Source organism: Bradyrhizobium sp. HKCCYLRH2060, from assembly GCF_051168135.1.
In the GTDB taxonomy this organism is placed as follows: domain Bacteria; phylum Pseudomonadota; class Alphaproteobacteria; order Rhizobiales; family Xanthobacteraceae; genus Bradyrhizobium.
The window spans coordinates 1-113,582 of record NZ_JBNPUK010000012.1; the positions used below are offsets into that span (position 1 = coordinate 1).

A 113,582-nucleotide genomic window follows, 5' to 3' on the forward strand; every position below is an offset into this window, starting at 1 on the left:
GCGATCGATTTGCGTGACCCCAAAAGTGTCAACCATGTCCCCGAACAGGTGTAAGCTATGTCTCCGGGCTAAACACTCTGCTCGCAATGACGGGGACAGGTCTGAGCGAAATCATCGCCATATCAGGATGAGCGATGTTGCTCCCTCAGGTCACCGGAGCCGGATTGAACAGCGTCAGATCGTTGTGGATGCCCCAGCGGTCCGACCATGGCTTGGTGCGGCCGGAGGCGACGTCGAGGATCAGCTTGAACAGCTCCCAGCCGGTCTCCTCGATGGTCATCTCGCCGGTGGCGATGCGGCCGGCATCGAAGTCGATGAGGTCTTTCCAGCGCCGCGCGAGCTCGCTGCGGGTCGCGACCTTGATGACTGGGGCGGCGGCAAGGCCGTAAGGCGTGCCGCGGCCGGTGGTGAAGACCTGGAGGGTCATGCCGGAGGCGAGCTGCAAGGTGCCGCAGATGAAGTCGCTCGCCGGCGTCGCCGCGAACAGCATGCCCTTCTGCTTGGCCTTCTCGCCCGGAGCCAGCACGCCATGGATGGGGCCGGAGCCGGACTTCACGATCGAGCCGAGCGACTTCTCGACGATGTTGGCGAGCCCGCCCTTCTTGTTGCCGGGCGTCGTGTTGGCGCTGCGATCGGCGCCGCCGCGCGCCAGATACGCGTCGTACCAGTCCATCTCGCGGATCAGCGCGCGGCCGACCTCCTCGTTGATGGCGCGGCGGGTGAGCAGCTGGATGGCATCGCGGACTTCCGTGACTTCCGAGAACATCACGGTCGCGCCGGCGCGCACCAGCAGGTCCGCGGCGAAGCCGACGGCGGGATTGGCGGTCACGCCGGAGAACGCGTCGCTGCCGCCGCATTGCAGGCCGATCACCAGATCGGACGCCGGGCAGGTCTCGCGCTTGCGCTTGTTGAGCTCGGCGAGGCGACGGTCGGCCTGGATCATGATGGCGTCCACGATGGCGCCGAAGCCGTCGAAGGCTTCGTCCTGCATGCGCACGATCGAGTCTTCCGTGCCTTCCGGCAGCAGCCGCTCCGGCGCGAGCTTCTCGCAGCCGAGGCCGACGACCAGGATCTCGCCGCCAAAATTCGGGTTCAGTGCGAGGTTCTGCAGGGTTCGGATCGGCACCACGGCATCTGGCGCCGTGATCGCGACGCCGCAGCCATAGGCGTGGGTGAGCGCGACGACGTCATCGACATTGGGGTACTTCGGCAGCAGCTCGCTCTTGATGCGCTTGATCGCGAATTCGAGCGTACCCTTGACGCATTGGACCGAGGTCGAGATGCCGAGCACGTTGCGGGTGCCGACCGAGCCGTCGGCGTTGCGATAGCCTTCGAAGGTGTAGCCGTCGAGCGGCGGCAGCGGCGCCGGGACGGCGGTCGAAATCTCCAGCTTGTCGAGGGCAGGAGCCTCCGGCATATCGATGCGGGCCTCGTCGACCCATTCGCCGGCTCCGATCGGCGACTTCGCAGTGCCGATGATCTCGCCGTAGCGGACGATCGGCCCACCCTCGGCGATGTCGATCAGTGCGGTCTTGTGGCCCTGCGGGACGAAGCTCCTCAGCGTCAGGCCGTCGGGAAATCTGGTGCCGGCAGGCAGGCCGAAATCGTTCACCACGATCGCGACATTGTCGCGCGCGTTGAGCTTGATGATGCGGGGCTCCTGGTTCACGACCTGCTGGTTCATGCTGGCTCCGTTGTGCTCCGTAAGGTGGGCAAAGCGAAGCGTGCCCACCGTCTTTCGTCTTGGTCGACTGTCGGTGGGCACGGCGCTGTCGCGCCTTTGCCCACCCTACAGCTCTCTCTTCACCTCTCCCGCAGGGAGAGGTCGGATTGCATCGGAGAAGCAATCCGGGTGAGGGGGGCTCGCCGCGGAGACTGTCCGTGCGGCTGCCCCTCACCCCAGCCCTCTCCCCGTAAGAACGGGGAGAGGGAGCAGACCGCCTCTGCCGCGATCTCATTCGCTCGCAATGATGAGGGCTCACACCGGGAAGGTGTAGGCCGTCTTCACCGTGGTGTAGAACTCGCGGGCGTAGGAGCCCTGCTCGCGGGCGCCGTAGCTCGAGCCTTTGCGGCCGCCGAACGGGACGTGGTAGTCGACGCCGGCGGTCGGCAGGTTGACCATCACCATGCCGGCCTCGCTGTTGCGCTTGAAGTGCGAGGCGTATTTCAGGCTGGTGGTGCAGACGCCCGCCGCGAGGCCGAACTCGGTGTCGTTGGCGATCGCCAGCGCCTCGTCGTAGTTCTTGGCGCGGATGACGCAGGCGACCGGTCCGAAGATCTCCTCGCGGGCGATGCGCATGGTGTTGGTGGCTTCGGTGAACAGCGCCGGCTGCATATAGAAGCCGGGGGTCTCGCGGTTCAGAAGCTCGCCGCCCCAGGTCAGCTTGGCGCCTTCGTCCTGGCCGATCTTGAGATAGCGCTGGTCCTGCTCGAGCTGATTGCCGTCGACCACCGGGCCGATATGGGTGCCCTGCTTGACGGCGTCGTCGACGACGAGGCCCTTCAGACGTTCCGTCAGCGCTTCAACGAACTTGTCGTGAATGCCCTCGGTGACGATCAGGCGCGAGGAGGCCGTGCAGCGCTGGCCGGTGGAGAAATAGGCGCCGTTGGCGGCGGCTTCGACCGCGACCTTGACGTCGGCATCGTCGAGCACGACCAGCGGGTTCTTGCCGCCCATCTCGAGCTGAAATTTCTTCATCGGGGTTGACAGCACGCAGGCCTGCGCGATCTTGCGGCCCGTGCCGACCGAGCCCGTGAACGAGATCGCGGCAACGTCCGGGTGCTCGAGCAGGGTCTGGCCGACCACCGAGCCGGAGCCGACGACGAGGTTGAACACGCCGGCGGGAAGGCCGGAGCGGGCGATGATCTCGGACAGCGCATGCGCGGAGCCGGGCACCAGCTCGGCCGGCTTGAACACCACCGTGTTGCCGTAGCAGAGCGCGGGCGCGATCTTCCAGGCGGGGATCGCGATCGGGAAATTCCAGGGCGTGATCATGCCGACGACGCCGACGGCCTCGCGGGTGATCTCGACGTCGAGACCCGGACGGATCGAGGCGCCCTTCTCGCCGGTCAGGCGCAGCGCCTCGCCGGCAAAGAACGCAAAGATCTGGCCGGCGCGGGCGACCTCGCCGATGCCCTCCGGCAGGGTCTTGCCTTCCTCGCGGGCGAGCAGGCGGCCGAGCTCTTCCTTGCGCGACAGGATCTCCGCCGAGATCTTGTTCAGCGCGTCGTAGCGTTCCTGCGGGGTCGAGCGCGACCAGGCGGGGAAGGCGGCCTTGGCGGCGGCGACCGCCTTTTCGGTCTGCGCCTTGTCGGCCTTGGCGTATTCGCCGACGACGTCGTTGGTGTTCGAGGGGTTGATGTTGCGGGTCACCCCGCTGCCGTCGACCCATTCGCCGGCGATGAAATTCTTGAGGATCGCGTTCATGTTGTTCTCCAGACTTTGCGCGATTGCTCGGACAATCTAACCGATCGCCGCCGTCATCGCACGAGACAGGGGCGCTTGTCGTCGAAGGTCCAGCCGGGGATCAGATACTGCATTGCGACGGCGTCGTCGCGTGCGCCGAGCCCGTGGCTCTTGTACAGCGCATGAGCCTTTTCGATGGCGTCGCGGTCAACCTCGATGCCGAGCCCGGGTTGCTCGGGCACCGCGATCTTGCCGGCCTTGATCTGCAGCGGCTGCCTGGTCAGCGCCTGGCCGTCCTGCCAGATCCAGTGGGTGTCGATCGCTGTGACCTTGCCCGGTGCGGCGGCCGCGACATGGGTGAACATCGCCAGCGAAATGTCGAAATGGTTGTTGGAGTGTGAACCCCAGGTCAGGCCATTGTCGCGGCAGGTCTGGGCGACGCGCACCGAGCCCTGCATGGTCCAGAAATGGGGATCGGCCAGGGGAATGTCGACCGCGCCGAGGCGCAGCGCATGACTGAGCTGCCGCCAGTCCGTGGCGATCATGTTGGTGGCGGTCGGCAGGCCGGTGGCGCGGCGGAATTCGGCCATGATCTCGCGGCCGGAGAAGCCGGCCTCGGCGCCGCAGGGATCCTCGGCATAGGCAAGGATGCCATGCATGTCCTTGCAGAGGCGGATCGCCTCATCCAGCGACCACGCGCCGTTGGGATCGAGCGTGACGCGCGCCTGCGGGAAGCGTTTCGCGATCGCGGTCACCGCCTCGATCTCGGCTTCGCCCGCGAGCACACCGCCCTTCAGCTTGAAGTCAGCGAAGCCATAAGCCTCATGCGTCGCTTCGGCGAGCCGCACCACGGCCTCGGGTGTCATCGCCTCCTGATGTCGCAGCGTATACCAGCCATCCTTCTCGCCCTCGCCGGTGGCGTAGGGCAGGTCGGTCTTGCGGCGGTCGCCGATGAAGAACAGATAGCCGAGCGCTTCGACCGATGCGCGCTGCTGGCCTTCGCCGAGCAGCGCCGCCACCGGCAGGCCGAGATGCTGACCCAAGAGATCGAGCAGCGCCGATTCCACTGCGGTCACGGCGTGGATCATCACGCGCAAATCAAAAGTCTGCTTGCCGCGGCCCCCGGCGTCGCGGTCGGCGAAGGCGGTGCGCATCGTCGCGAGGATCGTGTTGCAGGCGCCGATGCTCTGGCCAACGATCAGGCTCTTCGCATCTTCCAAGGTCTGCCGGATCTTCTCGCCGCCCGGCACCTCGCCGACGCCGGTGTGGCCGGCATTGTCGGTCAGGATGACGATGTTGCGGGTGAAGAACGGCCCATGCGCGCCTGAGAGATTGAGCAGCATGCTGTCACGGCCTGCGACCGGAATGACCTCCATGCCGGTGACGACCGGCGCCCCGGAGATGTCCGCGCGGGTGGCGTCGTGACTCATGTGCTCCTCCTCGTCTTCTTACCTCCGTCATTCCGGGGCAGCCCGTCAGGGCTGAACCCGGAATCCAGAGATTGGCTTGCGCCGCTTCTTTTCCATCAACTTCGAGATTCCGGGTTCAAGGCCTTGCGGCCTTGCCCCGGAATGACTGCGAAATCACTCCGCCGCCTGCTGCGCCGTCACGGCGCCCGGCAGCGCCTTCACCAGCGCGGTCAGCTCGGCCATCTCGGCCTCGGTGAGGTCGGTCAGCGGCAGGCGGACCGGGCCGGAGTCGCGGCCGATCACCTTCATGCCGGCCTTGATGATCGAGACCGCGTAGCCCTTCTTGCGGTTGCGTATCGCGATCAGCGGCAAAATGAAATCCTTCAATCCGGCATGGATCGTGGCGTGGTCGCGCTTGCGCACTGCGGCATAGAAGTTCGTGGCGAATTCCGGCACGAAGTTGAACACCGCCGAGGAGTAGGTGGTCACGCCCATGTCGAGATAGGGCAGAGCGAAGGTCTCGGCCGTCGGCAGGCCGCCGATATAGGTCAGGCGGTCGCCCATCTTGCTGTACACCCGGGTCATCAGCTCGATGTCGCCGATGCCGTCCTTGTAGCCGACCAGGTTCGGGCAGCGCTCGCACAGCCGCGCCAGCGTATCCGGCTGCAGGATGGCGTTGTCGCGGTTATAGACGATGACGCCGATCTTGACCGACTTGCAGATCGCCTCGACATGGGCGGCGAGGCCGTCCTGCTCGGCATGCATCAGATAGGGCGGCAGCAGCAGGAGGCCGTCGGCGCCGGCCTTCTCGGCACCGATGGCGATCTCGCGGGCGATCGCGGTGCCATAGCCGGTGCCGGCGAGCACGGGCACGCGGCCCTTGGTCTCCTCGACCGCGACCCGCACGACTTCAGGCACCTCGGCCGCCGTCAGCGAGAAGAACTCGCCGGTGCCGCCGGCGGCGAACAGGCCGGCGACGTCGTAGCCGCACAGCCAGTCCATGTTGGCGCGATAGGTGGCCTCGTCGAACGAATAGTCGGCCTTGAACGGCGTCACGGGGAAGGAGAGCAGGCCGCTGCCGATCTTCGCAGCCATTTCCGTCGGGGTCATCTTGCTCATCGCGCGGGTCCTTCACGAATGTCCTTGGGAACGGGCGCGGCAGGCGCCGGCGCGCATTCCCCGGGCGATGTCGTAGGACCAAGTTCGATGCCGGTCCAAGCCAATGACGGTATTGATTGATGTGGATCGGGTATCAATCCTCGACCGGCTTGACGGCGAGATTGCCGGCCAGATCGACCAGTGCCGGCAGCAGCGGATTGTCGAGATCGCGCCGCCAGACCAGGAACAGCTCGGCCGGCGTCGGATTGCGCAGCTTCAGCGGCCGCAGCCGGACATCGGCGATCTTCAGGCTGGAGGCCGCTTCGGGCACGATCGCAAGCCCGAGGCCGGCGCGCACCATCGCCAGGATGGAATGGATCTGGCTCAGATGCTGCACGTAGCGCGGCAGCACCTCGGCGCGCATGAACTGCGACACCAGGAGATCGTGGAAATAGCGCGCCTCGGTCTGCGAATACATGATGAAGTTCTGGCCGTCGAAATCACGGATCGACACGCTCTCGGCGGAGGCGAGACGATGGCGGCGCGGCAGCGCGGCGCAGAGCGGCTCGGCGACGACGCGGCGGGTGGCGAATTCGGGGCGCGCGATCGGCGGCCGCAGCAGGCCGGCGTCGATCTGGCCGGAGGCGAGCGCCTCGATCTGGTCGCCGGAGACCATCTCCTTCAGCGACAGATCGGCTTCTGGAAGCTCGCTGCGGCAGGCGGCGACCAGATCGGGCAGGAAGCTGTAGGCCGCGGCCGCGGTGAAGCCGATCTTGAGCGAGCCGCTCTTGCCGCTGGCAATGCGCTGCGCCACCTGGGCGGCGCTCTCGGCCATCTTCAGGATGCGCCGTGCCTCCGGCAGGAAGCTGCGGCCCGCCGGCGTCAGCTTCACCGAGCGGCTGGTGCGCTCGAGCAGCACCGCATCGATGATGTGCTCCAGCACCTGGATCTGCCGCGACAGCGGCGGCTGCGTCATGTTGAGCCGGATCGCGGCGCGGCCGAAATGCAGCTCCTCGGCCACGGTGACGAAGCAGCGCAGCTGGTTGAGGTCGAACATCGATGCATCCTCGGCATGGATCGGGCAGGCGATCTGGGCTTGGTAGCATCGATTTGGGGCAGTGGGAATGTCGGCGGGATCGGCGGCCGCGGCGACCGCCTCACTGATACCGAGATCGGCCTGACCGCGGTGGCCGACCGCATCAGGACCTCGCTCCATCGCGGAAAGCATCAGGGAGCCTCGCTGTCCCAGACGTCTGGAACGAGATCACCCTAACCCTTGCACCCTCCACTGAGCCGCACCTTGGGGGCGCGGCGTGTCCGTGGCGAGCGCCAGGGGCCCGCTCACTTGGCGGATGCAGCCGCGCGGGCATCCGCAATGGCCTGCTTGAAAGCCTGGGCATTGGGGACGCCGGGGATACGGAAATGGCCGATGATGAAGGCCGGCGTGCCGCGGAAGCCGAGGCCCGTGGCCTGCTCGTGATTGCGCGCGAGCACGGCGTCGATGTCGGCGTGCTTGGCCGCGAGGTCGGCCTTGGCGCGGGCCAGATCGATTCCGGCGCCGCTGAGCGCCGCATCGACCTTGGCTTCCGACAGCTTCTCGCGCAGCGAGATCAGCGCCTCGTGCGCCTCGGCGAACTTGTCCTGATATCTCGCCGCCAGGGTGAGGCGGGCCGCGTAGATCGAGGCGCCGCCGAAGATCGGCCAATCCTTGAAGACGAGCCGGACGTGACCGTCGTCGCGAACCACCTTGGCGAGCTCCGGGCTGATCTTGCGGCAATACGGGCACTGATAGTCGAAATACTCGACGATCGTGATGTCGCCCTCGGCGTTTCCGACAGCGGGGATGGCGGGATCGTGCAGGATGCGCGCTTCGCTCAGAATGTCGGTGTCGTCGTCCTCGGCGCGGGCCTGGATCGGCAGGATCGCCGTGGCGAGCAGCAGCAGCGTCGCGATCGATGCGGCGAAGGTCTTCGTGGTCATGTCTTGTCGTTCTCCTGATGAGGGGTGGTTGAGGCGGTGTCGATCGCGTCGAGCACGATCTGTGGAGTCAGTAGTTCGGGCAGCACGATGCCGGCGGGAGCGCCCGGGCCGAACACGGCGTTGAACGGCAGGCCGTAGCGGCCGAAGGATCGCAGATAGGTCGCGATCGCATCGCTGGGGGAGGTCCAGTCGCCCCTGACGGCAACGACACCCGACGCAAGGCGACCGCGCACGGCCGTGCTGTCGAGCACGAGCTTCTCGTTCACCTTGCAGGTGACGCACCAGCTGGCGCCGACATCGACGAAGACCGTGCGACCGGCGCGCACCTGTGCCGCGATCTCGGCGGGCACCAGCGGCTGCCAGGCGATTCCGGCCGGTCGGCTTCCGCCATCCGGCTGCTTAATGGAGGTGGCGGCGATCAGCGTTAGTCCGATCATGCCGGCGAGGCCGGCTCCAGCGATCGTTCGCCGCAACGGGAAACGGAGCGCCGCCATGATCAGCGTGGGGACCAGCAGCGCAGCGGCGAGGACGGCCGCAGTCGCCGCGCCACTGATGTCGGCGAGCACCGTCAGCAGCCATAGCGCGGTCGCCGCCATCGCGGCCGCTGCGACGGCGCGCAGCTTCAGCATCCAGCGGCCGGGCCGCGGGAAGAGTGCGGCAAGGCTTGGCGCTGCAGCCAGACACAGATAGGGCGCGGCCATGCCGAGCCCGAGCGTGGTGAACACCAGCAGGATCTGCGGCGCGGCCTGCGACAGCGCAAAGGCAACGGCGGTGCCGACGAACGGCGCCGAGCACGGCGTGGCCAGCAGCGTCATGACGAAGCCGTTGATGGCATGACCTGCCATCGTCCTGTGGCTCGCGGCGTTGCCAAGGCGGCCGGCGATCCACCACGGCAGGCCGATCTCGAACAGGCCGAGCAGGTTGGCACCGAATGCGGCGAGCACGATGATCATCGCGATGAGGAAAGCTGGCTGCTGAAACTGCAGGCCCCAGCCGACTTCGGCGCCCGCGGCCTTGAGCGCGGAGAGGACGGTGGCAAGGGTCACGAATGAGGCGACGATGCCGGCCGCCGTCGCCAGGAATGCCCGGCGCGGCGAGGGCGCGCGTGCGGGATCGTGATCGACCAGCGAAACGAGCTTCAACGATAACACCGGAAACACGCATGGCATGAAGTTGAGGATGAAGCCGCCGAGCAGGGCCACGCCGAGCATGGCCCAGATCGATGCCGCCGAAGGACGCGGTGCCGCTGTGGCTGCTTTGGCCGCAGAAGCGCGAGCAGCTTGATCGGCATCCACCGGAAGCATGGCTTCGATCGATCGATCGCCATCGACCAGGGTGACCCGCAGACGTTGCACCGGACCGGCCTGATCGAGGCCTTGCACCGGTACGGTGATCCGGACGCCGCCGTCCGACATCGGGCTCACCTGGGGACGGCCGCCGGACACGGCGTCGTTCCCATCAAGGAAGACGTCGGGCGCGTGCAGTGGCGGCGTCGCATGCGCCTCGAGCTGCAGGTGCGGCTTTGGTTGCCGATCGATGCGCAACGCCGTGATGGAAAGCCCGGGCGCGCTCGCGCGCGGGACGCTCTGCCGCCATTCGTCGATCAGCGCCTGATCGTTCGGCCGGCGCGACACGGCGGGGATGTCGGCCTCGAGATGGGCCTCCTGCTGGGTGCAGATGACCGAGCAGACGAACAGCACGGTTTTCAGCGTGAGATGCGCGGGCGCCGCGCCATCCTCGAGCCGCACGCGCAACGGAAACAGCACGTGCTCGGCATAGCCGAACGTGTCGATATCCTGCTCGCTGAAGCGGCTCGGTGCCGGCCATTCGACGGTGACATCGGCGACGTTGCGCGAGCCGGTCCAGTCGAATTCGGGCGGCGCGCCGGCGTCGCCGGGCGAGCGCCAATAGGTGTGCCAGCCTGCATCCAGCCTGACATCCAGTCCGGCCCATGCCGCGGCCGGGCCGCTGTCTGCTCGCGTGACGTCGCCGACCAGCAGGCGCGTGTCGACGTTCGCCTGCGGTCGCAATTCGCCCGCGACAGCGGTCGTCGCCGCAAGATGGAGCAGGCCGAGCAGCCATGCGAGCCGGCCAAGATGACGGATGGACATGATGATCTCCCGCGCGCTGATCGTGCGTTGCGGTGGCAGTTGCGCTGCGCGACCCGGCGCAAGGCGCGCCTGGCAATGGGCACCTTAAGCCGACCTGCACGACGCACGATCGATGGTGGATATTCGTCCGCTCAAGTCACGACGTTACGCGGCCCGCGAGCCGATGACGACGGAAGGATCAGGCGTGGCGACAGGGGGGACGGTAGGGCGAGGACGCGTCGCATTGCGTCGTCAGCGCCTCGTCATAGGGGCGCCAGGACAGCGTCCGGGACGCGGCAACCGGCTGTGCCGCCCCACTGTCGCTCGCGGGGACGGCAGTCAGACCCGCCGCGGCAAACGGACACGTGTTGATCATGCCCGGGATGACGGCCTTCCTGCATGGCTTGGGCGCGCTGGTGGTCGTTCGGGACCATTGGTGCACACCGGCGCCGGCGTCGGCCGTTGCTACCTCGAAGGTTCCGAGCAGAGGCGCCAGACTCAAAACGAGCGCAATCAGCGCCGCCATCAGGCGGCGTGTCATCGCGGGCATCTCGAGCTCAGCACGTCTCATCGTGGATCATCTTCTCCAGTCTGGACTGGTCGCGCAGACCGACCGCTGTTGGCAACTGACATCTTCGTGACGCCGCGAACTTGCGGACAAACCCGCATCGGGTGAGCAAAGCGAGTGGTTCTCAAAGTACGTTGATCGGTACCTTCAGGAATGTCTTTCCCGTCGCGTCCGCCGGAGGCAGATGTCCGGCGCGGATATTGACCTGCAGCGATGGAATGATCAGGCGCGGCATGCCGAGCGTCTTGTCGCGGGCCTCGCGGAGCGCGACGAACTCGTTCTCGGTCATCCCGTCTCGGGCGTGGATGTTGCGGAGCCGCTCCTCGCCGACGGTCGTTTCCCAGCGCACCGCGCGGTCGTCGGGGGCATAGTCGTGACATATGAACAGCCGGGTCTCGCGCGGCAGCGTCTCAAGGATCTTCCGGATCGAGCGGTACAGCGTGCGCGCATTGCCGCCTGGAAAGTCGGCCCGCGCCGTTCCCCCGTCCGGCATGAACAAGGTGTCGCCGACGAAAGCGGCATCGCCCATCACATGTGTGGCACAGGCCGGCGTATGGCCGGGCGTGTGCATCACGAAGGCCGTCATCTGCCCCACCTGATAGGTGTCGCCATCCTTGAACAGCCGGTCGAACTGGCTGCCGTCGCGACGAAACTCCGTGCCCTCGTTGAAGACCTTGCCGAAGGTCTCCTGCACGGTCAGGATATGCTCGCCGATGCCGATCTTGCCGCCGAGCTTGTCCTGGATGTAGGGCGCAGCAGAGAGATGGTCGGCATGCGCATGCGTTTCGATCAGCCACTCCGGCCTGAGGCCGTTGATCTTCACGTAGTCGATCAGCATGTCGGCGGAGCGGGTGCTGATGCGGCCGGCCGCGTAGTCGATGTCGAGGACGGGATCGACGATCGCGCAGGACGGCGATGACGGATCCTTCACCACGTAGCTGATCGTGCTGGTGTCAGGATCGAAAAATCCGGCCACCTTCGGCTGCATGCGGAGATCGATTGGATAGGAATCGATTCGATAGGACATGGCTGCTGCTCCACGATTTGGCTCCGGAGCGGCATCGCCGCCCACGGCGCGTTTGTCGTCCTGCGCGGTCTAAGACATCGAATTGGATTTCGTTCCGCATGTATTGATGCCGAGCATCGCGTAGGGCGGGCACCAGCCGATCAGTGCGGTGCCGAGCGGGATCAGGCCCAGAAGGCCCCACAGGGTGTGCGGTCCTACGACCGTCAGACTGAGGATCGCCAGTCCGACGATGATCCTGAGCAGCCGGTCGATCTTGCCAATGTTCTGTGTCATGTCGCGCTCCCCTTTGGCTTGCGATGATGCAGACGATAGAGCGGGACACAGCGCGGGTATGTAACTAAGTCACCAAGAGACGCCGGTTCCTAGCCATGCTGGGCCAGGTGGACAAGCGCCGGTCTGTCAGTGATCTCGACGATTCCGCGAGCCATTCGCAACCAGCCGCGCCGCGCGAATTCATTGAGCTGCCGGCTGATGACCTCGCGTGCGCTGCCGAGCTCGTTGGCGAGCTCCTGATGCGTTGCAGCGATCTGCTGCTTTGTCCCCGCGAGATCCAGAAGCTTCTGCGCGAGCCGCACATCGATCCGCTCGAACGCGACTTCCTCGATGATGCGGAAGAGATTGGTGACGCGGCGGCTGAACGCGGTGAAGACGAACTGTCGGAATTCGCGCGAGTTGGCGATCAGCCGGTCGAACAGCGCGCGCGGGATCGCCACGGCACGGATCCGGGTCTCCGCGATCCCCTCGGCCTGGTATTCCTCGTAACCCATCAGGCAGGCCGTGGTCAGCGCGCAGCTTTCGCCTGCCTGGACGCGGTAGAGCACGATCTCGCGGCCGGACTCGGACGTCTGCTGCACGCGGATGGTCCCGTCCAGCAGCAGCAGAAAGGAATCCGGCGCCTGACCGGGGCCGAAAATCCGGCTGCCTTCCGGAAGCTCGACGATAAGGCTGGCCTCGCGCAACTGCGCGAAGATCTCCTCCGGCAGTTGTCGCAACGGCGGGAAAGCGAGCGTCCAGTCCTGCTTCGACGGCATCACGACATCCGGCTGCGCCACATCGGCGTCGTCCAGACTTGCCATAGGATCGCGCGTGGGTCGAGGGACGGGATCTGCCCCCATCCCCAATCTTCGGTACCACCACCAGAGAGCTCGCATGGACTCCGGCAGCGCGTCGCCTTGCCACCGATCGGCGTCTCACGCATGCGCGGCCGTTGCAGGTGGGCCAGACCGGAAGGTTGCCGCATCTGCCGGCAGAGCAAGGCCCGCACACTCTCGGACCGCGCCTTTCCTCCTTTGCTCTTAGCTCTTGGTGCTTGCCGTCTTGTCGAGCGCCGCCCGCAAACCCTTGGCGAGCTTGATCGCATCATCATTCGCCCAGAAGTGCATGAAGAAGATGCGGGGGTGTTCGTCCAGCATGTGACTATGCAGCGCCGTGACCTCGATGCCGTGGGCACGGAGCGTCCGGATCACGGGGTTCACCTCCTCCCCGCTCAGTACGAAGTCGCCGGTGACGGCGGCCTTGCCTGCGCCGGTCGGCTGGAAGTTGATGCCCGTCGCGACGCCCATCGACGCGACGGGAGACAAGGATAGTCCGCCCTCGACAATGGGATCGCGTCGCGGCACGCTGAACTGATAGACCCCGCCATTGGCCTGTCCTTTGACCGTCAGGATCTGATCGAGCTGGGCCGTGTCGAGATCGATGGCCGGTGGCGGCGTGGTCGGCGATGCCGCAACCGTCAACGGTGTCTTGCTGTCGGCGAGGGCGTCGCGGATGGCGGACGCGAGTTTGACCGGATCTCCATGACCGACGACATGCATGTAGGACGTTGCTGGGCTCGCGCGGAGCAGATGGTTGTGCACGGCGCTGATTTCGAGCCCGCCGGCGATCATCTTCGCCATCACCGGATTGACCTCTGATTCCAGCAGGACGAGATCGCCCATGATCATGGTGCCGCCATGCGCCGGCTTGAACGCGACCCAGCCGCCGAGCGCGAGCGCCGGCCTGATGGTTACGCCGTCCAGGGTCACCGAGAGATCGGTGCGCGGGAAGCCGTACCGGCGGACGTCTCCCGTCACGGACGGCTTCCGGCCCAATGTCTCGTCGACCTTCTGCCAATCGATGTCCTGTGCTCGCGCCGTCGAGACGATCGGTCCGGCGCCGTGTGCGAGGAGGCAGGCGCCGAGGCCCAACAGACTCCAGATCGTGCTTCTCATCGTTCGCTCCTTTTGGTCTGGCACTGCCCCATATTCCGTCGCAGCGTGCTCTCAGATGACGCCTGCAAAGCGCATCAGCATGCCCGCGATGCACGAGGCGGCGAGCACGACGAGCATTCCCGCGTTGAAGCGGAAAATGGCCGTGGCGGCCGCAATCGACAAGACGACGGCCGGCAGGTCGATGCTCATCGGCCGGGGCGCGTCGAATGACAGTCCAAATCCATGGATCGGAAAGGTCTCGCGGAAGAGGGTGTGCAGCGCGAACCAGATCGAGAGATTGAGGATCACGCCGACGACGGCGGCCGTGATCGCCGAGAGCGCGCCGGCGAGCGCCTTGTTTCCCCGCAGCGCCTCGATGTAGGGGGCGCCGACGAAGATCCAGAGAAAGCAGGGCGCGAACGTCACCCACGTCGCCAGCAGTCCGCCCAGTGTGCCGGCGAGCATGGGAGACAGCCCGCTCGCCCCGCGGAACGCGGCCATGAAGCCCACGAACTGGACGACCATGATCAGGGGACCGGGAGTCGTCTCCGCCATGCCGAGGCCGTCGAGCATCTCGCGCGGAGCAACCCAGTGATAGTACTCCGCGGCCTGTTGCGCGACGTAGGCGAGCACGGCGTAGGCGCCGCCGAACGTCACCATCGCCATCTTGCTGAAGAAGATCGCGATCTGACCGAAGACGTCGTTCGGCCCGAGCAGGGTCAGCAGGGCGAAGACGGGGACGAGCCAGATCGCGAGCCAGACGGCCGCCACCCGCAGCGCGCGCGACGCGTTCGGACGGACGTGATCCGGCACGGCTTCGCCGAGCATGCTGTCGATCGCGCCGGCGTTCTTGCCGCCGTGCTCGAGGGCTGCGAACTCCGGCCGGCCGAGGCGGGCAGCGACGAAGCCGATGACTCCGGCGGCAATGATGATGGTCGGAAACGGCGCCCCGAAGAAGAAGATCGCGACGAACGCCGCCGCCGCCAGTCCGATCATGATCCGATTGCGTAGCGCGCGCTTGCCGACGCGGACCACGGCCTGGATCACGATCGCCAGCACCGCCGCCTTGAGGCCGAAGAACAAGGCGTCGACGACGCCGACATGGCCATAGGCTGCATAGATGTAGCTGAGGCCCATGATGGCGAAAATGCCCGGCAGGATGAAGAGCGTGCCCGCAACGATGCCGCCGGTGGTCCGATGCAGCAGCCAGCCAATATAGGTCGCAAGCTGCTGCGCCTCGGGTCCCGGCAGCAGCATGCAGTAGTTCAGCGCATGCAGGAAGCGGCTCTCCGAAATCCAGTTCTTCTCCTCGACGAGGATGCGATGCATGACCGCGATCTGGCCGGCGGGGCCGCCGAAACTCAGACAGGCCACCCGGATCCACACCAGAAGCGCGTCATTGAAGGAGATGCCATGGGTGTGCTCGGCCGCAACCGGTTTTCGCGATGCTGCGATGTCCGTCATGACTTCACCTTGCTGTTCGGCCAGTTGTGCGCCTCCTTGGTGGCGTCGCGGCACCAGCGGTAGAAGGCGTCGTAGAGCAGAAGCCCTGCGCTCAACTGCTCCAGATCGTCGTCGTACATTCGCGACAGCCCGAGTGAAGCCGCGAGCAGTCCGGGAGCCTCGGGAGACAGATCGAGCCGCGCCGTATCCGCGGCGCGCACGATCGTGGCGAGTCGCTCCAATGCCGGCGTCCGCAGGCCAAACTCTTCGACCATGATGTCGAAGGTGCAAAGTTCGCCGCGATGGCTCCAGAAGACGTTCTCGACGTCGAAGGCCGTGGCCTGGAAGCGCTCGGCGACCGCTTCCACCTCGGCCGGTGTCACGAACAGGAAGACCGCGGCGGGGTCGACGAAGCGGCGGATCAGCCATGGACAGGCGATGCGGTCGATCTTCGGACGTGATCGCGTGACCCAGACCGTGCGGCCGCGGCTGTCCCTCGCGGGAATCCTGTTCGCGGGCACAGTCGGGAGCTGCGCCTCCCTCCAGCTGACGTGTCCGCCGTCGAGGACCTCGGCCGCGATGTTGCTGCACCGGAGCCAGGCTGCGGTGCCTTCGCTGAGCTTCTTGCCTTTCTGGCAGACCACGACGACGGATTGGCCGGTGAAGCTCGGCGCCCATTGCTGGACATCGAGATGCGAACGCCTGACGGCGCCGGGGATGAGGCGCGGGTCGGCGGCGAAATCCTCGTCGATACGCACGTCGACGAGCGCCGGCGCGGCCGCCGTGCCGATCAGTCGAGACAATTTTTCGGGTGAGATGGACGTATATGATGATGACATGCTGCGCCCTTGGTGACCAGGACGCGATTCTTGGGCATGTCGCCTCGCGGGGAGATCGCACATCCCCGTGCGGCAGAATAAAGCGCTCGGTTGTTCGGCTGTCAACCCGTCCCGTTGCTGGAACGATCGGGGACCGTCGCGATCGCTATCGGGGCCGACCCGCCTCAGATCAGCAAGGGAAGCTGGGCGTCCACGCCGGTGTCGTGCTGCTGCAAGGATGACAGCGAAACGCCGAGGAGGCGCACCGGCTTGGCCAGGGGCATCTCGCTCTGCAGGAGAGCAATGGACAAGCGTGCCAGGTCCTCCCGGCTCGCGACCAGGTTGGCGACGGACCTGCTGCGCGTCATGATTTCGAAGTCCGCGAACTTGACCTTCAAGGTGACCGTCCGGCCTCGGTTGCCGCTGGCTTCGCAATGCTGCCAGACCTTGTCGATCAGCGGCTGCAGCTCCGCCAGCATCGGTTCGAAGTCGGTCAGGTCGGTCGAGAAGGTGTTTTCGGCGCCGACTGATTTGCGGATGCGATTGGCGCGGACCGGGCGATTGTCGATGCCGCGCGAGATCCAATAGTAGTGGTGGCCGGCCTTGCCGAAGTGCTGCTGGAGGAAGGGCAGGGTCTGATTGCGGATGTCGAGCCCGGTATGAATTCCGAGCGCGTTGAATTTCGCGGCGGTCGCCGGGCCGATGCCGTGAAACCTGCCGACCGGCAGCCCCTCCACGAAGGCCGGACCCATCTCCGGCGAGATGACGTATTGGCCATTGGGTTTGCGATGGTCCGAGGCCAGCTTGGCGAGGAACTTGTTGTAGGAGATTCCCGCGGAGGCATTGAGTCCGGTCTCGGCCTTGATCTTGGCCCGGATCTGCAAGGCGATGTCGCGTGCCAGCGGAATGCCTTGCAGATTTTCGGTGACGTCCAGATAGGCCTCGTCCAGCGACAAAGGCTCGACGACCGGCGTGTACTGGGCGAAGATGGCGCGGATCTGCTGGCTGATGGCCTTGTAGACCTCGAAGCGAGGCTTGACGAATATCAGGTCCGGACACTGGCGTTTTGCCGTCACCGACGGCATTGCCGAGCGCACGCCGTACGCCCGAGCCTCGTAGCTTGCGGCTGCCACGACACCGCGCTCGCGCGAGCCTCCGACGGCCACGGGCTTGCCGCGCAGCTCGGGATTGTCCCGCTGCTCGACCGACGCGTAGAATGCATCCATGTCGATGTGGATGATCTTGCGAATGGCCGGCGGTGCGGCATCCTGTTCCGGACCGGAGCTTGGCATGGCCAAGCTCTATCAGAGCGCGGCGATGAAGTCTGCACAGCCGAGTGCGGGCTGCCGACGACGTCCCTTACAACGACGTTGCGATGTCTGTCGCCCTCGGCCTTTCATCGGCGACGACGGAAACACGCTCATGAGAAAAGGGATCGCCGACCGTGATTGAGACGAAGCAGCGCAGCCGGGACCTGTCGTCAAAGCCGCTCACGACGCTGCGACCATGGGCCTGAAGCGGCTGTGATGTTCGAGCTCACTTTCCTGGGGACCTCGGCGAGCGTTCCGTCGGCGGACCGCAACCATCCAGCCCTTCTCGTTCGAGCAGGCCGGCATCGTATTCTCGTCGATTGCGGCGAGGGGACCCAGCGTCAGCTGCTCCGCAGTGGGGCAGGCTTTCGCCGGCTCGATCGGATCCTGCTCACCCACGGCCATTTCGACCATGTCCTCGGCATTCCCGGACTGTTTTCCACCCTGCGGCTGCGCAGGAGCGCTGACACTATGCGCATACACGGCGGCCCCGACACGCTCGATGTGGTGGTCCGAATGCTCGCGGGGCTGTGGGGCGAGGGCCGCGCGCCGATCCCGCTCGAGCTCGTTCCGCTCGGGCGCGGGACGGTTCTCGATGCCGGCGAGTTTACGATCAACTGCTTTCCCGTCCGGCACCGCGACACCGACAGCTTCGGCTTCGAATTTGCAGGTCAAGTTCGCCGCCATCTGCTGCCAGACCATCTGGCGGCGCTCGCGGTCCCTGATGGGCCCGTGCGGAAGGCATTGGCGGAGGGCCGGCCGGTCACGCTGGAGGACGGACGAACCATCGATCCGGAGGATGTTCTGGGGCCTCCGCAGGGACCGAAAAAGCTCGTCATCGTCGGCGATGCTGGAACGACCGAGGGTCTGCACGAGCATGTTCGCGACGCGGACATGCTCGTGATCGAGGCCACTTTTCTCCGGCGGGATTCGGCCATGGCTCGTGACTACGGCCACCTGACGGCCGCGGAGGCTGCCGGGCTCGCGGCGTCGAGCAACGTCGGGCTGCTTGTCCTGAACCACATCTCCGGCCGTTATCCCGACGAGGAGATCCTCGTCGAGGCGCGGGAGATTTTTACCAACAGCCGTGTTGCGATCGATTTCGATCGGCTGATGGTCTAGCTGTTCGCTCGGGCGCGTCTGCTATGTCGCGCCTGAGCCGCTCTGCAAACGGCTCCGGGCGAACGCGATGTACCAGTCGAGACAACCGGGATTGGCCATGGCGTCGCGGTTGATGACCTTGTCGAGCGGCTGCCCGAGCAGGAGCTTCTTGATCGGCAGCTCCTGCTTCTTGCCGGACAAGGTGCGCGGGATCTCGGCCACCGCAAAGATCTCGTCGGGCACAAAGCGCCGCGACAGGCCGGCTTCGACCGCCATGTTGATCTTCCGCTTCATCGCCGCATCGAGCGCGACACCGTCGCGCAGCACCACGAACAGCGGCATGTAGCTGTCGCGGCCGAGATATTCGAGATCGACGACCAGCGAATCCAGGATCTCCGGCAGCGCCTCGATGGCCGAGTACAATTCGCTCGTCCCCATGCGCAGCCCGTGGCGATTGATGGTCGCGTCGCTGCGGCCATAGATGATGCAGGAGCCATCCGGATTGACCTTGAGCCAGTCGCCATGTCGCCAGACCGGCCCGCCCGCGCGCGCCTCGAAGGCGCCGAAGTAGCTCGCGAGATAGCGCGCATTCCCCGAATCGTTCCAGAACCGCAGCGGCATCGACGGCATCGGCGCGGTGCAGACGAGCTCTCCGACTTCGCCGATAACAGGCTCGCCCTGGTCATTGAAGGCCTCGACGGCCGCGCCGAGTGCGCGGCATTGCATGGTTCCGGGCATCTGCGGCAATTCGCGGTTGCCGCAGATGAAGGCGCCGGCGAAGTCGGTGCCGCCGGAGATGTTCGACCACCACATTTGCGCCTGCGCCCGGCTGCCATTGACCCGCGACAGCTCCGCGAACCGCTGATCGAACCAGGCCTGCGTGTCGGCACTGAGCGGCGAGCCGGTGGACCCGAGACAACGCAGTCGGGACAGATCGCCCGCGTCGGCCAGGTTGATATCAGCCTTGACGCAGCTCGCGAAGAACGCCGCGCCGGCGCCGAAGAAGGTCGACTTCGAGTTCGCCACGAACCGCCACAGTGTGGTCCAGTCCGGATGATCCTTGGGCCCGGCCGGGCTGCCGTTGAAGATGCAGCACGTGGTGCCGTTGAGAAGCGCGCCGACCTGGTTGTTCCACATGATCCAGCCGGTCGAGCTGTACCAGTGATAGCGCTCGCCGAACGAATTCGGCTGATAGGAGCAGCCGATGTCGTTGTGCAGCCCAAGCAGCGCGAGCGTGACGATGATGATGCCGCCGTGACCATGCACGATCGGTTTCGGCAATCCGGTGGTGCCGCTCGAATACACGATCCAGAGCGGATGATCGAACGGAAGCCACTCCGGTTCGAAGGCATCGACGCCAGGGCCTGTTCGTGACAGGACATCCGAGAGATGGACGCCCCCGGCGACCGGCGCGCCGGCATCGTCGCTGTGCAGGACGACGTGACCGACCGTTGGCAACGACCGGCGCAGCTCCTCGACGACATCGCGGCGATCGTGCCGGCGGCCGGCATAGGTGACCGCATCGCAGGCGATCAGCACCTTGGGCTCGATCTGCTTGAACCGGTCGATCACGGCGGGCGCGGCCATGTCGGGCGCGCAAACGCTCCAGATTGCGCCGATGCTCGCGGCAGCGAGAAACGCGATCATGGCTTCGGGGATATTGGGCAGATAGGCGGCGACCCTGTCGCCGGGCGCCACGCCTTGCTCGCGCAGATGCAGCGCCAGGGCGGCAGCTTTCTTCCGAAGCTCCGGCCAGGTCGTCTCCGTGAGCCGGCCATCCTCGTGACTGCTGATGATCGCAGGCAGGCCCGCCGCATCGGCGGCTTCGACGTGCCGAAACACCTGCCGTGCGTAGTTGACCGAAGCGCCGGGAAACCAGACCGCTCCCGGCATCGTGCGCTCGCCCAGGACGGTCGAAAACGCTGTCGGCGACTGCAGGTCATAATAGTCCCAGATGCTGCGCCAGAATCCGTCGAGGTCGCGGATGGACCATTGCCGCATCTTCTCGAAGCTTTCGAAGTGGAGGCCGCGATGATCCTTCAGCCACTGGCGATAGAGGGCCATTTGCGGAATATAGGGAGCTGTCATCATTGGTTCCGGCTGGTTGTTTGCGTGCATCGACTGACGGGAGACCCCGCGGGGGCGCTCATTTCGACTTCTGCTTCCGCCGCTTGTAGAGCGCGTTGAAGCCGCCGGCCATGAAGGTCACGAACCGCTCGCGGACGGCCACGAAATCGTCGGACTTGCATAGACCGCCGGACAGGCGGTCGATGCGGCCGGTCCGTGACAGGATCAGCGAGTACGCGCCGGAGGTGAACTGGAAGCTCCAGAACAGATCCTCGGGCCTGGCGTCGGGCAGCGCCTTCTGCAGCAGACCGATGAGACGCAACACCAGCGGATCGAGATAGGTGTCCATCATCTCCACGCCATAGCCCGGCGCGTTCGCGACCTGCGCGAAGATGCGGCCGAAGTGCCGCCAGTTGTCCTCTTCGTTGACATAGACGTCGAACGCGCCGTCATAATAGGCACGCAGCGCGCCTTCCACGGTCGGGCGATCTCCGACCTTGGCCTCGTAGGCATCCAGCCCGGCCGTGCGCACCGTGACAGCGTATTCCATGCGGCGTTCGAACACGGCGTCGAACAGCGCTTTCTTGCCCTCGAAGTAGTAATGGATCAGCGCAGGATGGATGCCCATCCTGTCGGCCACATCCTTGATCGTCACGCCGAAATAGCCGAGCTGCGCGAACAGCTCCTCGCTGGTGTCGAGGATGAGCTTCACCGTCGTCGCGCGCTGTTCCGCGCGCGTGCGGCGCCCCTCGGGCTTCGGCTCTGCTGGCATGCTCTCCGTGGTCCCTGATCGGCGCGCACAGGAACGGCGCCGTTGTCATTTTGACGATGAGGGGGTGGGCGCGCCCGGTCAAGCGGGACTTCGGGCTTCCAACATTTTCATTTAGTGCTAAATGAATGAACTTGACCGGCGGCCGGCCGGACGGTAGGTCTCGGAGACCTGATGGATAGCGGTCGACGGTCGGGCGGCGGGCAGCGCGCTGCCAGTCTGGTCGCGCGCTGACATCATCAAGGACAATCGGCTGGCCATGGATCAGCCGCTCACGGGAGGACACATGATACGGATCGAGTCGACGGCGGCTGCCGTGCTGATGCTCGGCGTGGCCCTTTCAGCCCCGGCGTTCGCGCAGAAGACATACGACGTCGGCGCCACCGACACCGAGATCAAGATCGGCCAGACCAACCCGCTCAGCGGGCCGGCTTCTGCTTTCGGGTCCATCGGCAAGGCGGAAGCGGCCTATATCCGCATGATCAACGAGCAGGGCGGCGTCAACGGGCGCAAGATCAACCTCATCCAGTATGACGACGCCTACAGTCCGCCGAAGACGGTGGAGCAGGTGCGCAAGCTGGTCGAAAGCGACGAGGTGCTGACCACGTTCCAGATCATCGGCACGCCGCCGAACGCCGCGGTCCAGAAATATCTGAACGGCAAGGGCGTCCCGCAGCTTCTGGCGGGAAGTGGAGCGTCCCGTTTCACCGATCCGAAGAACTATCCGTGGACGATCTCCGCCAATCCGAACTACCAGTCGGAAGCGCACATCTACGCAAGATATATTCTGGAGAACCATCCGAACGCGAAGATCGGCATCCTGTATCAGAACGACGATCTCGGCAAAGATTACGTCAAGGGGCTGAAGGACGGGCTGGGCGCCAAGGCCGGCATGATCGTGAAGGAGCTGTCCTACGAGCTGTCCGATCCGACGATCGATTCGCAGCTGGTGACGCTCAAGGCGTCGGGTGCCGATCTGTTCTACAACATGTCGACGCCGAAATTCGCGGCGCAATCGATCAGGAAGGCCGCCGAGCTTGGCTGGAAGCCCGTCCACATCCTGGAGGTCAACGCGACGGCGGTCGGTCAGGTGCTCGTGCCCGCGGGGCTCGAGAATGCCAAGGACATCATCTCGGTCGCCTACGGCAAGGATCCGCTCGATCCGCAATGGGCCGATGACGAGGGCATGAAGCGCTACAAGGCGTTCATGGCGAAATACGCGCCCGGCGAGGACGCCAACAGCGGCTTCGCCACCTATGGCTACTCGACGGCCGCTCTCCTCGTCCACATCCTCAGGCAATGCGGTGACGAGCTGACGCGCGCCAACATCATGAAGCAGGCGACCAACATTAAGGGCTTCGTTCCCGATCTCGGGCTGCCTGGAATGTCGGTGACGACAACGCCCGACGATTACCGCATCAGCAAGCAATTCCAGATGATGAAATTCGACGGTCAGCGCTGGATCATCTCGGGTCCGATCCTGACCGACGACTTCAAGGCGGACTGATCCTCTCGTCGGCCATGGCCTGTCCGGGCGTCGCTTGCGCGCCAGGATGCCCAGCTGTCTCTCCGTCATCCGCGCCGGCCGGCGCCGAAAGCTGAACCCTGTCCGTCGGAGCGCCGCTCATGATCAGTGAAGCCGTCCGCCGCCGCCGGGGCTTCGATCCTGCGGCGCTTGCAGCGATCGGCCCGGCGCTCGCCGAATTCGTCGATCGCGGCGAGCTCGCAGGCATCGTGTCTCTCACCTCGCGCGGCGGCGAGATCGTTCATGCCGAGACGATCGGCTGGCGGGACGTCGAAACGAACAGCCCGATGCGCCCGGATACGTTGTTCCGGATCGCGTCGATGACCAAGCCGATCACCTCGGTGGCGGCGATGATGCTGGTCGAGGAAGGCAGGATCGCCTTGGCGGACCCCGTCTCCCAGTGGATTCCAGAGCTGGCCGATTTACGGGTCATGCGCGACGCCGTCGGCCCGCTCGACGAGACCGTGCCCGCCCAGCGCGCGATCACCATCGAGGATCTGCTCACGCACCGCTCGGGCATCGCCTACGCGTTCTTCTCGGAAGGCCCGCTCAAGGTCGCCTATGAGCGCGCGCTCGGCGATCCCGCGATGAACCGTTCGACGCCGGACGAATGGCTCGCGGCGCTCGGCGCGCTACCGCTGGCCTATCAGCCCGGTGACCGATTCCACTACGGCCACTCGACCGACGTGCTCGGCTTCCTGATCGGCCGGGTCGAAGGCAAGCCGTTCCGGCAGGTACTGCAGGAGCGCATCTTCGCGCCGCTCGGCATGGACGACAGCGATTTCTGGTTGCCGCTCGCCAAGCGAAATCGCCTGGCGAGCCTGTACGGATATGACGAGACGACGGGGCGGCTCGCGAAGGTCGAGCCGGTCATGTATGACGAGCCGCCGGCCTATACGCCGGGTGGCGGCGGGCTGATCTCGTCCGCGCCGGACTACCATCGGTTCGCGCGCATGCTGCTCGGAGGAGGCGAGCTGGGCGGCGTCAGGTTGCTGCGGCCTGCAACTGTGGATCTGATGCGAACCAATCGGCTGACCGATGGGCAGCGCCAGATACCCTTCGCCGGCATGCCGCTGTGGCAGACCTCCGGATTTGGGCTCGGACTGGCGATCGCCGAGGAGGCCGTCGGCAATCCCTATGCCTGTGGCGCACCGGGCTCGATGACCTGGCCCGGCATCTTCGGCACCTGGTGGCAGGCCGATCCGGTCAATGACCTGATCATGATCTATCTGATTCAGCATCACGTGCCGGTCTCGGCGGGGACGGGGGCCACGATTGCCACTGGGCGGGGCGCTGCCGGCCGCCGTGCTCTTCCCGTCTATCAGCGGGGAACCTACGCCGCGCTGTCCCACATTGTGGAACAAGCGACATGACCGGCAAGTGCCGTCATCTCCGAGAGATGGGAGAATATGTCCACGATGTGGACGCCACATTCCGCTCGATGAAACGTCCGATCGGCGGTGAGCTGCTCGCCGGCCCATTGCCGGAGCGGCAAACACGGCTTCATCTCATGCCGAGCTTGTCATCCGGCCGTTATTCTGCTCAGTGCTTCTTCAAATTGCGCGATCATGCGCATCGATCGATCGACTGAAGTCGACAGCCAGCGAGGAAACAAAACTATGCGCAAGTTAACTTTAGCCATTGCCCTGATCGTCCCGATGCTCGGTCATGCCGCGCAGGCCGAAGACACCGTCAAGATCGGCTATATCGATCCGCTGTCCGGCGGCGGCGCCAGCGTTGGCGAGGGCGGCCTGAAGACGTTCCAGTACCTGGCCGACGAGCTCAACGCCAAGGGCGGCATTCTCGGCCATAAGGTCGAGATCGTGCCGTTCGACAATAAGACCAATCCGCAAGAGAGCCTGGTCCAGGCCCAGAAGGCGATCGACGCCGGCGTCCGCTACATCACGCAAGGCAACGGATCGTCCGTCGGGCTCGCGCTGGAGGATTTCGTCAACAAGCACAACACGCGCAACCCCGGCAAGGAAGTGCTGTACTTCAACTATGCCGCCGTCGATCCGAGCATGACAAATGAGAAATGCAGCTACTGGCATTTCCGCTGGGACGCCAGCTCGGACATCAAGATGGAGGCGCTCACCAACTACATGAAGGACATCCCGTCCATCAAGAAGGTGTATCTGATCAATCAGGACTATTCGTTCGGCCAGTCGGTCCGCAGCGACGCGCGCAAGATGCTGGCGGCGAAGCGACCCGATGTCCAGATCGTCGGCGACGAGCTGCATCCGCTGCTGAAGATCACGGACTTCTCGCCCTACATTGCCAAGATCAAGGCGTCCGGCGCCGACAGCGTCATCACCGGCAACTGGGGCCAGGACATCGCGCTGCTGCTCAAGGCCGCCGCGGATGCCGGCCTGAAGGTCAACTGGTACACTTATTACGCGGGCGGCGCCGGCGGCCCGACCGCCATCAAGCAGACGGGCCTGGATCATCAGGTCTTTCAGCTGACCGAAGGCTTCGCCAATTCGGGCCATCAGGCTGCGATGGATTACGAGAAGGCGTTCCGCGCCAAGGTCAACATGTCGCTGTGGTATCCGCGGGCGGTCAACGAGATGCGCATGTTCAAGGCGGCGGCCGAGAAGGCCAACTCCATCGACCCGGTGAAGGTCGCGGCCGCGCTCGAGGACCTCAAGCTCGAGGTGCTGGATGGCGGCACCGGCTTCATGCGCAAGGATGATCACCAGTTCTTCCAGCCGATCTACGTCTCGTCCTTCGGCAAGCTCGCGGCGAACGAGCCGTTCGACGAGGAGAACACCGGCTGGGGATGGCACCTGGTCTCCAGGGTCGATACGCCCCAGGCCATGGTGTCGACGACGTGCAAGATGGCGCGGCCGTAATCGATCGGCGCTGGCTTCCCGCACGGCCTCACCGTGCGGGAAGCGGCGTCGGCCCTGCGTCGATCTGTTAGGGAATGAGCGGCGGGGCATCGAGGCCCCGGACATTCGCGGGTGCACCGTGCTTGAACTCATCGTCATCTCCACCCTCAACGGCGTGCTGTTCGGCATGCTGCTGTTCCTGCTGTCGAGCGGGCTGACCGTCATCTTCAGCATGATGGGGGTGCTCAATTTTGCTCACGCCAGCTTCTACATGCTCGGCGCCTTCTTCGGCTTCCAGCTCACGAAATGGGTCGGCTTCTGGCCGGCCCTCCTGCTCGCGCCGCTCCTCGTCGGGGCCATCGGCATGGCGGTCGAGCGTTACGGTCTGCGCAACACGCACAAGCATGGTCACGTCGCCGAGCTGCTGCTGACCTTCGGCCTCGCATTCGCGATCGAGGAAATCGTCTCGATGATCTGGGGCAAGACGCCGCTCGACTACCGCGTCCCGGCGCTGCTGGACTTTCCCGCGTTCACGATCTTCTCGACCAACTATCCGGCCTACAAGCTGTTCATGCTGGCGGTGTCGGTGACGATCTTCGTGGCGCTGCTGATCGTGCTCAAGCGCACCCGGGTCGGCCTGATCGTTCAGGCGGCATTGACCCATCCCCATATGGTCGGCCATCTCGGCCACAATGTCGGACGCGTGTTCATGGTGGTGTTCGGGGTCGGCAGCGCGCTGGCCGGTCTCGCCGGCGTCATCGCCGGTCCCGCCCTGGTGACGCAATCCGACATGGCCGCGGCGCTCGGGCCGATCCTGTTCGTGGTGATCGTGTTCGGCGGCCTGGGCTCGCTGCCGGGCGCCTTCATCGCTTCGCTGGTGATCGGCCTGGTGCAGACCTTCGCCGTGGCGCTGAACGGCTCGCTGGCGAGCGCCTTCGGCCCGCTCGATCCATCCGCCGGGCCATCGGTGCTCACCGACATCTGGAACGTGACGATCGCGCAGGTCGCGCCGATCGTTCCCTACCTGCTGCTGGTGCTCGTCCTGATCGTGCGCCCCGTGGGCCTGATGGGGACTCGCGAATCATGACCGCAGCAGTGACCTCCGCGTCTCATCTCGCGGCAGAGCCCGCCGGATCCCGTCTCCGCTTCTATGCCGTCTGGGTGATCGGCGTGGCCGTGCTGATCGTGCTGCCGCTGCTCTTCAATTCGGGAGGATCGCTGACCTCGTTCAGCCTCATCGGGATCGCGATCGTCTTCGCGCTCTCCTACAACATCCTCCTCGGTCAGACCGGATTGCTGTCGTTCGGTCACGCGGTTCACTACGGCCTGGGCGGCTTCGCGGCCTGTCACATGATGAATGCGGTGGTGGCGCATGGCTGGCCGATTCCGCTGCCCTTCATTCCGCTGTTCGGCGGGCTGGGCGGCCTCGCCTTCGCGATCATCCTCGGCTGGGTCATGACCAAGCGCGCCGGCACGGTGTTTGCGATGATCTCGCTCGGCATCGGCGAGCTCGTGGCGTCGTCGTCGCTGATCCTGCGCTCGGTGTTCGGCGGCGAAGCCGGCATCACCACGGACCGCACCGCTCTGCCGCGCATGTTCGGCTGGACCTTCGGGCCGCAGCTGCAGGTCTATTACCTGATCGCGTTCTGGCTGGTGCTATCGGCAATCGCGATGTATGCGCTGACCCGGACGCCCCTGGGGCGGATCAGCAATGCGGTGCGCGACAATCCCGAACGGGTCCAGTTCATCGGCTATGATCCGCACGTCGTCCGCTATCTCGCCTATTGTTTCGCCGGATTCTTCGCCGGCGTCGCGGGCGGCCTCGCGGCGATCAGCTTCGAGATCGCGAACTCCGCCTATCTCGGTGCAATCCAGTCGGGCCTCGTGCTGTTCGCGACCTTCATCGGTGGGACGGCCTACTTCTTCGGTCCGATCCTCGGCGCGATCCTGGTGACCTATCTCCAGCTTGGGCTGACGAGCCTCACCAGCGTCTGGCAGCTCTATTTCGGCATCATCTTCATCGGCATCGTCATGTTCTCACCCGGTGGCATCGCCGGTCTGCTGATGATGCACCGGCCGCTGGTCCGTGCCGGAACGCTCGGAATGGTGATCCCGTCCTATCTCGTTGCCATCGTGCCGACCGCGGCGTTCGCTTGCGGCGTCATCCTGACCATCGAGACGGTCGCGCGTTATTCGGGTGGCGACGCCATCAACCTGTTCGGCGTGGCCTTCAATCCGCAATCCCCCGTGACATGGGGCGTCGCCGCGATTCTGGTGGTCGCCGGCTTCTTCGTCGCGCGGTCGACGTGGCAGCGGATTGCCGGAGCCTGGGACGGGGCCGCCACCGTGGCGCGTGATCGGGGGTATCTGGCATGACCGCGGCCATCGAAGTCCGTGCCGTCGAAAAGCGCTTCGGCAATGTCGGCGTCATCCGCGACCTCAACCTGAGCGTCGCCCAGGGCGAGCGTCACGCGATCATCGGCCCGAACGGCGCTGGCAAGTCCACGACGTTCAACCTCATCAGCGGGCATATCAGGCCGACCTCGGGCGAGGTGCGATTGAACGGCGCGGTCATCTCGGGCCTGCGGCCGTTCGAGATCAACCGGCGCGGCCTGTCGCGCTCGTTCCAGGTGACCAACGTGTTCGCCCGCATGACCGTGTGGGAGAACGTCCGCTGCGCCGTGCTGTGGGCGACCGGACATCGCTACGCGTTCTGGAAGAACGTCGACAGTCTGCCGGAGGTGCGCGAGCGGACCGCCCAGATCCTCGACGACATTCATCTCACGCATCGGCGTGACATCCCCGCGGGGTTGTTGACTTATGCCGAGCAGCGCGAGCTGGAGATCGGGGTCACCATTGCGAGCGGTGCGACGGTCGTCATGCTCGACGAGCCGACGGCCGGAATGAGCCATGCGGAAACCGAGCGCGCCGTCTCGTTGATCCGGAGGCTCACCGAGGGGCGGACGCTGGTGATCGTCGAGCACGACATGAGCGTGGTATTCGGTCTCGCCGATCGCATCTCGGTGCTGGTCTACGGCCACATCATCGCGTCGGGCACGCCGGAGGAGATCCGTCGGGACCCGAAGGTGAGGGAAGCCTATCTCGGCGAGGAGGCCCACTGATGCTCGAAGTCAGGAACCTCCACGCCTATTACGGCAAGAGTCACATCCTCCAGGGCGTCGACCTCGACGTCGCTGCTGGCGAAGTGGTGAGCCTGCTCGGCCGCAACGGCGTCGGCCGCTCGACCACCGTGAAGGCGATCATGGGCGAGGTCAGTCCGCAGGGGACGATCCGCTTCAAGGGCCGGGACATTGCCGGCTTGCCGAGCTACAAGATCGCGCGCCTTGGGCTTGGCTATGTGCCCGAGCATCGCGACATCTTTCCGAGCCTCACCGTGCGGCAAAATCTCGTGCTCGGCATCAAGGACACCCGGCGGCCGGGGAAGTGGCGCCTCCAGGACATGCTCGACATGTTTCCCAATCTCGCCGCGCGCGCCGATACGCCGGCGGGCGTGCTGTCGGGCGGCGAGAAGCAGATGCTGACCACCTGCCGGACCTTGATGGGTGACCCCGACCTGATCATGATCGACGAACCCACCGAAGGTCTGGCGCCGCTGATCGTACAGCAGGTCGGCGACCTGATCGCCCGGATTGCGGCGGCTGGCGTCGCGATCCTGCTTGTCGAGCAGAAGCTCTCGATCGCGATGCGGATCTCGAAGCGCGTCTATGTCATGGGCCACGGCCGCGTCGTGTTCGAAGGAACGCCGGATCAGCTCAAGGCCAACACCGCGGTCCGGCAGGAGTGGCTCGAAGTGTGAGGTGCAGCGGCATCCGTCGCAGATCACCAGCCGGCTTGCGGGACCAGTCGCTGTTCGATCACAGCTTCTGGCGGCCGTAGATCAGGAGCATCAGGATGATCACCGCGCCGTAGATCAGCTGGCGGCCGGCCTCGCTGATCTGCATCACCGACAGGATGGACTGCAGCAGGGTGATCAGCACGACGCCGGCGACGGTGCCGAGATAGCTGCCGCGGCCGCCGAGAATGTGCGTGCCGCCGAGCACGACGGCGGCGATCGAGGGCAGCAGATAGGCGTCGCCCATCGACTGCGCCGCCTTCGAGGCATAGCCCGCGAGCAGCACGCCGCCGAAGGCGGACAGCGCGCCGGACAGCGCGAACGCCAGCATGGTGATGCGGCGTGTATTGATCCCTGAGAGATAGGCCGCGCGCTCGCGATTGCCGATGGCATAGATGGCGCGGCCGAACGTGGTCCGTGACAACAGCCAGATCGCTGCGCCGCCGATGATCGCCCAGACAAGCACCGCATTGGGCAGGCCGGGCACGATCGTGCCGGTGGCGAGATAGCGCATCGCCTTGGAGGCGGAATCCTGCGGCGCGAAGCCGCCGGTGTAGGCCACCATCAGGCCTTGCGCGACCGCATTGGTCGCCAGCGTGATGATCATCGAGGGAATGCGCAGATAGGCGACGCCGATGCCGTTCAGGACACCGATGGCGGCGCCGCAGAGAATGCCGCAGGGAATCGCGATGATGGCGCCGGTCGTGCCATGCGCGGCCGCCGCGCAGGCCATCATCGCGCCCGTCGTCACCACCCAAGGCACCGACAGGTCGATCTGCCCAAGCAGGATCACCAGCATCATCCCGGTGGCGATCACGCCCAGGAAGCTCGCGACCTTCAACTGCTGCAGCAGATAATCCGGCGACAGGAAGCTGCGCGAATACAGGCTGCCGACCAGCAGCAGCAGCACGATGCAGCCGAACGAGGCCGCCACCGCCGGATCGATCCGACGCAGCATGGCGATCCCGCGATGGGCCGGTTGTGGTGCCGTTGCGTCGCTCATCCGAACCACTCCAGCCGATTGCGCACCCGCACCAGGCCGAACGCGCCGATCGAGACCGCGAGCATCAGCACCAGCCCCTGGAACAGCGGCTGCCACAGCGGATCGAAATCGAACACGAACAGCAGATCGCCGATGGTCCGGAACGCGAGTGCGCCGAAGATCGCCCCGATCGCGCTGCCGCGTCCGCCCATCAGAGATACGCCGCCGAGCACCACGGCCGCGATCGAGAACAGGGTGTAGGCATTGCCGCTCGCATAGGCGGCCTCGCCCGTGTAGGAGAAGAACGTCAGGAACAGGCCGCCGATCGACGACAGCAGGCCAGCCAAGGTGTATGCGACGAACTTGGCCGCGCGGATCGGCGCGCCGGACATGTAGGCTGCGACCTCGGAGGAGCCGGTCGCGAACGCGGCGCGGCCGACGACCGAGCGGCTATAGGGCACCCAGATCAGCAGCGCCGCCGCAGCCAGTGCCACGAGGCTCGTGGGCAGCACGCCGAATAATCTTCCCGTCAAGGCATCCGCCAGCGTCTCGTTGACGGATCCGCCGGGATTGGGCCGCAGGAACAGCGCGATGCCGTAGTACATCGCCCCGGTGGCGATCGTGGTCACGATCGGCTGCAGGCGCCCGAAGATCACGATCGCGCCGTTGATCATGCCGCAGACGATGCCGGTGCCGAGCACGCCGGCGACGCCGAGCGCGGTCTCGGTGGCGGTGCCGACCACGATCCAGGACGCGAGGCAGTTGGTCAATGTCAGGATCATGCCGACGGACAGATCGATGCCGGCGGTGATCACCACGATCGCCTGCGCCATGGCGACGAAGGCCAGCAGCGTCGCCTTGTTGGCCGCGGTCTGCACCATGTTGGCGCTGAAGCCGGCCGGATGATTGGTCGCATAGAGCACGAACATCGCGACGAAGATGCCGATCGCGAGCAGGGTGCCGCGCTGTTCGGCGAGCCAGTACCGCCACTCGGTCATGCCAGACTCGCTTCCGCTCGCTCGCCCTCGTCGACATTGAGCGCACTGCTGACCAGCGCGCGCTCGGTGATCTCGGCGCCCGCAAGCTCGCGCCTGATCGCGCCATCATACATCACCAGCACGCGGTCGCAGCAGCCGATCAGCTCGTCATAGTCGGTCGAATAGAGCAGGATCGCGGCGCCCTCGTCGGCAAGCCGGCGCAGCAGCCGGTAGATCTCCTGCTTGGTGCCGACGTCGATGCCGCGCGTCGGATCGTTGAGCAGGATGATGCGCGGCTTGTTCATCAGCCATTTCGCGATCACGACCTTCTGCTGATTGCCGCCGGAGAGCGCGCTGACGGCGAGATCGGGGGAGGCAGTCTTGATCTCGATCAGGCGGATCATCTCCTCGATCAGGGCCGATTGCCGCTGCCGGTCGATGATGCCGAATGTCGCGAACCGGTCGAAGGCGGCGGCCGAGAGATTGTCGCGCACCGACATCGGCAGCATCAGTCCTTCGGTCTTGCGGTCCTCCGGAATCAGCGCGAGGCCGATGCGCTCCGACTTGGCAGTGACGGGGCTGTCGATCGTCACCTTGTTGCCGTCGATCAGAATGTCGCCGCGGCAGTCGCGCAGCACGCCGAACAGCGCCAGCAGCAGCTCGCGCTGGCCCTGGCCGTCGAGCCCGCCGAGTCCGATGATCTCTCCGGCCTGCAGCGAGAACGAGATGTCCTTCAGCCGGTCGCCCCAACTGATGCTCCTGCATTGCAGCGCGGGCGGCCGCCCATCGGTCTTGCGCGGCGGCTTGTCCGGGAAAGCGTGCTTGTACTCGCGGCCGATCATCAGCTCGATCACTTCGGCATCCGTCCTGGTGCCGGCCGGGAAGGTCGAGATGCGGCGCCCGTTGCGGAATACGCTGCATTCATCGGCGAGCTCGGCGATCTCGTGCATGCGGTGGGAGATGTAGAGCAGCGCCAGCCCCTCGCTGCGCAGGCGCTTCAGTACCGTAAATACCTTGGTCACGTCGGAGGCGGTCAGCGCCGAGGTCGCCTCGTCGAGGATCAGGATCTTCGGCCGCCGCGACAGCGCTTTCGCGATCTCGACCATCTGCCGGCGCGACAGCGGCAGGTCCTTCACCAGCGCGCGCGGATGAATGTCGCCGGCGCCGGCGCGGTGTAGCGCCTCCTCGGCAAGCCGGCGCTGGGCGCGCCGGTCGATCATGCCGAACCGCGTCGGCGGATGCGAGATCATGATGTTGTCCGCGACCGACAGGTCGGGAATCAGCGACAGCTCCTGGAAGATGCAGACGACGCCGGCGTCATTCGCGGCGGAGGGACCGCTGAAGGCGACCTCGCGCCCTTCGAGCGTCATCCGGCCTTCGTCCGGTGCGACCGCGCCGACCATCAGCTTGATCAGCGTCGACTTGCCGGCGCCGTTCTCGCCGAGAATGGCGTGGATGCGGCCGGGGTGGACCTCCAGGTCCGCACCGTCGAGAGCGATCACGCCGCCGTAGCGTTTGGACAGTCCTACGGCGCGAAACAGCGGCTCAGCCGCGATCATGCTTGCTTCCCCAGTCGTTTGGGCAATAGGGACGGGCTGGCCGCGAGAGAACCCGCGGACCAGCGATCCATCGGCCTATTGGTTTTCCTTCGACTGGCCCATGATCTCCTGCGCCGTGAAGTTGATGCCGCAGGTCGGGAAGGAGTTGCCGACGAAGAAGTTGTCGGACTGGGCCGGGAAGTAGTCCTGATCCTTCTTGAAGTTCGGATCTTCCACGACCGCGAGCGGCAGCTTGACCGATTGCGGCACGACCTTGCCTTCGAGGGCGGCGAGCGCGACCTTGATCGCGACCGCGACCTGCGCAGGTCCGGTGCCAGCGGACGAGCATTTCAGGCCTTCCGAGGCCTTGGCGGCGCAGAACTTGCGGAAGCCGTTCTCGGTCTCGCCGCCGAACGGCACCATCTTGTGCTTGGCGTCGAGCATGGCCTGCACGATGCCGGTGTCGCCACCCTGGCCGGAGATCGCATCGAACGGGCCGTTGGTCGCGATCGCATCGGCCGTGGCCTTCTGGGCGACGCCGTCGTCCCATTTGCCGACGACCTCGGTGACCTGCCACTTCTTGCCGGAGCCGTCGAGAACGGAGTGGAAGCCGTTGTGACGGTCGGTGTCGACCGAGGTTCCGGCGACGCCGCGCACCTCGAGCACCTTGCCGCCGCCGGGCACGTTCTTGACCAGCCACTTCGCCCAGAGCTCGCCGAGGCCCTTCTGGTCGACATTGACGTTGATCGCGTCTTCCGTCGCGAGAATGTTGTCGAAGGCGACGAGGATCACGCCGGCCTGCTTGGCGCGCTTGATCACCGGCCCGAAGGCGGTCGGGTTCTGCGCGTTGACGACGATGGCGTCATAGCCGGAGTCGATGAAGTTGTTGATCGCCGAGATCTGCGCCGGCACGTCCTCGCCGGTCGAGACGACCTTGAACTCCTTGAGCTTGGCCTTCACCTCGGGCTGCGCCGCATAGGCCTTCGCGGTCTGGATCATCTGGATGCGCCAGGTGTTGGCGATGTAGCCGTTCGCCAGTGCGATGCGGTAGGGGCCCTTCTTGGCCGGAAACTTGAAGAACTTGGTGTCCTTGGTCCACGGCACCATGCATTCAGGCTCGCTCGCCGGTCCCTTGACCATCTCCGGCTCCGCCAGCGCCTTGCTGGCAAACGCGGTGACCAGCACCAGCGATGCACACGTGGCAAGGCATCGCGCCCTCATCGACTTGGACGACATTCGTGACCTCCCCTGTTGTTGTGGCGCCAGATCAATGACGCATGTGCGAGACGCCTCTTTGTTTCCGGAGGTTGTGCGAGCAATGCTCGTCGTCTCGACCCGCCAAGCGTTACTGATCAATGATAGCGCTGTCAATTACCGTCGCGCGGCTTTATGCCAAGCGGCCGGCCGTGTGTCATGTTTGCGGCTCGGACAAATCCGCGTAGATGAACGTTCCCAGGATCATGTCTCAGAAACGTCGCATGACGCTGAAGGACGGTGCACGCATCGCCGATGTCAGCGCTGTCACCGTGTCGCGGGTGCTGCGGCGGCCCGATATCGTTTCGCCGCGATTGCGCAAGCGGATCGATGCCGCTGGTTGCCTGGCTCCCGGCACAGGCGACGATCTCGCTCGGGCGCGCCGCGGGCAAGCGGCCGAGAACGCATTAGATCGACGTCGGTTTCGAGATCGCCGCACGCGGCAGCACCGGACCGCGTCTCGTTGCGTCGTGATGATAGACGAGTCTCAGGCCCAGCCGCCGTCGACGATGTAGTTCTGGTTGGTGCAGGCGCCGCTGTCGTCGGCGGCGAAGAACAGCACCACGCGGGCGATGTCGTCCGGAACGAGCTTGCGCTTGAGGCATTGGCGCCGCATTAGCTCGGCCTCGCCCTCGGGCGTCAGCCACATTCGCTGCTGGCGCTCGGTCATGATCCAGCCCGGAAGGATGGAATTGACCCTGATGTTGCTGGGGCCGAGATCGCGGGCGAGAGCGCGCGTCAGTCCCTGGATCGCCGACTTCGCCGTGGTGTAGCAGGGCATGTTGCCCTGGCCGAGCACCCAGCTCACCGAGCCGAGATTGACGATCGCGCCGCCTCCCACCTGGATCATGTCCGGCGCAACCGCCTGGGCCGCGAAGAACTGATGCTTGAGGTTCACGGCGATGCGCTCGTCCCAATAGTCCGGCGTGACGTCCTCGATCGCGTGGCGGTCGTCGCGCGCCGCATTGTTCACGAGGATGGTGATCGGCCCGAGCGCCTCGCGGGCGCCGGCGACCGCAGCCCTCAGCGCGGCGATGTCGCGCAGATCGGCATGCGCGAAGTGCACCTTGGCCTCCGCAGGCAGGCTCGCCAGCACATGCTGCGAGGCCTCCAGGTCGATGTCGATGAATCCGACACGCGCGCCTTGGCCGACGAAATTGCGGACGATCGCTTCCCCGATGCCGGAGCCGCCGCCGGTCACGAGAACGGCCCGATCCTTGAGGCTTGGGTAGATGGTGCCCTGCATTGGTTCCTCTCGGTTTGCGCCTGGGAGAGCGGCCGCGGCCGCGACGAGACGCATCCCGGACGCCGTCCGTGCCGTGCGATGCACGGCCGGTGCGTCCGACTGGACCTCTCGATGTGCGCCCGCGAGCAACCCTCACGCCCGATGTCGACGGAGCCGGGCGTTCCCCCTGCGACGTCCTTGTTTGCTATCCGGCATTCTGCGCCAGGACCGGCCGGGACGCCAGCACCTGTTGCGCCGCTCGGGTGCGACCATCGGGCGCCTTCTTCGGAGCTGGACCGGCCGCCGTCGGTCGAGCGCAAAACCCTTCAGAGGATTTCGGAGATCGACTGGCCCTGCAACTCGATGCTCAGTCCCTGCATGCCGAGATCGGTGATCTCGCCGCCCATCGCCTTCAGGCTCTCCTCGCGGATCAACGACATCAGCCCGCGCCGCAGCGCCAGGAATTCCGACGACATCATCATCGCTTGCTGGCGTGGGCGCTCGAGCGGGATCTGGATTTCGGCCTTGATCGAGCCGGGGCGCGCGGTCATGCAGTAGACGCGGTCGGACAGGAAGATCGCCTCGTCGATGTCGTGGGTGACGAACAGCACCGAGATCTTCAGCCGCTGCCACATGTTGGTGAGGATCTGCTGCATGATGATGCGGGTCTGCGCGTCCAGCGCGCCGAACGGCTCGTCGAGCAGCAGCACCTTGGGGCCGGTGGCGAGCGCGCGCACGATGCCGACGCGCTGCTTCATGCCGCCGGAGAGACGCTCGGGATAGTGGTTCTCGAACGCCTCGAGACCGGCGAGGCCGAGCAGAGTCCGCGCCGCGCGTGCGCGCTCGAACTTCGCCATGCCGCGCATCTTCAGCCCGAACTCGACGTTCTCGCGCACCGTCTTCCAGGGAAACAGCGAATATTGCTGAAACACCATGCCGCGTTCGGCGCTGGGTCCGGTCACGGCCTGGCCGTCGACCGTGACGATGCCGCTGGTCGGTTTGAGGAAGCCCGCGACAGCGTTGAGCAGTGTCGACTTGCCGCAACCCGACGGTCCGACGATCGAGACGAACTCGCCGGGCTCGACATGGATCTGGGTGTCGGTGACGGCCTCGACGGCGCCGTCGATGGTCTCGTAGCTCAGGGCGAAGTTGCGGACCTCGATATGGCCCTGTCTCGTATCCGCTGCGGCTTGGCTCATCGCGACCTCCAGGGCATCACCAATTGTCCGGCTGCGCGGATCACGAGGCTCGAGCCGAGCCCGAGCACGCCGATCGCGATCATCCCGAGCGCGATGTCGGCATACTGGACCAGTGAATAGGCTTCCCAGGTGAAGTAGCCGATGCCGAACTGTCCCGAGATCATCTCGGCCGCGATCAGCGACACCCATGCGACGCCCATGCCGACGGTGAGGCCAGTGAAGATGTGCGGCAGCGACGCCGGGAAATAGACCTCGCGGAAGATCGACGCCTCCCGGGCGCCAAGGCATTTGGCGGCGCGCACCAGCACGGGATCGACCAGCGTCATGCCGTGCAGGGTGTTGACCAGGATCGGAAAGAACGAGCCGAGAAAGGTGATGAAGACAATGCTCTGCTCGTTGGTCGGCCACAGCATGATCGCCATCGGGACCCAGGCGATGGCCGGAATCGGACGCAGCACCTCGGCGACCGGAAACACGATCTCGTGCACCAGCTTGAAGCGGCCCATGATCAGGCCGAGCGGCACGCCGACCAGCGCGGCCAGCGAGAACCCGATGAAGATCCGGCGGCAACTGAGCAGGATGTGCATCAGGAATTTCGGATCGTGGATCGCCTTGGTGAAGCTCGCATAGACCGCCAGCGGCGCCGGCACGTTGGTGAACTTCACGAAGAAGACGACGCGGTAGGTCGTCAGCAGGTGCCAGGCGATCAGGAACAGGATCAGCGACGCGGTGCCGATCAGCAGCGACTGCAGCCGGTCCTGGTTCAGCCGGAACCAGCGTGCCGCGCGGGCGGAGACGTGCGGCCGGCTCGGCGGGGGCGCGGTGCCAGGCGCGGCGGCCGCCGCAGCCTGGTCGGGCGACGTCATCAGGGCGGGGCTGCTCAAGTCTTGCCTCCCGCCACCGCCAGCTTCACGGCGTCATCAAGTCCCATCACCTTGCCGCCGATCTTGGCGGCATAGGCCTCGGCATCCTTCTTCAGCAGGAACGGCGCGATCTCGCCATTGGCGGCGGCGAAGAACGCCTGGTCGGCGAACAGCTTGATGCCGCGCGCGGTGTCGAAGACGTAGGCGACGTTGATCTTCTTGCCCTTGGCCTTGTAGTCGGCATAGGCGCCGAGCGTGCAGGTCGCGCTGCTGAAGGCTGTGATGCCCTCGCCGTCGATCCAGACCTCGCCGGCCTTGCGCGGCTCGGTGATCGGCCTGTTGCAGAACTTGTCCTCGCCGGAGATTTCGTAGTTCGCGGTGCTGGCGAGATCCTTGTCATAGTCCAGCTTCAGCTCGGCATAGGCCTTGCGGATGTAGCTGTCGTCCACCCACTTCTTCGGATCGAACTCCTTCATGCGGCCGAGGCTCTGCAGCACCTTGACGTCAGTCGCGGCGGCATCCACCAGCGCCGGCTTGATCGTCGGATCCGTGGTCATGTTGCCGCCGGGACCGAGGAAGATGTAGACGACCTCCTTGTTGATCCCGGTCCATTCCTGGATCTTTTCGGCCGCCGCTTTCGGATCCTGGCGCAGCCACTGGTTGGCGGCGATGACTGCCTTGACATAGGCGATGACGACCTCGGGATACTTCTCCGCAAAGTCGGTGCGGACGACGACGCCGTGGAAGGTCGGCAGGTTGGTCTGGACGCCGTCGAAGATCTTGCGCGCATAGCCGCGGAACGGCAGCAACTCGGCGAACGGAACGAAATCGGCGTGCGCGTCGATCTTCTTTTCCTGCAGGTTCGTCGAGCCGACCTCCGGCGTCTGGCTCACGAGCTGGAAGAAGTCCGCCGGATAGCCGGCGTCCTGAAGCGCCTTCAGCACCATGCCATGTGCGGCCGAGCCGAACGGCACGCTGACCAGCTTGCCCTTGAGGTCGGAGAGTTCATAGTAGGGCGAGTCCTTGTGAACGACGATGCCGTTGCCGGAGCCGGCGAGGCTGTAGGCGGCGACCGCGATCAGCCGGCTCTTGCTCTCGGGATTGTTCTCGAAGGTGAAGCCGTTCACGATCAGCGGGTAGTCGCCCATCATGCCGAACTGCAGCTTGTTCGCCATCATCCCGTTGGTGACGGGCGGGCCGGACGTGAAGTTCTGCCACTCGATCTCGAACTTGATGTTGGCGTATTTGCCGTCCTTGGGCAGATACTTCTCCAGCAGGTGAAGCTGCCGCACGATGGTGCCGGCAGTCACCGTGTTGGTCGTGGTGTCCTGGGTGCCTATGCCGATCGTGACCGTCTCTGCTGCGACGGGCTGCGCCGCAATCAGGGACAGACAGGTGACGGATAGTAAGAGCGCGTGACGGCAGCGGACCATTCTCATCCCCGTTCGGTTGGATGGCTGATGGCGCCATGATGAAGGCCGCGTCCACGAGCGCAAATCCGGAGTTCGGCAGCGGGTGGATTAGTTGCCGTCAAAATCCGGTTGCGTACTCCTTGGGCAATTTCGCTCATGACAGCCGCTTGCATGAGCAGGCCGGCTAATCCGCGGCCTGGCCGCGCATCTCGTCCAGGACGTCGGGCCGGCAGACCACGATCTGCGACCGCCTGGTACGGACGATATTCTTTTCCTGCATCCGCTTGAGGCTGATCGTCACCCACTGCCGCGTCGCGCCGACCATGTGGGCGATGTCGGCATGGGTGAAGGCCGCGGCAATGACCTTGCCGTCGGGATCGTCGACGCCATAGAGGTCGACGAGATGCAGCAGCAGATGGGCGAGCCGCTCGGTGATCGAACGGGTCCCCAGCATCTGGGCCAGGGCGGAGTAGCATTTTCCCTTGAAGCTCAACCCTTCGATCAGTCCGATCGCCAGATTGGGGATCTCCGCCACCAGCGTTCGCAGCTCCTTGCCGGGAAGCTGGATCACGCTGGCATTGCTGGCCGCGATGCCGGACCATTGATGCACGCCGGTGTCGAACACTTCGGGACCGCCGACGAAATTGCCGACATGCCAATAGGCCAGCGTGATCTCGCGCCCCTGCGGGGACGTGTAGAACACGCGGATGCGGCCGCTCTCGACCAGGAAAATGCCGTCGTGCCGGGCGCCCTGACTGAACAGCGTCTGGCCGCGGTTCAGGACCTTGCGGCGGCCCTGCTTCAGCACCTGCTCACGCTCGCGCAGGCTGAGCCTTTCGATCAGCGACGGCGGGCCGCCGATGGATTGCTGACTTTCGGTGAGCAGGAGCGACGAACTGGTCACCGCGCGTGCTGAGGTCATGGGAGAGGGCACGGCTTCCGCAGCTGATTTGGCCGCCTGCAGCAACATGTCTTGCCTCCGCATTGATCATACTGATCAGAAGCGGAGCAATGTTCGTGCCATCCGTCGCCGCGTGAGGGCCTCAAACGGCAGCGAGTTCCCAGAGGTATGATTTCGGATAGATGCCACGATTATGGCCGTCGGAAAACGCGATGTTCAGGCCGTAGCCGAGGTCACCGACCCCCACGATGCCGATCCCGGGAAATTGCGGCGGGAAGCGGCCGTCGAAGCGGGCCCGCCTGCAATGCGCGCACATGCAGGACAGGCGCAGCCGTTCGGCGGACAGCACCGCGGGTGCGCCGCTCGCGTTCCGTAGCCGCAATGATGCCAGGTCGGGACTGACCTCGCCGTCAGCGATGTCGGCTGCAATCATGGCTCCTCCTGGTTGTGCCGAGGCCGGTGTCATCACGCTAGGGGAGACGGTTCGGAGCACCCAGCAACTAATTGCCTCGTTCGACGAAATGTCGAGCGCTGCTGCTTCGTTAGGCGCGCTGGCTTTCCCCGGAACAATCTTCGCAACTAATCCACCGTCGCAGCACGTTCGAAATTGCCGGACTGCGCCGTTTCCGCGAGATCGTGCTCAGCAACCGCCACACGGCGCGCCCCGCGCCTCAGGAGACGACGATGAGCGCTTTTCAGACCGAGACGGTGTTGTCGGTCCGGCACTGGACCGATTCGCTGTTCAGCTTCACCGCCACGCGGGATCCCGGCTTCCGCTTCCAGAACGGGCAGTTCGCGATGATCGGACTGGAGGTCGACGGCCGGCCGCTGATGCGCGCCTACAGCATGGCGAGCGCCAATCACGAGGAGGAGCTGGAGTTCTTCAGCATCAAGGTGGCGGACGGGCCGCTGACCTCACGGCTGCAGAAGATCAAGGAGGGCGATCGCATCCTCGTCGGGCGCAAGGCGACGGGAACGCTGATCGCGGGCAACCTCATTCCCGGCAGACGTCTGCTGCTGCTGTCGACCGGCACCGGGCTGGCGCCGTTCGCCAGCCTGGTCAAGGATCCCGACATCTACGAGACCTATGAGACCATCATTCTGGCCCATGGCTGCCGCCAGGTCTCGGAGCTTGCCTATGGCGAGCAGCTCGTCGACAGCCTGCGCGGCCATGACTTCTTCGGCCCCCTGGTCCGAGATCGGCTGCACCATTACCCCACGGTGACCCGCGAGCCGTTCCGCAACCGCGGCCGCATCACCGATCTGATCGCATCGGGCCAGATGTTCGCCGACATCGGCGGGCCCGACCTCGATGTCGAGACCGACCGCGTCATGCTCTGTGGCAGCCCGGCGATGTTGGCCGAGCTCCAGACCATGCTGGAGGACCGCGGCTTCGTCGAAGGCAACCACAGCACGCCCGGCCATTTCGTGGTCGAGAAGGCGTTCGTCGAGCGCTGAGCGCCGGCGGAAGAATTGCGTCCCGGCGACAACTAATTGCTATCGCCGGGCGCGCCGCTGAACAACTCTGACCCGGACCGGTGGGTCCGGCCAAGCAGGAGCTTAGAATGGCAATGGATGAGATCGTCGACGGCCTCTCGGAGGTGTCCTGCGACGTGCTGGTGATCGGCGGCGGCACCGCCGGCCCGATGGCCGCCCTGAAGGCCAAGATGAAGAATCCGAAGGCCAACGTCGTTCTGCTCGAGAAGGCGAACGTCAAGCGCTCCGGCGCGATCTCGATGGGCATGGACGGGCTGAACAACGCGGTCATCCCCGGCTACGCGACGCCGGAGCAGTACACCAAGGAAATCACGATCGCCAATGACGGCATCGTGGACCAGAAGGCGGTGTATAAATACGCCCAGAGCTGCTACGGGATCATCGAGGAGCTCGACAGCTTCGGCATCCGCTTTCTCAAGAACGAGAACGGCGACTATGCCGTCAAGAAGGTGCACCACATCGGCACCTACGTCCTGCCGATGCCGAACGGCGAGACCGTCAAGAAGGCGCTGTATCGTCAGCTGCGGCGGGCGCGCATCCTGATCTCCAACCGCTACATGGCGACGCGGCTCTTGAAGTCGAGCGATGGCCGCATCGCCGGCGCCGTCAGCGTCAACACCCGCACGGCCGAGATGCTGGTGATCAAGGCCAAGGCGGTGATCCTGTGCATGGGCGCTGCCGGCCGGCTCGGCCTGCCGACGTCGGGCTACATGTTTGGTACCTATGAGAACGCCGCCAATTCCGGCGACGGCTATGCGATGGCCTATCACGCGGGTGCCGCGCTCGCCAATCTCGAATGCTTCCAGATCAATCCGCTGATCAAGGATTATAACGGCCCGGCCTGCGCCTATGTCGCCGGGCCCTTCGGCGCCTACACCGCCAACAACGAGGACCGCCGCTTCATCGAGTGCGACTATTGGTCGGGCCAGATGATGCTGGAGTTCTACAACGAGCTGCTGTCGGGCAAGGGGCCCGTGTTCCTGCAGCTCAAGCACCTGCACGACAAGACCATCGAGGAGATCGAGCACACCCTGCACAAGGTCGAGCGACCCACGCGCGGGCTGTTCCAGGAGGGCCGCGGCGTCGACTACCGCAAGGAATCGATCGAGATGCACATCTCCGAGATCGGCTTCTGCTCAGGCCACAGCGCGTCGGGCGTGTTCGTCGACGACAATGCCCGCACGACCGTGCCCGGGCTCTATGCGGCCGGTGACATGGCCAGCGTTCCGCACAACTACATGCTGGGCGCATTCACCAACGGGTCGTTCGCCGGGCTCGACGCGATGGAGTTCGCCGACAACCATGATTTCGGCGAAATCGATGCCGCCGAGGTCGCGCTGGAGCGCGAGCGCGTGCTGGCGCCGACCAAGCGCGAGGACGGCATTCCGCCGAACCAGATCGAGTATAAGACGCGGAGGCTCGTCAACGACTATCTGCAGCCGCCGAAGGTGACGCGGAAGTACGAGCTCGGCATGCGCCGGCTCGCCGAGGTCCGCGAGGACATGCAGGAGCGCATGATCGCGCGCAACGCGCACGAGCTGCTGCGTGCGCTGGAGGTGCAGTCGATCATGGATTGCGCTGATATGGCGGCCCATGCCTCGCTGTTCCGCGAGGAGAGCCGCTGGGGGCTCTATCACTGGCGCACCGATTTTCCGGACAAGGACAACGAGAACTGGTTCTGCCACACGCTGCTGAGCAAGCAGGACGGCCGCATGACCAGCGAGAAGCGGGCGGTGCAACCCTATGTCGTGCCGATCGCGGACGACGAGAAGGACCTCTACGACAAGCAGCGCATCCGCGCCAGCGCCTGACGATCAGACGGAGAACGAGACATGCCTCTTGCCACCTATCAGACGTCGGTTCCGGTCGTCGTCGACGACGCCAAATGCATCGCCGACAAGGGCTGCACGGTCTGCGTCGACGTCTGCCCGCTCGACGTGCTCAGGATCAGCGACATGACCGGCAAGGCCTTCATGGCCTATGATGAATGCTGGTACTGCATGCCCTGCGAAGCGGATTGCCCGACCGGCGCCGTCACCGTCAACATTCCCTATCTGTTGAGGTGATCATGTCGAGCCCGTTCGAAGCCTATGACGATCTCGACGACGCCGACGAGCGGCTCGGCGCCGCCGATCCGGCGGAGCGGCGGGTCGCGATCATCGCATTGGGACATTCCGGCGATCCCGCCGCGGTCGCGCATCTGGCGAAGATGGTCGCCGATCCCGACGCCGGCGTGCGCCAGCAGGTCGCCATGGCGCTCGGTGAGTTCGACGGGCCGGAGGCGGCGGAGGCGCTGGTCCAGCTGCTCGTCGATCCCGAGCGGATCGTCGCCTCGGCGGCCGCCGACAGTCTCGCCGAGTTCAAGGATCCCGCTTCGGCCGACGCCATCCTGCCGCTGGTGAAGCATGCGCATGCCTTCGTCCGCATGGGCGCGCTGCGCGCGCTGAAGGAGCTGCGGCGCAAGGACACGCTCAAGCCGGCGCTGGAGGCGCTGCAGGATCCGGATGCCGCCGTCCGCGTGCAGGCGATCGGCGTCATCGGCTTCCTCAAGCTCGAGGAGTCGATTCCGGCGCTGACGGCGCTGATCGGAGATCCCGATGCGCATGTCCGCCGCGCGGCGGTCAGTGCGCTCGCCTTCTCGCACATGAAGATCGCCGCGGAGACCATCACCCGCGCACTCAGGGATTCCGACTGGATGGTGCGGGAGATGGCGGCCGAGACGCTCGGGCTCAATGTCAATGGTGCCGTCGCCGCCGATCCGTTGATCGCCTGCCTGGCGGATGAGTTCTGGCAGGTGCGCCTGAAGGCGATCCGCAGCCTCGGACGCATGAAGGTGCTGCATGCGGTGCGGCCGATCGGCCAATGCATCACCCATGAGCAGGCCAATCTGCGCAAGGAGGCGGCGGCTGCGCTGGGCGAGATCGCCGCGCCCGACGGCGAGCCGTACCTCGCGCTGGTCGCCGACGACCTCGATCCAGACGTGCGCAAGAACGCGAGATGGGCGCTGCACCAGATCGCGGCGAGCAAGGCGAGAACCGGCGCGTAGTCGCACGCCGGCCACGAGCGTTCCCGACCGCCTGGCGAACCAGGCGGCAAGCCAGATGACGGGCCTTGCGACGATGATGTCGCGGCCGATCGCGCGCGAGCCCGCGGGGTCGCGCGCCGCACGTTCGCGTGCACCCCACGTCCGGTTCTGGACGGCTCCCGGATTGTCTGACAGAAACGTCGGACGCATCCATCGGGCATCATCACCGCTGCAGCGCAAACGAGGAGCGGCCGGCCGATCCGGCCATGGTCACACGCCTCCGTTGCCTCGGCTGTCGAACGGCCGCGTGGTGATGCGCCGTGCCGGGGTCTGACATGACCGCGGACGAGCTGCAAAGGAAGTCGGAGAGCTGCCATGAACGCCAATGTCAAACTGCCTGCCGCCAAGGGCGTCTTCATCGACAACAAGTGGCAGCCCGCGCAGTCGGGCCGCACCATCGCGATGCTGGCGCCGGCGACCGGCCAGGTGATCGCCTCGATCGCGGCAGGTGATGCGGCCGACATCGATCTTGCGGTGGCGGCGGCGCGCCGTGCGCTCGAAGGGCCGTGGGGCCGGCTCGCCGCAGTGGAGCGCGGGCGCCTGCTGTCGAAGCTCGGCCGCCTCGTCGAGGATCATGCCGAGGAGCTCGCGAAGCTCGAAGCGGCCGATACCGGCAAGCCGATGAAGCAGGCCAGGGCTGACGTCGTCGCCGTCGCGCGCTATTTCGAATATTACGGCGGCGCCGCCGACAAGGTGCATGGCGACACCATTCCTTTCCTGGACGGCTTCTTCGTCACGACCGTCTACGAGCCGCTCGGCGTCACCGGCCATATCATTCCATGGAATTATCCGGGGCAGATGTTCGGCCGCACCGTCGCGCCGGCATTGGCGATGGGCAACGCGACCGTGATCAAACCGGCCGAGGAGGCCTGCCTGGTGCCGCTGCGTCTTGCCGAGCTCGCGGCGGACGCCGGCTTCCCCGCCGGTGCGATCAACGTCGTGCCGGGTCTCGGTGAGGAGGCGGGTGCGGCGCTGTCGGCGCATGACGGCATCGACTTCATCTCCTTCACCGGCAGCCCCGAGGTCGGCACGCTGGTGCAGACCGCGGCTGCGAGGAATCACATCGGCTGCACGCTTGAGCTCGGCGGCAAGTCGCCGCAGATCGTGTTCGCCGACGCCGATCTCGATGCCGCATTGACTTCGGTGGCCGCGGCGATCGTGCAGAACGCCGGCCAGACCTGCTCGGCCGGCTCGCGCGTGCTGGTGGAGCGCTCGATCTGGGACCGCTTCCTCGCCGACCTCACCTTGCGCTTCGAGAAGATCACGGCCGGTACGCCGGAGATGGACCTCGATCTCGGCCCGGTCATCAGCGCGGTCCAGAAGACGCGGATCGAAAACATGCTGGCGCGCGCCGAAAGCGGCGGGGCCAGGCGCGTGGCGACAGGCAGGATCGCCGAAGGCGTGCCCGGCGAGGGCTTCTACGTCGCACCGGCACTGTATCAGCACGTCGCGCGCGACTCCGAGCTGGCGCGCGAGGAGGTGTTCGGTCCGGTGCTGGCGGCGATGCCGTTCGACGACGAGGCCGACGCCGTCAGGCTCGCCAACGCCACCGATTTCGGCCTGGTCGCCGGCGTCTGGTCGCGCGACGGCTCGCGCGCGATGCGCGTCGCGCGCAAGGTCAAGGTCGGCCAGATGTTCGTCAACGGCTACGGCGCCGGCGGCGGCATCGAGCTGCCGTTCGGCGGCATGAAGAAGTCGGGCCACGGCCGCGAGAAGGGCTTCGAGGCGCTGTACGAGCTCGCCGCGATGAAGACCCTGATCGTCAAGCACGGCTAGATCAGTGGAGCCGGGGCTCCGGTCAATTCCGCCGCACGGACGCGACGACGCATGCCGTGCGGCGTTGTTGTCAGTCCGCGCGGCGAAGCGCTAATGACGTCAGGTGTTAAAAGGGAGACGAGCGGATGAGCGACGAAAAGGAATTGTTCGAGAAGGGCCTGAAGGTGCGCCGCGAGGTGCTCGGCGCGGCCTATGTCGATGGCAGCCTCGCCAAGGCCGACGACTTCATGATGGCGTTCCAGCACATCACCACCGAAATGTGCTGGGGCTATGCCTGGACCCGGCCCGGGCTCGATCGCCGCACCCGCAGCATCATCAATCTCGCAATGCTGACCGCGCTCAGCAAGCCGAGCGAATTGAAGCTGCACGTCAAGGGCGCGCTCACCAACGGCGTCACGGTCGACGAGATCAAGGAGATCCTGCTGCACGCAACCGTGTATTGCGGCATTCCCGCGGGCCTCGAGGCGTTCAAGGCGGCCCATGAGGTGCTGGTCGCGGAGGGCGCCATCGCCAAGAAGGACGGCGCATGAGCGCCCCGCAAAGGGTCCTGTTCGTCGGTATCGGCAACATGGGCTGGCCGATGGCCGCGCGCCTGCTCGGCGCCGGCTTTGCGGTTGCCGTCAATGATGCCGTGCCCGGGCGCGCCGAAGATTTCGTGCGCCAGGTCGGCGGCACCTTGGCCGCGGATCTCGCTGTGGCCGCGGGGCAGGCGGATGTCGTCATCACGATGCTGCCGACCAGCAAACATGTCGCGGACGCGGTCGCGGCTTTGCGCGCGGGCCTGAAGCAGGATCACATCCTGATCGACATGAGCTCCGGCGCGCCGGCGGCCACGCATGCGATTGCGGCCGATCTCGCTCCACTCGGCGTGACCATGCTGGATGCGCCCGTCAGCGGCGGCGTGCCGCGCGCGGTGACCGGCGAGCTCGCGATCATGGCCGGCGGCGATGCCGCCGCGCTCGATCGCGTCGAGCCGCTGCTGCGCGCCATGGGCACGACGATCCACCGTATCGGCGGCCTCGGCTCGGGCCAGGCGATGAAGGCGCTCAACAACCTCGTCTCCGCCGGCGGCTTCTTGATCGGCATCGAGGCGCTGCTGATCGGCCAGCAATTCGGCATCGATCCCGGCCTGATGACCGACGTGCTCAACGCCTCGACCGGCATGAACAACTCGACGCAGAAGAAGTTCAGGCAGTTCGTGCTGTCGCGCCAGTTCAACAGCGGCTTCGGGCTCGACCTGATGGTGAAGGACCTGTCGATCGCGCTCGAGGTCGCGCGCGCCGCCGGCGTGGCCGCGCCGTTCTCCAATCTCTGCCGCGAGCTGAGCGCCAGCGCGCAGGGGATGCTCGGACCGGGCCAGGACCACACGGCGCTGGCGAAGCTGAGCGAGGCGCTGGCCGGCGTCGAGCTGAAGGGCTGACTACCCCTGGCGCCGCAGGAAGCCGGTGATCGTCACCTTCTCCCAGATCCCGGCCGCGGCGAACGGGTCGGCGCGATTGAAGGCTTCGACCTCGGCGCGGCCGGCAGCCTCGACCAGGAACAGGCTTCCGATCATTTTCGATCCGTCGTCGGAAACGAGCGGACCGGACATCACGATGGTGACCGGAAGGCGGGCACTGTCGCCGAGATAGGCCTTGTGCGCGTCGTAGTTGGCAAGCCGGACCGGCAGCGCGTCGCGCTTGTCGAGGGCATGAATCGCAAACAGCATGAATTCTCTCCGCAAGTCGAAGCAGGACGGCGGCGTGCCGTCCTGCTTCCGGACTGATGGCTGATCCTATTTCGCGCCGAGCTTGCCGGCATCCTCGAAGCTCGGGCAGGTCCGCTGTTCCAGCGCCACGTCGAACGGCTGATAATTGTCCTTGGTGATGACAGTCGGCTTCAGCACGATCTCGTTGATCACCGGCTGGCCGCGCAATGCGCGGACGGCCATCATGGTGCCGAGGCAGCCCTGGGCGAAGCCGTTGTAGTCGCCGCTGGCGAGCAGCTTGCCGGACTTGATCGCGTCGATCGCCTCCTTGGTGCCGTTGATGCCGATCACCTGCGCCTTGCGGTTGGCGCCGTCCAGCGCCTCGATCGCGCCGACCGCCATCGCGTCGTTGGCGGCGAGCACGCCGTCAATCTGCGGGTTGGACTGCATCAGGTTCTCCATCACCTGCAGCGCCTGCAAGCGCTGATAGTTGCCGGGCTGCGACGCCAGCAGCTTCGCGCCGGGGTTCTCCTTGAGCGCGTCGTTGAAGCCGCGGACGCGGTCGACATTGGTCAACGAGCCCTTGACGCCCTCGATGATGACGATGTTGCCCTTGCCGCCGAGCGTCTTGAGCAGGAACCGGCCGGTCTCGAGGCCGAGGCTGTAGTCGTCGGCGCCGACGAAGGCGACGAACTTGCCGCCGGCGGAGCGGTCGGTGATATTGACGACGGGGATCTTGGCGTCGTTGATCTTCTCGACGCCGGGCACCATCGCCTTGTAGTCGACCGGCGTGAACACGATCGCGCTCGGCTTCTTCACCACGACGTCCTCGATCTGGCTGAGCTGCTCGGGGATCGAGTCCGGCTTGGTCGGGATGTAGTGCAGGACCTTGGCGTTGAGCATCTTCGCCATGTTGTCGGCGCCGACCCGCACCGTCTGGAAGAACGGATTGGTCTGGTTCTTGGTGAAGACGGCGATGGTCTCGCCGTCGGCGCGGGCCTGCGTCGCGCCCGCGGCGATCAGCAGTGACAGAGCCAAACAGCGCGTGATCCGATGTTGCATGTCGTTTCCTTCCCTCGTTTTTTTGGTCGTCTTAGAGATTCATTGCGCCGGGCGCCTTGTCTTCATGTCGAGCCAGACGGCGATGATCACGATGATGCCGGTGACGAGCGGCTGCCAGTTGGCGCTGATCGCGAGCAGGTTCATGCCGTTCAGCACCAGCGTCAGGATCAGGGCGCCGATGAAGGTGCCGAACACGGTGCCGACGCCGCCGAACAGCGACGTGCCGCCGATCAGCACCGCGGCGATCGCCGGCAAGGTGAGGCTCTCGCCGATGTCGGCCTCGGCCGAGTTGAGCCGCGACAGGAAGATGATGGAGGCGAGCCCGGCCATGGTGCCGGACACCGTGTAGACCAGCAGCAGCCGGCGCGCGACCGGAATGCCGGACAGCCGCGCCGCGACCGGATTGGCGCCGATGGCGTAGATCTCCTGGCCCCAGATCGTGCGCTGCGCGAAGAACGATCCGATCGCGAGGAACACCAGCAGCAGATAGACCGGGATCGGCAGCCCGAGCAGATAGCCGCTGCCGATCTGGCGGAAGCCGGCCGGAAAGCCGTGGATGGTCTCGCCCGCCATGTACCAATAGGTGACGCCGTTCAGCACCCACAGCATGCCGTAAGTGGCGATGAAGGAGGGGATGCGCAGCGCCGTGACCATGAAGCCGTTGAGGAAGCCGACGCTGCCGCCCGCGAGCAGCCCGGTCAGGATTCCGAGCACGGGCGAGCCGGTCTGATGGATCACGGTGCCGGCGAGACACGCCGACAGCGCGACATTGGCGCCGACCGACAGATCGAGGCCGGCGGTCAGCACCACCAGGGTGAGTCCGGAGGCGATGAAGAAGGTCAGGCTCGCCTGCCTGAGCACGTTGAGGATGTTGCCGAGGCTGAGGAAGGAGTCGCTCAGCACGGTCAGCGCGGCGCAGATCAACAGCGCGGCGAGCATGCGATAGAACACCTGCGCTGCGTTCTGCGACAGGAGCGAGCGCGGCGGCGGCAGCGTGTCCTTGGCGATGTCGGTCATGATCGGCTCCGCAGGCCGTCGAGGAACATCGCGACGATGACCAGCGCGCCGACGCTGGCGACCTGCACCGAGGAGGGCAGGGACACCAGGTTGAGCCCGTTGCGCAGCACGCCGACGGCGATGACACCGAGCACGGTGCCGAGCAGCCAGCCATTGCCGCGCTCGAACGAGGTGCCGCCGACCGCGACCGCCGCGATGGCGTCGAACTCCATCCCGAGCCCCGCGGTCGGATGTCCCGAATTCATCCGTGCGGTCATCAGCAGTCCGGCGATGCCCGCCATCGTGCCGCCGATCGCATAGACCGCGATCAGGAGCCTTGTCGGCGACAGGCCGGCATAGCGCAGCGCCTCGCGGTTGCCGCCGAGCGCGAAGATGTAGGTGCCGAACCTGGTATGATACAGCAGGCCGTGAAACACGGCGTAGGTGGCAAGCCCCATCACGATCGGCACGGGGATGCCGAGCAGCGTCGCCGCATAGATGTCGCGGACGCCGTGGGGAATGCCGACCACGCTCTGGCCGTCGCTCACGATCAGCGACAGTCCCTGTGCCATGCCGAGCGTGGCGAGCGTCGCCACGAACGGCGGAATCCCGACGATCGCGACCAGCCAGCCATTGACGGTGCCGAACGCGGCGCCGGCCAGCACCGCGGCGCCGAGGCCGAGCAGCACCGACTTGGTCGCGAGCGAGACGATGGCGACGCAGAGCGAGGTCAAGGTCAGCACCGCGCCCATCGACAGGTCGAGCCCTTCGGTCATGATGATCAGGGTCATCGGCAGCGCGAGCATGGTCAGGATCGTCGACTGCACCAGCACGTTGGAGAGGTTTGCGGCCGACAGGAAGCCGGGCGCGATAGCGCCGAACAGCGCGATCAGCAGCACTAGCACGATCGCCACGCCCGGAATGCGCTGCAAGGTTCGGATCGGCGAGACGATGGCGGTGTCAGTCATCATGCATCCCCAGTCGCACGATATTCTCCTCGGTCAGCTCGCCCCGTGACAAATGCCCGGCGATGCGGCCCTCGCGCATCACATAGGCCCGGTCGCAGACGTGGCAGATCTCGATCTGCTCGGACGAGATCATCAGCGCGGCCGCGCCGTCGGCGACCAGCCGGTCAATCAGCGCGAAGATCTCGGACTTGGCGCCGACGTCGATGCCGCGGGTCGGCTCGTCGAAGATGAACAGCCTGGCGCCGGCCGCCAGCCACTTGCCGATCACGACCTTCTGCTGGTTGCCGCCTGAGAGCAGGCCGACCGTCTGCCGCGCCGTGGGCGTTGCGATCCGCAACTGCCGGATCAGCCCGTCGGCCGTGCGCTGAGCGCCGCGGGGATCGTACAGCCCGCTCGGAAACAGCTTCTTCAGCGCCGACACCACGAGGTTGTCGCCGACGGAGCGCAGCAGCGCCAGGCCCTCGCTCTTGCGGCTCTCGGGGATCAGCGCGATGCCGCGGCGCGCGGCGATGTCGGGCTCGCCCGCGATCGGCTTGCCGTCGAAGATGATCTCGCCTTCGCTGACCGGATCGGCGCCGAAGATCGCGCGCGCCACCTCGGTGCGGCCGGAGCCAACGAGACCGCACAGGCCGACGATCTCGCCCCGCCGCACCTCGATGTTGATGTCGGCAATCCCGCTCGGCGCGCTCAGTCCCTTGACCTCCAGCATGAGCTCGCCGGGCGTTTCCACGAAATGGCGCGGATAGCTCATGTCGATATTGCGCCCGACCATCATGCGCACGAGCTGGTCGGGGGTGACGTCGGCGGGCCTGAGATCGTCGATGCGGCGGCCGTCACGCAGCACGGTGATGCGGTCGCCGAGCGCGAACACCTCGGCCATGCGGTGCGAGATGTAGACGATGGCGACGCCGTCGGCCTTCAGCCGCCTGATCAGCGCGAACAGCAGCTCCGCCTCGCGGTCGGACAGCGCCGCGGTGGGCTCGTCCATCACCAGGATCCGCGCATTCTGGCTGATCGCCTTGGCGATCTCGACCATCTGCTGCTGCGCGACGCCGAGCGTGTCGACGATGACGGAGGGATCGATGTCGAAGCCGATCGTGTCGAGCACGCGCTTGGCGTCGGCCAGGATCTTGCGGCGGTCGATGGTGCCGGGGAGCCGGCCTCTGGGTTCGCGGCCGAGATAGATATTCTGCGCGATGTCGAGGAACGGCACCAGCGAGAATTCCTGGAAGATGACGGCGATGCCGAGCTTCTGCGCGTCGGCCGTCGATGATATCTCGACCTTCGCGCCCTTGGAGATGATCTCGCCGGCATCGGCGCTGTAGGCGCCGCACAGCACCTTCATCAGGCTGGATTTGCCGGCGCCGTTCTCGCCGAGCAGCATGTGGACTTCGCCCGGGTAGATCGCGAACGACACGTCGTCCAGCGCCTTGACGCCCGGAAACGACTTGCTGATGCCGCGCAGCTCCAGCAGCGGCGCGGGCGATGGAGCTGCGATGGCGGCCGCCGCGCTCATGACGGTGCTCCGCCGGCGAAGATCTTGCCCGGATTCATCAGGCCGGCGGGATCGAGCGCGGCCTTGATGGCGCGCATCACGGCGACGGCCCCGCCGAGCTCGTCCTCGAGATAGTCGATCTTGCCGAGGCCGATGCCGTGCTCGCCGGTGCAGGTGCCGTCCATCGCGATCGCGCGCGCCACCATGCGCGCCTGCAGCGCCTTGGCGCCGGCGAGCTCGCTGTCATCGCTGGGATCGACCAGGATCAGCATGTGGAAATTGCCGTCGCCGACATGGCCGACGATCGGCGCGAGGAAGCCGCTGGCGTCGGCGTCCCGGCGCGTCTCGGTCAGGCACTCGGCGAGCCGCGAGATCGGCACGCAGACATCGGTGATGACGGCGCGCGCACCGGGCCGCAGGCCCAGGCCGGCGTACAGCGTGTTGTCGCGCGCGTGCCACAGCCGGCTGCGGTCCTCGGCCGCCTTGGCCCAGGCGAAGCCGCGGCCGCCATGCTCGGTCGCGATCGCCTCCGCCGTCTGCGCCTGCTCGGCGACGGCCGCCTCGGAGCCGTGGAATTCGAGGAACAGGGTCGGCGCTTCCCGATAGCCGAGCTTGGAATAGGCGTTGATGCCGCGCATCATGACGTCGTCGACGAGCTCGATGCGGGCGGCGGGGACCGCCGACTGGATCAGGGCGATCGCGGTATCGACCGCGTCGTGCAGGGTCGGGAAGCTGCAGGTCGCGGCCGAGATCGCCTGCGGCACGGGATGCAGCTTCAGCGTGATCTCGGTGATCACGCCGAGCGTCCCCTCCGATCCGACGAACAGCCGGGTCAGGTCGTAGCCGGCGGCGGATTTGCGCGCGCGCTTCGCGGTGCGGATCACCCGGCCGTCGGCCAGCACCACCTCCAATGCGAGGACGTTGTCCTTCATGGTGCCGTAGCGCACCGCCATGGTGCCGGAGGCGCGGGTCGAGCTCATGCCGCCGATCGAGGCGTCGGCGCCGGGATCGATCGGAAAGAACAGGCCGGTCGTGCGCAGCTCCGCATTGAGCTGCTTGCGGGTGATGCCGGGCTGCACCACGACGTCCATGTCGGCCTCATGCACGGCCAGCACCTTGTTCATGCGGGCGAAGTCGAAACAGACGCCACCCGCGGCCGCCGCGGCATTGCCTTCGAGCGAGGTGCCGGCGCCGAACGGCACGATCGGCATGCCGGCCTCGGCGCACAGCCCGACGATGGCGCTGATCTCCTGCGTCGTCTCCGGAAATACGACGATGTCGGGCGGCATCGCGGGATAATACGACTCGCTGCGGCCGTGCTGATCCAGCACGCCGCGCGCGACGCTCGCGCGTGGTCCGATCAGGCACGAAAGCCGCTCGGCCAATGCGCCGGTGCCGACCCGCAACTCCATCGTTCCTCCCGTCCGCTTCCTCGACGACGACAGGACTCTTGACGGTCCTTGTCGTCCGCTCAGCTCAAGCCCGATCGCCGCGCTCCGCAAGCGCTTTCAGGCCGAAGTCGTAGTTGAGATGGAAATATCCCTCCGCCACCATGCGGCCATCTGGCGCACGGCCCGGCGGGCAGCGCGTGAAGTCGCGGATCAGGCTGTCCTTGACGCCGAACACGACGTCGGAATCGAGATACTGGTCGCCGGCGACGAACACATGGGTCACCAGCCGCTCGAAGCCCGGCGCCGAGATCATGAAATGCACATGCGCCGGCCGCCACGGATGCCGTCCCTGCGCCGCCAGCATGTCGCCGACCGGCCCGTCATCGGGGATCGGATAGGCGGCGGGCTTGATCGACCAGAAATGGAAGCGGCCGCCGGCATCGGTGCGAAAGCGCGCGCGCATGGCGAGATCGCCGATCTGCTCGAGCCGCTGCACGTCGTAATAGCCGTCATCGTCGGAGTGCCAGACGTCGACCACGGCGCCAGCGAGCGGCCGGCCGTCGGTACGCGACACCGAGCCGGTGACGAGCAGCGGATCGCCCTTCATCGGCCCCGCGATGTCGTCGCCATTGGCGCGCTCCGGCGCGGCCTGGACGAAGAACGGGCCGAGCACGGTGGTCTCGGTGGCGCCTTCAGGCACGGGATGATTGATGGCGTCGACCAGCATGGAGACGCCGAGCGTGTCAGACAGCAGGATGAATTCCTGGCGCTTGTCGTCGCACATCTGGCCGGTGCGGGTGAGGAAGTCGATGCCGAACTCCCATTCCTGCTGGGTCGGACGGACCTCGCGCACGAAAGCATGGAGATGGCGCACCAGCGCCTCGCTGATCTGCTTGATGCGCGCATCGCTCGCGCCCGCCAGGTGGTCGAGCACGGCATCCGTGATCGTGGTCTCGTTGAAGTTGCGCACGAGGCGGCTCCTTTCAGACGGGCTCGCCGAGCCCGGACAGCCGTTCGACATGACGGACAGTGGCAAGGAAATCGGTCGTGGCCTCGCCCTGCGCGATCAGCGCGGCATAGGTCTCGCGGACCTGCGCCGCGAGCTGCAGCGGCACGCCGACGGCGTGACCGGCGCCGAGAATGAGATCGAGATCCTTGGCCATCTGCGCGCAGGAGAACGTCGCGGCAAAGTCGCGCGCCAGCAGCGGCGCGGTCTTGTACTTCACCATCGGCGAGGCGACCGCGCTGTCGTGCAGCACCTGCAGGATGTCCGGCCAGGCGATGCCGCCCTTGCGCGCCAGCGCCAGGCTCTCGGCCATCATCGCCGCGGTCGTCGCGATCATCAGGTTGACGGCGAGCTTGGCATAGCGCGCCTCTTCGGCCGCGCCGAGATAAGTCTGCGCGCGCGTGAAAGCCTGCAGCAGCGGCGTGATCCGCGCGAAGGCCGCTTTCGGCCCGGACACGAAGCAGGTCAGCTCGCCGGTGTGGGCGATGCTGGCATTGCCGGAGATCGGCGTGCGCAGATAAGCGACATCGCGCGCGCCGGCGGCCGCGGCGACTGCGCTCGAGGCGTCGACGCCGACGGTGCTGGTCTCGATCAGGATCGCGCCCGGTGCCATGGCCGCGATCACTCCGCCGTCGCCGAGCATCGCCGCGCGCAGCGCGGTGTCGTCGGGCAGGGACGCGATGACCACCGCATGGTCACGCGCCGCCGCCGTCGCGGACGTTGCAGCGACGATGCCGAGCGCGCGCGCCTCGCAGAGCCGCTCGGCGTTGGGATCGAACGCCGTGACGTCATAGCCGGCCTTGGCGAGCCGCGCCGCGATCGGCAGGCCGATCTTGCCGATGCCGATGAAGGCGAGGCGTTGGTCAGGAAGGGGCATCGATGCCGTCCGTCATTGGCTTGATCTGCCATGTGGTCTGGAGCCGGGCAGGGGGCGGCCGGGCAGGCCGTCGAAGATGAACGCCCCGGTCATGCGCCGGTCGCCGCAGCGATGGGATAGTCGACCTGGAAGCGGCCGATCCTGATGTCGCCGAGCTCCTCGCGCACGCGCAGGTGCTCGGGGTGCGAGGCATAGGCGTGCAGCGCGGCACTGCTGGCGAATTCGGAGAACAGGACGACGTCGCAGGCGTAGTCGACGTCGCTGACATCGAGACCAACCTCGATGTGGGTGAGGCCGTCGATCCGGCCCTTGAGGCCCTCGAACAGGGTCTTGACCTTGAGCCGGGCTGCGGCGCGCTCGGCGGCCGTCTCGGCGCGTAGCCGCCACATCACGATGTGCCTGATCGGCCCCGTCATTCGTGCGTCCTCACCTGTGCCTTGTTCTTGTCGGGCGATTTTGCCTTGCAGGAAATGGAAATAAAGCCCAAAAATTGTAACTCTGTTTTCCGCTCAGCGTAACAATTCGGCGCAACAATGGACCGTCTGCTCCAGCTCGAAGTGTTTTCCAGGACGGCGGAGCTGGGCAGCCTGTCCAAGGCCGCCGAGTCCTTGCGGATGTCCAACGCAGCGGCGAGCCGGCATCTCAGCGCGCTGGAGGAGCGGCTCGCGGTGCGCCTGATCGAGCGCAACACCCGCCGTCTCTGGCTGACCGAAGCCGGGCAGGAGCTGCTGCAGCGCTGTGGCACGCTGCTCAACGAGCTGGCCGAGGCCGAGGACGCCGTCAGCGACCGCGCGCTGTCGCCGCAGGGCATGCTGCGCGTCACCAGCTCGCTGTCGTTCGCGACGATCTATCTCGCGCCGATGCTGCCGGCGTTCCGCGCGATGTATCCGAAGCTGAACCTGCAGATCATCGCCGCCAACCGCTATCCGGATTTCATCGAGGCGGGCATCGACGTCGCGATCCGCACCCGCGAGCATGAGCCGGACTCGGGCATCGTCGTCCGCCGCATCGGGCAGATGCGGCGTGTGCTGGCGGCGGCGCCGTCCTATCTCGCCAGCCGCGGCCGCCCCGTCGTTCCCGCCGATCTCGTGCGCCACGACATGCTGATCTACAACCTTGCCAACGATCCCTATTCCCTGTCCCTGCGCAACGGAACGACGGCCCAGAGCATCCGGATCGCGCCGACGCTCGACAGCAATGACGGCCAGGTGATCAGGGGCGCGGCGCTGGCCGGGCTCGGCATCCTGATTCAGCCGCTCTACATCGTGCAGGGCGACATTCTGGCCGGCCGGCTGGTGCCGGTCCTGCTCGACTGGGAGCTGCCGCTCCTGACGATGAACATTGCCTACCAGAACCGCGTCAGGCTGCCGGCCAAGATCAGGGTGTTCGCCGATTTCCTCGTCGACCACATCCGGACCCATTCCGACCCTGGGATCTGGATCGAGCCGCCGAAGCCGGATTGAGCCGATGCCCCGCGTGCCGGGGGGGGGAAGGGTGTGTTCCGAAAAAAATAAATAGCTTGCTATTTTTCTGAAATCATGTTCTCTTGCGTGCAACCCGCCTCGAGCAGAGGGACGTACGCGTCGTCACGATACGTTGAGGTGGGCTGCGATGGACGTGACGGCTGCGCCAGACGAGCGCGGTTGGCACGGACGGCGAAGTCGTGTGGTCCTGGCCTCTCGACGCTGAGGTCAAGTCTGCGGTGGTTGCCTGACGGCACGCGCGGGCGATGGGGGCAAGAAAGCCGATCCCCAGGGAGAGCACGAAGGACACCGTAAAGCCATCGCGCGGGGAAGGCCGGGTCTGTCCGGCTGTACCTGTGGTACCTGCCGCCTGCATTCTTTTGAGCAGGCGGGCCACGGGCCTCAGCCGAGGTCCGGCCTTCCTCGCGCCCTCTCGTTTCAGGGCGATATGATCGATGCATCACCTCGGGCACGGTGTGCCGTGGGGCGCGATGACGCGTGTCATGAGGCGGCGGAGCGGCCAACCAACCTTTCCGCTGTCGTCCCGGACAAGCGCGCAAAGCGCGCGCAGATCCGGGATCCATAACCCCAGGGAGGAGTTCGAGGCACGATGATGGACCGGCCGCCAAGCCACAACCGCTGCGGAGTGGGTCCCGGGTCGGCGGCCGTCACCGCTTCCCGTCGCCGACCTTGCCTGGAACGACACCGATGATTTGGCGGCCCCTTGTGGCAACTTCCACGTCGGGCGCAGCGGCCGCATGGGGTCGATGAGGTTGCGCGCGGCATCTCCGGGTCCTCCAATCTCGTTGAGCAGTGCTCGCAAACGGCGAGGGGCGGAGGCCCGCATGAAACCCCGCCCGCGCTCCGTAAAAACTCGGGTCAAATTCTAAATATCAAGAATTATCAACGGCTTGTGACTGTCATCCGACTGTCATCGAACCTTTATAAAAGCCACACTGAGGCCCCGTAAAGCGGCCGGGGAAGCGCAATCGGGCGCAGATGGCGCTTCGCTTCCCGAGCATGGAGACCAGCTATGAATTTCGTCAAAGCTATCGTCGCTGCCGGCTTGGTCGCCGCATCGACGTCGGCGTTCGCCGCCGACATCACCGGTGCGGGCGCGACGTTCCCGTTCCCGATCTATTCCAAGTGGGCCGACGCCTACAAGAAGGAGACCGGCAACGGTCTGAACTACCAGTCGATCGGCTCCGGCGGCGGCATCAAGCAGATCCAGGCCAAGACCGTGACCTTTGGCGCCACCGACGCGCCGCTCAAGGCCGAGCAGCTCGAGAAGGACGGCCTGGTGCAGTGGCCGATGGTGATGGGCGGCATCGTGCCGGTCGTCAACCTCGAGGGCGTGAAACCGGGCGAGATGGTGCTGGACGGCGAGACGCTCGCCAACATCTATCTCGGCAAGATCACCAAGTGGGATGACGCCGCGATCAAGAAGCTCAACCCCAGCGTCAAGCTGCCGTCCGACGCGATCGCTGTCGTCCGCCGCTCCGACGGTTCGGGCACGACCTTCAACTTCACCTATTATCTCTCCGAGGCGAGCGCCGACTGGAAGAGCAAGATCGGCTTCAACACCGCGGTCGAGTGGCCGGTCGGCGTCGGCGCCAAGGGCAACGAAGGCGTGTCCGGCAACATCGGCCAGACCAAGAACTCGATCGGCTATGTCGAGTACGCCTATGCCAAGCAGAACAAGCTGACCTACACGGCCATGGTGAACAAGGCCGGCAAGACCGTGCAGCCGACCGTCGAGGCCTTCCAGGCCGCCGCCGCGAATGCCGATTGGACCAAGGCCCCCGGCTACTACGTGATCCTCGCCAACCAGCCCGGCGACAAGTCCTGGCCGATGACGGCCGCGACCTTCATCCTGATGCACAAGGAGCCGACCGACAAGGCCGCGTCCGCCGAGGCGATCAAGTTCTTCAAGTGGTCGTTCGAGAAGGGTGGCAAGATGGCCGAGGAGCTCGACTACATCCCGATGCCCGACAGCGTCGTGAAGCTGATCGAGAAGACCTGGTCTGCCGACATCAAGAGCTGAGCTGGACGTATCGAAAATTCCCCTCTCCCGGCCGCCGGGGGAGGGGTGCTACCGGGGTTGAGGCGTGTCCAAGGAACAGGGGGCGGAATTGGCAGAGATGGCGGTTCAGACCGAAGTCGGCGACATCGCGGCTGCTGCCGGGCCCTACGACCGGGCGCGCGCGCTCAGTGCCTTCAAGCTTGGCGACGTCACCTTTTACTGGATCACCCGGCTCGCCGCGATCTCGGTCCTGTTGATCCTCGGCGGCATCATCATCTCTCTCATCATCGGCGCCTGGCCGGCGATGAAGGCCTACGGCTTCGAATTCCTGTGGACGCGGCGCTGGGCGCCGTCGGCCGATCCGCCGGTGCTCGGGGCGCTCGGCCCGATCTACGGCACCCTGGTCACGTCCTTCATCGCGATGCTGATCGCGATTCCGGTGGGTCTCGGCATTGCGATCTTCCTCACCGAGCTGTGCCCGCAATGGCTGCGCCGTCCGATCGGCATTGCGATCGAGCTGCTCGCCGGCATTCCCTCGATCATCTACGGCATGTGGGGCTTCTTCGTTCTGGGCCCGTTCCTGGCCTACACGTTCCAGCCGTTCATGATCAATCTCTGCTCCGGCATCCCGGTGCTGCAGGACATCTTCGCCGGTCCGCCGTCCTATCTCAGTCTGTTCAACGCCTCGCTGATCCTGGCGATCATGGTGCTGCCCTTCATCACCTCGATCTCGGTCGACGTGTTCAAGACCGTCCCGCCGGTGCTGAAGGAAGCGGCCTACGGGGTCGGCTGCACCACCTGGGAGGTCGTGCGCAGCGTCGTCATTCCCTACACCCGTGTCGGCGTCATCGGCGGCGTCATGCTGGCGCTGGGTCGTGCGCTCGGCGAAACGATGGCGGTGACCTTCATCATCGGCAACTCGTTCCGGATCTCATCGTCGATCTTCGCGCCGGGCACCACGATCTCGGCCGCCATTGCCTCTGAGTTCCAGGAGAGCGACGGCCTGCACCAGTCGAGCCTGATCCTACTCGGCCTGCTGCTCTTCGTGCTCACCTTCTTCGTGCTGGCGAGCGCGCGCCTGATGCTCATGCGGCTCCAAGCAAAGGCGGGAAAATAAGCCATGTCCAGCGCAGATTCGCTCACCGCCGATACGCCGGTCAATCCGATCTATGCGCGCCGACGCCGCAGGGACATCGTGATCCGCGGCCTCTGCGTCGCCGCCGCGCTGTTCGGCGTCACCTGGCTGGCGCTGATCCTGTTCACGCTGTTCTATAACGGCCTCGCCGGCCTCAGCCTGCAAGTGTTTTCCGCCGACACCCCGCCGCCGGGCTCGAGCGAAGGCGGACTGCGCAATGCCATCGTCGGCTCTCTGATCATGACGGTCATCGGCGTCGGCATCGGCGCGCCGCTCGGCCTGTTCGCCGGCACCTATCTGGCCGAGTACGGCCGCAACGACCGCCTGACCTCGGTGATCCGCTTCATCAACGACATCCTGCTGTCGGCGCCCTCGATCATCATCGGCCTGTTCATCTACGGCGCGGTGGTGGTGCCGATGGGCGGCTTCTCGGCGCTTGCGGGCTCGCTGGCGCTGGCGGTCATCGTCATCCCCGTGGTGCTGCGCACCACCGAGGACATGCTGCTGCTGGTGCCCAACCCGCTGCGCGAGGCGGCCTCGGCGCTCGGCCTGCCGCGATCGCTGGTGATCCGGCGCATCGCCTATCGCGCGGCGCGCTCGGGCCTGATCACCGGCGTGCTGCTGGCCACCGCCCGCGTCGCCGGCGAGACCGCGCCCTTGCTGTTCACTGCGCTGTCGAACCAGTTCTGGAGCCTCAACCTCTCCAAGACGATGGCCAACCTGCCCGTCACCATCAACAACTTCGTCCAGAGCCCCTATGCCTATTGGAAGCAGCTGGCCTGGAGCGGAGCCCTTCTGATCACTCTGGCCGTGCTCGCCCTGAATGTCAGTGCACGCATTCTCGGCGCCGAGAGGAACGCAAAATGACCGACCTGTCCGTATCCGTCAGCCAGCCCAATCCCGCCGCGCTGAACGGCAAGGTTTTGCCGGAAGCCCCAGCCAAGGTGACCGCGCGCAACCTGAACTTCTATTACGGCGATCACCACGCGCTGAAGAACATCAACCTGTCGCTGGGGACCAACCGCGTCACCGCGTTCATCGGCCCGTCCGGCTGCGGCAAGTCGACCCTGCTGCGCATCTTCAACCGGATGTACGATCTCTACCCGGGCCAGCGCGCCGTGGGCCAGCTCATGCTGGACAACACCAACATCCTCGATCCCAAGCTCGACCTCAACCTGCTGCGGGCCCGGGTCGGCATGGTGTTCCAGAAGCCGACGCCGTTCCCGATGACGATCTACGAGAACATCGCCTTCGGCATCCGGCTGTATGAGAAGATCTCCAAGTCGGAGATGGACGACCGGGTCGAGAAGGCACTGCGCGGCGGCGCGTTGTGGAACGAGGTCAAGGACAAGCTCAACGCTTCGGGCCTGTCGCTGTCAGGCGGCCAGCAGCAGCGGCTGTGCATCGCGCGCACCGTGGCGGTCCGGCCGGAGGTGATCCTGTTCGACGAGCCGTGCTCGGCGCTCGATCCGATCTCGACCGCCAAGGTCGAGGAGCTGATCCAGGAGCTCGCCGAAAACTATACGATCGCCATCGTGACGCATAACATGCAGCAGGCGGCGCGCGTCTCCGACAAGACCGCCTTCATGTATCTCGGCGAGCTGATCGAGTTCGACGACACCAGCAAGATCTTCACCTCGCCGAGCGATCGGCGGACCCAGGATTACATCACCGGCCGGTTCGGCTGACGCCGACGACATTGACTTCAGGAGATCATCATGGCCAGTGAACATACCGCCAAGGCGTTCGACAGCGATCTGCAGGATCTCACCCGGCTGGTGTCGGAAATGGGCGGCCTCGCCGAGCGGCTGATCGTCGATTCCGTCGATGCGCTGGTGCGGCGCGACATCGCACTCGGCCAGAAGGTGGTCGCCACCGACGCCGAGGTCGACAAGCTGCAGCGCATCATCGAGGAGCGCGCCGTTCTTACCATCGCCCGGCGACAGCCGATGGCGGTCGACCTGCGCGAGATCGTCGGTGCGATGCGGGTCGCCACCGATCTGGAGCGCATCGGCGATCTCGCCAAGAACATCGGCAAGCGCGTCGCGGCGCTGGAGAGCGACTTCCATCCGCTCAAGCTGATCCGCGGGCTCGAGCACATGACCGACCTGGTGCAGTCGCAGGTCAAGACGGTGCTGGACGCCTATGCCGCGCACGACCTGCCGGCGGCGATGACGGTGTGGAAGGGCGACGAGGAGGTCGACGCCATCTGCACCTCGCTGTTCCGCGAACTCCTGACCTACATGATGGAGGATCCGCGCAACATCTCGTTCTGCATCCATCTGATGTTCTGCGCCAAGAACATCGAGCGCATCGGCGATCACGCGACCAACATCGCGGAGACCGTCTTCTATATGATCGAAGGCCAGCAGATCATGGACAAGCGCCCGAAGGGCGACATGACGAGCTTCGCATCGACGATCCCCGGCAACTGAGAGAGACGGTTCTGACATGGGCGCCCGAATTCTGGTGGTGGAGGACGAGGAGGCGCTGACGACGCTCCTGCGCTACAACCTCGAGGCCGAAGGCTACGAGGTCGAGACGGTGGCGCGCGGAGACGAGGCCGACACACGGCTGAAGGAGCGCGTTCCCGATCTCGTCGTGCTCGACTGGATGCTGCCGGGCCTGTCCGGCATCGAGCTGTGCCGCCGCCTGCGGGCGCGGTCCGAGACCCGGCAATTGCCGATCATCATGCTCACCGCGCGCGGCGAGGAGAGCGAGCGCGTGCGCGGCCTCGCGACCGGCGCCGACGACTACATCGTCAAGCCGTTCTCGGTGCCGGAGCTGCTGGCGCGCGTGAAGGGCCTGCTGCGGCGGGCGAGCCCGGAGCGGCTGGCGACCGTGCTGTCCTATGGCGACATCGAGCTCGACCGCGAGAAGCGCCGCGTGGCGCGCTCGGGACGGCCGATCGATCTCGGCCCGACCGAATACCGCCTGCTCGAGTTTTTCCTGGAGCATCCCGGCCGCGTGTTCAGCCGTGAGCAGCTGCTCGACAGCGTCTGGGGCCGCGACATCTATATCGACGAGCGCACGGTCGACGTCCATATCGGCCGCCTGCGCAAGCTGCTCAATCCGGGCCGCGAGCAGGACCCGATCCGCACCGTGCGCGGCGCCGGCTATGCGCTCGATGATCGCTTCGCCAAGAGCGAGCAGGTGTAAGGGGCGATCGGGCGTGAGGATGAAGCAGGTGTGAGGCGCGAGGGGGCCCGATTGAGGAGATCGTGGTCCGCTTTCCGCCACGCCGCCGCCGTCTTGATCATGTCAGCTCGGCGGCCCCTGACGATGTTTCGGTCCCAGCGGACGCCCTTGATCAAGATCATCATCATATCTCTAGCCGTCCTGCTCGGCAGCGCGGCGGGCGCCGCGGCCGCCGAGCTCGAAGACGCGGTCGCCGCGGCGGGAAACGGACAACACGCCGCGGCGATGCGCCGCCTGCTGCCGCTGGCCGCCAAGGGCGATGCGCGGGCGCAGTTCGACGTCGGCTTCATGGAGGCCTTCGGCTGGGGCCAACCGCGCAACCCCGCCGAGGCGCTGGCGTGGTATCGCAAGGCCGCCGATCAGGGCCTCGCCGTCGCCCAGCATTATCTCGGCATCGCCTATGTCAACGGCGAAGGTGTCGCGAGCAATTATGGCGAAGCCGGCCGCTGGTTCAGCCGCGCGGCAGCGCAGGGCTTCGCCCAGTCGCAATACATGCTGGGCCTGATGCTGCTCGACGGTCGCGGCGTGAAGCAGGACGTCGTGCAGGGCTACGCCTGGCTGGTGATGGCGGGTCGCAGCGGCGTGCGATCGGCCGGCCGCGACGTGCAGAGGGTCAAGCTGACGGAGCCGCAGCGCGTCCAGGCCCAGAGCGCCATTGCGGCCTGGCGGCCAAAGCCGGAATCGGCGGAGGCCGGCATCGCCACTCCGCGTCCGGAGCAACTGCTCGGGCTCGACCGCCACATCGGCGAGGTCGTCGATCCCACCTCGTGGCCGGCGTCGTCGATCGGCGTCGTCACCGTCGCGCAATACTCGACCGGCGGCTGGTGCACCGGCACGCTGGTCGCGCCGCGCGTCGTGCTCACCGCGGCGCATTGCGTGTTCAACGGCGTCGCGCAGGTCAGCCCCGGCAACGTCCGCTTCCTGGCCGGCATGAACAGGGGCACGCCGGCGGCATCGTCGGTCGCCGACAAGCTGATCGTGGCGCCGGACTTCGTCCCGACCCGGCACGACAGATGGTCGCTCGACCGCTCGCCCGCCGATTGGGCGCTGATCGTGCTGAAGGATGCGCTGCCGTCGAAGCCGGTCGCGGTCAAGGCGCTGACGCGCGAGGAACTGCAGGCTGCGACCAAGGCTGGCGCCATTTCCGAGATCGGCTACGGCCAGGAGCGGCGCTATTCGCCGACCGGCCAGCGCAATTGCAGCGCCGGCATGACCAGCGATGCCCGTCTGCTGACGGTGCATTGCCTCGCCAATTTCGGCTATTCGGGCTCGCCGATCCTGGCCGAGGTCGGCGGCACGCCGGCCGTGGTCGGCATCTTCTCGGCGTTCCACGAGGAGACCCGGCTGATGTTCGCCGCGCCCTCAAGCCAGTTCGAGGCGGTCGTGCGGCGCGAGATTGCGGCGCAGAGTGCCTCGGCGCGGTGAAGGGGGAGGGGACGAGAGAGGTCCCGCCGCTGGTCACGATCTGTGCGCGACTGGATAGCGGGTTGCCAAGCGAGCGGGCGATCCGGCAAGTGCAGCCGATTTTTTCCTGTAGCTTTCGCCTGCAGCGGGGCTTTACCGAACTGGCCTGGCTCTTGCTATAGTTCGAGTATGACGATTGTTCCAATTGATCATCCTCGTGCCCCGCGGCTGCTGTGGTGGCGGTCGCAGCCCGGCAGGACCGTTGCGCTCGTCGCTGGGCTGGTCGCGGCCAATGCGGTGGCCTGGGCCTGGGCATTCGCGCTCTACGCCGACCGGCCCGCCATCGTCGGCACCGCGATGCTGGCCTGGCTGCTCGGACTGCGCCATGCCGTCGATGCGGACCACATCGCGGCGATCGACAATGTGGTGCGGAAGCTCGTGCAGGACGGTCGCGCCCCGCGCGCCGCCGGCCTCTATTTTGCGCTCGGCCATTCCAGCGTCGTCGTCATCGCCACCCTCGTGGTGAGCCTGGTGGCCGGCGCAGATCTGTTGAGTGAGGACAGCGCCATCCGTGCGATCGGCGGCACCATCGGCACCTCGGTCTCCGCAGGCTTCCTGCTGCTGATCGCCTTCGCGAATCTGGTGCTGTTCGTGAACCTCTGGCGCCGCCCATCCCACCCCCATTCCGACATGGATGCCGCCGGTAGCGCCGGGCGGGGCCTGCTCATTCGTCTGCTGCGGCCGGTGCTCCGCGTCGTGTCCCGCGCCTGGCACATGTACCCGCTCGGCTTCCTGTTCGGCCTCGGCTTCGACACCGCCAGCGAAATCGGGCTCCTGAGCCTGTCGGCGACCGAGGCGGCGCGCGGGGCGAGCCTGGCGCATGTGCTGGTATTCCCGGCGCTGTTCGCCGCGGCGATGGCCACCGTCGACACCGCCGACAGCATGCTGATGGCTGGCGCCTATCGCTGGGCGTTCACGGATCCCGCGCGCAAGCGGCGCTACAATCTGGTCATCACCGGCGCCTCGGTCGCGATCGCGCTGGTGATCGGCGGCGTCGAGGCCGTCGCGCTGCTGACGCCCCGGCTCGGCTTCGCCGGCGGATGGGCCGAGGTCGTCACTGCGCTGGGCGATGATCTCGCCAACCTCGGGATCGTCGCCATCGGACTGTTCGGCCTGATCTGGGCGGGTGCCGCGCTGCTTGGCCGCCGTCCGGGCGGTTCCGAGGATGCGCGGGGTGAGGAGCTTGCCAGTGTTCGCGCCGGGGCGCTAAACCCGAGGGCGAAGTAGGATCGAGCGCGCGGGTGCGGATGATGGCCGGCTCGGACGAAATGACCAGAATGCTGTGGCTGCAGGGCGCGAGCTGCGGCGGCTGCACGATGTCGATCCTGGAGAGCGGCGCGTCCGGCTGGTTCGACGAGCTGCGCCAGTCCGGCATCGACCTGATCTGGCACCCCTCTGTCAGCGAAGAGACCGGGGACGAAGTCGTCGAACTGTTGGAAGCGATCCGCGACGGCCGCGAGCGGCTCGATCTGCTGGTGCTCGAAGGCTCGGTCGCACGCGGGCCGCATCTGAGCGGCCGCTTCAACATGCTCGCCGGCACCAACCGCTCGATCTATCACTGGCTGCTCGATCTGGCGCCGCTGGCCGACTACGTCGTCGCCGTCGGCAGCTGCGCGGCCTATGGCGGCATTCCTGCTGCCGGCATCAACCCGACCGACGCGGTCGGATTGCAGTTCGAGGGCAGTGACATCGGCGGCGCGCTCGGCGCGGGATTCCGCTCGAAACGCGGGCTGCCGGTGATCAACGTCGCAGGCTGCGCGCCGCATCCGGGCTGGATGATGGAAAGCCTGCTGGCGCTCACCTCGGGCGATCTGACGGCAGACGGCCTCGACGCAGTCGGCCGTCCGACCTTCATCGCCAATCACCTGGCTCATCACGGCTGCTCGCGCAACGAGTTCTACGAGTTCAAGGCGAGCGCTGAGACGATGTCCGAGCGCGGCTGCCTGATGGAGCATCTCGGCTGCCGGGCGACGCAGGCGGTCGGCGATTGCAATCAGCGCTCCTGGAATGGCGGCGGCTCCTGCACCAAGGGCGGGTACGCCTGCATCGCCTGCACCTCGCCGGGCTTCGAGAGCACGCAGAACTATCTGGAGACGGCGAAGCTCGCGGGCATTCCCGTAGGCCTTCCGACTGACATGCCGAAAGCCTGGTTCGTGGCGCTCGCCGCGCTGTCGAAATCGGCCACGCCGCGCCGCGTACGGGTCAATGCGACGGCGGATCACGTCGTGGTGCCGCCGGGCCGGGCCAGTGACAAGCGCCGTCCATGACGCGGATCACGGTCGGACCGTTCAATCGTGTCGAAGGCGACCTCGAGGTCAGGCTCGATATCGAGAGCGGCCGCGTCACCAGGGCGGAAGTGACGGCGCCGCTCTATCGCGGCTTCGAGCAGATCCTGGAGGGGCGGCCGCCGCTGGACGCGCTGGTGATCGCACCGCGAATCTGCGGCATCTGCTCGGTGTCGCAATCGATCGCCGCCGCCGCCGCGTTGCGCCAGGCCATGGGCATTGCGGCAGCGCCAAACGGCATCCTCGCGGCCAACATTGCCCATGCGGCCGAGAACGCGGCGGACCATCTGACGCATTTCTACATCTTCTTCATGCCGGACTTCGCCCGCGACGCCTACGCCTCGCATGCCTGGCATTCGGCTGCGGCCGAGCGCTTCGCGGCGACGAAGGGCAGCGCGGCTCGCGAAGCGTTGCCTGCGCGCGCGCGACTGCTCGAGATCATGGGCCTGATCGCCGGCAAATGGCCGCACAGTCTCGCCTTCCAGCCGGGTGGAACGACGCGCGCGATCGAGCTCGGCGAGCGCGTGCGGCTCAACGCGATCGCGGCGTCGTTTCGCGGTTTCCTTGAACGCGTCGTGTTTGCCGACAGGCTGGAGAATGTGCTCGCCTTGTCGACATCGGACGAGCTCGACCGTTGGCGCGAGGGCCGCGCCGGCGACTTCGCGCATTTCCTTAGGTTGGCCGATGGGCTCGCGCTCGCCGACCTCGGCAGCGGACCTGGTCTGTTGATGAGCTTCGGCGCGTATCACGATTTCGATGGGGCCCGTTTTCGTGCTGGTGTCCGCACGAGCAGCGGCGAGGTCCAGGCTTTGCCGTCGGACGGCATCACCGAGGACGTCTCGCACGCCTGGATGCACGATACGTCGCTCGATCCGGCCGAGAGCCGCACCGTGCCCGATGCCGACAAAGCCGACGCCTATAGCTGGTGCAAGGCGCCGCGTCTCGCGGGAGAGCCGGTCGAGGTCGGCGCTCTCGCAAGGCAGGCCATCGACGGTCAGCCGTTGATCACCGCGCTGCTCGCGGGCGGTCGCAGCAATGTCCGCAATCGTGTCATCGCCCGGCTGATCGAGACCGCGCGGCTCGCGCTGTCGATCGAGCACTGGATCAAGGCGCTGCGTCTCAACGAGCCGTTCTGCGACAACAGCGCCGGCGCGGCCGACGGCAATTTCGTCGGGCTCGTGGAAGCTGCGCGCGGCAGCCTCGGCCACTGGCTCGCGGTGCGCTCGGGCCGGATCGAGCGCTATCAGATCATCGCGCCGACCAGCTGGAATTTCTCTCCGCGCGACGCGGATGGGATAGCCGGTCCGCTCGAACAGGCGCTGGTCGGCACCGAGGTCGGCGATGCCGGCGCTCGTGCGGTCGGCATCCAGCACGTCGTGCGGTCGTTCGATCCGTGCATGGTCTGCACGGCGCATTGAGCGCGCTGCACACAGGTAGGCAGCAAGCGGAAACAAGCTTGTCGGTGCAAAGCGCGTGATTTCCGATTATCGCGCGCGATCCGCTGTCGAAGCCTTAGCCGCTGCGGCCTCACTGCTTCAAGCATCTGGAATCATTATGATTCAAATCCAGGGATGATGCTGGCCCGCATCTTGCTGTCCTTCTCGCCAGAACGCGATCACACGATCGCCAACGCGATATCAGGGGGAGGACTCATGGGCGCGGCAACGGAAACTTTTTACAGCGTCATCCGGCGTCAGGGCATCACGCGGCGCAGCTTTCACAAATTCTGCAGCCTGACGGCGACGAGCCTCGGGCTCGGGCCGGTCGCGGCGAGCCGCATCGCCAATGCGCTGGAGACCAAGCCGCGCACGCCGGTCATCTGGATGCACGGGCTCGAATGCACCTGCTGCTCGGAGAGCTTCATCCGCTCGGCGCATCCGCTGGTGAAGGATGCCGTGCTGTCGATGATCTCGCTCGACTATGACGACACCATCATGGCGGCGGCCGGCCACCAGGCCGAGGCCATCCTCGAAGAGACGCGCGCGAAGTACAAGGGACAGTACATTCTCGCGGTCGAGGGCAATCCGCCGCTGAACGAAGGTGGCATGTTCTGCATCGACGGCGGCAAGCCGTTCGTCGAGAAGCTGAAGATGATGGCCGAGGACGCGATGGCGATCATCGCCTGGGGCGCTTGCGCCTCCTGGGGCTGCGTGCAGGCGGCGAAGCCGAATCCGACGCAGGCGACGCCGATCGACAAGGTCATCACCAACAAGCCGATCATCAAGGTGCCGGGCTGCCCGCCGATCGCCGAGGTCATGACCGGCGTCGTCACCTTCATCACCACCTTCGGCAAGCTGCCAGAGCTCGACCGCCAGGGCCGGCCGAAGATGTTCTACTCACAGCGCATCCACGACAAGTGCTATCGCCGGCCGCATTTCGACGCCGGCCAGTTCGTCGAGGAGTGGGACGACGAGGCGGCGCGCAAGGGCTACTGCCTCTACAAGATGGGCTGCAAGGGCCCCACCACCTACAACGCCTGCTCGACGGTGCGATGGAATGGCGGCGTATCGTTCCCGATCCAGTCGGGTCATGGCTGCATCGGCTGCTCGGAGGACGGCTTCTGGGACAAGGGCTCGTTCTACGACCGCCTCACCAACATCAAGCAGTTCGGCATCGAGCACAACGCCGACCAGGTCGGCATGGTGGCCGCGGGCACGGTAGGTGCGGCGGTCGCAGCGCATGCGGCGGTCACGGCGGTCAAGCGTCTCGCGACCAAACGCGACGACGCCAAGGAAAACGCCAAGCAAGATCATTGATCGAATTCAGGACAGGCAACGATGGGCATCCAGACTCCCAACGGCTTCAATCTCGACAATTCCGGCAAGCGCATCGTCGTCGATCCGGTCACCCGCATCGAGGGACACATGCGGGTCGAGGTCAACGTCGATTCCGACAACGTGATCCGCAATGCGGTCTCCACCGGCACGATGTGGCGCGGTATCGAGGTGATCCTCAGGAACCGCGATCCGCGCGACGCCTGGGCCTTCACCGAGCGGATCTGCGGCGTCTGCACCGGAACGCACGCGCTCACATCGGTGCGCGCGGTCGAGAACGCACTCGGCATCACCATTCCGGAGAATGCCAACTCCATTCGTAACCTCATGCAGCTTGCGCTGCAGGTGCACGACCACGTCGTGCACTTCTATCATCTGCACGCATTGGACTGGGTCGACGTGGTCTCGGCGCTCTCGGCCGATCCAAAGGCGACGTCGACCTTGGCGCAGTCGATCTCGAGCTGGCCGCTGTCGTCGCCCGGCTATTTCAGGGACCTGCAGACCCGTCTCAAGAAGTTCGTCGAGTCCGGCCAGCTCGGTCCGTTCAAGAACGGCTATTGGGGCAGCAAGGCCTACAAGCTGCCGCCTGAGGCCAATCTGATGGCCGTGGCACACTATCTGGAGGCACTCGATTTCCAGAAGGAGATCGTCAAGATCCACACCATCTTCGGCGGCAAGAATCCACATCCGAACTGGCTGGTGGGCGGCGTGCCGTGTCCGATCAACATCGACGGCACCGGCGCGGTCGGCGCCATCAACATCGAGCGGCTGAATCTCGTCTCGTCGATCATCGATCGCCTGATCGAGTTCAACGAGCTGGTCTATCTTCCCGACGTGGCCGCGATCGGCTCGTTCTACAAGGACTGGCTCTACGGCGGCGGCCTGTCCGGCAAGAGCGTGCTCGCCTATGGCGACGTGCCCGAGCATGCCAACGACTACTCGGCCAAGAGCCTGAAGCTGCCGCGCGGTGCGATCATCAACGGCAATCTGTCGGAGGTGTTTCCGGTCGATCATGCCAATCCGGACGAGATCCAGGAGTTCGTGGTTCACTCCTGGTACAAATATCCCGACGAGACCAAGGGGCTGCATCCCTGGGACGGCATCACCGAGCCGAACTACGTGCTTGGCCCCAACGCGAAGGGCACCAAGACCGACATCAAGGAGCTCGACGAGGGCGGCAAATATTCCTGGATCAAGGCGCCGCGTTGGCGCGGCCACGCCATGGAGGTCGGGCCGCTCGCACGCTGGGTCGTCGGCTATGCGCAGAACAAGGCGGAGTTCAAGGACCCGGTCGACAAGTTCCTGAAGGATCTCGACCTGCCTCTGACCGCGCTGTTCTCGACGCTCGGCCGCACCGCGGCGCGTGCGCTGGAATCGGTCTGGGCCGGACGGCAGATGCGCTACTTCCAGGACAAGCTGATCGCCAACATCAAGGCCGGCGACAGCTCGACGGCGAATGTCGACAAATGGAAGCCGGAGAGCTGGCCGAAGGAGGCCAAGGGCGTCGGCTTCACCGAGGCGCCGCGCGGCGCGCTCGCGCACTGGATCAAGATCAAGGATACCAAGATCGACAATTACCAGTGCGTTGTGCCGACGACCTGGAACGGCTCGCCGAGGGATCCCAAGGGCAACATCGGCGCATTCGAGGCGTCGCTGATGAACACCCCGATGGCCAATCCCGAGCAGCCGCTGGAGATCCTGCGCACGATCCATTCCTTCGATCCGTGCCTGGCCTGCTCGACGCACGTCATGAGTCCGGATGGCCAGGAGCTGGCCAAGGTCAAGGTCAGGTAGCACGGGGAGCAGGGTCATGATGGATGCAGTTGCACGCCCGCCCGAGTCGGGGACGGACATCGCCGCGATCGCAGCCGACGCCGCCGGCGAGCATGCGGTCGGCCGGCCCACGGTCTATGTCTACGAAGCGCCGGTGCGCATCTGCCACTGGGTCAACGCGTTCGCGATCATCGTTCTGATGATCACCGGCTATCTGATCGGATCACCGCTGCCGACGGTGTCGGGGGAGGCGTCGGCGAATTTCGTGATGGGCTACATCCGCTTTGCCCATTTCGCGGCCGGACAGGTGCTGGCGGTGTTCTTCCTCGCCCGCATCTTCTGGGCCTTCGTCGGCAACCACCACTCCCGGCAGATCTTCTACATTCCGGTGCATCGCAAGCAATTCTGGAAGGAGGTGCTGCACGAGATCCGCTGGTACGCCTTCTTGGAACGTGAGCCGAAGATGTATGTCGGCCACAATCCGCTGGCGCAGACGGCGATGTTCACCGGCTTCACGCTGTTCGTGACCTTCATGATCGTCACCGGCTTTGCGCTCTATTCGGAAGGCACCGGGATCGACAGCTGGCAGCACAAGCTGTTCGGCTGGGTATTCGCCATCTGGCCGAACAGCCAGGACGTCCATACCTGGCATCATCTCGGGATGTGGGCGCTGGTCACCTTCGTGATGGTGCACGTCTATGCCGCCATTCGCGAAGACATCATGTCGCGCCAGAGCATCATCTCCTCGATGATCTCGGGCGAGCGGCAGTTCCGCGACTGACAGGAGGGCCGGCATGGTCGATGAGCGCGGGCGCGACCGCATTCTGGTGCTCGGGATCGGCAACATTCTCTGGGCTGACGAAGGCTTCGGTGTGCGGGTGGTGGAGGAATTCTACCGCCGCTTCACCGTGCCCGACAACGTCACGATCCTCGATGGCGGCACGCAAGGACTCTACCTCGTCAACTATGTCGAGGAAGCCGACAGTCTGATCGTGTTCGACGCCATCGACTACGGCCTCGTGCCGGGCGAGCTCAAGCTGGTCCGGGACGACGAGGTGCCGCGCTTCACCGGCGCCAAGAAGATGAGCCTGCACCAGACGGGCTTCCAGGAAGTGCTGAGCGCGGCCGACCTGCTCGGCCGTTATCCGCAACGGCTTGCGCTGATCGGCTGCCAGCCGCTCGACCTCGAGGATTGGGGCGGGCCGCTGACCGCGCCTGTCCTCGCGCAGATCGGGCCGTCGATCGAGCTGGCCTGCGCCCTGCTGGCGGAATGGGGCGCACCCGCCGTGCCGCGGCGTGAACCGCTCGCCGGCGACGAACGCCTGCTTGCGAACGACATCGACCATCACAGCTACGAGCTGCGGGCGCGCCCGGCCGAGTGACCGCGCCGCGAGGAAATCCGCCATGTGTCTTGGCCTGCCGATGACAATCCTCGAGACCGATGGCGTCTCGGCACTGTGCAGCTTCGACGGCGAGGAGCGCCGCGTCTCGGTGCTGTTGCTGTCGAACCCGCCGGTGGGGGCCAAGGTGCTCGTCTATATCGACAACGCCGTTCGCCTGCTCGATGACGAAGAAGCGCGGCTGATCGGTGAGGCGCTGCGCGGCCTGCAGGCGGCCGTGAACGGCGAGAATTGCGATGACTTCTTCGCGGATCTGATCGGGCGCGAGCCGGAGCTGCCGGAGCATTTGCGGTAGCGGCGTGATGCCCTCGGGCAGCGCCGGATTGCTGATAACAGAATTTCCATAGATGAAGTAAGTTTGCAGGCTTTCTCTGGAAAGCACCTTTCCGATTTCTTGCGCAATCCTTAGTTGCAATAAAAACCGAATATGTTTCAATGTCTTGGATGCTACCGGCCCCGCGTGGGTGTCTGGCACGTCGATTGCTGATCATGGGGAATATGGCAACGATAACTGGTCAGGGAGAAACACCGATGGAAATGCAGCAGCGTGACCCCGCGCGCGCGCGAGGCGGGTTGCCGGAGGTCGATACCGGCACCGTCGATGCCTTTCTCGCCGAGGCTGATTGCGCCGGGCTTGTCGCCGTGCTGCTGTCGGCCGGGGATCCCGCGCGATTTCCGGAGGCGCTGGACGTGGCCATCGTGCTGCCGGAGCTGATCACGGCGTTTCAGGGCCGGCTGCGTGGCGCGATCATCGCGCGCGACGCGGAGGCCGAGCTCGGGGCGCGATTTGGCGTGCGCGTGCAGCCGAGCCTGATCCTGTGCCGCGGCGCGGAGACGCTTGGCCTGATCGCCAAGATCCAGGACTGGTCTGTCTATGTCGACCGCATCTCGCGGCTGATCGACCGGCCGCAGGGCGCGACGGCGGCGGTCGTCGCCAGCATCGTCCCAGTCCATCAGCCTGCGGGAGTCGAGCGATGAAGCCGGGATTCTGGATCGCGCCTGAAGGAGCCGAGGAGCCGGTCAACATCTTTCCGATCGGCGAAGAGGCGCTCGATACCTCCCACAAGGGGCTGACCGCTTCCGGAGCGCTGGCCAAGCTGGCCTCGCTCGACTCGGAGGCGCTGGCGCGGAGCTGCCCGCGCGCGGTCGAATTGCTGTCGACGATTGCATCCGCCATCGCGGCGCAGACTGCCGGCGCACCGACGCAATTATTCCGTCTCGAAGGCCTCAACGATCTCGAGCGGCGGCTGATCGACGACGTGCTGGGCGAGGGCGAGGTCGCGGGCGTCGTGGCTCTTCCCGACGGGACGCTGGCTCAAATCCAGGAATCGGTGCTCGCCGGCATCTGGCGGGTGCGGCTGGAAGCGGATGAGCGCCACGACTACATCGAGGTCGGCGCCGTGCCGGAGATCGTGTCGCGCGCCGCCGCCGATCTGACCGCGGGTGACATCGTGATCGGCCCTGTGCCCGAGGGCACGATGAACGCGCTGCCGGTGCTCGCCGAGATCCGCGAGCGCGCGCTGTCCTGGCGACCGGGCCAGCGCTCGCAGACCATCAACTTCACGCTGCTGCCGATGAGCCCGGCCGACATGAGTTTCCTGCAGCAGACGCTCGGCAACGGCCCGATCCAGTTGATGTCGCGCGGCTACGGCACCTGCCGCGTGCTCGCGACCGGCATCCGCCATGTCTGGTCGGTGCAGTTCTTCAACGCCATGGATACGATCATTCTCGACACCCTCGAAGTCGGCGGCGTGCCGGTGGTCGCGCTCGCCGCGGCTGAGGATTTCGAGGATTCGGCCGAGCGCCTGACCCAGATCATCGAGGCCTATTTCACATGAGCGGCGGCTTCGAGAATTTCGGTGTTCGCAGCGATCTCGCTGATGACGTGTTGCTGGAGTGCGGCATCTGCTGGACGCGCTACGATCCGGCCGAAGGTGACGGCGTCGCGCAGATTCCGCCGGGGACGCCGTTCGCGGCGCTGCCGGACGACTGGCATTGCCCGAACTGCGATGCGCCGAAAGCCAAGTTCATGGTGGTCGAGCCATGAGCGCTGAGGCGGCCGGGCAGGGCACGTCTGACGTCACGCCGGTCGCGTGGGGCGAGCGTCTCGCCGGCTTCTATCGCGAGATCGGCGCGCGTGCGATGCGCGATCTGCCGATCTATCACGACGCGCTCGACGTCGAGGCGATTGGATTTTCGGTTGTCGAGGGCCGCATCCTCGGCATCGTCGTCACGCCCTGGTTCATGAACGTGGTCACTCCGGCCGCCCAGGGCTCCGCGGGATCCGTCGTCAAGATCGTGCTTCCGGCCGGCTCGTTCGAGTTCACGATCGGTGATATCGCCGGGATCGGGCGGATCGCGAGCTGCTCGCTGTTCTCGCCGATGTTCGAGTTCGCGGACATGGCCGCGGCGCGTGCGGCGGCGGAGGCCGCGCTGGCCGCGCTGATGACGGCGCCGGAGGATGACCTGTCGTCCGAACGCGCTGCGAAGGCGTCGAGCACGATCGATCGCCGGGCGTTCCTGCGTGGGACCCTTTCCGAGGGCCGCGCATGACCCTCACGTTCCGCAACCGCATCGACGTCACGCTGTCGGTCGCTGATCAGCTGATCGTCGGCGTCGACATTCAGCCGCGCACGCGGCCGCCGCTGGAACGGCTGTTCGCCGGCAAGCCGGCCGAGATGCTGCTTGCGGCCCTGCCGCGGCTGTTCTCGCTGTGCGCCGGTGCACACCAGGTCGCGCTGCTCTCGGCGCTGGAGGCGGCCCGCGGCGAGCAGGCTGCGCCGTCGACGCGCCATCGTCGGATCCAGGCCGTGCTGGCGGAACGCTTCGCCGAACTCATGCGCGGTCTGCTGATTGCTTCAATGGCGGACAATCGCAGTGTCGCGCAGCCGGTGCAACGGCTGTTGCAGGCGATCGCCTCGCTGCAGACGCCTTCCGACGCTGATGCCCCGCAGCAATCTCGCGCTGCAACCTTGTCTCAAATCAAGATGGGCATGGTGGCTCTGGGCATAGGCTGGCCAGCGGAGCCGGTTCTGCCGGGAACTCCGCTTGCATCGATGATGGACGCGGCCCGGAAGGCCGCCGATGATGGAGGATGGAGCCACATGCCGGCCGAGCACGACATCCTGTCGGCCGCCGATGATGGCGCCATCGTCACGCGATTGATCGACGTGGGATCTGCCTTTGCTGAGGCTCCCGAACTTGACGGCCGCGTTCCGGAGACCGGAGTCTGGGCCCGCTATGCGGAGCGCCATCAGTTGGCATCAGCCGGCCCCGTCGAACGCCTCTCAGCCAAGATCGCTGAGATTGCCGAGCTGCTCCGCTTGATCGAGGCGGGTGAGGCGGAGGCCGCCGCGGCCGACCCGCATGCCGTCGCAAGCTACGGGCTTGGCCCGCGGCGCGGCGCCGCCGCGGTCGAATGCGCGCGCGGCCGGCTGCATCACGCGATCGAGCTGGATGCGCACGGCACGGTCTCGCGTTTCGAGTATCTGGCGCCGACGGAATGGAACTTTCACCCGCGCGGTCCTGTCGTGAGGAGCCTCACGGGAGTTGCGCTGTGCGGCACCGTCGATCGCCACGCCGTCCATACGATGGTCGGATCGTTCGATCCCTGCGTCGGCTATCACCTGGCGTTCCGGGGGATGGCCGATGCATGAAATGGCGCTGTGCGAAGGCATCGTCGAGATCGTCGAGCAGGAGGCACGCAAGGGCGCCTTCTCCACGGTGAAGACCGTATGGTTGGAGATCGGTGCGCTCAGCCATGTCGCGCCGGAGGCGCTGCGATTCTGTTTCGAGGCGGTGACCGCGAAGACCCTGTTGCAGGGGGCAGCGCTCGAGATCATCGAACAGCCGGGCACGGCATGGTGCCTGGGCTGCTCGCGCAGCGTCGAGATCAGCCAACGCTATCAGCCTTGTCCGGTCTGCGGCAGTCATCAGCTGCAGGTCACGGGCGGTGAGGACATGCGGGTCAAGGAGCTGGAGGTCGAGTAATGTGCACGGTGTGTGGCTGCAGTGACGGCAAGTCCTCCATCGAGACCGGTGATCATGATCACGATCACGGCGAGCATCATCATGCTCATGGACATGATCACAGCCATGATCAGTCCGGACATCATCACCATTACGGCCATCATGATCACGAGCATGGTCACCATCACGATGATCACCATCATGATCACGGTCGCGCGCATGATCATCATCATGATCATGCTGCCGACCACGTCGACTGTTCGGCCAATCCGGCCGGACAGGAGGTTGCCGGTCTATCCAGCGGGCGCATCATCCAGATCGAACGCGACATTCTCGGCAAGAACAACCGGCTCGCGGCAGAAAACCGCGCGCGCTTCGCCGCGCATGACGTGCTGGCATTCAATTTCGTCTCCAGCCCAGGCGCCGGCAAGACCTCGCTGCTGGTGCGCGCCGTCTCCGATCTCAAGCAGAGCCGGCCCGTCGCGGTGATCGAGGGCGACCAGCAGACCTCCAACGATGCCGAGCGCATCCGCGCCACCGGCGTGCCGGCGATCCAGATCAACACCGGCAAGGGCTGTCATCTCGACGCGGCCATGGTCGGCGAAGCCTTTGGCCGGCTGCCGTCATTGCGCGGCGGGCTGCTGTTCATCGAAAATGTCGGCAACCTCGTCTGTCCGGCCGCCTTCGATCTCGGCGAAGCTTGCAAGATCGTCGTGTTCTCGACCACCGAGGGCGAAGACAAGCCGCTCAAATATCCCGACATGTTCGCGGCATCATCGCTGATGCTGATCAACAAGATCGATCTGGCGCCGGTGCTCGATTTCGATCTTGCGCAGACGATCGAATATGCCCGCCGCGTCAATCCGAAGATCGAGGTGCTGACGATCTCCGCGAAGACAGGCGAGGGCCTTTCTGCGTTCTACGCCTGGATCAGGAAGCAGTCTGAGCGGATGCGGGCGAGCGCAGCGAACGCGGTGCGGGGATGAGCACGCCCGGCCGGACATCGGCGGCGAACCATGCGCGCCTCAGGCTCCGCGTCCGCGGCGCCGTGCAGGGCGTCGGCTTTCGTCCCTATGTCCACGGCCTGGCCACGCGCCATCGGCTCGGCGGCTTCGTCGCCAATGACGCTGATGGCGTGCTGATCGAGGTCGAGGGCGACGAGGTCGCTGACTTCGTCGCGGCGCTGCCGCGGCAGGCGCCGCCGCTGGCCCGCATCGACGACATCGCTGTCGAGCCGATCGTGGCCGATTGCAGCACGGGCTTCCGGATCGCCCAGAGCACGGGCGGGCGCGTCACGACGCGGATCGTGCCCGACGCCGCCACCTGTGACGCGTGCCTGGCCGAGCTGTTCGATCGCAATAGCCGCTTCCATCTCTATCCCTTCGTCAACTGCACCCATTGCGGCCCGCGCTTCACCATCGCCGAGCGCCTGCCTTACGATCGCGCGTCCACTTCGATGAAGCGCTTTCCGATGTGCGAGGCGTGCCGGTCCGACTACGAAGATCCCGCCGGGCGCCGCTTTCATGCCGAAGCGATCTCTTGTCCGCGCTGCGGTCCGCAGCTCAGCCATGGCATCGATGATATCGCAGCCGTGCTCGCGAATGGCAGGATCGTGGCCATCAAGGGTCTCGGTGGCTATCAGCTGCTGTGCGACGCCCGGGATGAGCAGGCCGTCCAGCGGCTGCGCGCGCGCAAGCAGCGCGATGGCAAGCCGTTCGCCGTGATGCTCGCTACGGTCGACGCTGCAACCGAGATTGCCGAGATTGATGCGCCTGCGCGCGCGCTGCTGGAGCAGGTGGCGCGACCGATCGTGCTGCTGCGCTCGCGCCAACGTGTCGCGTCCTCGGTCGCACCGGGCCTTTCGAAGATCGGCGTGATGCTGCCGCTCGCACCGCTGCATCATCTGATCTTCCATGCGCTGGAGGCGCGCCGGCCGGCCGCTGATGGACCATGGGCGGTGGTCTGCACCAGCGCCAATCCAAGTGGCGAGCCGCTGCTGACCGACAATGACGAGGCGCGCGCGGACCTCGCCGACATTGCGGATCTGATCGTCACCCACGATCGCGACATCGTCATCCGCGCCGACGATTCCGTGCTTGCTGTCGTGGCCGGCGTTCCCCGCTTCGTCAGGCGCGCGCGCGGCTATGTTCCGGAGCCGATCCGGCTCGCGCGCGCCATGCCGCCGGTGCTCGCGGTCGGCGCTCAGCTGAAGGCGACGGTGACGGTGACGCGCGGCGACGAGGCATTCGTGTCGCAGCATCTCGGCGATCTCGACACTGGGGCTGCGATCCGCTTCTTCGAGGAGACGATCGCGCATCTCACCTCCATCCTGGACGTCGAGCCGGTCGCGATCGCGCATGACCTGCACCCGGACATGGCGTCGACGCGGTTCGCGCTGGCACACGGTCTGCCGACGCTGCCGGTGCAGCATCACCATGCGCATGCGGCCTCGGTCATGGCCGAGCATGGCGTGACCAGCCCCGCCCTCGCGCTGGTGCTGGATGGCTATGGCTATGGCAGCGATGGCGGCGCCTGGGGCGGTGAGTTGCTGTCGTGCGACGGAGCGGGCTTCCAGCGCCTCGGCCATCTCGCTCCATTGAAGATGCCGGGCGGCGACCGGGCCGCACGGGAGCCGTGGCGGATGGCGGCTTCCGTGCTGCACGATATTGGTCGCGGTGACGAAATCGGGTGGCGTTTTGCGACCCAGCCGCAGGCGCGAAACATGCCGATGCTGCTGGATCGTGCCGATGCCGCGGTCACCAGCAGTGCCGGCCGGTTGTTCGATGCCGTGGCCGGCCTGCTCGGTGTCAACACGGTGCAGAGCTACGAAGGCGAGGCGGCGATGAAGCTGGAGGCGCTGGTGCGGGAACCGGCGACGCTGGAGCGCGGCTGGACCATTGCCGATGGCGTGCTGTCGCTGCGGCCGCTGCTCGCGCATCTGATCGCGGGTGATCCCGGCGCCGTCGAAGCGGCGGGGCTGTTTCACGGCACGTTGGCCGAAGCCTGCGTCGACTGGATCACGAGCGCGTCGCGCGCGACCGGCATCGGCACGATCGTGCTGAGCGGCGGCTGCTTCCTCAATGCGCATCTGGCCGAACAGATCGTGCGCGGCTGCCGTTCCGCAGGCCTCGACCCGCTGCTGCCGCGCCGGCTGCCGCCCAATGATGGCGGCCTCAGCCTCGGGCAGGCCTGGGTGGCGGGTCTGCATCTCATGCAAAACAATATGGTGTCTGGAGGGACCGTCTGATGTGCCTGGCCATTCCTGCCGAGGTGATCAAGCTCTTGCCTGACGACATGGCGATCGTCTCGATCGACGGCGTCAGCAAGGAGGTCTCGATCGCGCTAATCGAGGAGATCGCCGTCGGCGACTACGTCATTCTTCATGTCGGCCATGCGCTGGCCAGGATCGATCCGGAGGAGGCGCGCGAGACGCTCGACCTGCTCCGGCAGATGGGCGAGGTTGTGGCGGAGGTCAGACCATGAAATATGCCGACGAGTTTCGCGACAAGGAACTGGCGACCGGGCTTGCGCGCGCCATCCGCGCCAAGGCCGATCCGGCGCGCGCCTATCGCTTCATGGAGTTCTGCGGCGGCCATACCCATGCGATCGCGCGCTATGGCCTCGAGGACATGTTGCCGGACAATGTGCGCATGATCCACGGCCCGGGATGTCCGGTCTGCGTGCTGCCGGCCGGGCGCATCGACATGGCGATCGCGCTCGCCGAACGCCCCGAGGTCATCCTCTGCGTCTATGGCGACCTGATGCGCGTGCCGGGCTCGCGCGGGTCCTCGCTGCTCAAGGCGAAAGCGCGCGGCGCTGACATCCGCATGATATACTCGACGCTGGATGCGATCGCGCTGGCCGAGCAGAATCCTGGTCGCGAGGTGGTGTTCTTCGCCATCGGCTTCGAGACGACGACGCCGCCGACCGCCGTGATGATCCGGGCCGCCGAGAAGAAGCAATTGTCGAACTTCACGGTGTTCTGCAACCACGTGCTGACCCCGCCGGCGATGCGCGCGATCCTCGACAGCGACACGCCGATCGAGATCGACGGCTTCGTCGGACCGGCGCATGTCTCGACCGTGATCGGTACCGAGCCCTACGCGCCGTTCGCGCGCGATGACGGCAAGCCGGTCGTGATCGCGGGCTTCGAGCCGCTCGACATGATGCAGGCGGTCCTGATGCTGATCGAGCAGGTCAATGACGGCCGTCACGAGGTCGAGAACCAGTATCGCCGCGCGGTGACCGGCAGCGGCAACCAGCGCGCCATCCGCGAGGTCGCCGAGATCTTCGAGTTGCGCGATCAGTTCGAATGGCGCGGGCTCGGCAGCATTCCGGCGAGCGCATTGAAATTGCGGCCCGCCTTTGCGCATCTCGACGCCGAGCTGCGCTTCGCGATGTCCGAGCTGATCGTCGCCGACAATCCGGCCTGCGAGTGTCCGGCCATTCTGCGCGGCCTGAAGAAGCCGGTGGACTGCAAGCTGTTCGGCACCGCCTGCACGCCGGAGACGCCGATCGGCTCCTGCATGGTGTCGTCGGAAGGCGCCTGCGCGGCGCATTGGACCTATGGCCGCTTCCGCGACCATCAGCGGAGGCTCGCGTCATGAGCATTCACCAGCGCCGGCTCGACATCAAGAGCGGTTGCGTCGACCTCTCGCACGGCGCCGGCGGCCGCGCGATGGCGCAACTGATTGCCGGCCTGTTCCACGAGGCGTTCGGCAACGAATGGCTGGCGCGCGGCAACGACCAGTCGGCGTTCGACGTCGCGGCCGGCCGCATGGTGATGACGACCGACGGCTATGTCGTCTCGCCGCTGTTCTTCCCCGGCGGCAATATCGGCTCGCTCGCGGTGCACGGCACGGTCAACGACATCGCCATGGCCGGCGCCAGGCCGCTGTATCTGTCGGCCAGCTTCATCATCGAGGAGGGGTTTCCGTTTTCCGACCTGAAGCGGATCGCCGATGCGATGGGCGAGGCGGCGCGCGAGGCCGGCATCGCGATCATCACCGGCGATACCAAGGTGGTCGAGCGCGGCAAGGCGGATGGCGTGTTCATTTCGACGGCCGGTGTCGGCGTGCTGCCGCAAGGCCTCGATCTCTCTGCCGACAAGGCCAGGCCCGGTGACCGCGTGCTGCTGTCCGGCAGCCTCGGCGACCACGGCGTGGCGATCATGTCGCGGCGGCAGAACCTCACCTTCGACACCGAGATCGTCTCCGACTCGGCCTCGCTGCACGGTCTCGTCGCCGACATGGTCGCAGCCGGCGGCGCCGGCATCCGGCTGATGCGCGATCCCACGCGCGGCGGGGTTGCGGCCACGATGAACGAGATCGCCCAGCAGTCGAATCTGGGCTTCCGTCTGCAGGAGGAAGCGATTCCGGTGAAGCCGGCGGTCGCGGCCGCCTGCGAGCTGCTCGGGCTCGATCCACTCCACGTCGCCAATGAGGGCAAGCTGGTCGCGATCGTCGCGCCTGAGCTGGCCGGCGCCGTTCTCGCCGCCATGAGGGCGCATCCGCTCGGCCGCGATGCGGCTGAGATCGGCGAAGCTGTGGCCGATGATCATCGCTTCGTCCAGATGGCGACGAGCTTCGGCGGCGGCCGCATCGTCGACTGGCTGTCGGGCGAGCAGCTGCCGCGGATCTGCTGAGACGCGCGATGGGCATCCAGGGAACGATACTGGTCGTGGACGACGAGGTCCGGTCACAGGAGGCGCTGCGGCGCGTCCTCAACCAGGATTTCGAGGTCTTGTGTGCGGGCAACACCAACGATGCCGAGAAGCTGCTCGAAGGCGAGATCGTGCATGCGGTGATCTGCGACCAGCGCATGCCGCAGGAATCCGGCGTCAGCTTCCTGAAGCGCGTGCGCGAGATGTGGCCCGACCCTGTCAGGATGATCATCTCGGGCTATTCGGATTCCGAGGACATCATCGCCGGCCTCAACGAGGCCGGCATCTATCAGTACATCACGAAGCCCTGGCAGCCGGACCGCCTGATCGAGATCGTCCGCGAGGCCGTGCAGCTCTACCGGCTGCAGAAGGAGACGGAGACCGCCGGCGTCGACGTGAAGGCCACGCCAGCCCATATCAAGAAGGTCGTGTCGGTCAAGCGCGGCGCCGCCAAACAGCTCTATGATTTCGACCGCATCGTGCATTCGGCCGCGAGCCCGATGCGCAACGTGATCGAGCTCGGCCGGCGCGCTGCCGACTACGACATCTCGGTCTTGATCACCGGCGAATCCGGCACCGGCAAGGAGCTGCTCGCACGTGCGATTCATTATGGCTCTGCGCGCGCCACCAAGGCCTTCGTGGTCGAGAATTGCGGCGCGCTGCCGGATGAGCTGCTCGAAAGCGAGCTGTTCGGCTGCAAGAAGGGCGCGTTCACCGGCGCCTATCAGGACCGCATCGGCCTGTTCGAGGTCGCCGACGGCGGCACCATCTTTCTCGACGAGATCGGCGAGACATCCCCCGCCTTTCAGGTCAAGCTGCTGCGCGTGCTGCAGGAGAGCGAGATCCGGCCGCTCGGCGCGCAGCGCGTGCGCCAGGTCGATGTGCGCGTGGTCGCCGCGACCAACCGGGATCTCGAGGCCGAAGTCGAGGCGGGCCGCTTCCGGCGCGACCTGTACTACCGGCTCGCCGCGTTTCCGGTGCACATGCCGTCCTTGCGCGAACGGCCGATGGACATTCCGCTGATCGCCGAGGGCGTGCTATCGGCGGTGAAGACATCGTTCAACCGGCCGCATCTGCGGTTCGCACCGGCGGCGCTGGAGGAATTCTCCCGCTATCACTGGCCCGGCAACGTTCGCGAGTTGCAGAACGAGATCCAGCGCATGGCCGTGCTGGCCGATGCCGACGAACTGCGCTGTCCGCCGTTTGCCGGCCGGCGCGGCGGCCGCCGCGCCGCGCCCGCGATCGCCAATGGCAAGCTCAATGGTTCCGGGAGCCTGAAGGACAAGGTCGAGGATCTCGAAAAGACCATCATCGTTCACTGTCTGGAGAAATATGATGGTAACATCAGCCGCGTCGCCAGCGAGCTCGGCCTGTCCCGGGTGGGGCTCCGGAACAAACTGTCGAGATACGATCTGAAGAAGCATGGCAAAGGCCACTCACTCTCCTGAGTCCGGGGCTGACACGCTGCTCAAGCTGATCGCGAGCAGCAGCACGCTCGAACTCGACAGCGAGCGCGAAGGCGTGTGGATCGAAGTGATCCGCAAGATGGACGAGGTCTATTCCGACCTGCTGCGCTACGAGGTCGATCTCGAGCACAAGAACGCCGAGCTCGAGGAAGCCCAGGCGTTCGTCACCAACGTCATCGAGTCCGTCTCCGACATCCTGGTCGTCTGTGACGCCAGGGGCACCGTACAGCAGGCCAACTCCGCCTTTCTGCAGACATCGGGACGGGCTTTGGCCGACATCGCAGGTCGCAACATCGCCGAGATGATCGATCCCGATCATCGGCCCAAGCTCGCCGCGCTGCTGACGCCGCGCAGCAGCGCCGATGTGGTCGACGGTGAATTGCGCTTTGCCGCGGCCGCCGGAGTCAGCTCCGATCTGTTCGCGATCAACAGCTCGCCGCGGCATGACCATCGCGGCCGCTTCATCGGCGTGGTGCTGACGGGACGCCCGATCGGCGAGCTGCGCCGCGCCTATGAGGCCCTGCACAAGGCGCATCAGGAGCTGCAGCGGGCGCAGCGGCAATTGGTCGAGCAGGAGAAGATGGCGAGCCTCGGCCGCCTCGTCGCCGGCGTGGCCCACGAGCTGAACAATCCGATCAGCTTCGTCTACGGCAACATCCACACCCTGATGCGCTACCGCACCTCGCTGGTCGGCTATCTCGATGCCATCCACGAGCAGCCGGTCGCGGATGATGTCGCTGCGCTTCGCAAAGATCTCAGGATCGATGCCATCCTGGAGGATTTTGGCCCGCTGATCGATGGCACGCTGGAAGGCGCGGTGCGCATCAGCGAGATCGTCAAGAACCTGCGCCGCCTGTCGTTCTCGAAGCTCGGCGAGGTCGAGCGCGTCAACATCGAGCGACTGATCAATACCGCCGTGCTGTGGGCGGGGCGCACCAAGCAGCATCGTGTCGACATCCAGATCGAGGTCGAGCCGGATCTGTGGATCTCCGGCAACGAAGGCCAGCTGCATCAGGTGATCGTCAACCTCGTGGAGAACGCGATCGACGCGATGCGATCGACCGACCTGCCGCGCCTTCTGGTCGCGGTGATGCGCCAGGGCAGCGAGATCGCCTTTCGCATCACCGACAACGGCCCCGGCATCGACAAGGATCATCTGACCCACATCTTCGAGCCGTTCTTCACGACCAAGCGCGTCGGGGAGGGGACGGGGCTCGGGCTGTGGATCAGCTACGGCATCGTTCGCGAGCACGGCGGCGAACTGCTGGCCAGCAACGAGCCGCAGGGCGGCGCCACGTTCTCTTTCACCTTGCCGGCGGCTTGACGATGCGCGCAGGGGCTGCCGCCGACGCCGACATGGGATGCTGAGCGTCCTCATCTTCCTTGAACGTCCGAGGCGATGCCGGGATTCCTGGCAGGGTTGCCGGATGTCGCCGGCAAAGGCCAAGTCCGACGTGATCAAGACGCCGTGGCGACCGGCACGGGCTCGCGCTGCTTCGACAGCCGCGCCAGCAGCACCGTGGCGGTCCGCGTGATGTGCTGCCGGGCGAGATCCTCGGCTGTCTCCGCATCGCCCGCGATCACCGCCCGCAGGATGTCCTCGTGCTGGTCCCAGATCCGCCGCGGGGTCTCGTCGCGCATCAGCACCTCGCCCATCAGACGTCTCAGATGCAGCCAATGCGGCAGGGTGGTGTCCTGGATGACGGAGTTGCCGGAGATCTCGTAGAGGAATTCATGAAACCTGACGTCGGCCTCGATCAGCTTCTCGACCGAATGCTCGCGCTCGGCGCGCCGGCCCTGCTCGATCAGCTTGGGGCCCTCCTCGGCCGCGCGCTCGGCGCCGCGCGTCGCCGCGAGCCGGCAGGCGAGGCCCTCGGCGACGGCGCGTATTTCATAGAGGTTGCGGATGAAGTCCGTGTCGATCGGCGCGACTTCCAGGCCGCGGCCCGGCGCGTCGCGGACGAACCCCTGATTGCGCAGCAGCAGCAGGGCCTGCTGCACCGGCTGGCGCGAGACGCCGAGGTCGCGGGCGAGATCGTCCTGGATGAGGCGGGCGGATTCCGGCAGCTCGCCGCCGACGATGTCGGAGAGAATGCGCTCGTAGACGCGTTCGGTCAGGCTCGGCTGTGTCTTCAGCGGTGGCACACGGCCTCCACGGGATCAGGTGTGATGTCCGGTCGCGCGTGTGAGACTGCCGTCCCGGAGCCCGGCGCTCGCATGGCGGACGAGGTCGGTCTGAATGGGGTCATACCGAGAGTTTCCGCGCGGCGAGCGTCCGCCGCTGCTTGGAGTTGCTGTCCTGCTGGATTTTGAGGTGATGGATGAACACACTGGCCGCGCGCGAAATGTGCTCGCGGCTCAGCCGTTCGGCCTCGGTGCTGCGGCCCTCGATCACGGCTGCAAGAATGTCCTCGTGCTCGTCCCAGACCATCCGGGACATGCTCTGCTCCTTCTGCAGCACGTCGGACATCACCCGCTTCAGGCATGGCCAATGCGGCGCCATCGTCTCGCCGATCAGCGCGTTGCCGGAGAGGTCGCCGAGGAATTGATGGAAGGCGATGTCGGTCTCGATCTTGCGGTTGACGAGCCCGCTCTTCACCGCCTCGTGGCCGGCCGCGATGTAGGCCGGGCCTTCGCGCGCGGCACGCTCGCTCGCGCGCTCGGCGGCCAGCCGCGCCGCGAGGCCTTCGAGAACGGCGCGCATCTCATAGAGATCCCGGACGAAGGCGGGGTCCAGCGGCGCCACGATCAGGCCGCGGCCCGGCGCGCTCTGCACCAGCCCGCAGCCGCGCAACAGGATCAGCGCCTGCTGAACCGGCTGGCGCGACACCCCGTAAGCCTGAGCCAGATCATCTTGGATCAGCCGCGAGCCCGGCGTGAGAACGCCACTGACGATCTCGTCAGTGATCGCCTCGACGACCTGGTCGACCAGAGAGGGAGCGGCGGGCACGATTCGCATGGGCCATCACATTTTGCCGGACATTAGCATGTCAAGTCCGAAAATCGATTTGCGATGCATTCGAATTCAGAGTACGAATTCAGAAAAGGCGCCGCACTAAGGCAAGTTAAAAAGCGGCCAAACAGGGGAGGGACTCCGTTGTCGGAAGATCCGACCAGTCGGGAGTGCGGTCAGGTCTGGTCCGTGCGCCCGGAGGGCAGCGTGCGCGCCGGTGTGATGTCGGCGGTGTCGCGCGCATTGCTGGTGGCGTCGGTTACGTCGTTCGGCGCGATGACGCCTGCGCTCGCCGCGGCCGGAGAAGGGTTGACCTTGTCCGACGCCTGGGTGCCGGCGGCGCCCGAGGTGGGGCGCGACATCCCGCTGCTGATCACGATCAAGAACGACACGACCGCGCCGGAAGCCTTGATGCGCGTGCGCTGTCCGGTCGCCAATTTCTCTGAGCGGCACACCGTCGATCGCGGCGAAGGCGCTCCGGCGATGCGCTCCATTCCCAACATTCCCATCGCTGCAGGCAGCACGCTGGTGCTGCTGCCGACCGCCTATCACGTCATGCTGCTGCAGACGCGGGAGCCGCTCGAGCCAGGCAGGCGCTTCACCTGCACGATCGTGTTCCAGAAAGCAGGATCCATCGAAACGGAGGTCGAGGTTCGCAAGTCCCCTTGAAGCGTGTTTGTCGCCTGCTGCTCTCCGCCTTCGGGCTCGGCGGAGCGGTATTCGCTCCAACTCATAATCAATAATGGGAGAAGGAAACGATGAGGAAAAACGTCAGGTCAACCTTGCGGGCGGTGCTGCTGGCCAGCGCAGCCTTCGCCTGTTTCCAGCTTGCGTCGCCGGCGCAGGCCGCCGACGAGATGACCCCCGAGCGGCTGCTCAACGCCGACAAGGAGGCCGGCAACTGGCTCCACCATCATAAGAACTACTCGGGCACGCGGTTCTCGGCGCTGAAGGAGATCAACAAGGACAACGTCAAGAACCTGAAGGTCGCCTGGACCATGCATCTCGGCGGCGTCGAGGGCGGCGGCATCTGGAGCCACGGCGGTCTCGAAGGCACGCCGATCGTCGAGAACGGCATGATCTATGTCACCGACGGCTGGGGCTCGGTGTACAAGATCGATGCGCGCGGTGGCAAAGGCCAGATGGTCTGGAAGATGGATCCGAAGACGGATCACGACTGGGCCGGCGCGATCGCCTGTTGCGGCGTCGACAATCGCGGTGTCGCGCTGTGGGGCAACCTCGTCGTGTCGCACACGCTCGACGGCCGCCTGATCGCGACCAACAAGGAAACCGGGCAGGTTGCCTGGCAGCGTCAGGTCGCCGATCCCGACAAGGGCGAGGTGATCACCGGCGCGCCGCTGATCGTGAAGAACATGGCGATCTCGGGCGTCGCCGGCGCCGAATACGGCATCCGCGGATGGATCGCGGCGACCGACCTCACCACGCAGAAGGAGGTCTGGCGCACCCACACCATTCCGGCCAAGGGCGAGCCCGGCAGCGAGACCTGGAAGGACAGCAACGACGCGGCGGCGGCCGGCGGCGGTTCGACCTGGGTCACGGGCACCTATGATCCGGCGACCGACACCATCATCTGGGGCGTCGGCAATCCCGGCCCGGACTGGGACAACGCCTATCGTCCCGGCGACAACCTCTACACCGACAGCTCGCTGGCGCTCGACGCGAACACCGGCAAGATCAAGTGGCACTACCAGCACACGCCGAACGATCCCTTCGACTATGACAGCGTCGCCGAGAACGTCCTGGTCGATGTGCCCGCGCCGAACGGCTCCACCCTGAAGCTCGCGCTCGAGGCCGACCGCAACGGCTTTGCCTATGCGATCGACCGCACCAGCGGCAAGTTCATTTGGGGTCTGCCCTTCGTCAAGAAGGTCACCTGGACCAAGGGGCTCGATGCCGAGACCGGAAAGCCGATCGAGTATGATCCGAAGAACCCGGTGCAGCGCTACAATGCGTCGGTGTCGCCGCATCGTGAGAACAAGGTCGCGGACATCTGCCCGGGCAACATGGGCGGCAAGAACTGGCCGCCGACCTCGTACAATCCGGACCTGAAGCTCTGGTACATCCCTGTCATCGAGAGCTGCAACCGGATCACCGTGGAAGAAGCGACCAAGGACAAGCTGAAGCCGCGTGAGTTCTGGACCGGCGGCGGACCGAGCCAGCCGTTCAAGATCACGGGCAGCGTGACCGCGATCGACGTCACCACCGGCAAGATCGCCGGCAAGATGGAGACGCCGTTCCCGAATCTCGGCGGCATGCTGTCGACGCCTGATCTCGTCTTCACCGGCCAGCCCTCGGGCGAGGTGATGGCGCTCGATGCCAAGACCCTGCAGAAGCTGTGGGAGTTCAACACCGGCGGCGGCGTCAATGCGCCTCCCGTGACGTTCTCGGTCGACGGCAAGCAATACGTCGCGATCCTGGTCGGTCTCGGCGGCGCCTGGGACAAGTGGTTCATCGAATCCACGCCCGAGCTGAAGAAGATCCAGCCCGGCTCGATGCTCTACGTCTTCTCGCTGTGAAGTCGACAGCGGAGCGGAGGCGTCGCCTCCGCTCCGCCCCTATCCCCTGTTCGACAAGAAGATCAGATGAAACTCAGTGCGATCACGTTCGCTGTGGCGTCGGCTCTCGTCCTCGGCTCCGCTTCGCTCGCGTCGGCGCAGTCCGCAGCGCCGACGGATCCGACCGAGGCCGGCAAGGCCGTGTTCAAGCGCGCGAACTGCGTCGGCTGCCACAAATGGCATGGCAATGGCGGTGGCGGCTATGGCGGCGACGCGCTGTCGCTGCGCAAGACGCAGCTCACCCGTGACCAGATCATCGAGACCGTGACCTGCGGCCGGCCCGGGACGGGCATGCCGTACTTTGCGCGCGACTCCTATGACACGGCGAAGTGCTACGACATGAGCCGCCAGGATGTCGGCGAGCGCATGCCGCCAGAGGGCGGCGTGTTCCTGCGGCCCAACGATATCCAGGCGGTCGCGGATTACGTGCTCGCGCACATCAAGGGCCGCGGCGAGCCGAACTACGACGAGTGTACCGCGTTCTTCGGGAACACGTCGCGGGTCTGCGACATCTACAAGACGAATGCCGCCAAGCCTGCAAGCGAGCCATCGAAATGAAGCGGTCAACCTGCGCTGCGATCTTCGCCACGTTCGTGCTGTCGTTTGTGATGCATACGGCCTCGGCGCAGGCCGTACCGAACTACGATTTGCGCGACATCACCGTCGGCATGCCCGTCGGCGACCTGCCCAATGAGGGCTATGTCAATCTGACTTGCGCCAAGGATCCGAATCGCAAGCTCAATGCGTGGTCGGCGTGGCGCGACTGTCCAGCGGACGCGCAGGCGCGGCACGCGGTGCGCTTCGATTTCGATCCGGAGACCAGCCAGGACGGCACCAAGGTGGCCGGTCATCCCGTGCTGCTGACGGTCCTGGTCGACGACAAGGGCACCGTCACCGGCCTGACGATCGAGACCGATCCGAAGGCGCGGCTCTATATTCGCAAGAAGGCCTTCCTGCTCGGCAACCAGGTGAAGTCGCGCTATGGCGCCGAGGGCTGGGAGTGCAAGGAGCAGCAGCCGACAGCAGGCGAGCAGCCGGTCGGGGGCGTGTTCCTGCGCGAGGTCTGCAAGAAGACGGTGCCCGGCCGGACGCTGACGGTCGAGCGCGAGCTGTTCCGCAAGCCGGACCAGGACATCAAGAGCTTCGTCGATCAGACGCTGGTGCGGATCACGAGGGATATCAACTAGTCCGTCGCCGATCTTCATCGCGCTCCGCTGGAGGCGCGCGCCAGTCGGCGTCGTGAACCCGGCTGCCGGGAGGAAACGACGATGAGGGATCTCTTGAATTTCGGGCAGATGCTGTCGGCCCATGCGCGCATGTCGCCGGAGCGCACCGGTGCCCGCGATCTCGAACGTGCGATGAGCTTTGCGCTGTGGAACGAGCGCGCGTGCCGGCTCGCCAACGCGCTGCTCGGGCTCGGCCTTGCCAAGGGCGATCGCGTTGCGATCCTTGCCTACAATTGTGTCGAATGGTGCGAGATCTATGCGGCCACGGCCAAAGCCGGGCTGGTGGCGCTGCCGATCAATTTCCGCCTCACCGCGCCCGAGATGCAGTTCATCGTGCAGAATGCCGAAGCGGCCGCCGTCATCGTGCAGGACGAACTCGTGGGCCTGGTCGAGGAGGCGCGCAAGGATCTCGGCATCGCCGACGACCGCTTCATCCACTTTGGCACCAAGCCGCGTCCGGCAGGCTATCGCGGCTACGAGGACATCATCGCCGCGGCTGCGGACCGCGAGCCGGATCAGCAGGTCGCGCTGTCCGATCCCTGGACCCTGATGTACACCTCGGGCACCACCGGCAAGCCGAAGGGCGTGCTGCGCAGCCATCGCAGCGCCGTCCTCCTGTCGATGGTCACCGAGATCGAGCTGAAGCTGAGCCGCAACGACGGCGCGCTGCTGGTGATGCCGATGTGCCATGCCAATTCGCTGAACTTCTTCGGCGCGTTCGGCTATATCGGCGGCGTCAATTCGATCTATTCGCGCAAGAGCTTCGATCCCGAGCACGCGGTGACGACGCTCGCCGATGGCGGCTCCACCTTCACCTCGCTGGTCCCCACGCACTACATCATGATGCTCGATCTGCCGCGAGGGTTGCGCGCGGAGCACGATTTCAGCGCGGTCACCAAGCTGATGATCTCCTCGGCGCCGGCGCGCCCGGAGACCAAGCGCGAAGTGATGGAGATGTTTCCGAAGTCCGGCCTCTACGAGCTCTACGGCGCGACCGAGACCGGCTGGGTCACCATGCTGCATCCGCACGAGCAGTTCACCAAGCTGGGTTCGGTCGGGCGCGAATGCGTCGGCGCCGCGCCGATCCGCATCCTCGACGAGGCAGGCCACGAGGTGCCGGACGGCGAGGCGGGTGAGCTCTATTCGAGCAACGCGCACACGTTCGACTGCTACTGGCGCCTGCCGGAGAAGACCGCGGAGGCGTTCCGCGGCGACTATTGCTCGGTCGGCGACATGGCCCGCCGCGATGCCGACGGCTATATCCATCTCGCCGACCGCAAGAGCAACATGATCATCTCCGGCGGCGAGAACATCTATCCCTCCGAGGTCGAAGCGCAGGTCGGGGCCCATCCGGCCGTCAAGGACATCGCCGTGATCGGCCTGCCCGACGACAAATGGGGCGAGCGCGTCCACGCCGTGATCGTGCCGCGCGACGGCGTGACGGTGAAGGAGCACGAGCTGGTCGATTGGGCCAAGGAGCGTCTGGCCGGTTTCAAGCGGCCGCGGTCCTATGCCTTCATCACCGACGCCGAGATGCCGCGCAACGCCACCGGCAAGATCCTGCATCGCGAGCTGAAGAAGAGATTTTCGTGAGTTGGTCGCTGCAATGCGCGGCGCGTCTGATATGTAGCTGCGATGCAGGCTGTCCTCAATTCCGCTCTTCCCATCTTCGCGTTGATCCTCACGGGGTTCCTGTGCGGCTGGTTCAATGTGTTCGACCGCACCGCGACCGACAATCTCAATCGCTTCGCGGTGTATCTCGCGCTGCCAGCGCTGATCTTCACCGCGATGTCCAAGATCGGCGTCGAGCAGGTCAGCCAGTTCGGCTTCATCGGCGCGTTCTGCGGCGGCATCGCCGCGACCTTCACGACCGGCTTCGTGATCAGCCGCCTGCGCGGCCGCCGCGCCGCCAATGCCAGCATCGAGGGGCTCGATGCCGGTTACAGCAATGTTGGCTTCATGGGCATTCCGATGTGCCTCCTGGTGTTCGGCCCGGACAGTGCGCCGGCCTCGATCATCGCGACTCTATTCACGGCCTGCGTGCTGTTCCTGTTCGCAATGGTCGTCGTCGAGATGGATCTGCAGAAGGGCGCCACCTTGGGCGCGACCGTCGCCAAGGTGGCGCGTTCGCTGCTGACAAGTCCGTTGTTCATCGCGCCCGTCGCCGGACTCGCGGTCGGCCTCAGCGGCTTCGCATTGCCGGGGCCGTTCATGAGCTTCACCAGCCTGCTCGGCGGCGCGGCCTCGCCGGCCGCTCTGGTCTGCATCGGCCTGTTCCTGGCGCAGGAGCGCGTCGTCACGCACGATGCGACATCAATCGCGATCCTGGTGTCGCTGAAGCTGCTGATGCAGCCCGCGGTGACCGCGCTGCTCGCCTTCCACGTCTTTTCGATGCCGCCTCTCTGGTCGCACTCGGCCGTCATCCTCAGCGCGTTGCCGATCGGCTCGGGGCCGTTCACGATCGCCAAACTGTATGGGCTCGAGGCGGGTGTCACGTCGGGCTCGATCCTCGTCTCGCACATCTTCGCCGTCCTCACCGTCTCGCTGCTCGTGGCCTGGCTCGCGCCGGGCTGATCGCAACTTCATTCGCTGGAGTGGTCCGATGAAGATCTCCCCCGACAGTGCCGCCGACCTGATCGCCCGCCTGCTCAAGCGCCGCGGCGTTGCCCGCGTGTTCGCGCTGTGCGGCGGCCATATCATGCCGATCTGGATGCGGCTCGATGCGGAAGGCATCCGCATCATCGACGTGCGCGACGAGCGCGCGGCCGTGCATATGGCGCAGGCGCATGCGGAGCTGACTGGTGAGCTCGGCGTCGCCCTCGTCACGGCTGGGCCCGGCATGACCAACGCGATCACCGGCATCGCCAACGCCCGCGTCTCGCGCGCGCCGGTGCTGGTGATCTCGGGCGGCAACCCGCGTCCGCAGGAGAACCGCGGCGGCCTGCAGGACATGGACCACACCCAGCTCGTGCGTTCGATCACGCGCTACGCGCGCACCGTGCGCGAGCCGTCGCTGGTGCTGCAGGAGCTCGACGAGGCGATCGCGCGCGCGTTCGGCGACGGCGGCGAGCCAGGACCTGCGTTCATCGATTTCCCGGTCGACACCTTGCGCGGCATCGTGCCCAAGGCGCTGCAACTGGAGGAGCATCTCGCGCCGAAGCCGCGGGCGGCGCCGCGGCCGGACCAGGCCGAGGTCGAGAAGGCGGTCGAGCTGTTGTGGTCGGCGCGGCGCGTGCTCGTCATCTCCGGCCGCGGCGCGCGCGGCGCCGGCCCTGAGCTGATCGCGCTGCTCGACCGGCTCGGCGCCGTCTATCTCGACACCGGCGAGAGCAGGGGGCTCGTGCCCGACGATCACCCCTCGGTGGTCGGCGCGATGCGCGGCGCCGTCATGGGCGACGCCGACGTGGTGCTGACGGTCGGCCGCCGGCTCGACTTCCAGCTCGCCTACGGCTCGCCGGCCGTGTTCAAGGACGCCAAATTCGTCCGCATCAGCGACACCGCGAGCGAGCTGCGCGACAATCGCCGCGGCGCAGCCGAAATCCTCGCATCACCTGCGGAAACTCTCCGGGCAATGGTTGCGCTCGCGGGCAATCGCGAGTCGGCTGTCGACAAGCAATGGGCTGGCAAGCTCCGCTCCGCGCATCAGGAGCGCGCGGCCAAGCTGCGCCAGAGCATGGCGACAGCGCCGGCCGGCAGCGACGGACGGTTGCATCCGAACCGCGTGCTGTCGGCCCTGCAGGAGGCGATCGGCAATGATGCCGTGGTCATCACCGACGGCGGCGATTTTCTCTCGTTCGCCCGCGTCGGCCTGAGCGCGCCGCTGATGCTCGATCCCGGCCCGTTCGGCTGCATCGGCATCGGCGTGCCCTATGGCATCGCCGCGAGCCTTGCCTTTCCCGACAAGCCCGTGGTGGTCGCGACCGGCGACGGCGCCTTCGGCTTCAACGCGATCGAGGTCGACACGGCCGTGCGCCACAAGGCGCCGGTGCTGATCGTCGTCGCCAACAACGGCGCCTGGCAGATCGAGGTGCACGACCAGACCGTGACCCATGGCAAGATGGTCGGCACCAGGCTGCAATTCGCCGATCACGCCGCGATGGCGCGCGCCTTCGGCATGCATGCCGAGCGCGTCGAGACCGCGGAGCAGCTCGGCCCCGCCATCCAGCGCGCGCTCGCGAATCGACCGGCGCTGCTCGATGTGGTGGTGACGCCGGAAGCGGTGTCGTCGGATGCCAAGACCGGGCTCGCATGGGTGCCGGATCTGCAGCCGCTGGCAGCGTGGGACGAGGCGGAGCGCAAGTGGCGCGGCGCGTGAGGCCTCACACCTGCTGCAGCTGCCGCGGCGCGCTGAGCCACAGCGCGAGCAGGGTGCAGACTGCGCCGGACAGCAGGTAGCCGCCGGCCGAGAGCAGGCCGAGATGGGCGGCCAGCACGAGTGCCGCCAGCGGCGCGAAGCCGGCGCCGAACAGCCAGGCGAGGTCCGCCGTGAGCGCCGATGCCGTATAGCGATAGGTGCGCGCGAAATTGGCGGCGATCGCGCCGGAGGACTGGCCGAACGACAGGCCGAGCAGGATGAAGCCGAGCACCATGTAGATGGTCTCGCCGATCGGGCCGGCGTCGAGCAGTTGCGGCGCGAAGCCCGAGAACACCGCGATCGCGATCGCCGAGCCGATCAGGAGCGACTTGCGGCCGATGCGGTCGGCCAGCATGCCGGACGCGACAATGGCGACGACGCCGAACACCGCGCCGACCGCCTCGATGACGAGGAAGCGCGCCGGCGTTTCCTTGGTGAACAGGAACACCCAGGACAGCGGAAACACCGTCACCATGTGGAACAGCGCGAAGCTCGCCAGCGGCGCGAACGCGCCGATCACGATGTTGCGGCCCTCGTGCCGGATCGTGGTCATGACGCGCGCCGGCTGCAATTCGCGCGACTGGAACAGCTCGTCATATTCAGGCGTCACCACCATGCGCAGCCGCGCGAACAGCGCCACGACGTTGATGGCGAACGCCACGAAGAACGGGTAGCGCCAGCCCCAGTCGAAGAAGTCGGCCGCGGAGAGATAGCCGACGAAGAAAGCGAACAGCACGCTGGCGACGATCAGCCCGAGCGGCGCGCCGAGCTGTGGGATCATCGCATACCAGCCGCGCTGGTGCTCCGGCGCATTCATGGCAAGCAGCGACGCCAACCCGTCCCAGGCGCCGCCCCAGGCGAGGCCCTGGCCGATCCGCGCCAGCGCCAGCAGCCAGATCGCGGCCGCACCGACGGTGTGATAGCTCGGCAGGAAGGCGATCGCGACCGTCGAGGTGCCCAGCAGGAACAATGCGGTGATCAGCTTGGCGCTCTTGCCGTAGCGGCGGTCGATCGCCATGAAGATCACGCTGCCGAACGGGCGGGCGATGAAGGCGAGCGCGAACAGCGCGAACGAATACAGCGTCTGCGTCAGCTCGTCGGCGAACGGAAACACGAGGCGCGGAAACACGATCACCGAGGCGATGGCGTAGACGAAAAAGTCGAAGAACTCCGACGTGCGCCCGACGATCACGCCGATCGCGATCTCGCCCGGATGCGCCTCATGCGTGCGGGAGAGATGGGTTTCGCCGTCGGCGGTCGCCGCTGCCTGTGTCATCGCGCTGCCTGCAGTCCTCTCGTACTCTATTGTCGCCACGTAATTGTCGTCCTCGGCGCCGCTCCGGTATTGGACAAATTGTCCAATGTCGGCCGTGTCGTCCGATCGCTAGGTGAGGCCTCGTTCAGAGATCCGCCGTGCGACGAGGTTGAGCGTGCGTTACTGGAAATTCTTAGGCATGCTGCCGCTGGGGCTCGCGCTCGGAGGCTGCAATCTGGTCGTGCTCGCGCCCTCCGGCGACGTCGCCGCCCAGCAGCGCGATCTCGTGATCATCGCCACCGTACTGATGCTGCTGATCGTGATCCCGGTGATGGCGGCCACGGCCATCGTGGCCTGGCGCTACCGCCAGTCGAACCAGGCGGCGACCTACACGCCGGATTGGGATCACTCCACCCAGCTCGAGCTTCTGATCTGGGCGGCGCCGCTGCTGATCATCATCTGCCTGGGCGCGGTGACGTGGATGGGTACGCATCTGCTCGATCCCTATCGCACGCTCGGACGCATCTCCGCCGAGCGCGCGGTGACGCCGCAGGACAAGCCGCTCGAGGTCAACGTCGTCGCGCTCGACTGGAAGTGGCTGTTCATCTATCCCGAATACGGCATCGCCAGCCTCAACGAGCTCGCAGCTCCCGTGAACCGGCCGCTCGATTTCAGGATCACCTCGTCCTCGGTAATGAACTCGTTCTATATTCCGGCACTCGCCGGCCAGATCTATGCGATGCCGGGCATGCAGAGCCGGCTGCACGCCGTCATCAACAAGCCCGGCATCTATCGCGGCTTCTCGGCCAACTACAGCGGCTCCGGCTTCTCCGGCATGCGCTTCGCTTTCCGTGGCCTGTCGGATGCGGACTTCGCCGGCTGGGTCGACAAGGCCAAGGCGAGTGGGCAGGAGCTCAACAAGCAGGATTATCTTGCGCTCGAGCGTCCGAGCGCCAATGAACCGGTTCGCCACTATGCCTCGGTTGACAGCGACCTGTTCCGCGCCATCCTCAACATGTGCGTCGAGCCCGGCAAGATGTGCATGAGCGAGATGATGGCGATCGACGCGCAGGGCGGCATGGGCATGGCCGGCGTGCGCAACACGCTGCCGCTCGCCTATGACAAGTTCGCCGGCCGCGGCGCCGTGTTCGGCGCCGAGCCGAGCTTCGTTGCCGGCGGCGTCTGCCTGCCGGGCGATCAGGTCACGCGGATGGCCGACGATTCTTCGCCGACCGTGCTGGCGCCGCTGGACTGGACGCCATTGCAGGGGCGCGGGCTGGCGCGGCCCGGCCTGCTGCGGCCGTCCAAGGCATCCTTCATCACGGGGCCAACCTCAAAGTCGGATTCGTGAGGGTCCATCATGTTCGATACAGCAGAGCTCACAAAGATCATCTTCGGCCGGCTGACGCTGGAGTCGCTGCCGCTGCACGAGCCGATCATCGTCGGCACCTTCGCCATGGTCGCGCTCGGCGGCCTCGCGCTGTTTGGCGCGATCACCTATTTCCGGCTGTGGGGCTATCTCTGGAAGGAGTGGTTCACCACCGTCGACCACAAGCGCATCGGCATCATGTACATGGTGCTCGGAATCGTCATGCTGCTGCGCGGCTTCGCCGATGCGCTGATGATGCGCCTGCAGCAGGCGATCGCCTTCAATGGCTCCGAAGGCTACCTGAACTCGCACCACTATGATCAGGTGTTCACGGCCCATGGCGTGATCATGATCTTCTTCGTGGCGATGCCGCTGGTCACCGGCCTGATGAACTATGTCGTGCCGCTGCAGATCGGCGCCCGCGACGTCTCGTTCCCGTTCCTCAACAATTTCAGCTTCTGGATGACCACGTCCGGCGCCGTGCTGGTGATGTGCTCGCTGTTCGTCGGCGAGTTCGCGCGCACCGGCTGGCTGGCCTATCCGCCGCTGTCGAACCTGTCCTACAGTCCGGATGTCGGCGTCGACTATTACATCTGGGCGCTGCAGGTTGCCGGCGTGGGAACGTTGTTATCCGGCGTCAACCTGATCTGCACCATCGTCAAGATGCGCGCCCCCGGCATGACCATGATGAAGATGCCGGTCTTCACCTGGACGTCACTGTGCACCAACGTCCTGATCGTCGCCTCCTTCCCGGTGCTGACAGCGGTGCTGGCGCTGCTGTCGCTCGACCGCTACGTCGGCACCAACTTCTTCACCAATGATTTCGGCGGCGATCCGATGATGTATGTCAACCTCATCTGGATCTGGGGCCATCCCGAGGTCTACATCCTCATCCTGCCGGCGTTCGGCATCTTCTCCGAGGTGACCTCGACCTTCTCGGGCAAGCGGCTGTTCGGCTACACCTCGATGGTCTACGCCACCGTAGTCATCACCATCCTGTCCTATCTGGTCTGGCTGCACCACTTCTTCACCATGGGGTCGGGGGCCAGCGTCAACTCCTTCTTTGGCATCACCACGATGATCATCTCGATCCCGACGGGCGCGAAGATGTTCAACTGGCTGTTCACGATGTATCGCGGCCGCATCCGCTTCGAGCTGCCGATGATGTGGACGGTCGCGTTCATGCTGACCTTCGTGATCGGCGGCATGACCGGCGTGCTGCTGGCGGTGCCGCCGGCCGACTTCGTGCTGCACAACAGCCTGTTCCTGGTCGCGCATTTCCACAACGTGATCATCGGCGGCGTGCTGTTCGGCCTGTTCGCCGGCATCGCCTATTGGTTCCCGAAGGCGTTCGGCTTCAGGCTCGATCCGTTCTGGGGCAAGCTGTCGTTCTGGTTCTGGACGGTGGGCTTCTACTTTGCCTTCATGCCGCTCTATGTGCTCGGCCTGATGGGCGTGACACGTCGCCTGCGCACCTTCGACGATCCGAGCCTGCAGATCTGGTTCGTGATCGCCGGCATCGGCGCGTTCCTGATCCTGCTGGGCATCGCGAGCTTCCTGATCCAGATCGCGGTCAGCATCCTGCGCCGCGAGCAGCTCGCCGACGTCTCCGGCGATCCCTGGAATGCACGTACGCTGGAATGGGCGACGTCGTCGCCGCCGCCGGCCTACAACTTCGCCTTCACGCCTGTCGTCCACGACAACGACGCATGGTGGGACATGAAGCGCCGTGGCTACACCCGTCCGCTCGCCGGCTTCAAGGCGATCCACATGCCGAGCAACACCGGCACCGGCGTGATCCTGGCAGCGCTCAGCACCACCATGGCGTTTGGCCTGATCTGGTACATGTGGTGGATGGCGGCGGGCAGCTTCGTCGCGCTGCTCGCGGTCGCGATCGGCCACACCTTCAACTATCACCGCAGCTTCCACATCCCGGCCGATGAGGTCGTCAGCGCCGAGCGTGCGCGCACCGAGCTGCTCGCGGCAGGAGCCAAGTCATGACGGTCGCGATGGGCACGATGAAGGCGGGGGAACCGGTCTTCTACGTCGTCGACGAGCACGAGCACGCCGAAGGCAGCAGCACGATGCTCGGCTTCTGGATCTATCTGATGAGCGACTGTCTCATCTTCGCGATCCTGTTCGCCGTCTATGGCGTGCTCGGCGCCAAATATGCCGCTGGTCCGGCGCCGAAGGACCTGTTCGACCTGTCGCTGGTCGCGGTCAACACCTCGTTCCTGCTGCTGTCCTCGCTCACCTATGGCTTCGCGATGCTGTCGATGCAGCAGAACCGCGTTGGCGCGATGCAGGCCTGGCTCGTGGTGACCGGGCTGTTCGGCCTCGCCTTTCTCGGCATCGAGCTGACCGAGTTCGCGCACATGATCCATGAGGGCGCGACGCCGCAACGCAGCGCCTTTCTGTCGTCGTTCTTCACGCTCGTTGGAACCCACGGCCTGCATGTGACGTTCGGTCTGGTCTGGCTGGCCACGCTGATGGTGCAGGTCAGGACCCACGGCCTGATCGAGGCCAACCGCCGCCGGCTGGTCTGCCTCAGCATGTTCTGGCACTTCCTCGACGTGATCTGGATCGGTGTCTTCACCTTCGTCTATCTGATGGGAATGCTGCGATGAGCTCTGATGCACACGCGCACGGCTCGGCCGACGACCATGCCGGCACGCGCTCCGGCCAGCTGATCGGCTTCGGCGCCTCCGTCGTCCTCACTGCGATTCCGTTTCTGGTGGTGATGAATGGCTCGCTCGACAAGCAGGCAACCGCGCTGATCATCATGGCGTTCGCGGCCGTGCAGGTGGTCGTTCACATGATCTTCTTCCTGCACATGAACACCAAGGCCGAGGGCGGCTGGACCATGATGGCGCTGATCTTCACCATCATCATGGTGGTGATCGCGCTCTCGGGCTCGCTCTGGGTCATGCATCACCTGACCACCAACATGATGCCGGTGCACGAGATGGGCCAGACGCCGTGATGTCGGCTCCTGCCGACGGGGCAGGGGAACGCGATGAGGCCGGCCGCGGGCGATCCGGCGCGCTGCGGCTCGCGATCGGCGCGGCGTGGGTTGCGTGCGTCGCGATTCTGCTGGCGCTGGGCGTCTGGCAGATCGAGCGGCGGGCCTGGAAACTCGACCTGATCGATCGCGTCGAGCGCCGCGTTCATGCCGAACCTGTGCCGGCGCCGGGCCCGGCGGATTGGCCGGCGATCAATCGCAGCGATGACGAGTACAGGCGGGTGACACTGAGCGGCCGCTTTCTCAACGATCGCGAGACGCTGGTGCAGGCGCTGACGGTCGAGGGCTCCGGCTATTGGGTGGTGACGCCGCTGCGGACCGCCGGCGGCACCGTGCTCGTCAATCGTGGCTTCGTGCCCGCGGATCGCCGCGCCCGCGCAAGCCGCAGCGCCGGGAACCCGGATGGCACGGTCAGCGTGACGGGATTGCTGCGGCTCTCCGAGCCGGGCGGCGGCTTCCTGCGCCACAACGATCCCGCGGGGAATCGCTGGTATTCACGTGACGTCGGGGCGATCGCGGCGGCGCGCGGTCTGTCCGACGTCGCGCCATTCTTCGTCGATGCCGATGCGACCCCGAATCCCGGCGGGCTTCCGATCGGCGGACTCACCGTGATCTCGTTTCCGAACAACCATCTGGTTTACGCGCTCACCTGGTTTACATTGGCTCTCATGCTGGCCGGCGCCGGGCTGCAGCGGCTCCGCCGCGCGCAGCGTGACCCGAAGCGCCGGCGGCGCAGGATGTGGAATGGGATCAGCGGCGGCAGGACATGGGTGGATGCGGGGTGACGTGTTGAGGGATCGAAGCTTCCCGTTCTGGCGGCGGAGACCGGACGTGGCCTCATGAGAAGCGAGGCGCCCAACCTGCCGTTCGGAGCCGTGGCCGCGATCGCCACACCCGAGATCAACGCGCCGCTGCCGACCAGGGACGCGACCAACCGCAAGAACATGGTGCTGCTGATCCAGCTGCGCTGGATCGCCGTGGTCGGCCAGATCGTCACCATCGGCTTCGTGACCACCTGGTTCGGCATCGCGCTGCCGGTGCTGCCGATGGTGGCGATCATCTGCGCGCTGGTGGCGCTCAACGTCGCCAGCCACATCTGGCTGCGCAGGCGCGACGACGTCGGCAATCGCCATTTGCTGATCGCCCTGATGCTGGACGTGGTGGCGTTGACATCGGAGCTCTATCTCACCGGCGGCGCGTCGAATCCGTTCACGTGCCTCTATCTGCTGCAGGTCACGCTGGGGGCCGTGCTGCTCGATGCGCGCTCGTCCTGGTCGCTGGTCGCACTGACGGTGCTCAGCTTCATCTGGCTCACCATCGAGTACCGCCCGCTGCAACTGCCGCAGCATCACGTCAGCGATGCCTTCACCCTGCACATCACCGGCATGTTCGTCGGCTTCGTGCTCGACGCCGTGCTGCTCGTCGTGTTCGTCACCCGGATCAACCGGAACCTGCGCGAGCGCGACGCCAAGCTCGCCGATCTGCGCCAGCACGCCGTCGAGCAGGATCACATCATCCGCATGGGCCTGCTCGCCTCAGGTGCCGCGCATGAGCTCGGGACCCCGCTGGCGTCGATCTCGGTGATCCTGAACGATTGGCGGCGCATGACCGCGATCTCTGCCGATCCGACGCTCGCGGAGGATTTCACCGAAATGGAAGCGGCGGTGCAGCGCTGCAAGTCGATCGTGACTGACATCCTGGTCTCGGCCGGCCAGGCGCGGGGCGAAGGCTCGGCGCCCACGACGTTGAAGGCGTTCCTGACGACGCTGGTCGCCGAATGGAGCGCGGCGCGCTCGGCGCGCAATCTGACGTTCCGCAACGAGTTCGGCTCGGATCCGGCGATCGTCTCCGACGTCGCGCTGAAGCAGGCGATCGTCAACGTGCTCGACAACGCGTTCGAGGTCTCGCGCGAGTGGGTGGAGTTCGTCGCCGAACGGGACGGCGATCAGCTGCTGCTCAGCGTCAGCGATCGCGGGCCGGGTTTTGATCCGGCGATGCTGGGCCAGCTCGGACGTCCCTATCAGTCGAGCAAGGGCCGCCCGGGGCGCGGTCTGGGCCTGTTCCTGGTGGTCAACGTGATCCGCAAGCTGGGCGGCAGCGTTTCGGCCTGGAACCACCGGGGACGTGGGGCGACCGTACGGCTGTCGCTGCCGTTGTCGACGCTTGTGATTGGAGAGCGCGATGGCGAATGACATGTCTCTCCTGATCGTCGAGGACGATGACGGTTTTGCACGCACCCTGAAGCGCTCGTTCGAGCGGCGCGGCTACGATGCCGTGATCGCGGCGTCGCTCGAGGACGTCGACCAGGCCGTCAAGGAGAAGACGTTCGGCTATGCCGTCGTCGATCTCAAGCTCGGCGGCGCCTCAGGCCTCGTCTGCGTCGAGAAGCTGCACGCGCATGATCCGGAGATGCTGATCGTGGTGCTCACGGGCTTTGCCAGCATCGCCACTGCGGTGGAGGCGATCAAGCTCGGCGCCTGCCATTATCTCGCCAAGCCGTCGAACACCGACGATATCGAGGAAGCGTTCCGCAAGGCGCAGGGCAATGCGCAAGTGGCGCTGGCCGAGCGTTCCACCTCGATCAAGACGCTGGAGTGGGAGCGTATCCACCAGACCCTGATCGAGACAGACTTCAACATCTCCGAAGCCGCAAGAAGGCTCGGCATGCATCGCCGGACTCTGGCGCGCAAGCTGGAGAAGCGCCCGGTGAAGTAGGATGGTCTGCTGTCGTTCGTAGCGATGGAAAGCAGCTAGTTCGGCAGAGCGTGGCAGGCTCCCTCTCCCCGTGAAGAACGGGGAGAGGGAGCGCACTACCGTCGTGGCGAGCACTTACTCTGCCGTTCGCTCTTGCACGCCTCAACCTACTCCCTCGCCAGCGCCGCTGCCGGATCGAGCCGCGAGGCGCCGCGGGCGGGCATGTAGCCGAAGCCGATGCCGATCGCCATCGACGTGACCGCGGCGCCGACCATGGCCAGCGGCGAATAGATCAGCTGGAAGCCGACGTCGAGCGCGTTGAAGACCGTGCCGAAGCCGACCGCGAGCGCCAGGCCCAGCGCACCGCCAAGCAGGCAGACCAGCACGGCCTCGATCAGGAACTGCATCAGGATGTCGCTGCGCCGCGCGCCGACCGCCATGCGCACGCCGATCTCGCCGACGCGCTCGGACACCGACACCAGCATGATGTTCATGACGCCGATGCCGCCGACCAAGAGCGAGATCACGGCGATGGCCGCCACCAGCAGGGTCAGGACCTGCGTCGTGCTCTCGACGGTCTTGCGGATGTCGTCGGTGTTGAGCACGAAGAAGTCCTTGGCGTTGTGCCGTGCCGTCAGCAGCGCCGTCGCGGCGCGCTCGGCCGCCGCCATCGGCGTCGCCTCGTCGACGCGGACGCTGATGCTGCGCAGCACCTGGTTGCCGAGGAAGCGCGCCTGCACCGTGGTGTAGGGCAGATAGACGATCGGCGTGGAGCTGGAGCCGAACCCGGCCTGCTGCTGCTTGGTGACGCCGACGATTCGGCAGGGCACCTTGCCGATCAGGATGACGCTGCCGAGCGGACTGACGTCGGAATCCGGAAACAGCGCCTTGCGCGCATTGTCGTCGATCACGGCGTCCTGGGCGTAGGATCGCACGGTGTCGGCATCGAGATAGCTGCCTTCCGCGAGCTCGGTGTTCTTGACGCGGAAATACTGCTCGCCGACGCCCGAGATCTGGGCGCTGACCTCGACGGCGCCGAACCGCAAGGTGCTGGTGGTCGAGACCGTCGGCGAGATCGCATCCACATAGGGCTGCTGAGCCATGACCTTGGCATCCGCGAGCACCAGTGTCCTGATCTTGCTGGAACGGGTGTCGCCGAAATCCTTGCCGGGAAAGAATTCCAGCGTGTTGGTGCCGAGCCGGTTGATGTTCTCCAGCACCCGCGCCTGCGAGCCGCGGCCGAGCGCCAGCACCATGACGACGGAGGCGACGCCGATGATGATGCCGAGCATGGTGAGGAAGGCGCGCAGCCGGTGCGCATTCATGGCGAGCAGCGCCATCCGTGCCGCCTCGCGGAAGCGGTCGAGATGACTGCGCCACCATGACGGCGCCGGCGATCCGGCGTCCTCGGCCGCGGCGGCAGCCGCCGGCCCGGGCGAAAGTGGATTGGGCTTGTCCGAGATGACGCGGCCGTCCTGCAGCTCGATGATGCGGCGCGCGCGCTGCGCGACGCCGGCATCATGCGTGACGATGATGACCGTGCGGCCGGAGGCGCTGATCTCGTCGAGGATGCGCAGCACCTCCTCGCCGCTGGCGCGGTCGAGCGCACCGGTCGGCTCGTCGGCGAGGATCACGTCGGGATCGTTGACCAGCGCGCGGGCAATCGAGACGCGCTGCTGCTGCCCGCCGGAGAGTTGTCCCGGCCTGTGATCGGTGCGGCTGCCCATGCCGAGCCGCTGCAGCAGCGCCTCGGCCTTGCGGCGCCGGGCCGACGGGCCAAGCCCCGCATAGACGGCGGGCACCTCGGCATTCTCGGTGGCAGTGAGCTCGCCGAGCAGATGATAGCGCTGGAAGATGAAGCCGAAATGCTCGCGCCGCAGCGCCGCCAGCTCATCCGGATCGAGCGAGCTCATTTCACGTCCGGCGATCCGGTAGCTGCCGGACGTCGGACGGTCCAGACAGCCGAGGATGTTCATTAGCGTCGACTTGCCGGAGCCCGACTGGCCGATGATCGCCACCATCTCGCCGCGCGCGATCCGGAGGTCGACGCCGCGCAAAGCGTGGACCGTGCCTTCGCCGGACGCGTAGCACCGTCCGACATTCTGCAGGTCGATCAGGACCTCGGTCATCATGCGCCTCCGGGCGGCGGCGGCATCACGGTTTGCTTCGTGCCCTGCTCGGGCGCCGAGATCACGACCCGCTCGCCCTCGCGCAGGCCGGACTGCACCTCGGCCCTGATCTTGTTGTTGAGGCCGATCCGCACCGCGCGTTTCTCCAGCGCGCCTGCGCCATTGAGCACGCGGACGTTGTAGCTGCCGTCCGGATTGGCATTGCCCAGGGCCGACGAGGCGATCGTCAGCACGTTGCGCGCTTCGCCGAGCAGGATGTGGACCTCGGCCGTCATGTAGGTCATCAGCCGCCCCTCGGGATTGGCGACGTCGAACACGCCGTTGTAGTAGATCGCCGACGATGTGGATGATGACGACGTGCTGCTGCTGCTCGATGTCGTGGTCGAGCTCGAGGAGAAGCTCGAATCGCTCTTGATCGATTCCGGCGCCGGCTCGATCGTGCCGAGCGTGGCCTCGTAGCGGCGGTCGGGATCGCCGAGGATGGTGAAGTAGATGTTCTGTCCCGGCCGGACCCGGACGACGTCGGCCTCCGAGATTTCGACGCGCACCGTCATGGTCTCGACCTGGCCGAGCACGACGATGGTCGGCGCCGACTGCACCGCATTGACGGTCTGGCCCTGCTGGGTGACGATCGACAGCACGGTGCCGTCGATCGGGGCCGTGATCTTGGTGTAGCCGAGATTGACGCGCGCGGTTTCGATCGCGACCTCGGCCTCGACGATCTGTGCGTCCAACTGCGCGATCTGGGCCTGGGTCTGCTTCGCGGTCGCCTCGGCGCTGTCGTAGTCGGCGCGCGACGAGGCCTTCTGCGCCAGCGTGACCTGCTGCCGCGCCAGGTTCGCCTCGGCGAGCGCCAGGGTGGCGACTTTCTCGTCGCGTTGCGCCCGGACGTTGCGCAGACTCGCCTCGTTGGTGCGCAGCGTATTCTGTTGCGTCAGCGAGTCGATTTCCGCGATCAGATCGCCGGCCTTGACCTTCTGTCCCAGCTTGACGTTGAGTGCGACCAGCCGTCCCGACGCCTGGGCGCCGACCGCCACCAGCTTGACCGGCTTCAGCGTGCCGGTGGCGAGGACGGTCTGCTCGATGTCGCCGAGGGTGACCGGCGCCGTCACCAGGTTGGCGTTCGGATTGCGTGTGAACCGGGTAACGAACAGGAGGGCCAGCGCGAGCGCGACGAGCAGGCTGATGATCAGCACAGCCCGGCGGCGCGGACGCTTCGGCTTCAGCACCGGCGGGACGCCGTCGTCCGTAGCGGACGGTCGGGGCATGTGGGGCAGGGGTGCGTTCATCGCCTTGACTTCGAAAGGGCTGCGGAAATTACCTGGGCGCGCCGACCTGTGCGAGATGCGGGCCGGTGCCGCCGTCGACGATTTCGGGAACCGAGCTGTCGACTGCGCCGGTCCAGCCGCCGCCGAGCGCCTTGGCCAGCGCCACGTAGTTCTTCGCCAGAGTGGCGCGACTCGCGAGCAGGCTGTCCTCGGCAGTGAATTGCGAGCGCTCGGCATCGAGCACGTCGAGGAACGTGCTGGAGCCGGTCTGGTAGAGCGAGCGCGACAGCCGTGCGGCCTCGCCATAGCGCCGCGCCGACTCGCTCAGGCTGCGGATGCGGATGCGCTCCTGGCCGAGGCTCACGATGGCGTTCTCGACGTCCTCGAGCGCGCTGAGCACCGCGCCGCGCCAGGCGACGTGGTATTCGTCGCGCTGCGCCTCGGCGACCTCGACGGCGGCCTGCAGCTTGCCACCGTTGAAGATCGGCACCGACAGGCTTGGACCGATCGACCAGCCGATCGTCGAGCTCTTGCCGAGATCGCCGAGCTTCAACGCCGTGGTCGAGACCGTGCCGGTCAGGCTGACATCCGGGTACAGCGCAGCCGTCGCCTGTCCGATCTTGGCGGTGAACTGCGCGAGCTGCCGCTCCGCCTTGCGCACATCGGGGCGCATGACCAGCACGTCGGCCGGGATGCCCTTGGGCAGCGGCAGGCGCGGCGACGGGATCGGAGTCACCAGCGACAGGCGGAGGTTCAGCGCCGTCGGGTCGCGGCCGAGCAGCACGCCGAGCCGATGCACAGCCTGCTGATAGCTGCTCTCATAGGTCGGGATGGTTGCTTCCGTGCTGGCGGCCAGCGCGCTCGCCTTGGCGGTGTCGACGGCCGAGGCCGAGCCGGCATTCTGCTTGCGCTCGGTCAGCGCCGCGGTCTCGCGCTGCGAGGCCGCGGTGCGCCGGGCCAGCGCCGCACGCGCCTGATAGGCGCGCGCATCGATGTAGTTGGAGGCGACGTCACCGATCAAGGTGAGCAGGGTCGCGCGCAGATCGTCCTCGGCGGCGTCGACGCCGTAGCCGGCGGCCTCGACGGCGCGGCGGTTGGCGCCGAACAGATCCAGCTCCCAGCTCGAATCGAAGCCGGCCTGGTACTGGCTATAGGTGGTCGGAGCGATCGCGATGCCATTCGTGGTGCTGCCGGCGCTGCGGGTCTCCGTCGCCGTGCCGGTGCCGCTCACGGTGGGGAACAGCGCGCCGACGGCCTGGCGCTGCGTCGCCCGCGCCTCGCGGATGCGCGCCTTGGCGGCGGCGACGTCGAGATTGCCGTCGACCGCTTCGCTGATCAGCTGATCGAGCAGCCCATCGTGGAGGTTGCGCCACCACTGCGCGAGCTTCAGCGTCTGCGCCGGCTGGTTGCGGTCGCTGCTCCAACGTTGTGGCACGCCGAACTCCGGCGTCACGTAGTCGGGGCCGACGGCGCAGCCGGCGAGCAGCGGCGTGGCGAGGCAGAGTGCGAGCAGGACGGGCTTCACGGCGGCTGATACGATCGCGGTTCGACAGGAGGCCGCGCAGGCTGGTCGGCCACGCCGCAGGACTTCCCCGTTGATGTTTGTTTGATGCACAGAGCCTAGGCAGGTTAACGATTGCGCAGGGTTAAGTCGCGTGAAGAAATGTTTCCGCCTTAACAATACAGCTTACTTTCGCCACGATCGCGCGTCGCTTCGGGCTGTTCTTTTTGGCCAAAATCGACCATGTTCCGCGCATGATGTCGTCACACAATACCGTCGTGGCCGCAGACGCAAACATGCCGGCCGCCGCGCGGATCCTCTGCGTCGAGGATGATCGCGAGATCGCGGCGCTGCTCACCGAGCTCCTGCAGGAGCACGGCTTCGCGCCGCGCTTCGTGTCGTCCGCGGCCGCGATGAACGACCTCCTGCAGCGCGAGCAGGTCGACCTCATCATGCTCGACGTGATGCTGCCGGACGACGACGGCATGAGCATCTGCCGCCGCCTGCGCCAGATATCGACCGTGCCGATCATCATGGTGACGGCGAAGGGCGAGGACATCGACCGCATCCTCGGCCTCGAGCTCGGCGCCGACGACTACGTCGTCAAGCCGTTCAATCCGCGCGAGCTGGTGGCGCGAATCCGCGCGCTGTTGCGCCGCTCGCAATTGCATCCCGCCGTGATCGCGGCGCGGCAGGCGCCGATGACGTTCGACGGCTGGCGCATCGAGCCGGCGACGCGCACGCTGTTCGATCCCGACCGCGTCAAGATCACCTTGACCAGCGCGGAGTTCGACATCCTGCTGGCGTTCTGCCGCAACGCCGGCCGCGTGCTGTCGCGCGAGCAGCTGATCGAGCTGGCGCATGGCGGGCAGGCCGGGCCGGTCGAGCGCAGCATCGACGTTCACATCAGCCGCATCCGCCAGAAGATCGAGCCCGGCGCCAGGAGCTGGACCCTGATCAAGACCGTGCGCCTCGGCGGCTACGTCTTCACGCCAAGAGTCGAGACCATCGATGACGCCTGATAGCAAGCCGTGCCCGCGCCTCGGCCTCACCACGCAGATCGTGACCCTGGCGTCGCTGTCGGTGCTGTTCGGCATGGTGCTGATGATCGCGGCCGCGCTGCTGTTTCTCGATCCGCCCGACGAGCAGGAATCCCCGGCCTACGGCATCGCGCGCGTCGCCGAGGCGGTGCACTTCGTCCGCGCCGCGAACGACCCCGTGGCCGTCGAGAGCAGCCTGTCGAGCCTGCGCAGCTCCGGCATCCAGGTCGAGCTGGTGCCGCTGAGCTCGCTGACACTGCTCGCCAAGCCGGTCAGGGACGTGCCATGGACCTCGCGGCTGGCGCGCCGCCAGCTCAGCGTGCTGCGCGATGTCACCTTGCTCCACGGCGTCGGCTATGGCGCGGCGCCGCCGACCCAGATCATCGTCCAGGTCGACGGCGAGCGTGCGCTGGTGTTCGACGACGTGCCGCGGCTCGAATTCTGGTCGATGGTGCTGAAGCCGGCGGCGGTGTTCCTGTTCCTCATCCTGATCCTGGGCGTGCTGCTGTCGATCTACGCGGCGCGGGCGATCATCCGGCCGCTGTCGGAGATGGCGCGCGCGGCCGCCGCGTTCGGCCGCTCGCCGGGTGCGCAGGAGCCGCTGAGCCGGCGTGGCCCGCGGGAGATCGCCCAGGTCGCCGAGGCGCTGAACGAGATGCAGGCGCGCATCCGCGCGCTGCTCGACGACCGCACGCGGATGCTGGCGGCGATCAGCCACGACCTGCGGACGCCGCTGACGCGGCTTCGGCTGCGCTCGGAGCGCATCGCCCAGGGCGAGATGCGCGGCGCGATGCTGCGTGACATCGACCAGGTCAGCCGCATGCTCGACGAGACGCTGGACTATCTGCGCGACGACACCAAGGCCGAGCAGCCGGCGCGGATCGAGCTGTCGAGCCTCCTGGAGACGATCTGCTGCGACTTCGCCGATGTCGGCCACGCCGTCAGCTTCGATGGACCGTCGCGGCTGGTCTGCGAGGGCCGGGCCCGGGCGCTGTCGCGCGCCGTCACCAACGTGGTCGAGAACGCCGTCAAGCACGGCAGCGAGGTCGTGGTCAGCCTGTCGACCCTGGCCGACGGCATGATCGCGATCGAGGTCGCCGATGACGGTCCCGGCATTCCGCAGGCGCTGCAGGCGCGCGCGCTGGAGCCATTCGTCAAGCTCGACCAGGCGCGCTCCGCCGGCGGCTTCGGCCTCGGCCTGTCGATCGCGCAGGAGATCATGAAGAAACATGACGGCGGCATCGCGCTGATGCCGAACGCGCCGCGCGGCCTGCGGGTGCGGCTGTCGCTGCCGCTGCGCGTCGCGATGCCCGCGGCGATCCCCGCCAAGGTGGCGTAGCGGGCGCCACGCGCAGGAAACCCCGCCGGTGCTGATCCCGGCGGGGCCTTTGCGTTCGCCGATGTCGAGGGATGGCGGTCAGCTCACGCGCTTCCAGGTCTGGCCGCCGCAGAACAGGCCGCCGAAGGCGCAGCCCTGGACCCGCAGCGTGCTCGGATTCTTCAGCACCACGGTGGAGTCGTAGTTGCCGCCGCCGTCCGGATCGTGGATGCGGCCGACCCACTTGCTGTCCTTGCGCTTCATGTTGATCAGGATCTTCTCCCGCGTCTTCTCGGCAAAGCCGCAGATGTTGGCGCCGCACGGCTCGATCACGACGTTGCCCTTGCCGCCCTCGGTGGCCCACAGGCCGAGCGGCGAGTTCGGATCGGCTGCCGGCGCCGGCGCCGGAGCCGGCTGAACTGCGGCAGGCGCCGCGGCAACCGTGACCGGCGCGGGTGCTGGCGCCGGCTGTGGAGCAGGCGCGGTCTCGGCGACCGGTGCCGGCGGCACCGGCATCTGCACCGTCGTGGATGGCGCGACGGCAGCGGGCGCTGCGGGGGCCGGTGCAGCCGCGGCCGGCGCGGCGGCGGCAGGCGCCGGCGCGTTGACGACCGGCGGAGCCGCCACGGGCGCCGCTGCGGCCGGAGCGCCGGTCGCAGGCGCGCCGCTCGCCGGCGCATCGTCATCGTCGAGCTTGGAGGATTTCAGCCCGCTGAGGTCGATGCCGGACACCTGCAGGCAGGACAGTGACTGGCAGTTGCGCGGCACGGTGACGCGGATCTTGTGCCCGTCGAAATTGAACGCGATCGAGCTGCCGGCCTGCGCGGCGCTGCTCGCGATCAGAACGGCTGCTGCGGCCAGATACACGGTCTTCATGAATGAGCTCCCTCGGACGGCGTCGTGAACCTGAGGGAACTCTTAGACGCGGGCGACCGCGCGATCTGTGACGAGGGTCACAGCCGGAGAGCCGAAGAGACGATGGGGCCGGGGCCGCACGCGGCCCGTCAATTGATCGATCGGATCGCGGCGATCAGATCATCCCGACGATGATCGCGCCGACAAATGCAAACACGACATACGTGACCACCATGCTCAGCCGATCGGCAAGGCTCATGGGACGGCTCCCGTTTTCGCATCTCTCGCGCACCTGGCGTGCGCTGGCTCTTGACGCCTGCGCTCCGCAGAGCGCGCGCCACACATACAAGATCGGCATCGGCAAAAAAGACAGCGCGGCTGTCGCTTCCCCGTAAAACGACTGCCTTTCACGTCGCGATGGTTTGCGTGCCGTAAAGGGACGGCATTGACAGGTCCTTAAGCAAATTGCCGCAAACCTCTGCATATGACGCGCGGAGTTCGTTTGTATCTCGTCGGCTCCATCGTCCTTGTCTCGCTTGCGGGTTGCGGCCGTGGATTTTTCCAGGAGCGCGAGCCGTGGCGGGCCGAGGCCGAGATCGCCTGCCTGAAATCGGGCGCGGTGAAGGAGAGCGCGGACATCGTCCGCATCGACCCGATCACCGGCCCCGGCATGTGCGGCGCCGACTATCCGCTGAAGGTGGCGGCGCTCGGCGAATCGACCGCGAGCTATGGCTTCGCCGACGAAAGCCTGCGTCCGCCGGCCGCGATCGGCGGCCAGCCGCGCTGGCCGATCAACCCGCCGCCGCAACGCTATGCCCCGCCTGCAACTTATCAGCCACAGGCCGCGCCGCAGCCGGCCTATCCGTCGTCGAACGCGGCCTATCCTGGTCCGGCATCGCCGTCCTACGGCGCCCCGCCCGGCGCGCCGCTGCAACTCGAGCCACCGGCCGGCGAGGACGACGTCGACCAGCCGGCCGACGCGTCCTATCCCGCCGCGCCCTATCGCGGGCAGCCTGCCGGGCGCACCGCCTATCCGCAGCAGGAAGCACCGCCGCGGCTCGGACCGTCGCGCGATCCGGTCGGCACCGTCGGCCCCGTCGCGGTGAAGCCGACCGCGACGCTCGCCTGTCCGATCGTCTCGGCGCTGGACCGCTGGATCGCTGAATCGGTGCAGCCGGCGGCGCAGCGCTGGTTCGGCACCAAGGTCGTCGAGATCAAGCAGATCTCGGCCTATTCCTGCCGCGGCATGAACGGCAATCCGAGTGCGCACATCTCGGAGCACGCCTTCGGCAACGCGCTCGACATCTCCGCCTTCATGCTCGCCGACGGTCGCCGCATCACCGTCAAGGACGGCTGGATCGGCCTGCCGGAGGAGCAGGGCTTTCTGCGCGATGTCCAGGGCGGCGCGTGCCAGCAGTTCACCACGGTGCTGGCGCCGGGCTCCAACGTCTATCACTACGATCACATCCATGTGGACCTGATGCGCCGCGCCAGCCGCCGCCTGATCTGTCAGCCGGCCGCGCAATCCGGCGAGGCGGTGGCGGCGCGCGCGCAGCAGCGGCGCTACGGCTACGGCCAGCGCGGGCCGGACGTCACCAGCTCGATCCCGCCGCGCAAGCAAGCCAAGTCGATTGGTCAGTTGATCAACGAGGAAGACGAATTCCGGGACGATTGAGTGGCAACTGTGAATAGCGCGTCGCATCTCCCGGCCCGACCATCCCCTCACTCTTTGTCA

General features: G+C 66.2%; 106 protein-coding genes. 63 read left to right on the forward strand and 43 right to left on the reverse strand.

The genetic code is table 11. The features are described from left to right. Positions 1-145 precede the first annotated feature (145 nt). The 15 genes from garD to dinB all read right to left on the reverse strand — a co-directional run bounded on the left by garD (position 146) and on the right by dinB (position 17,320). Positions 146-1,684, reverse strand: coding sequence for a galactarate dehydratase (gene garD / locus ACQR10_RS22290; protein WP_316217802.1), 1,539 nt, complete (start codon positions 1,682-1,684; stop codon positions 146-148). 294 nt (positions 1,685-1,978) lie between these two features. Continuing rightward, positions 1,979-3,427, reverse strand: a complete 1,449-nt coding sequence (locus tag ACQR10_RS22295; RefSeq protein WP_315802006.1) for an aldehyde dehydrogenase family protein — start codon at positions 3,425-3,427, stop codon at positions 1,979-1,981. A 53-nt stretch (positions 3,428-3,480) separates the two neighbouring features. Beyond that, positions 3,481-4,836: a glucarate dehydratase gene (gene gudD / locus ACQR10_RS22300; RefSeq protein WP_434864187.1), complete on the reverse strand. Its 1,356-nt coding sequence runs from the start codon at positions 4,834-4,836 to the stop codon at positions 3,481-3,483. Between the two features lie 153 nt (positions 4,837-4,989). After that, positions 4,990-5,934, reverse strand: a complete 945-nt coding sequence (gene kdgD / locus ACQR10_RS22305; protein ID WP_434864186.1) for a 5-dehydro-4-deoxyglucarate dehydratase — start codon at positions 5,932-5,934, stop codon at positions 4,990-4,992. A gap of 133 nt (positions 5,935-6,067) precedes the next feature. Beyond that, entirely contained in the window at positions 6,068-6,970 is a 903-nt protein-coding gene (locus ACQR10_RS22310) for a LysR substrate-binding domain-containing protein (RefSeq protein WP_434864189.1), read from the reverse strand. Positions 6,971-7,254: 284 nt separating this feature from the next. Next, a complete protein-coding gene (locus ACQR10_RS22315; protein ID WP_434864185.1) occupies positions 7,255-7,893 on the reverse strand; it encodes a DsbA family protein in 639 nt (212 codons plus the stop codon). Further along, positions 7,890-10,004, reverse strand: a complete 2,115-nt coding sequence (locus tag ACQR10_RS22320) for a protein-disulfide reductase DsbD family protein (protein ID WP_434864184.1) — start codon at positions 10,002-10,004, stop codon at positions 7,890-7,892. Before ACQR10_RS22320 ends, ACQR10_RS22315 begins: the two co-directional genes overlap by 4 nt. 178 nt (positions 10,005-10,182) lie before the next feature. Next, positions 10,183-10,554: a hypothetical protein gene (locus tag ACQR10_RS22325; protein WP_316217796.1), complete on the reverse strand. Its 372-nt coding sequence runs from the start codon at positions 10,552-10,554 to the stop codon at positions 10,183-10,185. Between the two features lie 121 nt (positions 10,555-10,675). After that, entirely contained in the window at positions 10,676-11,578 is a 903-nt protein-coding gene (locus tag ACQR10_RS22330; protein ID WP_434864183.1) for an MBL fold metallo-hydrolase, read from the reverse strand. Positions 11,579-11,647: 69 nt separating this feature from the next. Further along, entirely contained in the window at positions 11,648-11,851 is a 204-nt protein-coding gene (locus ACQR10_RS22335) for a YgaP family membrane protein (RefSeq protein WP_315802014.1), read from the reverse strand. An 89-nt stretch (positions 11,852-11,940) separates the two neighbouring features. Beyond that, positions 11,941-12,609, reverse strand: coding sequence for a Crp/Fnr family transcriptional regulator (locus ACQR10_RS22340; protein ID WP_434864188.1), 669 nt, complete (start codon positions 12,607-12,609; stop codon positions 11,941-11,943). 264 nt (positions 12,610-12,873) lie between these two features. After that, entirely contained in the window at positions 12,874-13,788 is a 915-nt protein-coding gene (locus ACQR10_RS22345) for a DUF1259 domain-containing protein (protein WP_434864182.1), read from the reverse strand. Between the two features lie 51 nt (positions 13,789-13,839). Then, a complete protein-coding gene (gene chrA, locus ACQR10_RS22350; RefSeq protein WP_434864181.1) occupies positions 13,840-15,231 on the reverse strand; it encodes a chromate efflux transporter in 1,392 nt (463 codons plus the stop codon). Then, positions 15,228-16,049 carry a chromate resistance protein ChrB domain-containing protein gene (locus ACQR10_RS22355; protein ID WP_434864180.1) on the reverse strand — a complete coding sequence of 274 codons (822 nt, stop codon included), beginning with the start codon at positions 16,047-16,049 and terminating at the stop codon, positions 15,228-15,230. The genes chrA and ACQR10_RS22355 overlap by 4 nt, the downstream gene beginning before the upstream one ends. A gap of 164 nt (positions 16,050-16,213) precedes the next feature. Further along, positions 16,214-17,320: a DNA polymerase IV gene (dinB, locus tag ACQR10_RS22360; RefSeq protein WP_434864179.1), complete on the reverse strand. Its 1,107-nt coding sequence runs from the start codon at positions 17,318-17,320 to the stop codon at positions 16,214-16,216. 234 nt (positions 17,321-17,554) lie between these two features. On the opposite strand from dinB, the gene ACQR10_RS22365 reads away from it, so the two are divergent. Next, positions 17,555-18,460, forward strand: coding sequence for a ribonuclease Z (locus tag ACQR10_RS22365; RefSeq protein WP_434912072.1), 906 nt, complete (start codon positions 17,555-17,557; stop codon positions 18,458-18,460). A gap of 21 nt (positions 18,461-18,481) precedes the next feature. Here ACQR10_RS22365 and ACQR10_RS22370 read toward each other — a convergent pair whose 3' ends face one another. Both ACQR10_RS22370 and ACQR10_RS22375 read right to left on the reverse strand, forming a co-directional pair. Continuing rightward, the gene (locus ACQR10_RS22370; protein ID WP_434864177.1) at positions 18,482-20,527 is read right to left on the reverse strand and encodes an acetoacetate--CoA ligase; all 2,046 of its coding nucleotides are present in this window, start codon (positions 20,525-20,527) and stop codon (positions 18,482-18,484) included. Between the two features lie 58 nt (positions 20,528-20,585). Next, positions 20,586-21,278 (reverse strand): TetR/AcrR family transcriptional regulator, encoded by a 693-nt coding sequence (locus tag ACQR10_RS22375; RefSeq protein ID WP_315802019.1) that lies wholly within the window; start codon positions 21,276-21,278, stop codon positions 20,586-20,588. Positions 21,279-21,561: 283 nt separating this feature from the next. Between ACQR10_RS22375 and ACQR10_RS22380 the strand changes: the two genes are divergently transcribed. The 8 genes from ACQR10_RS22380 to ACQR10_RS22415 all read left to right on the forward strand — a co-directional run bounded on the left by ACQR10_RS22380 (position 21,562) and on the right by ACQR10_RS22415 (position 29,448). After that, entirely contained in the window at positions 21,562-22,782 is a 1,221-nt protein-coding gene (locus tag ACQR10_RS22380) for an ABC transporter substrate-binding protein (protein WP_316217790.1), read from the forward strand. A 119-nt stretch (positions 22,783-22,901) separates the two neighbouring features. Further along, positions 22,902-24,173 (forward strand): serine hydrolase domain-containing protein, encoded by a 1,272-nt coding sequence (locus tag ACQR10_RS22385; protein WP_315802021.1) that lies wholly within the window; start codon positions 22,902-22,904, stop codon positions 24,171-24,173. Beyond that, the gene (locus ACQR10_RS22390) at positions 24,170-24,391 is read left to right on the forward strand and encodes a hypothetical protein (protein WP_315802022.1); all 222 of its coding nucleotides are present in this window, start codon (positions 24,170-24,172) and stop codon (positions 24,389-24,391) included. The genes ACQR10_RS22385 and ACQR10_RS22390 overlap by 4 nt, the downstream gene beginning before the upstream one ends. 28 nt (positions 24,392-24,419) lie before the next feature. Further along, positions 24,420-25,652 carry a branched-chain amino acid ABC transporter substrate-binding protein gene (locus tag ACQR10_RS22395; RefSeq protein ID WP_315802023.1) on the forward strand — a complete coding sequence of 411 codons (1,233 nt, stop codon included), beginning with the start codon at positions 24,420-24,422 and terminating at the stop codon, positions 25,650-25,652. 118 nt (positions 25,653-25,770) lie between these two features. Next, complete coding sequence (locus ACQR10_RS22400) at positions 25,771-26,718, forward strand: branched-chain amino acid ABC transporter permease (RefSeq protein WP_315802024.1); 948 nt, start codon at positions 25,771-25,773, stop codon at positions 26,716-26,718. Next, complete coding sequence (locus ACQR10_RS22405; protein ID WP_315802025.1) at positions 26,715-28,007, forward strand: branched-chain amino acid ABC transporter permease; 1,293 nt, start codon at positions 26,715-26,717, stop codon at positions 28,005-28,007. The genes ACQR10_RS22400 and ACQR10_RS22405 overlap by 4 nt, the downstream gene beginning before the upstream one ends. Beyond that, a complete protein-coding gene (locus tag ACQR10_RS22410) occupies positions 28,004-28,753 on the forward strand; it encodes an ABC transporter ATP-binding protein (RefSeq protein ID WP_315802026.1) in 750 nt (249 codons plus the stop codon). Before ACQR10_RS22405 ends, ACQR10_RS22410 begins: the two co-directional genes overlap by 4 nt. Beyond that, entirely contained in the window at positions 28,753-29,448 is a 696-nt protein-coding gene (locus tag ACQR10_RS22415) for an ABC transporter ATP-binding protein (protein WP_315713534.1), read from the forward strand. The genes ACQR10_RS22410 and ACQR10_RS22415 overlap by 1 nt, the downstream gene beginning before the upstream one ends. A 58-nt stretch (positions 29,449-29,506) precedes the next feature. Here ACQR10_RS22415 and ACQR10_RS22420 read toward each other — a convergent pair whose 3' ends face one another. The 4 genes from ACQR10_RS22420 to ACQR10_RS22435 all read right to left on the reverse strand — a co-directional run bounded on the left by ACQR10_RS22420 (position 29,507) and on the right by ACQR10_RS22435 (position 34,217). Continuing rightward, positions 29,507-30,487 carry an ABC transporter permease gene (locus tag ACQR10_RS22420; protein WP_316217788.1) on the reverse strand — a complete coding sequence of 327 codons (981 nt, stop codon included), beginning with the start codon at positions 30,485-30,487 and terminating at the stop codon, positions 29,507-29,509. Continuing rightward, positions 30,484-31,464, reverse strand: a complete 981-nt coding sequence (locus ACQR10_RS22425; RefSeq protein WP_316217787.1) for an ABC transporter permease — start codon at positions 31,462-31,464, stop codon at positions 30,484-30,486. The genes ACQR10_RS22420 and ACQR10_RS22425 overlap by 4 nt, the downstream gene beginning before the upstream one ends. Then, positions 31,461-33,002, reverse strand: coding sequence for a sugar ABC transporter ATP-binding protein (locus tag ACQR10_RS22430; RefSeq protein WP_316217786.1), 1,542 nt, complete (start codon positions 33,000-33,002; stop codon positions 31,461-31,463). Before ACQR10_RS22430 ends, ACQR10_RS22425 begins: the two co-directional genes overlap by 4 nt. A gap of 75 nt (positions 33,003-33,077) precedes the next feature. Next, positions 33,078-34,217: a sugar ABC transporter substrate-binding protein gene (locus ACQR10_RS22435; protein ID WP_315802030.1), complete on the reverse strand. Its 1,140-nt coding sequence runs from the start codon at positions 34,215-34,217 to the stop codon at positions 33,078-33,080. Positions 34,218-34,459: 242 nt separating this feature from the next. On the opposite strand from ACQR10_RS22435, the gene ACQR10_RS22440 reads away from it, so the two are divergent. Next, complete coding sequence (locus ACQR10_RS22440) at positions 34,460-34,750, forward strand: LacI family DNA-binding transcriptional regulator (RefSeq protein WP_316217785.1); 291 nt, start codon at positions 34,460-34,462, stop codon at positions 34,748-34,750. Here ACQR10_RS22440 and ACQR10_RS22445 read toward each other — a convergent pair. The 6 genes from ACQR10_RS22445 to ACQR10_RS22470 form a co-directional block, all read right to left on the reverse strand. Beyond that, positions 34,723-35,481, reverse strand: coding sequence for an SDR family NAD(P)-dependent oxidoreductase (locus ACQR10_RS22445; protein WP_434912073.1), 759 nt, complete (start codon positions 35,479-35,481; stop codon positions 34,723-34,725). The two genes, ACQR10_RS22440 and ACQR10_RS22445, sit on opposite strands and share 28 nt — an antisense overlap. A 305-nt stretch (positions 35,482-35,786) precedes the next feature. Beyond that, positions 35,787-36,659: an ABC transporter ATP-binding protein gene (locus tag ACQR10_RS22450; RefSeq protein WP_315802033.1), complete on the reverse strand. Its 873-nt coding sequence runs from the start codon at positions 36,657-36,659 to the stop codon at positions 35,787-35,789. Beyond that, complete coding sequence (locus ACQR10_RS22455) at positions 36,656-37,543, reverse strand: ABC transporter permease (RefSeq protein ID WP_315802034.1); 888 nt, start codon at positions 37,541-37,543, stop codon at positions 36,656-36,658. The genes ACQR10_RS22450 and ACQR10_RS22455 overlap by 4 nt, the downstream gene beginning before the upstream one ends. Beyond that, a complete protein-coding gene (locus tag ACQR10_RS22460; protein ID WP_315802035.1) occupies positions 37,540-38,955 on the reverse strand; it encodes an ABC transporter substrate-binding protein in 1,416 nt (471 codons plus the stop codon). The genes ACQR10_RS22455 and ACQR10_RS22460 overlap by 4 nt, the downstream gene beginning before the upstream one ends. A gap of 163 nt (positions 38,956-39,118) precedes the next feature. Further along, on the reverse strand, positions 39,119-39,904 hold the full coding sequence (locus ACQR10_RS22465; protein ID WP_315802036.1) for a Crp/Fnr family transcriptional regulator: 786 nt from the start codon (positions 39,902-39,904) through the stop codon (positions 39,119-39,121). 73 nt (positions 39,905-39,977) lie between these two features. Continuing rightward, complete coding sequence (locus tag ACQR10_RS22470) at positions 39,978-40,268, reverse strand: gamma-butyrobetaine hydroxylase-like domain-containing protein (protein WP_316217783.1); 291 nt, start codon at positions 40,266-40,268, stop codon at positions 39,978-39,980. Between the two features lie 251 nt (positions 40,269-40,519). On the opposite strand from ACQR10_RS22470, the gene ACQR10_RS22475 reads away from it, so the two are divergent. The 7 genes from ACQR10_RS22475 (at position 40,520) to ACQR10_RS22505 (ending at position 47,613) form a co-directional block, all read left to right on the forward strand. Continuing rightward, a complete protein-coding gene (locus ACQR10_RS22475; RefSeq protein ID WP_315802038.1) occupies positions 40,520-41,293 on the forward strand; it encodes a ferredoxin--NADP reductase in 774 nt (257 codons plus the stop codon). Positions 41,294-41,400: 107 nt separating this feature from the next. Beyond that, entirely contained in the window at positions 41,401-43,143 is a 1,743-nt protein-coding gene (locus tag ACQR10_RS22480) for a fumarate reductase/succinate dehydrogenase flavoprotein subunit (protein ID WP_316181613.1), read from the forward strand. Positions 43,144-43,164: 21 nt separating this feature from the next. Beyond that, positions 43,165-43,398, forward strand: coding sequence for a 4Fe-4S dicluster domain-containing protein (locus ACQR10_RS22485; RefSeq protein ID WP_006609939.1), 234 nt, complete (start codon positions 43,165-43,167; stop codon positions 43,396-43,398). 2 nt (positions 43,399-43,400) lie between these two features. Then, the gene (locus ACQR10_RS22490; protein ID WP_316181615.1) at positions 43,401-44,378 is read left to right on the forward strand and encodes a HEAT repeat domain-containing protein; all 978 of its coding nucleotides are present in this window, start codon (positions 43,401-43,403) and stop codon (positions 44,376-44,378) included. Positions 44,379-44,732: 354 nt separating this feature from the next. Beyond that, entirely contained in the window at positions 44,733-46,193 is a 1,461-nt protein-coding gene (locus ACQR10_RS22495; protein WP_316217781.1) for an aldehyde dehydrogenase family protein, read from the forward strand. 125 nt (positions 46,194-46,318) lie between these two features. Further along, positions 46,319-46,723, forward strand: coding sequence for a carboxymuconolactone decarboxylase family protein (locus tag ACQR10_RS22500; RefSeq protein ID WP_315713518.1), 405 nt, complete (start codon positions 46,319-46,321; stop codon positions 46,721-46,723). Continuing rightward, a complete protein-coding gene (locus tag ACQR10_RS22505; protein WP_316217780.1) occupies positions 46,720-47,613 on the forward strand; it encodes an NAD(P)-dependent oxidoreductase in 894 nt (297 codons plus the stop codon). Before ACQR10_RS22500 ends, ACQR10_RS22505 begins: the two co-directional genes overlap by 4 nt. On the opposite strand, the gene ACQR10_RS22510 is transcribed toward ACQR10_RS22505, so the two are convergent. The 9 genes from ACQR10_RS22510 to ACQR10_RS22550 all read right to left on the reverse strand — a co-directional run bounded on the left by ACQR10_RS22510 (position 47,614) and on the right by ACQR10_RS22550 (position 56,091). After that, on the reverse strand, positions 47,614-47,901 hold the full coding sequence (locus tag ACQR10_RS22510) for a YciI family protein (protein ID WP_316236907.1): 288 nt from the start codon (positions 47,899-47,901) through the stop codon (positions 47,614-47,616). It lies immediately after the preceding gene. Positions 47,902-47,967: 66 nt separating this feature from the next. After that, positions 47,968-48,942, reverse strand: a complete 975-nt coding sequence (locus ACQR10_RS22515; protein ID WP_316217778.1) for a sugar ABC transporter substrate-binding protein — start codon at positions 48,940-48,942, stop codon at positions 47,968-47,970. 39 nt (positions 48,943-48,981) lie between these two features. Continuing rightward, complete coding sequence (locus ACQR10_RS22520; protein WP_316217777.1) at positions 48,982-49,959, reverse strand: ABC transporter permease; 978 nt, start codon at positions 49,957-49,959, stop codon at positions 48,982-48,984. Then, complete coding sequence (locus ACQR10_RS22525; RefSeq protein ID WP_316217776.1) at positions 49,956-50,906, reverse strand: ABC transporter permease; 951 nt, start codon at positions 50,904-50,906, stop codon at positions 49,956-49,958. Before ACQR10_RS22525 ends, ACQR10_RS22520 begins: the two co-directional genes overlap by 4 nt. After that, positions 50,899-52,422 carry a sugar ABC transporter ATP-binding protein gene (locus tag ACQR10_RS22530; RefSeq protein WP_316217775.1) on the reverse strand — a complete coding sequence of 508 codons (1,524 nt, stop codon included), beginning with the start codon at positions 52,420-52,422 and terminating at the stop codon, positions 50,899-50,901. Before ACQR10_RS22530 ends, ACQR10_RS22525 begins: the two co-directional genes overlap by 8 nt. Then, positions 52,419-53,813, reverse strand: coding sequence for an FAD-linked oxidase C-terminal domain-containing protein (locus ACQR10_RS22535; RefSeq protein ID WP_316217774.1), 1,395 nt, complete (start codon positions 53,811-53,813; stop codon positions 52,419-52,421). The genes ACQR10_RS22530 and ACQR10_RS22535 overlap by 4 nt, the downstream gene beginning before the upstream one ends. 64 nt (positions 53,814-53,877) lie before the next feature. Beyond that, positions 53,878-54,762, reverse strand: coding sequence for an intradiol ring-cleavage dioxygenase (locus ACQR10_RS22540; RefSeq protein ID WP_316217773.1), 885 nt, complete (start codon positions 54,760-54,762; stop codon positions 53,878-53,880). A gap of 13 nt (positions 54,763-54,775) precedes the next feature. Beyond that, on the reverse strand, positions 54,776-55,675 hold the full coding sequence (locus tag ACQR10_RS22545; protein WP_316217772.1) for an NAD(P)-dependent oxidoreductase: 900 nt from the start codon (positions 55,673-55,675) through the stop codon (positions 54,776-54,778). A gap of 89 nt (positions 55,676-55,764) precedes the next feature. Then, entirely contained in the window at positions 55,765-56,091 is a 327-nt protein-coding gene (locus ACQR10_RS22550; protein WP_315802050.1) for a Dabb family protein, read from the reverse strand. Positions 56,092-56,208: 117 nt separating this feature from the next. Between ACQR10_RS22550 and ACQR10_RS22555 the strand changes: the two genes are divergently transcribed. The 29 genes from ACQR10_RS22555 to ACQR10_RS22695 all read left to right on the forward strand — a co-directional run bounded on the left by ACQR10_RS22555 (position 56,209) and on the right by ACQR10_RS22695 (position 85,611). Further along, complete coding sequence (locus ACQR10_RS22555; protein WP_316217771.1) at positions 56,209-57,138, forward strand: LysR family transcriptional regulator; 930 nt, start codon at positions 56,209-56,211, stop codon at positions 57,136-57,138. 1,033 nt (positions 57,139-58,171) lie between these two features. Next, on the forward strand, positions 58,172-59,182 hold the full coding sequence (pstS, locus tag ACQR10_RS22560) for a phosphate ABC transporter substrate-binding protein PstS (RefSeq protein ID WP_315802052.1): 1,011 nt from the start codon (positions 58,172-58,174) through the stop codon (positions 59,180-59,182). A gap of 97 nt (positions 59,183-59,279) precedes the next feature. Further along, positions 59,280-60,278 carry a phosphate ABC transporter permease subunit PstC gene (gene pstC / locus ACQR10_RS22565; RefSeq protein WP_315802053.1) on the forward strand — a complete coding sequence of 333 codons (999 nt, stop codon included), beginning with the start codon at positions 59,280-59,282 and terminating at the stop codon, positions 60,276-60,278. Between the two features lie 3 nt (positions 60,279-60,281). Then, complete coding sequence (pstA, locus tag ACQR10_RS22570; protein WP_315802054.1) at positions 60,282-61,163, forward strand: phosphate ABC transporter permease PstA; 882 nt, start codon at positions 60,282-60,284, stop codon at positions 61,161-61,163. Further along, positions 61,160-61,984, forward strand: a complete 825-nt coding sequence (gene pstB, locus ACQR10_RS22575) for a phosphate ABC transporter ATP-binding protein PstB (RefSeq protein WP_315802055.1) — start codon at positions 61,160-61,162, stop codon at positions 61,982-61,984. The genes pstA and pstB overlap by 4 nt, the downstream gene beginning before the upstream one ends. Before the next feature lie 30 nt (positions 61,985-62,014). Next, positions 62,015-62,731, forward strand: coding sequence for a phosphate signaling complex protein PhoU (gene phoU, locus ACQR10_RS22580; RefSeq protein WP_315713504.1), 717 nt, complete (start codon positions 62,015-62,017; stop codon positions 62,729-62,731). 16 nt (positions 62,732-62,747) lie between these two features. After that, positions 62,748-63,455 (forward strand): phosphate regulon transcriptional regulator PhoB, encoded by a 708-nt coding sequence (gene phoB / locus ACQR10_RS22585; RefSeq protein WP_315754964.1) that lies wholly within the window; start codon positions 62,748-62,750, stop codon positions 63,453-63,455. A gap of 147 nt (positions 63,456-63,602) precedes the next feature. Continuing rightward, positions 63,603-64,919, forward strand: a complete 1,317-nt coding sequence (locus tag ACQR10_RS22590) for a trypsin-like serine protease (protein ID WP_316217769.1) — start codon at positions 63,603-63,605, stop codon at positions 64,917-64,919. A gap of 168 nt (positions 64,920-65,087) precedes the next feature. Beyond that, complete coding sequence (locus tag ACQR10_RS22595; protein ID WP_316217768.1) at positions 65,088-66,185, forward strand: HoxN/HupN/NixA family nickel/cobalt transporter; 1,098 nt, start codon at positions 65,088-65,090, stop codon at positions 66,183-66,185. A gap of 23 nt (positions 66,186-66,208) precedes the next feature. After that, positions 66,209-67,225 carry a HupU protein gene (locus tag ACQR10_RS22600; protein WP_315802058.1) on the forward strand — a complete coding sequence of 339 codons (1,017 nt, stop codon included), beginning with the start codon at positions 66,209-66,211 and terminating at the stop codon, positions 67,223-67,225. Continuing rightward, positions 67,222-68,661, forward strand: coding sequence for a nickel-dependent hydrogenase large subunit (locus ACQR10_RS22605; protein WP_316217767.1), 1,440 nt, complete (start codon positions 67,222-67,224; stop codon positions 68,659-68,661). Before ACQR10_RS22600 ends, ACQR10_RS22605 begins: the two co-directional genes overlap by 4 nt. A gap of 234 nt (positions 68,662-68,895) precedes the next feature. Then, positions 68,896-69,999, forward strand: a complete 1,104-nt coding sequence (locus ACQR10_RS22610) for a hydrogenase small subunit (RefSeq protein ID WP_315802060.1) — start codon at positions 68,896-68,898, stop codon at positions 69,997-69,999. Between the two features lie 21 nt (positions 70,000-70,020). Then, a complete protein-coding gene (locus tag ACQR10_RS22615; protein WP_315802061.1) occupies positions 70,021-71,811 on the forward strand; it encodes a nickel-dependent hydrogenase large subunit in 1,791 nt (596 codons plus the stop codon). 16 nt (positions 71,812-71,827) lie between these two features. Next, positions 71,828-72,571, forward strand: a complete 744-nt coding sequence (gene cybH / locus ACQR10_RS22620) for a Ni/Fe-hydrogenase, b-type cytochrome subunit (protein ID WP_315802062.1) — start codon at positions 71,828-71,830, stop codon at positions 72,569-72,571. 13 nt (positions 72,572-72,584) lie between these two features. After that, entirely contained in the window at positions 72,585-73,172 is a 588-nt protein-coding gene (locus ACQR10_RS22625; protein WP_316217766.1) for a HyaD/HybD family hydrogenase maturation endopeptidase, read from the forward strand. Positions 73,173-73,194: 22 nt separating this feature from the next. Then, positions 73,195-73,485 carry a HypC/HybG/HupF family hydrogenase formation chaperone gene (locus ACQR10_RS22630; protein ID WP_315736711.1) on the forward strand — a complete coding sequence of 97 codons (291 nt, stop codon included), beginning with the start codon at positions 73,195-73,197 and terminating at the stop codon, positions 73,483-73,485. 236 nt (positions 73,486-73,721) lie between these two features. Then, positions 73,722-74,168, forward strand: coding sequence for a hydrogenase accessory protein (locus ACQR10_RS22635; RefSeq protein WP_316181767.1), 447 nt, complete (start codon positions 73,722-73,724; stop codon positions 74,166-74,168). Next, positions 74,165-75,028 carry a hydrogenase expression/formation protein gene (locus tag ACQR10_RS22640; RefSeq protein ID WP_315802065.1) on the forward strand — a complete coding sequence of 288 codons (864 nt, stop codon included), beginning with the start codon at positions 74,165-74,167 and terminating at the stop codon, positions 75,026-75,028. Before ACQR10_RS22635 ends, ACQR10_RS22640 begins: the two co-directional genes overlap by 4 nt. Then, entirely contained in the window at positions 75,025-75,237 is a 213-nt protein-coding gene (locus ACQR10_RS22645) for a rubredoxin (protein WP_315736715.1), read from the forward strand. Before ACQR10_RS22640 ends, ACQR10_RS22645 begins: the two co-directional genes overlap by 4 nt. Further along, entirely contained in the window at positions 75,234-75,743 is a 510-nt protein-coding gene (gene hybE, locus ACQR10_RS22650) for a [NiFe]-hydrogenase assembly chaperone HybE (protein ID WP_315802066.1), read from the forward strand. The genes ACQR10_RS22645 and hybE overlap by 4 nt, the downstream gene beginning before the upstream one ends. Then, positions 75,740-76,846 (forward strand): nickel-dependent hydrogenase large subunit, encoded by a 1,107-nt coding sequence (locus ACQR10_RS22655; protein ID WP_316217765.1) that lies wholly within the window; start codon positions 75,740-75,742, stop codon positions 76,844-76,846. The genes hybE and ACQR10_RS22655 overlap by 4 nt, the downstream gene beginning before the upstream one ends. After that, entirely contained in the window at positions 76,839-77,180 is a 342-nt protein-coding gene (gene hypA / locus ACQR10_RS22660; RefSeq protein WP_315802068.1) for a hydrogenase maturation nickel metallochaperone HypA, read from the forward strand. Before ACQR10_RS22655 ends, hypA begins: the two co-directional genes overlap by 8 nt. Continuing rightward, entirely contained in the window at positions 77,180-78,145 is a 966-nt protein-coding gene (gene hypB, locus ACQR10_RS22665; RefSeq protein ID WP_316181649.1) for a hydrogenase nickel incorporation protein HypB, read from the forward strand. Before hypA ends, hypB begins: the two co-directional genes overlap by 1 nt. Then, positions 78,142-80,406: a carbamoyltransferase HypF gene (gene hypF, locus ACQR10_RS22670; protein WP_316217764.1), complete on the forward strand. Its 2,265-nt coding sequence runs from the start codon at positions 78,142-78,144 to the stop codon at positions 80,404-80,406. The genes hypB and hypF overlap by 4 nt, the downstream gene beginning before the upstream one ends. Then, positions 80,406-80,642, forward strand: coding sequence for a HypC/HybG/HupF family hydrogenase formation chaperone (locus ACQR10_RS22675; protein WP_315802071.1), 237 nt, complete (start codon positions 80,406-80,408; stop codon positions 80,640-80,642). Before hypF ends, ACQR10_RS22675 begins: the two co-directional genes overlap by 1 nt. Continuing rightward, positions 80,639-81,766, forward strand: a complete 1,128-nt coding sequence (gene hypD / locus ACQR10_RS22680) for a hydrogenase formation protein HypD (protein WP_316217763.1) — start codon at positions 80,639-80,641, stop codon at positions 81,764-81,766. Before ACQR10_RS22675 ends, hypD begins: the two co-directional genes overlap by 4 nt. Continuing rightward, positions 81,763-82,803, forward strand: coding sequence for a hydrogenase expression/formation protein HypE (gene hypE, locus ACQR10_RS22685; protein ID WP_316181653.1), 1,041 nt, complete (start codon positions 81,763-81,765; stop codon positions 82,801-82,803). The genes hypD and hypE overlap by 4 nt, the downstream gene beginning before the upstream one ends. Positions 82,804-82,811: 8 nt before the next feature. Beyond that, positions 82,812-84,269 (forward strand): sigma-54-dependent transcriptional regulator, encoded by a 1,458-nt coding sequence (locus ACQR10_RS22690; protein WP_316181654.1) that lies wholly within the window; start codon positions 82,812-82,814, stop codon positions 84,267-84,269. Further along, the gene (locus ACQR10_RS22695) at positions 84,244-85,611 is read left to right on the forward strand and encodes a sensor histidine kinase (protein ID WP_316181655.1); all 1,368 of its coding nucleotides are present in this window, start codon (positions 84,244-84,246) and stop codon (positions 85,609-85,611) included. Before ACQR10_RS22690 ends, ACQR10_RS22695 begins: the two co-directional genes overlap by 26 nt. A 134-nt stretch (positions 85,612-85,745) precedes the next feature. Here the strand turns inward: ACQR10_RS22695 and ACQR10_RS22700 are convergent, their stop codons facing one another. Both ACQR10_RS22700 and ACQR10_RS22705 read right to left on the reverse strand, forming a co-directional pair. Continuing rightward, complete coding sequence (locus tag ACQR10_RS22700; RefSeq protein WP_316217762.1) at positions 85,746-86,432, reverse strand: GntR family transcriptional regulator; 687 nt, start codon at positions 86,430-86,432, stop codon at positions 85,746-85,748. A gap of 100 nt (positions 86,433-86,532) precedes the next feature. Next, positions 86,533-87,246: a GntR family transcriptional regulator gene (locus tag ACQR10_RS22705; RefSeq protein ID WP_316217760.1), complete on the reverse strand. Its 714-nt coding sequence runs from the start codon at positions 87,244-87,246 to the stop codon at positions 86,533-86,535. Positions 87,247-87,300: 54 nt separating this feature from the next. On the opposite strand from ACQR10_RS22705, the gene ACQR10_RS22710 reads away from it, so the two are divergent. The 7 genes from ACQR10_RS22710 (at position 87,301) to ACQR10_RS22740 (ending at position 95,357) form a co-directional block, all read left to right on the forward strand. Further along, positions 87,301-87,909: a copper chaperone PCu(A)C gene (locus ACQR10_RS22710; protein ID WP_316217759.1), complete on the forward strand. Its 609-nt coding sequence runs from the start codon at positions 87,301-87,303 to the stop codon at positions 87,907-87,909. A gap of 89 nt (positions 87,910-87,998) precedes the next feature. Then, on the forward strand, positions 87,999-89,777 hold the full coding sequence (locus tag ACQR10_RS22715; RefSeq protein ID WP_316217758.1) for a PQQ-dependent dehydrogenase, methanol/ethanol family: 1,779 nt from the start codon (positions 87,999-88,001) through the stop codon (positions 89,775-89,777). 66 nt (positions 89,778-89,843) lie between these two features. Beyond that, entirely contained in the window at positions 89,844-90,374 is a 531-nt protein-coding gene (locus tag ACQR10_RS22720) for a c-type cytochrome (RefSeq protein WP_316217757.1), read from the forward strand. Continuing rightward, positions 90,371-91,003 carry a hypothetical protein gene (locus tag ACQR10_RS22725; RefSeq protein ID WP_316217756.1) on the forward strand — a complete coding sequence of 211 codons (633 nt, stop codon included), beginning with the start codon at positions 90,371-90,373 and terminating at the stop codon, positions 91,001-91,003. Before ACQR10_RS22720 ends, ACQR10_RS22725 begins: the two co-directional genes overlap by 4 nt. An 81-nt stretch (positions 91,004-91,084) precedes the next feature. Then, positions 91,085-92,635 (forward strand): AMP-binding protein, encoded by a 1,551-nt coding sequence (locus tag ACQR10_RS22730; protein ID WP_316217755.1) that lies wholly within the window; start codon positions 91,085-91,087, stop codon positions 92,633-92,635. Positions 92,636-92,677: 42 nt separating this feature from the next. After that, a complete protein-coding gene (locus ACQR10_RS22735) occupies positions 92,678-93,616 on the forward strand; it encodes an AEC family transporter (protein ID WP_316217754.1) in 939 nt (312 codons plus the stop codon). A gap of 28 nt (positions 93,617-93,644) precedes the next feature. Beyond that, a complete protein-coding gene (locus ACQR10_RS22740; RefSeq protein ID WP_316217753.1) occupies positions 93,645-95,357 on the forward strand; it encodes a thiamine pyrophosphate-binding protein in 1,713 nt (570 codons plus the stop codon). A 4-nt stretch (positions 95,358-95,361) separates the two neighbouring features. Here the strand turns inward: ACQR10_RS22740 and ACQR10_RS22745 are convergent, their stop codons facing one another. Further along, positions 95,362-96,672, reverse strand: coding sequence for an MFS transporter (locus ACQR10_RS22745; RefSeq protein ID WP_316217752.1), 1,311 nt, complete (start codon positions 96,670-96,672; stop codon positions 95,362-95,364). A 154-nt stretch (positions 96,673-96,826) separates the two neighbouring features. Here ACQR10_RS22745 and cyoA point away from each other — a divergent pair, with 154 nt between their 5' ends. The 7 genes from cyoA to ACQR10_RS22780 are packed head-to-tail and all read left to right on the forward strand — an operon-like array spanning position 96,827 to position 103,757. Beyond that, entirely contained in the window at positions 96,827-98,002 is a 1,176-nt protein-coding gene (gene cyoA, locus ACQR10_RS22750) for a ubiquinol oxidase subunit II (protein ID WP_316217750.1), read from the forward strand. Between the two features lie 9 nt (positions 98,003-98,011). Beyond that, positions 98,012-100,021 (forward strand): cytochrome o ubiquinol oxidase subunit I, encoded by a 2,010-nt coding sequence (gene cyoB / locus ACQR10_RS22755; protein WP_316217749.1) that lies wholly within the window; start codon positions 98,012-98,014, stop codon positions 100,019-100,021. Further along, complete coding sequence (gene cyoC, locus ACQR10_RS22760; RefSeq protein ID WP_316181674.1) at positions 100,018-100,647, forward strand: cytochrome o ubiquinol oxidase subunit III; 630 nt, start codon at positions 100,018-100,020, stop codon at positions 100,645-100,647. Before cyoB ends, cyoC begins: the two co-directional genes overlap by 4 nt. After that, on the forward strand, positions 100,644-101,003 hold the full coding sequence (cyoD, locus tag ACQR10_RS22765; RefSeq protein ID WP_316217748.1) for a cytochrome o ubiquinol oxidase subunit IV: 360 nt from the start codon (positions 100,644-100,646) through the stop codon (positions 101,001-101,003). The genes cyoC and cyoD overlap by 4 nt, the downstream gene beginning before the upstream one ends. Beyond that, a complete protein-coding gene (locus ACQR10_RS22770; protein WP_316217747.1) occupies positions 101,003-101,827 on the forward strand; it encodes an SURF1 family protein in 825 nt (274 codons plus the stop codon). Before cyoD ends, ACQR10_RS22770 begins: the two co-directional genes overlap by 1 nt. A gap of 54 nt (positions 101,828-101,881) precedes the next feature. Beyond that, complete coding sequence (locus ACQR10_RS22775) at positions 101,882-103,234, forward strand: ATP-binding protein (RefSeq protein ID WP_316181677.1); 1,353 nt, start codon at positions 101,882-101,884, stop codon at positions 103,232-103,234. Next, positions 103,224-103,757 carry a response regulator transcription factor gene (locus ACQR10_RS22780; protein ID WP_316217746.1) on the forward strand — a complete coding sequence of 178 codons (534 nt, stop codon included), beginning with the start codon at positions 103,224-103,226 and terminating at the stop codon, positions 103,755-103,757. Before ACQR10_RS22775 ends, ACQR10_RS22780 begins: the two co-directional genes overlap by 11 nt. A gap of 146 nt (positions 103,758-103,903) precedes the next feature. On the opposite strand, the gene ACQR10_RS22785 is transcribed toward ACQR10_RS22780, so the two are convergent. Genes ACQR10_RS22785 through ACQR10_RS22795 form a run of 3 tightly spaced genes read right to left on the reverse strand, consistent with a single transcriptional unit; the run spans position 103,904 to position 108,658 of the window. Then, a complete protein-coding gene (locus tag ACQR10_RS22785) occupies positions 103,904-105,865 on the reverse strand; it encodes a MacB family efflux pump subunit (RefSeq protein WP_316217745.1) in 1,962 nt (653 codons plus the stop codon). Continuing rightward, positions 105,865-107,154, reverse strand: a complete 1,290-nt coding sequence (locus tag ACQR10_RS22790; RefSeq protein ID WP_316217744.1) for an efflux RND transporter periplasmic adaptor subunit — start codon at positions 107,152-107,154, stop codon at positions 105,865-105,867. The genes ACQR10_RS22785 and ACQR10_RS22790 overlap by 1 nt, the downstream gene beginning before the upstream one ends. A 28-nt stretch (positions 107,155-107,182) precedes the next feature. Next, entirely contained in the window at positions 107,183-108,658 is a 1,476-nt protein-coding gene (locus ACQR10_RS22795) for an efflux transporter outer membrane subunit (protein ID WP_316217743.1), read from the reverse strand. A 230-nt stretch (positions 108,659-108,888) separates the two neighbouring features. On the opposite strand from ACQR10_RS22795, the gene ACQR10_RS22800 reads away from it, so the two are divergent. Beyond that, positions 108,889-109,656 (forward strand): response regulator, encoded by a 768-nt coding sequence (locus ACQR10_RS22800; RefSeq protein WP_315802094.1) that lies wholly within the window; start codon positions 108,889-108,891, stop codon positions 109,654-109,656. Further along, on the forward strand, positions 109,646-111,013 hold the full coding sequence (locus tag ACQR10_RS22805; protein WP_316217742.1) for an ATP-binding protein: 1,368 nt from the start codon (positions 109,646-109,648) through the stop codon (positions 111,011-111,013). Before ACQR10_RS22800 ends, ACQR10_RS22805 begins: the two co-directional genes overlap by 11 nt. Before the next feature lie 78 nt (positions 111,014-111,091). Here the strand turns inward: ACQR10_RS22805 and ACQR10_RS22810 are convergent, their stop codons facing one another. After that, positions 111,092-111,868: a DUF2147 domain-containing protein gene (locus ACQR10_RS22810; protein WP_434912074.1), complete on the reverse strand. Its 777-nt coding sequence runs from the start codon at positions 111,866-111,868 to the stop codon at positions 111,092-111,094. Between the two features lie 463 nt (positions 111,869-112,331). Here ACQR10_RS22810 and ACQR10_RS22815 point away from each other — a divergent pair, with 463 nt between their 5' ends. Then, positions 112,332-113,522 (forward strand): extensin family protein, encoded by a 1,191-nt coding sequence (locus ACQR10_RS22815; protein ID WP_316217741.1) that lies wholly within the window; start codon positions 112,332-112,334, stop codon positions 113,520-113,522. Positions 113,523-113,582: the final 60 nt, after the last annotated feature.

Coding starts and splice junctions, on each gene's coding strand:
- ACQR10_RS22405 (WP_315802025.1), top strand. CDS start 26,715: ATGACCGCAGCAGTGACCTCCGCGTCTCATCTCGCGGCAGAGCCCGCC.
- ACQR10_RS22640 (WP_315802065.1), top strand. CDS start 74,165: ATGAAGCCGGGATTCTGGATCGCGCCTGAAGGAGCCGAGGAGCCGGTC.
- ACQR10_RS22355 (WP_434864180.1), bottom strand. CDS start 16,049: ATGTCATCATCATATACGTCCATCTCACCCGAAAAATTGTCTCGACTG.
- ACQR10_RS22510 (WP_316236907.1), bottom strand. CDS start 47,901: ATGCTGTTTGCGATTCATGCCCTCGACAAGCGCGACGCGCTGCCGGTC.
- dinB (WP_434864179.1), bottom strand. CDS start 17,320: ATGCCAAGCTCCGGTCCGGAACAGGATGCCGCACCGCCGGCCATTCGC.
- ACQR10_RS22485 (WP_006609939.1), top strand. CDS start 43,165: ATGCCTCTTGCCACCTATCAGACGTCGGTTCCGGTCGTCGTCGACGAC.
- ACQR10_RS22320 (WP_434864184.1), bottom strand. CDS start 10,004: ATGTCCATCCGTCATCTTGGCCGGCTCGCATGGCTGCTCGGCCTGCTC.
- ACQR10_RS22315 (WP_434864185.1), bottom strand. CDS start 7,893: ATGACCACGAAGACCTTCGCCGCATCGATCGCGACGCTGCTGCTGCTC.
- chrA (WP_434864181.1), bottom strand. CDS start 15,231: ATGACGGACATCGCAGCATCGCGAAAACCGGTTGCGGCCGAGCACACC.
- ACQR10_RS22445 (WP_434912073.1), bottom strand. CDS start 35,481: ATGCAGGGCACCATCTACCCAAGCCTCAAGGATCGGGCCGTTCTCGTG.
- ACQR10_RS22505 (WP_316217780.1), top strand. CDS start 46,720: ATGAGCGCCCCGCAAAGGGTCCTGTTCGTCGGTATCGGCAACATGGGC.
- ACQR10_RS22635 (WP_316181767.1), top strand. CDS start 73,722: ATGGAAATGCAGCAGCGTGACCCCGCGCGCGCGCGAGGCGGGTTGCCG.
- ACQR10_RS22500 (WP_315713518.1), top strand. CDS start 46,319: ATGAGCGACGAAAAGGAATTGTTCGAGAAGGGCCTGAAGGTGCGCCGC.
- phoU (WP_315713504.1), top strand. CDS start 62,015: ATGGCCAGTGAACATACCGCCAAGGCGTTCGACAGCGATCTGCAGGAT.
- ACQR10_RS22655 (WP_316217765.1), top strand. CDS start 75,740: ATGACCCTCACGTTCCGCAACCGCATCGACGTCACGCTGTCGGTCGCT.
- ACQR10_RS22790 (WP_316217744.1), bottom strand. CDS start 107,154: ATGAACGCACCCCTGCCCCACATGCCCCGACCGTCCGCTACGGACGAC.
- ACQR10_RS22295 (WP_315802006.1), bottom strand. CDS start 3,427: ATGAACGCGATCCTCAAGAATTTCATCGCCGGCGAATGGGTCGACGGC.
- hypD (WP_316217763.1), top strand. CDS start 80,639: ATGAAATATGCCGACGAGTTTCGCGACAAGGAACTGGCGACCGGGCTT.
- ACQR10_RS22810 (WP_434912074.1), bottom strand. CDS start 111,868: ATGAAGACCGTGTATCTGGCCGCAGCAGCCGTTCTGATCGCGAGCAGC.
- ACQR10_RS22780 (WP_316217746.1), top strand. CDS start 103,224: ATGGCGAATGACATGTCTCTCCTGATCGTCGAGGACGATGACGGTTTT.
- ACQR10_RS22385 (WP_315802021.1), top strand. CDS start 22,902: ATGATCAGTGAAGCCGTCCGCCGCCGCCGGGGCTTCGATCCTGCGGCG.
- ACQR10_RS22695 (WP_316181655.1), top strand. CDS start 84,244: ATGGCAAAGGCCACTCACTCTCCTGAGTCCGGGGCTGACACGCTGCTC.
- ACQR10_RS22410 (WP_315802026.1), top strand. CDS start 28,004: ATGACCGCGGCCATCGAAGTCCGTGCCGTCGAAAAGCGCTTCGGCAAT.
- ACQR10_RS22440 (WP_316217785.1), top strand. CDS start 34,460: ATGACGCTGAAGGACGGTGCACGCATCGCCGATGTCAGCGCTGTCACC.
- ACQR10_RS22720 (WP_316217757.1), top strand. CDS start 89,844: ATGAAACTCAGTGCGATCACGTTCGCTGTGGCGTCGGCTCTCGTCCTC.
- ACQR10_RS22645 (WP_315736715.1), top strand. CDS start 75,025: ATGAGCGGCGGCTTCGAGAATTTCGGTGTTCGCAGCGATCTCGCTGAT.
- ACQR10_RS22555 (WP_316217771.1), top strand. CDS start 56,209: ATGGACCGTCTGCTCCAGCTCGAAGTGTTTTCCAGGACGGCGGAGCTG.
- phoB (WP_315754964.1), top strand. CDS start 62,748: ATGGGCGCCCGAATTCTGGTGGTGGAGGACGAGGAGGCGCTGACGACG.
- cyoC (WP_316181674.1), top strand. CDS start 100,018: ATGACGGTCGCGATGGGCACGATGAAGGCGGGGGAACCGGTCTTCTAC.
- ACQR10_RS22460 (WP_315802035.1), bottom strand. CDS start 38,955: ATGGTCCGCTGCCGTCACGCGCTCTTACTATCCGTCACCTGTCTGTCC.
- hypE (WP_316181653.1), top strand. CDS start 81,763: ATGAGCATTCACCAGCGCCGGCTCGACATCAAGAGCGGTTGCGTCGAC.
- ACQR10_RS22370 (WP_434864177.1), bottom strand. CDS start 20,527: ATGACAGCTCCCTATATTCCGCAAATGGCCCTCTATCGCCAGTGGCTG.
- ACQR10_RS22625 (WP_316217766.1), top strand. CDS start 72,585: ATGGTCGATGAGCGCGGGCGCGACCGCATTCTGGTGCTCGGGATCGGC.
- ACQR10_RS22535 (WP_316217774.1), bottom strand. CDS start 53,813: ATGGAGTTGCGGGTCGGCACCGGCGCATTGGCCGAGCGGCTTTCGTGC.
- ACQR10_RS22785 (WP_316217745.1), bottom strand. CDS start 105,865: ATGACCGAGGTCCTGATCGACCTGCAGAATGTCGGACGGTGCTACGCG.
- pstS (WP_315802052.1), top strand. CDS start 58,172: ATGAATTTCGTCAAAGCTATCGTCGCTGCCGGCTTGGTCGCCGCATCG.
- ACQR10_RS22595 (WP_316217768.1), top strand. CDS start 65,088: ATGACGATTGTTCCAATTGATCATCCTCGTGCCCCGCGGCTGCTGTGG.
- ACQR10_RS22415 (WP_315713534.1), top strand. CDS start 28,753: ATGCTCGAAGTCAGGAACCTCCACGCCTATTACGGCAAGAGTCACATC.
- ACQR10_RS22710 (WP_316217759.1), top strand. CDS start 87,301: ATGCATTCGAATTCAGAGTACGAATTCAGAAAAGGCGCCGCACTAAGG.
- ACQR10_RS22715 (WP_316217758.1), top strand. CDS start 87,999: ATGAGGAAAAACGTCAGGTCAACCTTGCGGGCGGTGCTGCTGGCCAGC.
- gudD (WP_434864187.1), bottom strand. CDS start 4,836: ATGAGTCACGACGCCACCCGCGCGGACATCTCCGGGGCGCCGGTCGTC.
- ACQR10_RS22420 (WP_316217788.1), bottom strand. CDS start 30,487: ATGAGCGACGCAACGGCACCACAACCGGCCCATCGCGGGATCGCCATG.
- ACQR10_RS22530 (WP_316217775.1), bottom strand. CDS start 52,422: ATGAGCGCGGCGGCCGCCATCGCAGCTCCATCGCCCGCGCCGCTGCTG.
- cyoD (WP_316217748.1), top strand. CDS start 100,644: ATGAGCTCTGATGCACACGCGCACGGCTCGGCCGACGACCATGCCGGC.
- hypF (WP_316217764.1), top strand. CDS start 78,142: ATGAGCACGCCCGGCCGGACATCGGCGGCGAACCATGCGCGCCTCAGG.
- ACQR10_RS22450 (WP_315802033.1), bottom strand. CDS start 36,659: ATGAGCCAAGCCGCAGCGGATACGAGACAGGGCCATATCGAGGTCCGC.
- ACQR10_RS22550 (WP_315802050.1), bottom strand. CDS start 56,091: ATGACGGGGCCGATCAGGCACATCGTGATGTGGCGGCTACGCGCCGAG.
- ACQR10_RS22520 (WP_316217777.1), bottom strand. CDS start 49,959: ATGACCGACATCGCCAAGGACACGCTGCCGCCGCCGCGCTCGCTCCTG.
- ACQR10_RS22675 (WP_315802071.1), top strand. CDS start 80,406: ATGTGCCTGGCCATTCCTGCCGAGGTGATCAAGCTCTTGCCTGACGAC.
- kdgD (WP_434864186.1), bottom strand. CDS start 5,934: ATGAGCAAGATGACCCCGACGGAAATGGCTGCGAAGATCGGCAGCGGC.
- ACQR10_RS22490 (WP_316181615.1), top strand. CDS start 43,401: ATGTCGAGCCCGTTCGAAGCCTATGACGATCTCGACGACGCCGACGAG.
- ACQR10_RS22545 (WP_316217772.1), bottom strand. CDS start 55,675: ATGCCCCTTCCTGACCAACGCCTCGCCTTCATCGGCATCGGCAAGATC.
- ACQR10_RS22325 (WP_316217796.1), bottom strand. CDS start 10,554: ATGAGACGTGCTGAGCTCGAGATGCCCGCGATGACACGCCGCCTGATG.
- hybE (WP_315802066.1), top strand. CDS start 75,234: ATGAGCGCTGAGGCGGCCGGGCAGGGCACGTCTGACGTCACGCCGGTC.
- ACQR10_RS22365 (WP_434912072.1), top strand. CDS start 17,555: ATGTTCGAGCTCACTTTCCTGGGGACCTCGGCGAGCGTTCCGTCGGCG.
- pstC (WP_315802053.1), top strand. CDS start 59,280: ATGGCGGTTCAGACCGAAGTCGGCGACATCGCGGCTGCTGCCGGGCCC.
- ACQR10_RS22480 (WP_316181613.1), top strand. CDS start 41,401: ATGGCAATGGATGAGATCGTCGACGGCCTCTCGGAGGTGTCCTGCGAC.
- cyoB (WP_316217749.1), top strand. CDS start 98,012: ATGTTCGATACAGCAGAGCTCACAAAGATCATCTTCGGCCGGCTGACG.
- ACQR10_RS22615 (WP_315802061.1), top strand. CDS start 70,021: ATGGGCATCCAGACTCCCAACGGCTTCAATCTCGACAATTCCGGCAAG.
- ACQR10_RS22310 (WP_434864189.1), bottom strand. CDS start 6,970: ATGTTCGACCTCAACCAGCTGCGCTGCTTCGTCACCGTGGCCGAGGAG.
- ACQR10_RS22525 (WP_316217776.1), bottom strand. CDS start 50,906: ATGACTGACACCGCCATCGTCTCGCCGATCCGAACCTTGCAGCGCATT.
- ACQR10_RS22745 (WP_316217752.1), bottom strand. CDS start 96,672: ATGACACAGGCAGCGGCGACCGCCGACGGCGAAACCCATCTCTCCCGC.
- ACQR10_RS22800 (WP_315802094.1), top strand. CDS start 108,889: ATGATGTCGTCACACAATACCGTCGTGGCCGCAGACGCAAACATGCCG.
- hypA (WP_315802068.1), top strand. CDS start 76,839: ATGCATGAAATGGCGCTGTGCGAAGGCATCGTCGAGATCGTCGAGCAG.
- ACQR10_RS22495 (WP_316217781.1), top strand. CDS start 44,733: ATGAACGCCAATGTCAAACTGCCTGCCGCCAAGGGCGTCTTCATCGAC.
- ACQR10_RS22340 (WP_434864188.1), bottom strand. CDS start 12,609: ATGCCGTCGAAGCAGGACTGGACGCTCGCTTTCCCGCCGTTGCGACAA.
- ACQR10_RS22725 (WP_316217756.1), top strand. CDS start 90,371: ATGAAGCGGTCAACCTGCGCTGCGATCTTCGCCACGTTCGTGCTGTCG.
- ACQR10_RS22465 (WP_315802036.1), bottom strand. CDS start 39,904: ATGTTGCTGCAGGCGGCCAAATCAGCTGCGGAAGCCGTGCCCTCTCCC.
- ACQR10_RS22735 (WP_316217754.1), top strand. CDS start 92,678: ATGCAGGCTGTCCTCAATTCCGCTCTTCCCATCTTCGCGTTGATCCTC.
- ACQR10_RS22805 (WP_316217742.1), top strand. CDS start 109,646: ATGACGCCTGATAGCAAGCCGTGCCCGCGCCTCGGCCTCACCACGCAG.
- garD (WP_316217802.1), bottom strand. CDS start 1,684: ATGAACCAGCAGGTCGTGAACCAGGAGCCCCGCATCATCAAGCTCAAC.
- ACQR10_RS22770 (WP_316217747.1), top strand. CDS start 101,003: ATGTCGGCTCCTGCCGACGGGGCAGGGGAACGCGATGAGGCCGGCCGC.
- pstB (WP_315802055.1), top strand. CDS start 61,160: ATGACCGACCTGTCCGTATCCGTCAGCCAGCCCAATCCCGCCGCGCTG.
- ACQR10_RS22610 (WP_315802060.1), top strand. CDS start 68,896: ATGGGCGCGGCAACGGAAACTTTTTACAGCGTCATCCGGCGTCAGGGC.
- ACQR10_RS22815 (WP_316217741.1), top strand. CDS start 112,332: ATGACGCGCGGAGTTCGTTTGTATCTCGTCGGCTCCATCGTCCTTGTC.
- ACQR10_RS22740 (WP_316217753.1), top strand. CDS start 93,645: ATGAAGATCTCCCCCGACAGTGCCGCCGACCTGATCGCCCGCCTGCTC.
- ACQR10_RS22600 (WP_315802058.1), top strand. CDS start 66,209: ATGGCCGGCTCGGACGAAATGACCAGAATGCTGTGGCTGCAGGGCGCG.
- ACQR10_RS22380 (WP_316217790.1), top strand. CDS start 21,562: ATGATACGGATCGAGTCGACGGCGGCTGCCGTGCTGATGCTCGGCGTG.
- ACQR10_RS22470 (WP_316217783.1), bottom strand. CDS start 40,268: ATGATTGCAGCCGACATCGCTGACGGCGAGGTCAGTCCCGACCTGGCA.
- pstA (WP_315802054.1), top strand. CDS start 60,282: ATGTCCAGCGCAGATTCGCTCACCGCCGATACGCCGGTCAATCCGATC.
- ACQR10_RS22430 (WP_316217786.1), bottom strand. CDS start 33,002: ATGATCGCGGCTGAGCCGCTGTTTCGCGCCGTAGGACTGTCCAAACGC.
- ACQR10_RS22435 (WP_315802030.1), bottom strand. CDS start 34,217: ATGTCGTCCAAGTCGATGAGGGCGCGATGCCTTGCCACGTGTGCATCG.
- ACQR10_RS22775 (WP_316181677.1), top strand. CDS start 101,882: ATGAGAAGCGAGGCGCCCAACCTGCCGTTCGGAGCCGTGGCCGCGATC.
- hypB (WP_316181649.1), top strand. CDS start 77,180: ATGTGCACGGTGTGTGGCTGCAGTGACGGCAAGTCCTCCATCGAGACC.
- ACQR10_RS22335 (WP_315802014.1), bottom strand. CDS start 11,851: ATGACACAGAACATTGGCAAGATCGACCGGCTGCTCAGGATCATCGTC.
- ACQR10_RS22515 (WP_316217778.1), bottom strand. CDS start 48,942: ATGCAACATCGGATCACGCGCTGTTTGGCTCTGTCACTGCTGATCGCC.
- ACQR10_RS22605 (WP_316217767.1), top strand. CDS start 67,222: ATGACGCGGATCACGGTCGGACCGTTCAATCGTGTCGAAGGCGACCTC.
- ACQR10_RS22395 (WP_315802023.1), top strand. CDS start 24,420: ATGCGCAAGTTAACTTTAGCCATTGCCCTGATCGTCCCGATGCTCGGT.
- ACQR10_RS22330 (WP_434864183.1), bottom strand. CDS start 11,578: ATGTCCTATCGAATCGATTCCTATCCAATCGATCTCCGCATGCAGCCG.
- ACQR10_RS22705 (WP_316217760.1), bottom strand. CDS start 87,246: ATGCGAATCGTGCCCGCCGCTCCCTCTCTGGTCGACCAGGTCGTCGAG.
- ACQR10_RS22690 (WP_316181654.1), top strand. CDS start 82,812: ATGGGCATCCAGGGAACGATACTGGTCGTGGACGACGAGGTCCGGTCA.
- ACQR10_RS22475 (WP_315802038.1), top strand. CDS start 40,520: ATGAGCGCTTTTCAGACCGAGACGGTGTTGTCGGTCCGGCACTGGACC.
- ACQR10_RS22730 (WP_316217755.1), top strand. CDS start 91,085: ATGAGGGATCTCTTGAATTTCGGGCAGATGCTGTCGGCCCATGCGCGC.
- ACQR10_RS22630 (WP_315736711.1), top strand. CDS start 73,195: ATGTGTCTTGGCCTGCCGATGACAATCCTCGAGACCGATGGCGTCTCG.
- ACQR10_RS22345 (WP_434864182.1), bottom strand. CDS start 13,788: ATGAGAAGCACGATCTGGAGTCTGTTGGGCCTCGGCGCCTGCCTCCTC.
- ACQR10_RS22375 (WP_315802019.1), bottom strand. CDS start 21,278: ATGCCAGCAGAGCCGAAGCCCGAGGGGCGCCGCACGCGCGCGGAACAG.
- ACQR10_RS22390 (WP_315802022.1), top strand. CDS start 24,170: ATGACCGGCAAGTGCCGTCATCTCCGAGAGATGGGAGAATATGTCCAC.
- ACQR10_RS22425 (WP_316217787.1), bottom strand. CDS start 31,464: ATGACCGAGTGGCGGTACTGGCTCGCCGAACAGCGCGGCACCCTGCTC.
- cybH (WP_315802062.1), top strand. CDS start 71,828: ATGATGGATGCAGTTGCACGCCCGCCCGAGTCGGGGACGGACATCGCC.